Origin of the sequence: Leclercia sp. W6 (assembly GCF_003336345.1) — a bacterium.
GTDB lineage: Bacteria > Pseudomonadota > Gammaproteobacteria > Enterobacterales > Enterobacteriaceae > Enterobacter.
This window is the reverse complement of sequence record NZ_CP031104.1, coordinates 171,613-286,955: the sequence shown is the minus strand read 5'-3', so window position 1 is coordinate 286,955 and position 115,343 is coordinate 171,613. Positions and strand designations below refer to the sequence as shown.

At 56.7% G+C, this 115,343-nt stretch carries 100 protein-coding genes, 7 tRNA genes, 1 other RNA gene and 3 pseudogenes (2 of these 111 only partly in view); 54 read left to right on the top strand and 57 right to left on the bottom strand.

Annotated elements, in window-relative coordinates:
• Positions 1-166, bottom strand: partial view of a phospholipid-binding lipoprotein MlaA gene (gene mlaA / locus DVA43_RS01450; protein WP_103825183.1) — the 5' end (the start) only. It extends 587 nt beyond the left edge of the window; only the first 166 of its 753 coding nucleotides appear in the window; it begins with the start codon at positions 164-166; its stop codon lies off the left edge, out of view.
• 315 nt (positions 167-481) lie between these two features.
• Between mlaA and DVA43_RS01445 the strand changes: the two genes are divergently transcribed.
• From DVA43_RS01445 to DVA43_RS01425, 5 genes are all read left to right on the top strand, one after another.
• Positions 482-1,423, top strand: a complete 942-nt coding sequence (locus DVA43_RS01445) for a formate/nitrite transporter family protein (RefSeq protein WP_114314348.1) — start codon at positions 482-484, stop codon at positions 1,421-1,423.
• A 75-nt stretch (positions 1,424-1,498) separates the two neighbouring features.
• Positions 1,499-1,570, top strand: a tRNA-Arg gene (locus DVA43_RS01440).
• A gap of 163 nt (positions 1,571-1,733) precedes the next feature.
• Complete coding sequence (locus DVA43_RS01435; protein ID WP_103180578.1) at positions 1,734-1,955, top strand: hypothetical protein; 222 nt, start codon at positions 1,734-1,736, stop codon at positions 1,953-1,955.
• A gap of 164 nt (positions 1,956-2,119) precedes the next feature.
• Positions 2,120-2,659 carry a cysteine hydrolase family protein gene (locus tag DVA43_RS01430; protein ID WP_114314347.1) on the top strand — a complete coding sequence of 180 codons (540 nt, stop codon included), beginning with the start codon at positions 2,120-2,122 and terminating at the stop codon, positions 2,657-2,659.
• 89 nt (positions 2,660-2,748) lie between these two features.
• A complete protein-coding gene (locus DVA43_RS01425) occupies positions 2,749-3,288 on the top strand; it encodes a DUF2058 domain-containing protein (protein WP_114314346.1) in 540 nt (179 codons plus the stop codon).
• 45 nt (positions 3,289-3,333) lie between these two features.
• Here the strand turns inward: DVA43_RS01425 and DVA43_RS01420 are convergent, their stop codons facing one another.
• The 7 genes and pseudogenes from DVA43_RS01420 to DVA43_RS01385 form a co-directional block, all read right to left on the bottom strand.
• Entirely contained in the window at positions 3,334-4,698 is a 1,365-nt protein-coding gene (locus DVA43_RS01420) for an HlyD family type I secretion periplasmic adaptor subunit (protein WP_114314345.1), read from the bottom strand.
• Positions 4,685-6,835 carry a type I secretion system permease/ATPase gene (locus DVA43_RS01415; protein WP_246842303.1) on the bottom strand — a complete coding sequence of 717 codons (2,151 nt, stop codon included), beginning with the start codon at positions 6,833-6,835 and terminating at the stop codon, positions 4,685-4,687. Before DVA43_RS01415 ends, DVA43_RS01420 begins: the two co-directional genes overlap by 14 nt.
• Positions 6,836-6,973: 138 nt before the next feature.
• On the bottom strand, positions 6,974-8,323 hold the full coding sequence (locus tag DVA43_RS01410; RefSeq protein WP_114314343.1) for a TolC family outer membrane protein: 1,350 nt from the start codon (positions 8,321-8,323) through the stop codon (positions 6,974-6,976).
• A 168-nt stretch (positions 8,324-8,491) separates the two neighbouring features.
• Complete coding sequence (locus tag DVA43_RS24865; protein ID WP_210406694.1) at positions 8,492-13,624, bottom strand: hypothetical protein; 5,133 nt, start codon at positions 13,622-13,624, stop codon at positions 8,492-8,494.
• A 275-nt stretch (positions 13,625-13,899) separates the two neighbouring features.
• The gene (locus DVA43_RS01395; protein WP_313141854.1) at positions 13,900-14,199 is read right to left on the bottom strand and encodes a tryptophan synthase subunit beta; all 300 of its coding nucleotides are present in this window, start codon (positions 14,197-14,199) and stop codon (positions 13,900-13,902) included.
• Positions 14,200-14,267: 68 nt separating this feature from the next.
• Positions 14,268-16,214 carry a cyclic di-GMP receptor LapD gene (gene lapD, locus DVA43_RS01390; RefSeq protein ID WP_114314340.1) on the bottom strand — a complete coding sequence of 649 codons (1,947 nt, stop codon included), beginning with the start codon at positions 16,212-16,214 and terminating at the stop codon, positions 14,268-14,270.
• Between the two features lie 9 nt (positions 16,215-16,223).
• Positions 16,224-16,691, bottom strand: a pseudogene (locus DVA43_RS01385) (transglutaminase-like cysteine peptidase); the annotation flags it as partial.
• Between the two features lie 61 nt (positions 16,692-16,752).
• Between DVA43_RS01385 and DVA43_RS01375 the strand changes: the two are divergent.
• Positions 16,753-17,450, top strand: a protein-coding gene (locus tag DVA43_RS01375) for an IS1-like element IS1B family transposase (protein ID WP_227525589.1) whose coding sequence is annotated in 2 segments (ribosomal slippage) — positions 16,753-17,002 and positions 17,002-17,450 — 699 coding nt in all. Because the reading frame shifts where the segments join, the coding sequence is not laid out codon by codon here.
• Here the strand turns inward: DVA43_RS01375 and DVA43_RS24440 are convergent.
• Both DVA43_RS24440 and DVA43_RS01370 read right to left on the bottom strand, forming a co-directional pair.
• Positions 17,385-17,693, bottom strand: coding sequence for a hypothetical protein (locus DVA43_RS24440; protein ID WP_147271004.1), 309 nt, complete (start codon positions 17,691-17,693; stop codon positions 17,385-17,387). The two genes, DVA43_RS01375 and DVA43_RS24440, sit on opposite strands and share 66 nt — an antisense overlap.
• 9 nt (positions 17,694-17,702) lie before the next feature.
• Positions 17,703-19,364 (bottom strand): Mur ligase, encoded by a 1,662-nt coding sequence (locus DVA43_RS01370; protein WP_114314338.1) that lies wholly within the window; start codon positions 19,362-19,364, stop codon positions 17,703-17,705.
• A 116-nt stretch (positions 19,365-19,480) separates the two neighbouring features.
• Here DVA43_RS01370 and DVA43_RS01365 point away from each other — a divergent pair, with 116 nt between their 5' ends.
• The 6 genes from DVA43_RS01365 (at position 19,481) to ypdK (ending at position 27,198) form a co-directional block, all read left to right on the top strand.
• Positions 19,481-20,359, top strand: coding sequence for a S9 family peptidase (locus tag DVA43_RS01365; protein ID WP_114314337.1), 879 nt, complete (start codon positions 19,481-19,483; stop codon positions 20,357-20,359).
• A 24-nt stretch (positions 20,360-20,383) separates the two neighbouring features.
• Positions 20,384-23,716, top strand: coding sequence for a CapA family protein (locus tag DVA43_RS01360; RefSeq protein ID WP_114314336.1), 3,333 nt, complete (start codon positions 20,384-20,386; stop codon positions 23,714-23,716).
• 94 nt (positions 23,717-23,810) lie between these two features.
• On the top strand, positions 23,811-24,155 hold the full coding sequence (locus tag DVA43_RS01355; RefSeq protein ID WP_114314335.1) for a hypothetical protein: 345 nt from the start codon (positions 23,811-23,813) through the stop codon (positions 24,153-24,155).
• The gene (locus tag DVA43_RS01350; RefSeq protein ID WP_114314334.1) at positions 24,152-25,597 is read left to right on the top strand and encodes a hypothetical protein; all 1,446 of its coding nucleotides are present in this window, start codon (positions 24,152-24,154) and stop codon (positions 25,595-25,597) included. Before DVA43_RS01355 ends, DVA43_RS01350 begins: the two co-directional genes overlap by 4 nt.
• Before the next feature lie 249 nt (positions 25,598-25,846).
• Positions 25,847-26,767 (top strand): kdo(2)-lipid IV(A) palmitoleoyltransferase, encoded by a 921-nt coding sequence (gene lpxP / locus DVA43_RS01345; RefSeq protein ID WP_114314333.1) that lies wholly within the window; start codon positions 25,847-25,849, stop codon positions 26,765-26,767.
• A gap of 350 nt (positions 26,768-27,117) precedes the next feature.
• Positions 27,118-27,198 (top strand): membrane protein YpdK, encoded by an 81-nt coding sequence (gene ypdK, locus DVA43_RS25290; RefSeq protein ID WP_197080173.1) that lies wholly within the window; start codon positions 27,118-27,120, stop codon positions 27,196-27,198.
• 56 nt (positions 27,199-27,254) lie between these two features.
• On the opposite strand, the gene alaC is transcribed toward ypdK, so the two are convergent.
• Positions 27,255-28,496: an alanine transaminase gene (gene alaC / locus DVA43_RS01335; protein ID WP_103824696.1), complete on the bottom strand. Its 1,242-nt coding sequence runs from the start codon at positions 28,494-28,496 to the stop codon at positions 27,255-27,257.
• Positions 28,497-28,882: 386 nt separating this feature from the next.
• Between alaC and DVA43_RS01330 the strand changes: the two genes are divergently transcribed.
• The gene (locus DVA43_RS01330) at positions 28,883-30,580 is read left to right on the top strand and encodes a sensor histidine kinase (protein WP_114314332.1); all 1,698 of its coding nucleotides are present in this window, start codon (positions 28,883-28,885) and stop codon (positions 30,578-30,580) included.
• A gap of 12 nt (positions 30,581-30,592) precedes the next feature.
• Positions 30,593-31,330: a LytTR family DNA-binding domain-containing protein gene (locus tag DVA43_RS01325; RefSeq protein ID WP_114314331.1), complete on the top strand. Its 738-nt coding sequence runs from the start codon at positions 30,593-30,595 to the stop codon at positions 31,328-31,330.
• Between the two features lie 41 nt (positions 31,331-31,371).
• On the opposite strand, the gene glk is transcribed toward DVA43_RS01325, so the two are convergent.
• On the bottom strand, positions 31,372-32,337 hold the full coding sequence (glk, locus tag DVA43_RS01320) for a glucokinase (RefSeq protein WP_103180613.1): 966 nt from the start codon (positions 32,335-32,337) through the stop codon (positions 31,372-31,374).
• Positions 32,338-32,541: 204 nt separating this feature from the next.
• On the opposite strand from glk, the gene DVA43_RS01315 reads away from it, so the two are divergent.
• Positions 32,542-33,777, top strand: a complete 1,236-nt coding sequence (locus DVA43_RS01315) for an ion channel protein (RefSeq protein WP_114314330.1) — start codon at positions 32,542-32,544, stop codon at positions 33,775-33,777.
• On the opposite strand, the gene ipdC is transcribed toward DVA43_RS01315, so the two are convergent.
• Positions 33,778-35,433, bottom strand: a complete 1,656-nt coding sequence (gene ipdC / locus DVA43_RS01310) for an indolepyruvate decarboxylase (RefSeq protein ID WP_114314329.1) — start codon at positions 35,431-35,433, stop codon at positions 33,778-33,780.
• A gap of 184 nt (positions 35,434-35,617) precedes the next feature.
• On the opposite strand from ipdC, the gene mgrA reads away from it, so the two are divergent.
• Together mgrA and ypeC are read left to right on the top strand one after the other, a co-directional pair.
• Complete coding sequence (gene mgrA / locus DVA43_RS01305) at positions 35,618-36,616, top strand: L-glyceraldehyde 3-phosphate reductase (RefSeq protein ID WP_114314328.1); 999 nt, start codon at positions 35,618-35,620, stop codon at positions 36,614-36,616.
• Positions 36,617-36,742: 126 nt separating this feature from the next.
• Positions 36,743-37,093, top strand: coding sequence for a DUF2502 domain-containing protein YpeC (ypeC, locus tag DVA43_RS01300; protein WP_103824691.1), 351 nt, complete (start codon positions 36,743-36,745; stop codon positions 37,091-37,093).
• A gap of 29 nt (positions 37,094-37,122) precedes the next feature.
• Here ypeC and DVA43_RS01295 read toward each other — a convergent pair whose 3' ends face one another.
• The gene (locus DVA43_RS01295; RefSeq protein WP_114314327.1) at positions 37,123-38,364 is read right to left on the bottom strand and encodes an Nramp family divalent metal transporter; all 1,242 of its coding nucleotides are present in this window, start codon (positions 38,362-38,364) and stop codon (positions 37,123-37,125) included.
• Positions 38,365-38,706: 342 nt separating this feature from the next.
• Between DVA43_RS01295 and DVA43_RS01290 the strand changes: the two genes are divergently transcribed.
• Positions 38,707-39,894, top strand: coding sequence for a NupC/NupG family nucleoside CNT transporter (locus DVA43_RS01290; RefSeq protein WP_103180623.1), 1,188 nt, complete (start codon positions 38,707-38,709; stop codon positions 39,892-39,894).
• Between the two features lie 53 nt (positions 39,895-39,947).
• On the opposite strand, the pseudogene DVA43_RS01285 reads toward DVA43_RS01290, so the two are convergent.
• The 3 genes and pseudogenes from DVA43_RS01285 to DVA43_RS01275 all read right to left on the bottom strand — a co-directional run bounded on the left by DVA43_RS01285 (position 39,948) and on the right by DVA43_RS01275 (position 42,529).
• Positions 39,948-42,129, bottom strand: a pseudogene (locus tag DVA43_RS01285) (EAL domain-containing protein).
• A gap of 207 nt (positions 42,130-42,336) precedes the next feature.
• Positions 42,337-42,412: transfer RNA gene (locus DVA43_RS01280), tRNA-Ala, on the bottom strand.
• Between the two features lie 41 nt (positions 42,413-42,453).
• Positions 42,454-42,529 (bottom strand) — tRNA-Ala (locus tag DVA43_RS01275).
• Positions 42,530-42,749: 220 nt separating this feature from the next.
• On the opposite strand from DVA43_RS01275, the gene DVA43_RS01270 reads away from it, so the two are divergent.
• Both DVA43_RS01270 and DVA43_RS01265 read left to right on the top strand, forming a co-directional pair.
• Complete coding sequence (locus DVA43_RS01270) at positions 42,750-43,109, top strand: YfeC-like transcriptional regulator (RefSeq protein WP_114314326.1); 360 nt, start codon at positions 42,750-42,752, stop codon at positions 43,107-43,109.
• 1 nt (position 43,110) lies between these two features.
• A complete protein-coding gene (locus DVA43_RS01265; RefSeq protein WP_114314325.1) occupies positions 43,111-43,506 on the top strand; it encodes a YfeC-like transcriptional regulator in 396 nt (131 codons plus the stop codon).
• Between the two features lie 37 nt (positions 43,507-43,543).
• Here DVA43_RS01265 and gltX read toward each other — a convergent pair whose 3' ends face one another.
• A complete protein-coding gene (gene gltX / locus DVA43_RS01260; protein ID WP_114314324.1) occupies positions 43,544-44,959 on the bottom strand; it encodes a glutamate--tRNA ligase in 1,416 nt (471 codons plus the stop codon).
• 257 nt (positions 44,960-45,216) lie between these two features.
• Here gltX and DVA43_RS01255 point away from each other — a divergent pair.
• The 6 genes from DVA43_RS01255 (at position 45,217) to DVA43_RS01230 (ending at position 46,232) form a co-directional block, all read left to right on the top strand.
• Positions 45,217-45,292 (top strand) — tRNA-Val (locus DVA43_RS01255).
• Between the two features lie 44 nt (positions 45,293-45,336).
• A tRNA-Val gene (locus tag DVA43_RS01250) sits at positions 45,337-45,412 on the top strand.
• Positions 45,413-45,460: 48 nt separating this feature from the next.
• A tRNA-Val gene (locus DVA43_RS01245) sits at positions 45,461-45,536 on the top strand.
• 4 nt (positions 45,537-45,540) lie between these two features.
• A tRNA-Lys gene (locus tag DVA43_RS01240) sits at positions 45,541-45,616 on the top strand.
• 29 nt (positions 45,617-45,645) lie between these two features.
• A non-coding RNA gene (locus DVA43_RS01235) (RtT sRNA) lies at positions 45,646-45,769 on the top strand.
• Between the two features lie 121 nt (positions 45,770-45,890).
• Positions 45,891-46,232: a FlxA-like family protein gene (locus DVA43_RS01230; RefSeq protein WP_114314323.1), complete on the top strand. Its 342-nt coding sequence runs from the start codon at positions 45,891-45,893 to the stop codon at positions 46,230-46,232.
• Here DVA43_RS01230 and DVA43_RS01225 read toward each other — a convergent pair.
• Positions 46,229-47,164, bottom strand: coding sequence for a LysR family transcriptional regulator (locus DVA43_RS01225; protein ID WP_114314322.1), 936 nt, complete (start codon positions 47,162-47,164; stop codon positions 46,229-46,231). The genes DVA43_RS01230 and DVA43_RS01225 overlap by 4 nt on opposite strands.
• An 89-nt stretch (positions 47,165-47,253) precedes the next feature.
• On the opposite strand from DVA43_RS01225, the gene DVA43_RS01220 reads away from it, so the two are divergent.
• Positions 47,254-48,252, top strand: coding sequence for a bile acid:sodium symporter family protein (locus tag DVA43_RS01220; protein WP_114314321.1), 999 nt, complete (start codon positions 47,254-47,256; stop codon positions 48,250-48,252).
• Here the strand turns inward: DVA43_RS01220 and DVA43_RS01215 are convergent.
• The 3 genes from DVA43_RS01215 to zipA form a co-directional block, all read right to left on the bottom strand.
• Positions 48,249-48,464 carry a DUF3820 family protein gene (locus DVA43_RS01215; RefSeq protein ID WP_103180635.1) on the bottom strand — a complete coding sequence of 72 codons (216 nt, stop codon included), beginning with the start codon at positions 48,462-48,464 and terminating at the stop codon, positions 48,249-48,251. The two genes, DVA43_RS01220 and DVA43_RS01215, sit on opposite strands and share 4 nt — an antisense overlap.
• A 1-nt stretch (position 48,465) precedes the next feature.
• Entirely contained in the window at positions 48,466-50,481 is a 2,016-nt protein-coding gene (gene ligA, locus DVA43_RS01210; protein WP_114314320.1) for an NAD-dependent DNA ligase LigA, read from the bottom strand.
• 68 nt (positions 50,482-50,549) lie between these two features.
• A complete protein-coding gene (gene zipA / locus DVA43_RS01205) occupies positions 50,550-51,605 on the bottom strand; it encodes a cell division protein ZipA (RefSeq protein WP_114314319.1) in 1,056 nt (351 codons plus the stop codon).
• Positions 51,606-51,835: 230 nt separating this feature from the next.
• Between zipA and cysZ the strand changes: the two genes are divergently transcribed.
• The 5 genes from cysZ (at position 51,836) to crr (ending at position 56,679) form a co-directional block, all read left to right on the top strand.
• Positions 51,836-52,597 carry a sulfate transporter CysZ gene (cysZ, locus tag DVA43_RS01200; RefSeq protein WP_103824679.1) on the top strand — a complete coding sequence of 254 codons (762 nt, stop codon included), beginning with the start codon at positions 51,836-51,838 and terminating at the stop codon, positions 52,595-52,597.
• Positions 52,598-52,751: 154 nt separating this feature from the next.
• Positions 52,752-53,723 carry a cysteine synthase A gene (gene cysK / locus DVA43_RS01195; protein WP_039029656.1) on the top strand — a complete coding sequence of 324 codons (972 nt, stop codon included), beginning with the start codon at positions 52,752-52,754 and terminating at the stop codon, positions 53,721-53,723.
• 379 nt (positions 53,724-54,102) lie between these two features.
• The gene (gene ptsH, locus DVA43_RS01185; protein ID WP_000487600.1) at positions 54,103-54,360 is read left to right on the top strand and encodes a phosphocarrier protein Hpr; all 258 of its coding nucleotides are present in this window, start codon (positions 54,103-54,105) and stop codon (positions 54,358-54,360) included.
• A gap of 44 nt (positions 54,361-54,404) precedes the next feature.
• On the top strand, positions 54,405-56,132 hold the full coding sequence (gene ptsI / locus DVA43_RS01180) for a phosphoenolpyruvate-protein phosphotransferase PtsI (protein ID WP_103824678.1): 1,728 nt from the start codon (positions 54,405-54,407) through the stop codon (positions 56,130-56,132).
• 43 nt (positions 56,133-56,175) lie between these two features.
• The gene (gene crr / locus DVA43_RS01175; protein WP_039029658.1) at positions 56,176-56,679 is read left to right on the top strand and encodes a PTS glucose transporter subunit IIA; all 504 of its coding nucleotides are present in this window, start codon (positions 56,176-56,178) and stop codon (positions 56,677-56,679) included.
• A 48-nt stretch (positions 56,680-56,727) separates the two neighbouring features.
• On the opposite strand, the gene pdxK is transcribed toward crr, so the two are convergent.
• The 10 genes from pdxK to DVA43_RS01125 form a co-directional block, all read right to left on the bottom strand.
• Positions 56,728-57,564 (bottom strand): pyridoxine/pyridoxal/pyridoxamine kinase, encoded by an 837-nt coding sequence (gene pdxK, locus DVA43_RS01170; protein ID WP_103824677.1) that lies wholly within the window; start codon positions 57,562-57,564, stop codon positions 56,728-56,730.
• A gap of 5 nt (positions 57,565-57,569) precedes the next feature.
• On the bottom strand, positions 57,570-58,481 hold the full coding sequence (gene cysM / locus DVA43_RS01165) for a cysteine synthase CysM (protein ID WP_114314318.1): 912 nt from the start codon (positions 58,479-58,481) through the stop codon (positions 57,570-57,572).
• Positions 58,482-58,595: 114 nt separating this feature from the next.
• Positions 58,596-59,690: a sulfate/thiosulfate ABC transporter ATP-binding protein CysA gene (gene cysA, locus DVA43_RS01160; RefSeq protein WP_114314317.1), complete on the bottom strand. Its 1,095-nt coding sequence runs from the start codon at positions 59,688-59,690 to the stop codon at positions 58,596-58,598.
• On the bottom strand, positions 59,680-60,555 hold the full coding sequence (cysW, locus tag DVA43_RS01155) for a sulfate/thiosulfate ABC transporter permease CysW (protein ID WP_114314316.1): 876 nt from the start codon (positions 60,553-60,555) through the stop codon (positions 59,680-59,682). The genes cysA and cysW overlap by 11 nt, the downstream gene beginning before the upstream one ends.
• Positions 60,555-61,388 carry a sulfate/thiosulfate ABC transporter permease CysT gene (gene cysT / locus DVA43_RS01150; RefSeq protein ID WP_103180651.1) on the bottom strand — a complete coding sequence of 278 codons (834 nt, stop codon included), beginning with the start codon at positions 61,386-61,388 and terminating at the stop codon, positions 60,555-60,557. Before cysT ends, cysW begins: the two co-directional genes overlap by 1 nt.
• Positions 61,388-62,404, bottom strand: coding sequence for a sulfate ABC transporter substrate-binding protein (locus DVA43_RS01145; RefSeq protein ID WP_103824673.1), 1,017 nt, complete (start codon positions 62,402-62,404; stop codon positions 61,388-61,390). The genes cysT and DVA43_RS01145 overlap by 1 nt, the downstream gene beginning before the upstream one ends.
• Before the next feature lie 174 nt (positions 62,405-62,578).
• On the bottom strand, positions 62,579-63,478 hold the full coding sequence (locus DVA43_RS01140; protein ID WP_114314315.1) for a Dyp-type peroxidase: 900 nt from the start codon (positions 63,476-63,478) through the stop codon (positions 62,579-62,581).
• A 93-nt stretch (positions 63,479-63,571) separates the two neighbouring features.
• Positions 63,572-64,147, bottom strand: a complete 576-nt coding sequence (locus DVA43_RS01135) for an RpoE-regulated lipoprotein (protein ID WP_103824671.1) — start codon at positions 64,145-64,147, stop codon at positions 63,572-63,574.
• 62 nt (positions 64,148-64,209) lie between these two features.
• On the bottom strand, positions 64,210-64,659 hold the full coding sequence (locus tag DVA43_RS01130; RefSeq protein ID WP_103824670.1) for a DUF2919 domain-containing protein: 450 nt from the start codon (positions 64,657-64,659) through the stop codon (positions 64,210-64,212).
• On the bottom strand, positions 64,646-65,071 hold the full coding sequence (locus DVA43_RS01125) for a GNAT family acetyltransferase (RefSeq protein ID WP_032613000.1): 426 nt from the start codon (positions 65,069-65,071) through the stop codon (positions 64,646-64,648). The genes DVA43_RS01130 and DVA43_RS01125 overlap by 14 nt, the downstream gene beginning before the upstream one ends.
• Positions 65,072-65,283: 212 nt before the next feature.
• Between DVA43_RS01125 and amiA the strand changes: the two genes are divergently transcribed.
• Both amiA and hemF read left to right on the top strand, forming a co-directional pair.
• On the top strand, positions 65,284-66,159 hold the full coding sequence (gene amiA, locus DVA43_RS01120) for an N-acetylmuramoyl-L-alanine amidase AmiA (RefSeq protein ID WP_103824669.1): 876 nt from the start codon (positions 65,284-65,286) through the stop codon (positions 66,157-66,159).
• A complete protein-coding gene (hemF, locus tag DVA43_RS01115) occupies positions 66,159-67,058 on the top strand; it encodes an oxygen-dependent coproporphyrinogen oxidase (RefSeq protein WP_114314314.1) in 900 nt (299 codons plus the stop codon). The genes amiA and hemF overlap by 1 nt, the downstream gene beginning before the upstream one ends.
• 77 nt (positions 67,059-67,135) lie before the next feature.
• Here the strand turns inward: hemF and maeB are convergent, their stop codons facing one another.
• Positions 67,136-69,415, bottom strand: a complete 2,280-nt coding sequence (gene maeB, locus DVA43_RS01110; RefSeq protein WP_114314313.1) for an NADP-dependent oxaloacetate-decarboxylating malate dehydrogenase — start codon at positions 69,413-69,415, stop codon at positions 67,136-67,138.
• 290 nt (positions 69,416-69,705) lie between these two features.
• On the opposite strand from maeB, the gene tal reads away from it, so the two are divergent.
• Both tal and tkt read left to right on the top strand, forming a co-directional pair.
• Positions 69,706-70,656 carry a transaldolase gene (gene tal / locus DVA43_RS01100; protein WP_114314312.1) on the top strand — a complete coding sequence of 317 codons (951 nt, stop codon included), beginning with the start codon at positions 69,706-69,708 and terminating at the stop codon, positions 70,654-70,656.
• Positions 70,657-70,675: 19 nt separating this feature from the next.
• On the top strand, positions 70,676-72,664 hold the full coding sequence (tkt, locus tag DVA43_RS01095) for a transketolase (RefSeq protein ID WP_114314311.1): 1,989 nt from the start codon (positions 70,676-70,678) through the stop codon (positions 72,662-72,664).
• An 86-nt stretch (positions 72,665-72,750) separates the two neighbouring features.
• On the opposite strand, the gene DVA43_RS01090 is transcribed toward tkt, so the two are convergent.
• The 3 genes from DVA43_RS01090 to aegA all read right to left on the bottom strand — a co-directional run bounded on the left by DVA43_RS01090 (position 72,751) and on the right by aegA (position 76,522).
• On the bottom strand, positions 72,751-73,794 hold the full coding sequence (locus DVA43_RS01090; protein ID WP_103824665.1) for a DUF1176 domain-containing protein: 1,044 nt from the start codon (positions 73,792-73,794) through the stop codon (positions 72,751-72,753).
• 125 nt (positions 73,795-73,919) lie between these two features.
• The gene (gene nudK, locus DVA43_RS01085) at positions 73,920-74,495 is read right to left on the bottom strand and encodes a GDP-mannose pyrophosphatase NudK (protein WP_103824708.1); all 576 of its coding nucleotides are present in this window, start codon (positions 74,493-74,495) and stop codon (positions 73,920-73,922) included.
• A 65-nt stretch (positions 74,496-74,560) separates the two neighbouring features.
• Complete coding sequence (gene aegA, locus DVA43_RS01080; RefSeq protein ID WP_114314310.1) at positions 74,561-76,522, bottom strand: formate-dependent uric acid utilization protein AegA; 1,962 nt, start codon at positions 76,520-76,522, stop codon at positions 74,561-74,563.
• A 197-nt stretch (positions 76,523-76,719) separates the two neighbouring features.
• Here aegA and narQ point away from each other — a divergent pair, with 197 nt between their 5' ends.
• Together narQ and acrD are read left to right on the top strand one after the other, a co-directional pair.
• On the top strand, positions 76,720-78,414 hold the full coding sequence (narQ, locus tag DVA43_RS01075) for a nitrate/nitrite two-component system sensor histidine kinase NarQ (protein WP_114314309.1): 1,695 nt from the start codon (positions 76,720-76,722) through the stop codon (positions 78,412-78,414).
• Positions 78,415-78,613: 199 nt separating this feature from the next.
• Positions 78,614-81,727 (top strand): multidrug efflux RND transporter permease AcrD, encoded by a 3,114-nt coding sequence (gene acrD, locus DVA43_RS01070; RefSeq protein WP_114314308.1) that lies wholly within the window; start codon positions 78,614-78,616, stop codon positions 81,725-81,727.
• A 107-nt stretch (positions 81,728-81,834) separates the two neighbouring features.
• Here the strand turns inward: acrD and ypfM are convergent, their stop codons facing one another.
• Positions 81,835-81,894, bottom strand: coding sequence for a protein YpfM (gene ypfM, locus DVA43_RS01065; protein ID WP_015572204.1), 60 nt, complete (start codon positions 81,892-81,894; stop codon positions 81,835-81,837).
• A 389-nt stretch (positions 81,895-82,283) separates the two neighbouring features.
• Here ypfM and DVA43_RS01060 point away from each other — a divergent pair, with 389 nt between their 5' ends.
• From DVA43_RS01060 to DVA43_RS01050, 3 genes are read left to right on the top strand one after another with little or no spacing between them, the layout of a single operon-like run.
• A complete protein-coding gene (locus tag DVA43_RS01060; RefSeq protein WP_114317050.1) occupies positions 82,284-82,640 on the top strand; it encodes an ArsC family reductase in 357 nt (118 codons plus the stop codon).
• Positions 82,641-82,643: 3 nt separating this feature from the next.
• Complete coding sequence (gene dapE, locus DVA43_RS01055) at positions 82,644-83,771, top strand: succinyl-diaminopimelate desuccinylase (RefSeq protein WP_114314307.1); 1,128 nt, start codon at positions 82,644-82,646, stop codon at positions 83,769-83,771.
• Positions 83,772-83,797: 26 nt separating this feature from the next.
• The gene (locus DVA43_RS01050) at positions 83,798-83,995 is read left to right on the top strand and encodes a YpfN family protein (protein WP_039029679.1); all 198 of its coding nucleotides are present in this window, start codon (positions 83,798-83,800) and stop codon (positions 83,993-83,995) included.
• 37 nt (positions 83,996-84,032) lie between these two features.
• On the opposite strand, the gene ypfH is transcribed toward DVA43_RS01050, so the two are convergent.
• The 6 genes from ypfH to dapA all read right to left on the bottom strand — a co-directional run bounded on the left by ypfH (position 84,033) and on the right by dapA (position 90,561).
• Positions 84,033-84,728, bottom strand: a complete 696-nt coding sequence (gene ypfH / locus DVA43_RS01045; protein ID WP_103824660.1) for an esterase — start codon at positions 84,726-84,728, stop codon at positions 84,033-84,035.
• A gap of 73 nt (positions 84,729-84,801) precedes the next feature.
• Positions 84,802-86,802 carry a tRNA(Met) cytidine acetyltransferase TmcA gene (locus DVA43_RS01040; RefSeq protein ID WP_305773796.1) on the bottom strand — a complete coding sequence of 667 codons (2,001 nt, stop codon included), beginning with the start codon at positions 86,800-86,802 and terminating at the stop codon, positions 84,802-84,804.
• A gap of 15 nt (positions 86,803-86,817) precedes the next feature.
• Complete coding sequence (locus DVA43_RS01035) at positions 86,818-87,681, bottom strand: neutral zinc metallopeptidase (RefSeq protein ID WP_114314305.1); 864 nt, start codon at positions 87,679-87,681, stop codon at positions 86,818-86,820.
• Between the two features lie 126 nt (positions 87,682-87,807).
• The gene (gene purC / locus DVA43_RS01030; RefSeq protein ID WP_103180677.1) at positions 87,808-88,521 is read right to left on the bottom strand and encodes a phosphoribosylaminoimidazolesuccinocarboxamide synthase; all 714 of its coding nucleotides are present in this window, start codon (positions 88,519-88,521) and stop codon (positions 87,808-87,810) included.
• Positions 88,522-88,631: 110 nt separating this feature from the next.
• Complete coding sequence (bamC, locus tag DVA43_RS01025; RefSeq protein WP_114314304.1) at positions 88,632-89,666, bottom strand: outer membrane protein assembly factor BamC; 1,035 nt, start codon at positions 89,664-89,666, stop codon at positions 88,632-88,634.
• A 16-nt stretch (positions 89,667-89,682) separates the two neighbouring features.
• Positions 89,683-90,561 carry a 4-hydroxy-tetrahydrodipicolinate synthase gene (dapA, locus tag DVA43_RS01020; RefSeq protein WP_103180679.1) on the bottom strand — a complete coding sequence of 293 codons (879 nt, stop codon included), beginning with the start codon at positions 90,559-90,561 and terminating at the stop codon, positions 89,683-89,685.
• A 145-nt stretch (positions 90,562-90,706) separates the two neighbouring features.
• Here dapA and DVA43_RS01015 point away from each other — a divergent pair, with 145 nt between their 5' ends.
• Both DVA43_RS01015 and bcp read left to right on the top strand, forming a co-directional pair.
• Positions 90,707-91,276 (top strand): glycine cleavage system transcriptional repressor, encoded by a 570-nt coding sequence (locus DVA43_RS01015; protein ID WP_197080105.1) that lies wholly within the window; start codon positions 90,707-90,709, stop codon positions 91,274-91,276.
• Positions 91,276-91,746: a thioredoxin-dependent thiol peroxidase gene (gene bcp / locus DVA43_RS01010; RefSeq protein WP_039029687.1), complete on the top strand. Its 471-nt coding sequence runs from the start codon at positions 91,276-91,278 to the stop codon at positions 91,744-91,746. The genes DVA43_RS01015 and bcp overlap by 1 nt, the downstream gene beginning before the upstream one ends.
• 95 nt (positions 91,747-91,841) lie before the next feature.
• Here bcp and DVA43_RS01005 read toward each other — a convergent pair whose 3' ends face one another.
• Positions 91,842-92,903, bottom strand: a complete 1,062-nt coding sequence (locus DVA43_RS01005) for an AI-2E family transporter (RefSeq protein WP_114314303.1) — start codon at positions 92,901-92,903, stop codon at positions 91,842-91,844.
• Between the two features lie 222 nt (positions 92,904-93,125).
• On the opposite strand from DVA43_RS01005, the gene bepA reads away from it, so the two are divergent.
• A complete protein-coding gene (gene bepA / locus DVA43_RS01000) occupies positions 93,126-94,589 on the top strand; it encodes a beta-barrel assembly-enhancing protease (RefSeq protein ID WP_114314302.1) in 1,464 nt (487 codons plus the stop codon).
• 11 nt (positions 94,590-94,600) lie between these two features.
• Positions 94,601-94,960: an arsenate reductase (glutaredoxin) gene (gene arsC / locus DVA43_RS00995; protein ID WP_114314301.1), complete on the top strand. Its 360-nt coding sequence runs from the start codon at positions 94,601-94,603 to the stop codon at positions 94,958-94,960.
• A gap of 32 nt (positions 94,961-94,992) precedes the next feature.
• Here the strand turns inward: arsC and DVA43_RS00990 are convergent, their stop codons facing one another.
• From DVA43_RS00990 to DVA43_RS00975, 4 genes are all read right to left on the bottom strand, one after another.
• A complete protein-coding gene (locus DVA43_RS00990) occupies positions 94,993-95,694 on the bottom strand; it encodes a DnaA inactivator Hda (protein ID WP_214422612.1) in 702 nt (233 codons plus the stop codon).
• 95 nt (positions 95,695-95,789) lie between these two features.
• Entirely contained in the window at positions 95,790-97,079 is a 1,290-nt protein-coding gene (gene uraA, locus DVA43_RS00985) for a uracil permease (protein WP_114314300.1), read from the bottom strand.
• Between the two features lie 94 nt (positions 97,080-97,173).
• On the bottom strand, positions 97,174-97,800 hold the full coding sequence (upp, locus tag DVA43_RS00980; protein WP_032613066.1) for a uracil phosphoribosyltransferase: 627 nt from the start codon (positions 97,798-97,800) through the stop codon (positions 97,174-97,176).
• Between the two features lie 256 nt (positions 97,801-98,056).
• The gene (locus DVA43_RS00975; RefSeq protein ID WP_114314299.1) at positions 98,057-99,487 is read right to left on the bottom strand and encodes a 6-phospho-beta-glucosidase; all 1,431 of its coding nucleotides are present in this window, start codon (positions 99,485-99,487) and stop codon (positions 98,057-98,059) included.
• Between the two features lie 278 nt (positions 99,488-99,765).
• On the opposite strand from DVA43_RS00975, the gene purM reads away from it, so the two are divergent.
• The 4 genes from purM to ppx all read left to right on the top strand — a co-directional run bounded on the left by purM (position 99,766) and on the right by ppx (position 105,240).
• Positions 99,766-100,803, top strand: a complete 1,038-nt coding sequence (gene purM / locus DVA43_RS00970; protein WP_114314298.1) for a phosphoribosylformylglycinamidine cyclo-ligase — start codon at positions 99,766-99,768, stop codon at positions 100,801-100,803.
• Positions 100,800-101,441, top strand: coding sequence for a phosphoribosylglycinamide formyltransferase (purN, locus tag DVA43_RS00965; RefSeq protein ID WP_114314297.1), 642 nt, complete (start codon positions 100,800-100,802; stop codon positions 101,439-101,441). Before purM ends, purN begins: the two co-directional genes overlap by 4 nt.
• A gap of 193 nt (positions 101,442-101,634) precedes the next feature.
• Positions 101,635-103,695: a polyphosphate kinase 1 gene (gene ppk1 / locus DVA43_RS00960; protein WP_114314296.1), complete on the top strand. Its 2,061-nt coding sequence runs from the start codon at positions 101,635-101,637 to the stop codon at positions 103,693-103,695.
• 3 nt (positions 103,696-103,698) lie between these two features.
• On the top strand, positions 103,699-105,240 hold the full coding sequence (ppx, locus tag DVA43_RS00955) for an exopolyphosphatase (protein ID WP_114314295.1): 1,542 nt from the start codon (positions 103,699-103,701) through the stop codon (positions 105,238-105,240).
• A gap of 8 nt (positions 105,241-105,248) precedes the next feature.
• Here the strand turns inward: ppx and DVA43_RS00950 are convergent, their stop codons facing one another.
• A complete protein-coding gene (locus DVA43_RS00950) occupies positions 105,249-107,489 on the bottom strand; it encodes an EAL domain-containing protein (RefSeq protein WP_114314294.1) in 2,241 nt (746 codons plus the stop codon).
• Between the two features lie 347 nt (positions 107,490-107,836).
• Between DVA43_RS00950 and DVA43_RS00945 the strand changes: the two genes are divergently transcribed.
• A complete protein-coding gene (locus DVA43_RS00945; RefSeq protein WP_103180692.1) occupies positions 107,837-108,043 on the top strand; it encodes a YfgG family protein in 207 nt (68 codons plus the stop codon).
• A 27-nt stretch (positions 108,044-108,070) separates the two neighbouring features.
• On the opposite strand, the pseudogene DVA43_RS00940 reads toward DVA43_RS00945, so the two are convergent.
• Positions 108,071-108,955 (bottom strand): annotated as a pseudogene (locus tag DVA43_RS00940) (LysR family transcriptional regulator).
• Between the two features lie 98 nt (positions 108,956-109,053).
• Between DVA43_RS00940 and DVA43_RS00935 the strand changes: the two are divergent.
• Positions 109,054-110,235 (top strand): MFS transporter, encoded by a 1,182-nt coding sequence (locus DVA43_RS00935; RefSeq protein WP_114314293.1) that lies wholly within the window; start codon positions 109,054-109,056, stop codon positions 110,233-110,235.
• Here DVA43_RS00935 and DVA43_RS00930 read toward each other — a convergent pair.
• Positions 110,232-110,957 (bottom strand): SDR family oxidoreductase, encoded by a 726-nt coding sequence (locus DVA43_RS00930; protein ID WP_114317049.1) that lies wholly within the window; start codon positions 110,955-110,957, stop codon positions 110,232-110,234. The two genes, DVA43_RS00935 and DVA43_RS00930, sit on opposite strands and share 4 nt — an antisense overlap.
• Positions 110,958-111,177: 220 nt before the next feature.
• Between DVA43_RS00930 and DVA43_RS00925 the strand changes: the two genes are divergently transcribed.
• From DVA43_RS00925 to DVA43_RS00915, 3 genes are read left to right on the top strand one after another with little or no spacing between them, the layout of a single operon-like run.
• The gene (locus tag DVA43_RS00925) at positions 111,178-111,639 is read left to right on the top strand and encodes a DUF6130 family protein (protein WP_114314292.1); all 462 of its coding nucleotides are present in this window, start codon (positions 111,178-111,180) and stop codon (positions 111,637-111,639) included.
• Between the two features lie 35 nt (positions 111,640-111,674).
• Entirely contained in the window at positions 111,675-111,929 is a 255-nt protein-coding gene (locus tag DVA43_RS00920; protein ID WP_114314291.1) for a YdgH/BhsA/McbA-like domain containing protein, read from the top strand.
• A 9-nt stretch (positions 111,930-111,938) separates the two neighbouring features.
• Positions 111,939-112,685 carry an alpha/beta fold hydrolase gene (locus tag DVA43_RS00915; protein WP_114314290.1) on the top strand — a complete coding sequence of 249 codons (747 nt, stop codon included), beginning with the start codon at positions 111,939-111,941 and terminating at the stop codon, positions 112,683-112,685.
• A 153-nt stretch (positions 112,686-112,838) separates the two neighbouring features.
• On the opposite strand, the gene DVA43_RS00910 is transcribed toward DVA43_RS00915, so the two are convergent.
• The 6 genes from DVA43_RS00910 to DVA43_RS25015 all read right to left on the bottom strand — a co-directional run.
• Complete coding sequence (locus DVA43_RS00910) at positions 112,839-113,339, bottom strand: DUF2514 domain-containing protein (protein ID WP_114314289.1); 501 nt, start codon at positions 113,337-113,339, stop codon at positions 112,839-112,841.
• Positions 113,336-113,962, bottom strand: coding sequence for a glycoside hydrolase family 19 protein (locus DVA43_RS00905; protein WP_114314288.1), 627 nt, complete (start codon positions 113,960-113,962; stop codon positions 113,336-113,338). The genes DVA43_RS00910 and DVA43_RS00905 overlap by 4 nt, the downstream gene beginning before the upstream one ends.
• Complete coding sequence (locus DVA43_RS00900) at positions 113,952-114,245, bottom strand: phage holin family protein (protein WP_114314287.1); 294 nt, start codon at positions 114,243-114,245, stop codon at positions 113,952-113,954. Before DVA43_RS00900 ends, DVA43_RS00905 begins: the two co-directional genes overlap by 11 nt.
• On the bottom strand, positions 114,232-114,636 hold the full coding sequence (locus tag DVA43_RS00895) for a putative holin (protein WP_114314286.1): 405 nt from the start codon (positions 114,634-114,636) through the stop codon (positions 114,232-114,234). Before DVA43_RS00895 ends, DVA43_RS00900 begins: the two co-directional genes overlap by 14 nt.
• A 123-nt stretch (positions 114,637-114,759) precedes the next feature.
• Complete coding sequence (locus tag DVA43_RS24435) at positions 114,760-114,972, bottom strand: hypothetical protein (protein WP_147271003.1); 213 nt, start codon at positions 114,970-114,972, stop codon at positions 114,760-114,762.
• A 13-nt stretch (positions 114,973-114,985) separates the two neighbouring features.
• Positions 114,986-115,343, bottom strand: the end of a protein-coding gene (locus tag DVA43_RS25015; RefSeq protein WP_246842257.1) for a head-binding protein. Its footprint extends 2,240 nt past the window's final position; 358 of the gene's 2,598 nt are visible here — the last part of the coding sequence; its start codon lies beyond the right edge, outside the window — the gene reads right to left on this strand; it ends in the stop codon at positions 114,986-114,988.

Sequence of the window (115,343 nt, the reverse complement as noted above, 5' to 3'; positions counted from 1 at the left end):
CCGCAACCGGACGCACCACATACGGATCCAGCACGTTATAGTTGAAGTTGTACATGGTGCGGTTAAATCCTTCCAGAGGATCGGAGCGCCCCTGCTGCTCGCCAGAGCTGGCGCAGCCCATCAGCAACGTGGTGCTCAACGCAACCACCGACAGCCGAAGTTTCATATCTTTCTCCCTGTTAAGTATGGCTATCAGCAAAAGCCATCCGTCATGGCGCTTTCGCGCTCTGTCTGTAAACGTGTAAGTGATTGTATCAGCGCGTTTACTGATGTCTACGACCACAAATCGGGGCAATAAACACTCTCTGGTATGATCTCAGAATAGCCTGGCTTTAGGTTTTCGTTTGGCTGGCAATTTTATACGGCCTTTGCTGGCAATGTATCGCCTTTATTGCCATTACAGGAATTTAAGAGCTTCCCCACGGGCGGCGGGAGAAAAAGCGCTACGCTTAAAGGTATCTGCAACCTATGGAGCATTGCGATGGACGAGCTAAAAGAAGAAAAAATTGATAGCCATACCGAAGAGTTGGAAGTTGAAAGCGAGGAGAATCGCCGGGGAAAGAAGATTGAGGTTGACGAGGATCGCCTGCCCTCACGTGCAATGGCAATCCACGAACATATTCGCCAGGACGGTGAAAAGGAGCTGGAGCGCGACGCCATGGCGCTGTTCTGGTCGGCCATTGCCGCCGGATTATCGATGGGCGCCTCCCTGCTGGCGAAAGGGATTTTTCATGTCGAGCTTGAAGGGGTGCCCGGCGGCATAATCATCGAAAACATCGGATACACCTTTGGCTTTATTATCGTGATTATGGCGCGCCAGCAGCTCTTCACCGAGAATACCGTCACCGCAGTACTGCCGGTGATGCAAAGCCCAACCTGGGGTAATTTCGGCCTGCTGATGCGCCTGTGGAGCGTGGTGCTGCTCGGTAATATCATCGGCACCGGTGTCGCCGCCTGGGCGTTCGAGTTTATGCCGATATTTGATGAGCCCACCCGCGACGCCTTTGTGAAAATCGGGATGGGGGTGATGGAAAACAGCCCCTCAGAGATGTTCGCCAACGCGATCATCTCCGGCTGGATTGTCGCCACCATGGTCTGGATGTTCCCGGCTGCCGGTTCAGCGAAAATCGTGGTCATTATCCTGATGACCTGGCTTATCGCCCTGGCCGATACCACCCACATTGTGGTGGGGACGGTGGAGATCCTGTACCTGGTATTTAACGGCACCATTCACTGGACCGAGTTTTTCTGGCCCTTCGCGCTCCCTACCCTTGCCGGTAACATCTGCGGCGGTACCTTTATTTTTGCCCTGCTCAGCCATGCGCAAATCCGTAACGATATGTCGAATAAGCGTAAAGCTGAACTAAAAGCGAAAGAGCAAGCCCAGCAGGAAAAAGAGGAAGAACGCAAAAAAGCGGTGTGAGTGGCGACACTTTAAGCAGTCAGGCGGTCACGCGCTTAACGCATTGTATAAATGACGTTATACTCGTGCCGCTTTGTCCCCTTAGTTAAATGGATATAACGAGCCCCTCCTAAGGGCTAGTTGCAGGTTCGATTCCTGCAGGGGACACTTTCCTGCCGTCAGATTTACTTTTTTTCCCGCAACTTCGTAAGTTACTTTCTGTTCAATAGCACCCATAAACACAACTTAACGGGTTGCTGTAATGTACTCTCCCGCCATCAGAACGTATCCCTGGCTCACCAGGTAATACAAAATTGAACGGAGAAAATTGATGAAGAAGATCCTGATCGCGCTGGCTTTAATCGCCCCATGCTCAGCCTTTGCTGGGGTTGTGTTTCACCCTGTAGAACGCGCAGCCGTGGTCGCGAATTCCGCCCACCCGGTAGCGGCTGCAACGGTTACCGCGCAGGCAAGAAATCATCGTGCCGCCAGGGTAGATGCCGTTAACTGCAACGATGGGCATTGCGTACAGCGCGGTAACGTCATTCGCTAAGCGTTACGGAGCCCCGAAAGCTCGGGGCTCAAACCCACCAAACCCGGGCGCTGACGCCCCTGAGCAAAACGGATATTCTTTAACGGTCTCGTTCACATGAGAGGCAGTTTACTTGCCCGTGAGCGCAGCTCATCCTGCCACTCATCCGTTTTACAGAGGGTCAAATGCCAAAAGCACTACTCATCATCGATATGCAGAATTTTGTCACGGAAAGAATTCAGCAGGGCGTGGATTACTTCCCGCATAACAGCATTGAAAACATGACCTCTGTAATTGAAAAATTCAGAAAATCAGGCCGTCCCGTCATCCACGTTCGCCACCAGACGCCTGAACAGGGCTCGCTTTTCCATCCCCACTCGCCATCCAGCTTACCTCTGGACGCCTTCAAAGAATTAGCGAACGAACCGGTCTTTATCAAACACACCTCTTCCGCGTTCAGCTCAACGGAATTAATGCCTTATCTTCAGGACGCGCAGATTTCAGAGGTTGTTGTTATTGGCGCGGTGGCAGGATTTTGCGTTAACTCCACCGTCAGAATGGGTGCCGACCTTGGGTTAAAGATGACGGTAGTAAAAGATGCGGTGCTCAGTTTTGAACTGAGACAATCTCAGCTCAGCGCAAAAGTCATTCATGATGTTACCCTTGCGCTACTTGCGGCCGATTTTGCTCAGGTGACAGACGCCACGGAACTACAGCTGTCCTGAATAGTGTGCCCTGAGCGACCATCGCCTGGCACGCCCCTCACGCTTCAGGGTATAATCTGCCAATCATTTGACAGATTTCAGAAACGACGATGACCAAACTCACACTACAAGAGCAGATGCTGAAAGCTGGCTTAGTCAGCAGTAAAAAGCTGGAAAAAGTGCAGCGCACCGCCAAAAAGTCCCGCGTCCAGGCGCGTGAGGCCCGGGAAGCGGTAGAAGCGAATAAGCAGGCGCAAATTGAGCGCGACAAAGAGCTTAGCGAACAGCAAAAGCAGGCGACGCTGGCAAAAGAGTATAAGGCGCAGATCAAGCAGTTGATTGAGATGAACCGCATCGTCATTGCCAAAGGCGATATCGGCTTTAACTTCACCGACGGCAATCTGATTAAAAAAATCACTGTGGATAAAATCACGCAAAAACAGCTGATCAATGGCCGTCTGGCGATTGCGCGTCTGGTTGCTGAAGCGGGTCGCGAGAGCGAATACGCCATCATCCCTGCCGTTGTGGCGAATAAAATTATCCAGCGTGATGCGAGCTATATCGTCTTCAGCGGCGAACTGACGCAGGAAGCGAAGGATGAAGACGATCCGTACGCTGATTTTGTCGTGCCTGACGATTTGATGTGGTAACACTTAAAGGCCACCTCCCGGCGAGGTGGCCTTTCTCCATACTTATTAGCGTTCGTGGAACGCCTCCGCTCTGGCGCGCAGAATCGGTTTCAGCAGATAGGCCATCACCGTTTTCTTACCGGTAATAATATCCACCGACGCCACCATTCCCGGAATAATTAACAGCGGCTTTTCATCCGTGCCGAGATGGTTTTTATCGGTGCGCAGGCGAATCACGTAAAAACTCTTCCCATCTTTGTCGGTTACCGTGTCGGGGCTGATCTGCTCCAGCGTCCCTTTCAGACCGCCATAGATGGTGTAGTCGTAGGCAGTGAACTTCACCGTTGCTTCCTGGCCCGGACGTAAAAACGCAATGTCCTGCGGACGGATTTTGGCCTCCACCAGCAGCTTGTCGTCCAGCGGCACAATCTCCACCAGGTCTTTGCCCGGCTGGATCACCCCGCCGATGGTGTTGACCATCAGCTGCTGCACCACGCCGCGCACCGGGGAGGTGACCAGGGTACGGTTCACCCGGTCAGAAATCGCCTTGCCCGAGGCCTCTATTTTGCTGAGATCGGTTCGCGCCTCGTTGAGCTGCCCCAGCGCCTCGCTGCGATAACGCCCCCGCGTTTCACTGACTTTGCTCTCAATCTCCTTGATGGCCGCTTCCGCCCGCGGGATAGCGAGTGTCACGGAGTCGAGCTGTCCCTGGGTTTCTACCACGCCACGACGCAGACGGAGCACTTCGACTTTTGAGATCGCCCCTTTCGCCACCAGCGGTTCAGACATGGCGACCTCCTGCTGTTGCAGCCCCAGGCTACGACGGTACTGGCTGGCCTTGCCCTGGAAGTCGAGCAGCTCCTGCTTCTTCTGGATAAGCTGTTCGTTGAGCCCCGCCAGTTCGCTCTGAATGCGTTTGTTCACGCTGGCGAAAAGCTCCATCTCACCGCTGGCGATCTCCGGCGCCTGCTTCACTATCTCCGGCGCCAGGGTCAGGGTTGTGGCATCGTTCAGCTGCGCGGTCAGACGCTGGATGCGCGCCTGCAGCGCCAGCCGATCGGCCTCGCTCTCCCCGGCGTTGGAACGAAACTGAGTATCATCCAGGCGCAGCAGCGGCGCGCCGGCCTTCACCACCTCGCCTTCATGCACAAAGACTTCGGCGACGATCCCCCCTTCGAGGTTCTGCACTTTCTGCAGACGGGACGAGGGGATCGCCCGCCCTTCCCCGCGTGTGACTTCATCAATGCTGGCCAGCGATGCCCAGAGGATCATGACGATAAAGAAGGCGAAGATTGCCCACAGCGTGACGCGTACCACCCGGGGGGCATCATCCAGCAACGCTTTGTTAACCTCGTTGGTGGTAAACGGCGCGGGCTGTTTATCTCCTGACAGCCAGCTCATCAGGCGGCTAAGCATCTCAACGATTCGCATGAATTTGTCCCTTCTTCAGCGCACTCATGACGCTCTCTTTCGGGCCATCGGCAATGATTTTGCCGTTGTCGACAATAATCAGACGATCCACCAGCGTCAGCAGCGACGCACGGTGGGTGACCATCAGCAGCGTTTTGTTGGCAATCACCGGCGCAAGTGCCTTTTTGATCAGATCTTCGCTGGTGTTATCCATGGAGCTAGTGGGTTCGTCCATCAACAGCACCGGCGGGTCGAGCAGTAGCGCCCGCGCCAGGGCGACAGCCTGTCGCTGGCCGCCGGAAAGGCTCATTCCCCGCTCACCCACCTGCATGTTGTAACCGGAGGGGTGACGACGGGCAAACTCGTGCACCCCGGTCAGGGTGGCCACCCGCAGCATGGTTTCGTCATCAACGTAGCTGGCGCCATACACCAGGTTCTCCCGCAGGGTGCCGCTGAACAGATGAATATCCTGTGGCGCGTAGCCGATATTGTGCCGCAAATCGTGAACATCGATCTGACGGGCATCAATGCCGTCGATCAGCACATTCCCGCTGTCCGGCTGGTAAAAGCCGACCAGCAGTTTCGCCAGCGAGCTTTTCCCGGACCCACTGCGGCCGATGATCCCCACCTTCTCCCCGGGCTGGATCGTCAGCGAGACGTTGCTGAGCGAGGCATACTGATTGCCAGGATAGATAAAGGTCACATCGCGCAGCTCAATGGCGCCGGAGAGGGTTTCCCGCTTCAGCGGCACTTCGTCGTCCTGCACCTCCTGCTCAAGATCCATCATCCGGTCAATGGTGGCCTTGGTCATGCGCGCGCGCTGGTAGCGGGTGATCAGGCTGCACAGCTGGCCGATGGGCATCATGGCGCGACGGTGCAACAGATAGCAGGCAATCAGCCCGCCCATGCTCAGGTTGCCGCCGATAATGATGTAGACCCCGACCACGATCAGGGCCACGCCGCTGAACTGCTGCAGCCAGGCAGTAAAGTTCACCGCCACATAGGAGAGCGACTTCACCCGCAGTTCCAGCTTGTTCAGCTGACCGGTGAGGTGCTCCCACTGATACTGACGCTCGCTCTGGGCGTTGTTGATTTTGATGGCATCCAGGCCGGTGAGTGTCTCCACCAGCATCGCCTGGCGTTCGTTAGAGAGCTGATAGGTTTTCCTGACACGCGACATCAGCGGGCGCTGGATCAACCAGTTCACCAGCAGCGCCAGCGGATAAGCGAGCAGCGGGATAAACACCAGCGGGCCGCCGATGATGCCAATGACCAGCAGGATCAGCAGGGTAAAGGGCAGATCGATAAAGGCGGTCAGCGTCAGCGACGACAGAAAATCACGAATCGACTGGAACTCCTGGAAATTCTGCGCAAAGCTGCCCACCCGCTGCGGGCGGAGCTTCATCTTCATCCCCAGCAGCCGCTCGAACAGCGCCGAGGAGACCACCAGGTCGGTTTTTTTGCCCGCCAGATCGAGGCAAATTCCCCGCAGGATCTTCAGCACAAAGTCGAACACAAAGGCAATGCTGATGCCAATCGCCAGCACCCACAGCGTGGCGGTGGCCTGATTAGGCACCACCCGGTCATAAACGTTCATCACAAACAGCGGGGCGCTGAGCGCCACCAGGTTGACGAGGAAACTGGCGACCACCGCATCCAGGTAGAGGGATTTCGACAGTTTGAGCGTATCCTGGAACCAGGCTTTGGTACGCGGAAGAGTGGCCGTCGGCTGGGCATCAAACTCATGCTCCGGAGAGATAAAAATCACCCGGCCGCTGTAATTCTCCGCCAGCGTCTCTGGCGACACGGTGATCTCACCGCCCTCCGTTTCACTGGGCAGCAGCCGGGCGCGCTGCTGCGAATCCCAGCCAATCAGCACCGCGGCCTGATTGTTCTTCAGCAGGAGAATGGCAGGCAGAGAGAGCGCGGTGATGTTTTCAAGCCCACGCTGCACCACTCGCGCCTTGAGCCCGGCCCGTCCGGCGGCGCGGGGAAAGGTCTCTGTCGTCAGGGTGTGGGCTGCCAGCGGCAACCCTGCGGTCAGGACGTTGCGGCTGGTGACAATGTTATGCAATTTACAGACGATCATCAGCGCATCCAGCAGGGGATCGTCATGGCTTTGCCGCGGATCCTGCCTGCCCTGCGCCTGCGGGGCCATCTCGATGCGATCAGAGGAGTCAATATCAGGCGTCATTCTCTGCCTCAGTGTTCTGCGGACGGGAACCGCAGATAAAAAAAGAGAGGGTTGTTGCCGTTATCTCTGCCAGCAACAACCCCGTCAGCCTCTCAGGGCGTCTTACTTTAATTCAGGCAGTTCTGCCTGGGAAGATTTCGCTTGCCCGAGCGGCTCCGCTGCCGTCGGCGGCTGAATATTCAGGCTCTTAAGCAGTTCGCCGGTACGGGCGCTGATGCGGTAGGTGGTAAACATGTCGACAAACTGCAGCTCGACGTAGCGGCGCTGGGCGCTGAACACCTCGTTTTCGCTGTCCAGCATATCGAGCAAGGTCCGGTCGCCAAGGCTGAACTGTTCCTGGTAGGCGCTACGTACCTGCACGCTGCGATCGGCGTACTCTTTGGCGATCGGCACCTGCTGCCCGGCGTTTTTCAGGGCGTTCCAGGCCAGACGCAGCTCTTCGTTCAGCTGACGCTGGGCGTTATTTTTCACATCCTGCGCCTCTTTCATTTTGTAGGCGTAAGAAGTGAGTGTCGCCTGGTCGCTGCCGCCGTTATAGAGGTTGTAACGCATGCGCAGCATCGCCTGCCACTCCTGGCTGTGGCCGCGGGTCCCATCGATGTTGTTATCCATGGTGCGCCCGACTTCGACATTCACATCCGGATAAAAGCGCGATTTTGCCGCCTCGTACTGCTGGCGGGTCGCTTCCACATCGGCATCGGCCTGTTTCAGCAGCGGATTGTTCGCCAGCATGACGGTCCGCGCGGCCTCCAGCGAGGCGGGTACCGCGATTTTGGCGGGCATGACGAGAGTGTCAGGCTCTTTGCCGGTGATGCTCTGGTAGTTAGCGCGAGCGTCTTCGAGGTTAGTTTGCTCGGTCAGCAGGTTGTTGCGCGCCTGGGCCAGACGAGCCTGAGCCTGCTCAAAGTCTGCCTGACGCCCCACCCCCTGCTCGGTACGCAGACGGATCTGATCGAACACGCGCTCGTGATTCTTCAGGTTATCTTCTGCCAGCGCCACCATCTTCTGGCGCATCAGCACATCGAGATAGCTCTGGATCGCCTGCAGGGCGGTGGATTCACTGGTATTCATTACCGTCCAGGCGCGGGAGTTGACCGTCGCTTTCTGGCGGCCCACTTCGCTGGTGGTGGCAAAACCGTTGAAGACGTTCTGGCGCAGATTGATGGCGGACTCGCTGCGGTGCAAATCACGCAGATGATCGCCTGCCCCGCGGGTGCTGGCGTTATCGGTTTGTTCCCAGCCGGTACCGGCGGTGAGATCCAGGGTCGGGAGATAGCCGCCTTTGGCGGCGCGGAGATCCTGATCGGCGGAATAGCGGCTGTTTACCGAGGCGTTAACTTCCGGATGCCATAACAGGCTCTCTTTCACGGCCTGTTCCAGGGTCGTGGCCTGGCTATATGTGGCGCTCAGCGCCAGGGTAGCCCCTATAACGAACTGACTATACTGTTTCATCTTATTTTTTCCTTCATATCCCTTGATTATTGGTCAATATTCACCAGAGAAACCCCATCAGAGAGAGGGGGAAAAATGTACCCTGCGATTTTGCGGACAGACGGGATCCCTCGTCTGTCCTGAATAATGTTTGCCGCGCAGTGCCAGACCAGCCCTGCGCGGCGCCAGTCAGGCGTGCTCTTCCGGTTTGGCGATCAGACTGTCGAGCATCGTGTCGTTACCCGCGTCATACCCCTCCGTTCCGGCGATCTCACCGCCTTCAGCAGGAACATGCTCGACCTCCGCCGGGCCCTCCGCCGTGTCGCTCTGCGGCCCCGCCTGGATCAGCGTGCTGAGATCGTTATGCTCTTCATCATGAATGAGATCGCTAAAGTTCAGCTGCTCCTCCTGATCCGTACTCTGGAGCGTGAGATTTTCGCTTTGCGCATTATCGACCGTTGGCGTGCCGTTGTTATCCACACTGCTGGTATTGAGCATCAGGTTGTCGTCATCGATTAACGATGCGGCGTGATCCCCGTTCGCCAGAGCGTGGTCGGCGTCATGCTCATCAGCCGTCAGGCTGCTCGTCTGCTTGTGATTCTCTTCACTGTCGCTTTCAACATGATTCTCCTCAACGCTGTGGTCAGCCATCAGAGGGTGATCGTCAACGTTATCATCGGCGTGCTCTTCTCCACCGTGGCTTTCGCTGACAAACGTTCCGCCCTCTTTCCCGTCAACGGTGAAGTCGGTTTCGTGTTGATCGAAGGCGGTAGAGTCCACTTTCAGCCCGATCTCCCCGAAATCGCTCTGACCGTCCGGCAGCTCAACGCTCACCTGGCCGTTGAAGTGCGAGGTGTCGTTGTCAAAGGTCAGGGTGTAGCTCTTCTCTTCGGCGTTGTAGCTGACGCTCGCATAGTTGCCGGTAAAGGTCGCGTTTTCCGGGATACCGCTCAGGGTGATGCTGTTAAGGTGATCGCTGCTGTCTGAGCTTTCGAGATTGACATCCAGATTCAGCGTCACCGTATAGCTGACGGTGGTATTGCCGCCGTGCGTGGAGGAGGGTCCGTCACCAAAAACAACGCCTTCGATGCCGTTGGCATTCTGGAACGGTGACTTCCCGGTCTCGTTATCAACCACATGCAGGTTATCTATATCGTTGTTTTTACCATTCTGTGGATGGTCGACACCGGTAACGGTGTAGTCAGCCTCATTCCCCTGAACAAAGATATAGTCCTTACCCACGCTGCTTTGCGGTAAGCCCTGGTTGCCAGTGATGCCGTTGAGCGGCCGGAATTCATAGCGATCCTGCGGCCAGTCACCCTGCTGGTAATAGCCACCCGTATGGTCACCGACCACAAAGATATCGGTATAGGTCTTGTCGCCGTTATTGGCGTTGGCGTTACCCTGGCTGTTGTAGTAGTGGATCTGGTCCGGGCTGTCGGCTTTAGGCACAAAGTCGCCCTGGATCTTGCCGTCCGGGCTATCCGGGGTCAGCCAGACATGTACGTTGCTGCCGATCGCAACAATCACGCCGTTCTGGATGTCGTAACCGTTAGGATCGCCGCTGCCGCCGTTAACGTGGATGATCTGGTCATCTGTCGTCTCGGTCGTCTTACTGCCTGGAGTGACGGTAACGGTCAGTTTGACGTCGGCGTCGGAATCAGAGTCCGCATCGGCATCCGCGTCGGCGTCGGCATCAGAATCGGCATCAGCATCAGCATCGGCGTCGGCGTCGGCGTCGGCGTCGGCATCAGAATCCGCGTCAGCATCAGCATCTGCATCGGAATCCGCATCGGCATCGGCATCGGCATCGGCATCTGCGTCCGCATCTGCATCAGAATCGGCATCCGCATCTGCGTCCGCATCTGCATCAGAATCGGCATCTGCATCTGCATCTGCATCCGAATCAGCGTCAGCATCAGAATCTGCATCTGCATCTGCATCAGCGTCGGCATCAGCGTCCGCATCAGCGTCCGCATCCGCGTCGGCATCCGCATCCGCGTCCGCATCTGCATCAGAATCGGCGTCGGCATCCGCGTCGGCGTCCGCATCTGAATCCGCATCTGCATCTGCATCCGCATCCGCATCCGCATCCGCATCCGCATCTGCGTCAGAGTCCGCATCAGCGTCCGCATCGGCATCGGCGTCAGAATCCGCATCGGCGTCTGCATCTGCATCGGCATCGGCATCGGCGTCAGAATCCGCATCGGCGTCTGCATCTGCATCGGCATCCGCGTCGGCATCCGCGTCGGCATCGGCATCGGCATCGGCATCGGCATCTGCATCAGCATCCGCATCTGCATCTGCATCTGCATCTGCATCTGCATCGGCATCGGAATCAGCGTCGGCATCAGCGTCCGCATCGGCATCCGCATCCGCATCGGAATCAGCGTCAGCGTCAGAATCGGCATCCGCATCAGCGTCGGAATCTGCATCCGCATCCGCGTCAGAATCCGCATCGGCATCAGCGTCTGCATCGGAATCAGAATCAGCGTCCGCATCGGCGTCGGCATCAGCATCCGCATCAGCATCGGCATCGGCATCGGCGTCCGCATCCGCATCAGCGTCAGAATCCGCATCAGCGTCCGCATCGGCATCGGCGTCAGAATCCGCATCGGCGTCTGCATCGGCATCGGCATCGGCATCAGCGTCCGCATCGGCATCGGCGTCAGAATCCGCATCGGCGTCTGCATCTGCATCGGCATCCGCGTCGGCATCGGCATCGGCATCGGCATCGGCATCGGCATCGGCATCAGCATCCGCATCTGCATCTGCATCTGCATCTGCATCTGCATCTGCATCAGAATCGGCATCTGCATCTGCATCAGCATCTGCATCGGCATCTGCATCGGAATCTGCATCCGCATCCGCGTCAGAATCCGCATCGGCATCAGCGTCTGCATCGGAATCAGAATCAGCGTCCGCATCGGCGTCGGCATCAGCATCAGCATCCGCATCAGCATCGGCATCGGCGTCCGCATCCGCATCAGCGTCAGAATCCGCATCCGCATCAGCGTCCGCATCGGCATCGGCGTCAGAATCCGCATCGGCGTCTGCATCTGCATCGGCATCCGCGTCGGCATCGGCATCGGCATCGGCATCGGCATCGGCATCGGCATCAGCATCCGCATCTGCATCCGCATCTGCATCTGCATCTGCATCTGCATCTGCATCTGCATCTGCATCTGCATCTGCATCTGCATCTGCATCTGCATCGGCATCTGCATCGGAATCTGCATCCGCATCCGCGTCAGAATCCGCATCGGCATCAGCGTCTGCATCGGAATCAGAATCAGCGTCCGCATCGGCGTCGGCATCAGCATCAGCATCCGCATCGGCGTCGGCATCAGCATCAGCATCCGCATCAGCATCGGCATCGGCGTCCGCATCCGCATCAGCGTCAGAATCCGCATCCGCATCAGCGTCCGCATCGGCATCGGCGTCAGAATCCGCATCGGCGTCTGCATCTGCATCGGCATCCGCGTCGGCATCGGCATCGGCATCGGCATCGGCATCGGCATCGGCATCGGCATCGGCATCGGCATCGGCATCGGCATCAGCATCCGCATCTGCATCTGCATCAGAATCGGCATCTGCATCTGCATCTGCATCGGCATCTGCATCGGAATCAGCGTCAGCGTCAGAATCGGCATCCGCATCAGCGTCGGCGTCGGCGTCGGCGTCGGCATCAGCGTCCGCATCGGCATCCGCATCCGCATCGGAATCAGCGTCAGCGTCAGAATCGGCATCCGCATCAGCGTCGGCGTCGGCGTCGGCGTCGGCATCAGAATCCGCATCGGCATCCGCATCCGCGTCGGCATCAGAATCGGAATCCGCATCTGCGTCCGCATCTGCATCGGCATCGGCATCGGCATCGGAATCTGCATCCGCATCCGCATCCGCGTCGGCATCAGAATCGGAATCCGCATCTGCGTCCGCGTCGGAGTCAGAATCCGCATCAGCATCGGCGTCAGCGTCCGAATCTGCATCCGCGTCCGCATCAGCATCTGCATCGGCATCAGAATCGGCATCCGCATCCGCGTCGGCATCAGAATCGGAATCCGCATCTGCGTCCGCATCTGCGTCAGCGTCGGCATCTGCGTCCGCATCTGCATCTGCATCGGCATCAGCGTCGGAATCTGCATCCGCATCCGCATCCGCGTCGGCATCAGAATCGGAATCCGCATCTGCGTCCGCATCTGCATCAGAATCGGCATCTGCGTCAGAATCCGCATCTGCGTCGGCGTCAGAGTCCGCATCAGCGTCCGCATCGGCATCGGCGTCCGCATCGGAATCAGAATCCGCATCAGCATCGGCGTCAGCGTCCGCATCAGCATCTGCATCGGCATCCGCATCAGCGTCAGAATCCGCATCGGCGTCTGCATCAGCATCGGCGTCGGCGTCTGCATCAGCATCGGCATCCGCATCGGCATCAGCATCGGCATCCGCATCGGCATCAGCGTCCGCATCGGCATCAGCGTCCGCATCGGCATCGGCATCGGCATCAGCATCAGCATCAGCATCAGCATCTGCGTCGGCATCCGCATCCGCATCGGCATCCGCATCGGCATCGGCATCGGCGTCCGCATCGGCATCGGAATCAGAATCCGCATCAGCATCGGCATCGGCATCAGAATCCGCATCGGCATCCGCGTCTGCATCCGAATCCGCGTCAGCATCCGCATCAGAATCGGCGTCCGCATCAGCATCAGCGTCAGCATCTGCATCCGCATCCGCGTCAGCATCAGAATCCGCGTCAGCGTCAGAATCGGCATCTGCATCAGAATCCGCATCGGCATCTGCATCTGCATCCGCATCCGCATCTGAATCATCAATATCGAGCAGCGTTAATTCTTCCGGGGGCTCATCATCGGGGAAATCCAGGCCGATCGTTGGGTAACCCGCAGTGGGATCAACAATTTCGCCGGTAAGATCGAGCACGACGTGGGTATGTGACCCGCCGCCGCTGCCGCCTGGCTCGCCGCCAGAATTACCGGATTGCGGACCAGCTGCTGTCGCTTCCAGGGTTTGCGTCGGGTCCTGCCCGTCGGCAATAGCCTGCTGGATGGCTGCCACGTCCTGCTGCTGGGTCGCTGTGGCCTCTGCCACTATGTGCCCTGAACTATCCCACTGACTGTCACGCCCCAGATCCAGTTGTTTGCCATCCGGCAAAGATAAGGTAATTGCGCCAGCCGCTCCCGTCTGGACTTGTTCTCCTTCGAGAACGCGGTCGCCTTCGGTCAGCAAACGCTTACTGCCGTCAGGGCTGACGGCAAATACCTGCCCGATTACTGCTTTGACAATCCCGGATACGCCACTCATATATTGTCTCCCTCAATCTTTTTCTTGCCCAATTCATCCATTTCTCAGGCTTAGAATGCTAAAAGAGTATTTAATCTGTATTAGTAATATGCTGTGCAACTATGACTACAATACGCCTTTATGCACCAGATTTATTGATGCAGATACGGATCAGGGCGCTATATTAATAGATGCCATGAATAAACAGGAAACTAAAAAGATCTGTACTATCAAAATAGGGAGCCAGGGAAATATCCCCCTATTAACTGTTGATTAATCCCGGTACGCAAAAGAGGCTAAATAAGCCCCTCGTCCTCATCCGCGATTAACCCTTCCAGACCACTCAGCGAGCGACGCGCCTGCGCACGGCTGGTGAGTTTGGCCTGTGCGGCAGGCGGCAGGTCAGTAATGGTGATAACCCCTTTACTCATCAGAACCTCGATCAGATCCTCAAGCACACGCACCATCTCAAGGTCGCTTTGCCGCAGCTGATACAGCGTGGCTTCGCGGATCTCACGCTGGCGCAACCACTCGTCAATCTCGGGCGTACAGAGATCGTGCTGTTCTGTCATTGCGGAAAAAGGTGTCAATTCCACCCGAATTATTCGTCTTTCCGTATCGCGTTCTACGTAATACATATTCAGCCTCTGTATAACCTGTGAGGTTAATTTCCACCCAGCGTACTGGCATCAGCAAAATAGCGCCCCATTGCGCCATACAGCCCCATTTTTTCGAGGATCGCCAGTTCACCTGCCGTTTCCACTCGCTCGGCAATTAAAGGAAGATTTATCTGACGGGCGGCCCAGTAAATAGCCTCAATAAACAGTTTTTTATCGTCCTCGCTGTCTATATCGCGAATATAACTGCCATCAACCTTAATCCAGGCCAGGCCCCATTGCGGCAAATTGCCGATAAGGTGGAAGCGTCCGCCAAAGTGCTGGATCCCCAGACGACACCCCAACGCCTTCAGGCGGCTGACCAGAACGTTCACCCGCTCGACATCGGGCAGCTCATTCTCATCCAGCTCAAACGTCAGCCAGGTTGCCAGCTGCGGCGCGCTTTTCAGCGACTGCAGCAGAGCATTCAGGCTCTGGTCATCCGCGACGCTGGCCCCGCTGATGCTCAGCGCCAGCGGACGCGGTGATTTTGCCAGCTCACTTAGGGTCTGCTGGAGCATCACAATGTCCATGCGGCGGCTGAGATTGAGCCGGTGGATCCACGGCATAAAGCGCCCCGCAGGCACCAGCTCGCCCTCCGGGGTTTTAATCCGCGCGAGGATCTTATGATGCAGCACCTCACGCGCGTTGTTGCAGGCGTAGACCGGCTGCGAGAAGAGCGCGAAGGCGCTGCTCATCAGCACCGCGTCCAGACGGGTGTACCAGCTGTGATGATCGTCTTCGCTCTCGGTGGCCGATGCGGTATCGGGCGTTGCAAAGATGCGCATTTCGGTTTCGGCTCTCGCCAGCGCCTGGTCCGCCTGGGCCAGTACTGCCTGGGGCGTATCGCCTGGGTTAAAGGGCACCATGGCAAAATGCGCCACCGGCGTTACGTCGCTCATGCCCATCTCAGACAGCGCCTTCAGCTGGGTGCTGAGGGTGTTGCGCAGATTATCAAGGTCCTGGCCCAGGATCTGCGGGGCGATAATGGCAAACTCCCCGCCGCGTACGCGGGCTAAAAAACCCTCGTTGTGGAAATAGTTGCGCTGCAGACCGCTCAGGATATCCGCCACGGCCACCAGCAATTGATCGGATTTCGCCCCACCCAGACGCTGGTTAAGCCCCATCAGATCCTGCACCCGCAGCAGCATCATATGGCCAGCGGCGTTCTCTTCATCACTCAGGCGTGACTGGAGCTGCATATCAAACGCCCGGCGGTTGCTCAGACCGGTCAGGCTGTCGTGATAGGCCTCCTGACGCAGCGCTTCGGTACGCCGGGCCTGCTCGCTGAATAACACCTTGAGCTGCGTCACCATCATGTTGGTGGCGTCCACCACCCGGCGCAGTTCAGGCGTTTTCGGCAGCGCCTGTATGTTGAGAAACTCGCGGCGGCAGATGGCCATCGCCTGCCCGGCAATATAGTTAAGCGGACGCAGAATGCGGTTCAACATCAGGGTAGCCGCCAGCACAAACAGCAGGCTACAGCCGATCAGCCACAAAAAGCTGGCGACGATACTGTTCCACAGGCGGGCCAGGGCGAACATCGGATGGCTGACCACTTCGACCCGGGCGACCTGCGTCCAGCCCCGCATCACAATGGCATCCCCTTCGCCGGGGCTGAGGTTCACCAGCCGCACAAACCACTGCGGTACGCGGGTGCTTTGCGGCACGTCGCTGCGCTCGATAATCGGTTTATTGGTTTTAATATCGATCACGCGAATGCGATAGAAATAGCCGCTGTCGAAGATGGAGTTCACCATCAGTTCGGTCATGGTCGGATCGTCGATATGGGTGGTCAGCGACACGCCCAGTGCCGTCGCCGCGTCCTGCGCGTGGGCGCTAAGCTGATTGCGGTACTGCTCCCGTGAGCTTTCCAGGGTAACGAAAAAGTTGCCGCAGAAAATGACGAGCGTAAATAAACAGATGCCAATCAGTAGCTGTTTATAAAGAGACATGGCCCTATCCTATTCATTAATTACAAATCCTTCTGCACGCATACGGGTGAGAAGATCCTGCCAGCGGGAGAGCCGTTTGCTGTCGCCCACGCGTTTGTTGCCGCCGGACTGCGGCAGCCATAGCCCTTCGCCGTTAAACGCGTAGACCGGAAGCAGGTCGGTACGCTGTGTAGCAGGCAAGATGGCGGTTTTCAGGTTATCCAGAACCAGTGGGATTGCCGTGGGGGTGGAATACCATGTCACCACCATGTGCGCCTGATTCAGTTCGAGTGCTTTAACATAGGTAATACGTAACTGGTTCGCCGGCACGCCCATTTCGCGCAGGGTAAAATATTTCGCCAGCGCAAAGTCCTCGCAGTCCCCTGCCCCCTGACGTAAAAACTCAATTGGCGTTGCCCAGTAATCCTGCTGCTTCCAGACGACGATATCATCGCGAAACGCCATGCGGGCGTTAAAAAACTGGTTAACCCGGTTTAACGTGTCGGTGATGCTGCCAACTTACTGATTTAGTGTATGATGGTGTTTTTGAGGTGCTCCAGTGGCTTCTGTTTCTATCAACTGTCCCTCCTGTTCAGCTACTGACGGGGTGGTGCGTAACGGCAAAAGCACTGCCGGACATCAGCGCTATCTCTGCTCTCACTGCCGTAAAACATGGCAACTGCAGTTCACTTACACCGCTTCTCAACCCGGTACGCACCAGAAAATCATTGATATGGCCATGAATGGCGTTGGATGCCGGGCAACCGCCCGCATTATGGGCGTTGGCCTCAACACGATTTTCCGCCATTTAAAAAACTCAGGCCGCAGTCGGTAACCTCGCGCATACAGCCGGGCAGTGACGTCATCGTCTGCGCGGAAATGGACGAACAGTGGGGCTATGTCGGGGCTAAATCGCGCCAGCGCTGGCTGTTTTACGCGTATGACAGGCTCCGGAAGACGGTTGTTGCGCACGTATTCGGTGAACGCACTATGGCGACGCTGGGGCGTCTTATGAGCCTGCTGTCACCCTTTGACGTGGTGATATGGATGACGGATGGCTGGCCGCTGTATGAATCCCGCCTGAAGGGAAAGCTGCACGTAATCAGCAAGCGATATACGCAGCGAATTGAGCGGCATAACCTGAATCTGAGGCAGCACCTGGCACGGCTGGGACGGAAGTCGCTGTCGTTCTCAAAATCGGTGGAGCTGCATGACAAAGTCATCGGGCATTATCTGAACATAAAACACTATCAATAAGTTGGAGTCATTACCTAACGTGTCATGGATCGTGCCCTGCGACGGCTGTTTAAGCAACGCGCCCCACTCATCAATCCGCTGCCGGGCGGCGGGGGTAGCCGGGCCATAGAGCCGTTCGGTACGGGTGCTGATGGCGCTGAAATCCCACCCGGCGCCGAGCCCGGGAGAGATAACCAGCAGCAGCACCAGCCAGAGCGACAGCCAGCGTCGATAGCTCGCCAGAAGAGAAGGAGGAAGCCGCATGGCGTTAACTTACTTCTCGCCTGACCGGACCAGCCAGCGCTTACGGTACGCGACATAGCCGGAAAGGTAGTGCTCAACGTCGTCGATTCGCACACGATAGCTGTGGTGACGAATAAAAAAGCTGCCGACGATGCGTGGCGGGTTTTTAAAGAACATCGCCAGTTCCGGCCAGAAAAAGCCGTTTGCCAGATAGCGGGCGCGGCTCTCCAGCGCCAGGTTGAACACCGTCATGTCGAAGCCCGCCAGCAGATGTTTATGCGGCGATGCCTCAAGCCGCGCGATCATCCGTGAAGCCGCCATCATTAACTCAAGCAGCGTAGGATAAGTGGTGACGCGGTTCTGAACGAAGTCGAGATGATCGCGCACGTTATCCAGCCCAAACTGGTAATAGCGCTCCAGCGGCCGATAGATCGTCAGCTCGTTGACGCAGTAGCTGAGCCAGTGATCGTGCGCCTGCCAGTGCTTCTGGTCGATAAAGTGCTCCATCGCCCGTTCGACCATTGCCAGCCAGCGCGGTGCTTTGGTCAGCCCGTAAAGACGCATCAGCGCAAAGGCGGCTTCCCCGTCGTAATAGATAATGCGGTGCGCCGCCTTCAGGGACAGATCCCCTGCATTCAGCACATGGACAAAGCCGCCCGTCTGCGGATCCTGCATAAAGCCGATCCCGTTCGCCAGCCGCGCCATCGGTTCCAGATATCGCTCATCGCCGGTCAGCTCGCTGTATTTCGCCATCGCCAGAATACACACCGCATTGCCGCCAAGCTTGATCTCATCCCCGGTATCGACCAGGAAATCGGCGTCGCTGCCGTCCGGAAGCCTGTAAGTACGGATAAAGCTGGCGCAGAGGTTGTTGAGCGCCCGCTCGATTGCCGCGAACTGTTCAGGCTGCTGCGTCACTTCCCAGCCTTCGAGCAGTGCATAGGTGGAGCTGGCGTGGCGCAAGGCGTTATAAGTGGGAATAGCGCGGTCGAAACAGGGGAACCAGCCGTAATGATAGCGCCCGGAAGGGGTAATCTGGCGGGCAAGATAGTCGGTGGCGGAGGCGATCATCGGCTCAAGCGCTGTCGCCTGCCAGTCGGGTAGCTGGCGGTAGCCGCTGTTACGTCCGGTCGATTCGATGGGCAGCACCTGCTCGCCGTCGCAAAAGAGCGCCCGGGTGGTGAAGCGCCAGAGCGTCTGGTCAGGCTGCTCTGGCCAGCTCAGCACGGCGCCGAAGCGGCGGCGGGAGAAATGGGCCAGATTAGTGGCATTGGGCGTGGCAACGCCGTGATCGCCGTGATAGAGCAGCGCGTTGGCCGCGATCTCCTGCTCCAGCATCGCGTAGCGAAACGCCGAATCCAGGCTGATGCCAAAGCGAAAATAGTTGCGTTTGGTTTTGGCTAAGCGGGCTTGCAGGTTATCCCAGCGCAAAGCCTGCACCTGATCCACAAGGTCAACGCGCAGCCAGCAAACTTCCGTCCCACTCTTTTGCTGCCACTGCAGCAGCGCCTGTACACCCTGCTGCCAGACGTGATCGAAGGTGTCGCCACAGCCTTGCACAACATGCGCACGGCTTTGGCCATCGGAAGCACTAAAAAAGATCGCCCAGGTGGGGCAGATCGGTGGTTTGGGCGCGACGTCCAGCAATTCCATCGCCGGGCGGATTTGCGCCAGTAATTGGCTGAGCGGCATTTTTACTCCTGATAACGCCTGAGGAAACCCTGTCAGAATAATCCTAACCAGATAATACCATTATGTGTGACAAGTTGTGTATTCTGTATGTCTATTGTTTCTTCCGGGGCGGTGGTGTGAGTCGATGTTTCGCGGTATGGATCCTGCTGCTAATCAGCGTTTTCGCTTACGCTGAGACGCCGCTGCTGTGGAACCAGCCAGCCTCCCGACAGCACTGCCCGACCGGCGACGATGCCGTGTGGGTACACTACCCTGAAGGCAACGCCTGTATGCGCTATTTCAGCGCAGGCAATCTGCAGGCCGCCCCGCTGGCGGTGGTGATACTAAAAGGCGACCGCGTCTCGCAGATAAAGCGCCCACCCGCCACCATCCGGGGGAATACCGCCGCCGACCAACGCCGTCAGGCCCGGGCCATCCTACGCCAGACCGGGTTGCCGACCATCATTCTCGCCCGCCCCGGCACCTACGGTTCCAGCGGTAACCATTACCACCGTCGTCAGGCGGAAGAGTTCCAGGCTATCGATGCCGCCCTCAATGCTATCAAGGCCCGCTATGGTATTCAGCGCTTTATTCTCAGCGGACACAGCGGAGGTGCCACCGCCGCCTCGGCGCTGTTGACTACCGGCCGCCGGGACATCGACTGCGCGGTGCTGAGCTCCGGTGCCTGGGGGCTGCTGGAGCGGGCGCAGCGCATGCGCCTGCAAAACGGTAACGCTCTGGCACCGGCACTGGATACCACCGGCCTTCCTCACCCGTGGGATCCCCTTGACCACATCAGCGGGATCGCCGCCGATCCCTTCCGGTTGATCCTGGTGATCGGCAACCCGCAGGATCGCAATACGCCGTTCGATCTGCAGGCGCGATTCGCGGATGCGCTGCGGGAACATGGCCACCGGGTAGAACTGCTCGAACGCCCCGCCAGACCACCGGAATATCATGATTTGACGGGTAATGCGGCAATCAACGCCATTCGCCTTTGTCCGCTACGCGGATAAGCTCAAAAAAGCAGGAATAAAAATATGAGCCAGAAACCGCCCCGCCAGCCACGCGCAGAGACGCAAGCACCGGGATGGACCGCTGCCGAACTCGAAAAACTACCCGGTAGCATCTGGTATAATCGCCCGGATGCAGGCTGGTGCGCCACTGACATCATCCTTTTTCATGATAAGGCGCAGCCTGGCCATCCCTGCCTCTTTGTCGCCATCGATCCCGACACCTGGCACAAGGGCTCCGGCAACACCGGAGTTTACGCTGGCTGGGATGATACTCATCTTTCGCTTTCCCGCCACGCCTCTCGTTACTGCGGGGCCATCGTCCAGCGCAAGGTTGACGGTCTGCCTCCGGACTTTCCTCAGCTGGTGGTGGGCAACAGTTATCAGGCCCTGCTTTGGCTTGCAGAAGAAGCCCGGCGGCGGCTGGACGGCAAGCTGGTGGCGATCACCGGTACGGTAGGCAAAACCTCGACCAAAGAGATGCTGAACAGCATTCTGGCAAACCACATGTCGGTAGTGGCGAGCCGCGGGAACCACAACACCCGCACGGGTGCCTCCATCACGCTGGCGCGTGCAGTCTGCAATCCGCAGGCGGTGGTAATGGAAGTGGCGATCTCTGCTCTGTGGATGCGCAACGGTGGGATCGGCCCGCGCATTAAGCCGCATATCGTCATTATCACCGAAATCGGCATCACCCAGGTGGGCAGGAGGGTGACCTCTCTCGATGATGTGGCCCGCTATAAAGCGCGCATCAGTCACGGTCTTATTCCGGGTGGCTACGCCATTTTAAACCGTGATATGGCCGGATATAACACTGTGGCTGCCAGCGTTACCCGCGACGGTGCCCGCATCATCAGCTACGGGTTTGATGCCGCCGCCGACGTACGGATCTCGGCGTTTACCCAGGATGCCAACGGCAGCCTGATCACACTCAACCTCCACCAGCAGAGCCTGAGTTACCGGCTGGCCGTGCCGGGCAAGGGCGCCGCGCTTAACTCGGTGGCCTCGCTTATCGCCGCCGACCTGCTTGGAGTGAGCCTGGCGGAGATCGTTACCAGCCTTGAAGCCTGGCGCAGCGATGGTCAGCACATGGGCATTACCGCGCTGCCGCTGCAGGGCGGCGGGGCTGTCACCCTGATTGATGACAGCTATAACGCCGAATACCTGTCGATGCTCAACGCGTTTGAGGTGGCCGCCCAGCGTGCGCAGGAAGACGGTGGCCGGGTGATCGCCCTGCTGGGGCGGATCATTAACCTTGGGAATCAGTCCGCCGCCATCCACCGCTCGCTGGCGCAGTCCCTGCTGGCGGCCAGCTGCCAGCAGGCATTTCTGCACGGTGACGAGATGCGTACCCTGCACGACGCCCTGCCGGAAGAGGTTCGCGGCGGCCATTTCAGCACCGCAGAGGCGCTGGTTGAGGCCGCTGCGCCGACGTTGCGCGACGGCGATATCGTGCTGGTCAAAGGGAGCGTGCGTAATTCCGACTTCAGGCGGGTTGTCGGCCTGTTGAAGCACCGACTTACCGCGTCGCCAGCCCTGGCAAAAGGGCAAACCGCCCGTCTGCTGATGAATCTTACCACCGGCGAAACCCGGCTGTCTGAGCAGGGCGACAGTACCTTTGCCCCCACGTACTTGAGCCAGCTGATGCTGGCCGTCTGCCTGGCAGAACGTCTGCTGGCGAAAAAAATAACCCTTGAGACGCCTGTTGAGATGCACGGCATCGCTGCCCACGTCCTGCAGGGCAATCCGGCTCTTGGCCTGCAACGGGGGAGCACGACAACCGTGAAATCGCTGGTGCAGGGAATGCTCATCCACAACGCCTGCGACGCCGCCATTCATCTGGCGGAAACGCTGGCAGGCAGTAGCGCGGAGGCGTTGAAGGCGCTGCGCAGCCTTGTTGACCAGCTGGAGATGCGCCACACCCATATCAATAACGTCTCCGGTCGTCCCCGCCCCGGCCAGCGCACCACGCTTACGGATATCGCCAGGCTGATGCACCATTTTCAGCTGCGCTACCCGCATTGGCTTACGTGGCTGGGTGAGCACGAGGCGGCTATAGGCGAGCGGGTGTACCGTAAAAGCGGCAACCTGCACAGCAACGGCAGCGCATGGGGACAATTCTGCGCCGGACGCTGGGGCGTTGCGCTGCAGTGGATCGCAGGCGAACTCTGGCTGGCCTGCGCTGCCGGGGCGGATGATGCCTTTCATCTCGACTATCTGCTGGATGGGCTCCTGGCCGGAGTGGATGGCGCAGAGCCCGCACCGGTGCCCGTCGAACGGCACATCGACAAACCTGTGGCGACCCTCACCTTGTTGGGCGATACCTATTTTGGCGAGTGGTATACCCGCAAGCGCCAGGCGCGGGGTTTGGATGATGCCCTGCAACGTTACGGCTACGATCACAGCTTTCTGGGCATCGCCCCCCTGCTGCGCGGTAGCGACTTCACTCTTGCCAACTTTGAGGCGGCCCTCGCCACCGATCTGCGCGCCAGTCTGGAAGGCCGAAAGCCGTTCTGCCTGACCGGGGATCCGGTCGCCTCGGTTACCGCCCTGCGTAAACAGGGTATCGACGCGGTGGCCCTTGGCAATAATCACGCCATGGATGCCGGACTGCCGGGGCTGGAGAGCACCCTGGCGGCGTTTGTCGGCGGCGGCATTGCCTGCATCGGCGCCGGACGCAATGCGCAGCAGGCCCACGCTCCGCTGGTGCTGACGGTGGGCGGCAGACAGTACAAGATTTTCAGCGCCTACTGGTACCGACGCTACATGGAGCAGGATTGCGCCTTTTATGCCCGCCCACGTCGGGCAGGGGTCGCCTGCCTGAGCGGCGGCCTGGCTGAACAGCTGCGTCTGGAGAAAGCACGCCCCCGGCCAGCCACCACTATTGTGCTCGCTCACTGGGGGCTAGATTACCAGTGGACAACGGTGGGACAGCGGGCGCTGGCACAGCGTCTCTGCGAGGCCGGAGCCGACCTGATTATTGGCTCCGGGCCGCACATGGCAGGCGAGGCGGTACGACTGGGCGAAAGTCTGGTGGTCTACAGCATCGGCAACGGGGTGTTTAACAGTAACGGTGAATACCAGTCGCGCGGCGTGCCGCCGTATGGCTTTGTCGTCCGCCTGCTGCTCGGCGCCTCGCAACCGCAGATCGCGCTTCTGCCGATCCTGACCGACAATAAACAGACCTTCTGGCAGCCCCGCCCGGTGACCGGGGCGGAATTTGCGGATCTGATCGCGCAGCTGACCGCGCAGGGTATGCCTATTACCCGGGAAGAGGCGTCCGATGCGGGCTGGCGCGCCGTCATTGAGGAGGGTGAATGCAGGCTGATCATGCCGCTGGCTCAGTTGGCCGGGAGGTAAGCAGAATTTTTAAGCGATACAACTACCTGAATTAAAATTCCCGATTACATTTAAAAGACGTCACTCCGCTGTGCGACAGAGTCAGGACAAACTGATGAGCGTGCCACTGCAAAAAATGCCCCGCTGCGGGGTGGTATTGTTAACGCTGCTTCTGAGCGTAAGCGGTTGTGCTAGCCATGATAAGAATCCCAGCCGGGCGCGCGTAGCGCCGAAATATGTTCGCCCTGCGCCTGTGCAGCCCGCGTATAGCGCACCTGAATCGTTCCTGAACGCGCCAGAAGCGCCCCCTGCGCCGCCCGTAAAAGTAAAAAAACGGCCTCAGGTTAAAGCCGCAGAACCGCCCGCGCCCCGGGTCGTGCCGGTGCTGGATAACTCGTTGCCGGAGCAGATCTGGCAACCTGCGATCACCCGTCAAACCAGCCTGGAGCTGAAATCATGACGGAACGCGCTCTCGGTGAACTGGAAAACCGGGCTGATATTAAGCGCCCTACGCTGCCGCTGTGGCAAAACGCGGTGGTTATTCTCCTCACCCTCACCTACCTCATCTGCGAGCTGGCCTTTAACTCGCGCCTGCTCGATCTGGTGGGAAGTCTCTCCACCCCCGACGATATCCACAATATGGAGCGCTATGGTCGGGCCCTAACCGCCATCGCCGCCGCGCTGCTGGTATTCCAGCTGTTGCTGGCGTGCAACGCCTGGCTGAAAAAACGCGACATTGCGTTTCCCGCTCCCTGGGTGGCAGGCATGGTGTTCTCGCTCTGTCTGCTCACCGGCGTGGTGACATGGCAAACGGTGGAGTGGGTTATTGAGCGCCAGGTTGCCCAAAGCACCGGCGAGTTTCGCCAGAAGTCGATGCTGGCGCAGCTCTATCAGCACTCCTTAATTGACGGGCACCAGACGCTGGCGGGGATCCCGCTTGATGACGATGGCAGCCAGCGCGAAACCTGGACCAGTCCATCCGGAAAAGCGTTTCTGGCGATGCTGCCGCTGCTTATGAGTTCGGTCAGCCGCTATCACGAACTGCTTGAGCGAGAGGCGGCACAAAACCTGCGCGACAGCATCAGCGTTCAGGAGGGCGGGCTCCTCGGCTATTACAAACTCTGGCTGGCCGCGCGCGCAGAAATTTATAACGACTATCTCGGCTATAACAGCGATACCCGGAAAAATGGGCTTTATCATGGGGTGACAATCCCGGCCCGCCTCGACTGGGAGACATTTTTCATGCTGGAACCGGTACAGAAAAGGCTGCGGGAAAAGCTGGCCCTGCCGCTGCAAACCCGGGTGCAGCCTGAATATCCGAAAGAGGACGCCCTGAAACAGTTCGCCCTGGCGCTGCAGGCTCCCCATCTTGACTACGCCGTGCAACAGCAACTCCCCCGCCTGCAGGCTGCGCTGACCAGCTACGGTGCAGGCGGAGCAAATGAAAAACGGGGCGAGGATGCGGCGCGGGCGGTGATTGTGCCTCCCATTGCGCTGATGTTCTCCCTGCTCGGCGCCCTCACCCACCTGGCAAAACTGCTCTATCTGCTGCTTCTCCCGTTAAGTGCCGCCCTGCTCTCTGTCACCCCCTGGCGGCCCGTTCGCCTGCTCAACCGCCATCCGCTGATCTTCCCGGTGCTATTAATCTGCCTGCTGCTCGGCCTGTGCAGCGTGACGAACAACAGCATTACGGCTTCTCCGGCCTATCAGTCGCTGCGGCACGCATTGCAGGGAGCGGAAGTGACGATCACCGATACCCCCGCATCCCTCAGCGGCGGCACGCTGTTGCGGCTGATCCATACGGTCAGCATCGGGCAGAGTTACAGCTATCCGTTAAATCACGCCTTACGCCAGAACGTGCTGCTCGGCTTTGATTTTGGATATGAAAGACCTCATGAATAGCCTCTTAATGCGGATAAAAATAGCCTCCTGTTTTAGCGATTTTACCGGTTATTTTTTGATCGAAAAGTAGTGTTAGCAGTTAAGATATATCAGTGCTACATTACGCCGCCCAACGCCAATTGCCGTTTTTTCAGACTCCGGGCATGTACGGTTTCAGCCATGAACCAATACGATTACCGCGGGTCTTATTAACATTCCGGCGTAGCGCCAGTCTGGGGCTACCAACATACTCTTCACAAAGGTCGTTTTATCTTGTCTCAATGCAAATTCACGCGCACGCTTCTGCATCCGCGTTACTGGTTTACGTGGTTTGGTCTGGGCGTCCTGTGGCTGCTCGTGCAATTACCTTATCCGGCGCTGCGCTGGCTGGGTGCCGGTCTCGGAAGCCTCTCGCGTCGTTTTCTGAAGCGCCGTGAATCTATCGCGCGCAGAAACCTCGAACTCTGTTTTCCGGCGCTCTCCCCTGCAGAGCGCGATCATCTCATTAGTGAAAATTTTAAATCTATCGGCATGGCGTTACTGGAAACGGGAATGGCCTGGTTCTGGCCGGACTCGCGGGTACGTAAATGGTTTGACGTTGAAGGCCTGGAAAATTTGCAGCGCGCGCAGGCGAAAAACTGCGGGGTGATGGTGATCGGCGTTCACTTTACGTCGCTGGAGCTGGGTGGCCGGGTGATGGGGTTGTGCCAGCCCATGATGGCTACTTATCGTCCGCACAATAGCGCCCTGATGGAGTGGGTGCAGACGTGCGGGCGCATGCGTTCAAATAAGGCGATGATCAGCCGCAATAATCTACGTGGGCTGGTTAGCGCCCTGAAAAAAGGCGAAGCGGTCTGGTTTGCTCCGGACCAGGACTATGGCCGCAATGGCAGCAGCTTCGCCCCCTTCTTCGCAGTAAAGGAGGTGGCCACCACAAACGGCACATTTGTGATTCACCGTCTTTCAAAGTCGGTGATGCTGACGGTTACCATGGTCAGAAAAGACGATAAAAGCGGTTATCGCCTGTTTATCATGCCGGAGATGGAGAACTATCCCCAGGAAGAGGCGGCCGCCGCGGCTTACATCAACAGTGTGATCGAGAGCGAGATCATGCGTGCGCCGGAACAGTATTTATGGGTGCATCGCCGTTTTAAAACGCGTCCTGTGGGGCACGCTTCCCTCTATCTTTAACCCCGTCGAAGGTTAGTTTCTTTTAGAAACTAACCTTTTCAATCACCTGTAATCACTTAGGTTTATCGTTAGCAGGCTATCTTGCTGAAGGACAATTTATTACCTGCCGAAATTAAACTGTCGCCGTTCCACGACACTCGTAAGTCGTGGAAATTATTTAGAAAAATGCCTCTTGTCACTCCCGAAATTTAAGCGTACATTAGCGCCGTCTGGCTACCTGAAAGCACAGAATTCTGAGCTGGAGTCGTCGCTGAAACGGGATAATTCTCATTTCCGCCCTAGACTGACTTCACCTCTCTATACTCAGTTGGACTCTGTTTTTTATTGCGTATCACGAAATACGCGGAGCGATGAACGTGAAATATTTCTTTATGGGTTTTTCAGTGATTTTGTTCGCATGGGTCGGTACGTTTGCCCTGATGATGAACTGAGCAAAGAAAATGTAGTCAAAAAAACAGGCGCCCAAGGCGCCTGTTTTTTTTTGGGGTTACTGACCCGCCTGCTCTGGCGTGGTCTTTGTTACCTGGGGCAACAGTCCGTCGGCGCGGAACATGCTTTTAATGCCCCTCACCGCCTGACGGATACGATCGCTGTTCTCAATCAGCGCGAAACGCACGTGCGTATCGCCGTAGTCGCCAAAGCCAATCCCCGGGGAGACGCACACTTTCGCATCCTGCAGGAGTTTTTTGGCAAACTCCAGCGACCCCATCGCGGCGTAGGCCTCCGGGATCTTCGCCCAGACGTACATCGAAGCTTTCGGCATCTCCACCATCCAACCCGCCTCATGCAGCCCTTTGACCAGCACATCGCGACGGCGTTTGTACTGGGCGGCAATCTCCTTCACGCACTGCTGATCGCCTTCCAGCGCAGCAATGGCCGCTACCTGCAACGGGGTAAAGGTGCCGTAGTCGTGGTAGCTTTTGATACGTGCCAGCGCGTTTACCAGCGTCTTGTTGCCGACCATAAAGCCGATACGCCAGCCCGCCATGTTGTAGCTTTTCGACAGGGTGAAAAACTCCACCGCAACGTCCCGCGCGCCGGGTACCTGCATGATCGACGGCGCTTTCCAGCCGTCATACACAATGTCGGCGTAGGCCAGGTCATGCACCACCAGCACGTCGTAGCGCTTAGCCAGGGCCACCACTTTCTCAAAGAAGTCGAGTTCCACGCACTGGGCGGTCGGGTTGGAAGGAAAACCGAGGATCATCATCTTCGGCTTCGGATAGCTTTCCCGGATGGCGCGTTCCAGCTCGTTAAAAAAGTCGACGCCTTCAACCAGCGGCACAGAGCGCACCTGCGCACCGGCAATGACCGCACCGTAAATATGGATCGGGTAGCTGGGGTTCGGCACCAGCACCGTGTCGCCATGATCCAGCGTCGCCAGCATCAGATGCGCCAGCCCCTCTTTTGAACCGATGGTGACAATGGCTTCGCTCTCGGGGTCGATCTCCACCTGATAGCGTTCCTGATACCAGCGCGAAATGGCGCGGCGTAAACGCGGAATCCCTTTAGAGGTTGAGTAACCATGCGTGTCCGGGCGCTGGGCGACGGTGCAGAGTTTTTCCACGATATGGGGCGGCGTAGCGCCGTCCGGATTACCCATACTGAAATCGATAATGTCTTCGCCGCGCCGACGCGCAGCCATTTTCAATTCAGCAGTAATGTTAAACACATACGGGGGAAGACGATCGATACGCGAAAAACGGCGTTCAGGACTGGAGTCAGCCATAAATTCCTCAGATTACGTTAGCGCCCGGACCGTCCGAGCGACGTCGCCACGGATGTGGCGTGTTTAGAAAATAACCTGAAAAAATTCGCCTTGTCGAGGGGGAAGAAATAAAAAAAAGCGTAGCGCTAAAACGGGAACACTGCTTAAACAAAAACCGGAAGTAAAAATGAAAAGAGGCATCAGGAATGTTATTTTGTTAACATTTTAATATCATTACAGTTACGACTTCCGGGTGGCTTTTTAGCTTTTCTGCTCGCTTATGCGACCTGAGATACAATCCCCTTTGATTAACGTGGTTTATCCCCATTTTATAAAAGAGCGGGATGGCTGGTCATTGAGCGTCAGGTTTTTTATCATGGTTCTTTCCTCTTTTCCCAGGTTTACCCGTGCACGAAATATTCAATATGCTGCTGGCGGTGTTCGATCGCGCGGCGTTAATGCTGATTTGCCTGTTTTTCCTCATTCGCATCCGCCTGTTCCGCGAGCTGCTGCATAAGTCAGCCTACTCGCCGCGCGAGCTGCTGGCGGTCACCGTCATCTTCTCGATGTTTGCCCTGTTCAGCACCTGGTCCGGGGTGCCGGTGGAAGGTTCGCTGGTCAACGTGCGTATTATTGCCGTGATGTCAGGGGGGATCCTGTTTGGCCCCTGGGTGGGCATTATCACCGGTGTTATCGCCGGACTTCACCGCTACCTGATCGATATCGGCGGCGTAACGGCGGTTCCCTGTCTGATCACCTGCGTTATCGCGGGCGTGATGTCGGGCTGGATCAACCGCACCTTCCCCAAAAAGCAGCACTGGCGGGCGGGTATTATCGGTGGGATGATCTGTGAAACGATGACCATGATTCTGGTGGTGGCCTGGGCCCCGACCACCGAACTGGGACTGGATATTGTGTCAAAAATCGGTATCCCGATGATCCTCGGCACCGTGTGCATCGGCTTTATCGTGCTGCTGGTGCAGAGCGTGGAAAGCGAAAAAGAGGCCAGCGCCGCCCGGCAGGCCAAGCTGGCGCTGGATATTGCCAATAAGACGCTGCCGCTGTTTCGCGACATTAACGCTGAATCGCTGCGCCAGGTATGCGACATCATCCGCCGCGACATCGACGCTGATGCGGTGGCCATCACCAATATTGACCGGGTGCTCGCCTACGTGGGCGTGGGTGAAACAAACTACCGGGATAATGATGATACCATCAGCCCCACCACCCGCCAGGCAATCAGCGGCGGCAAGATCATCATTAAGAATAACGATGAGGCCCACCGCACCCCGGAGATCCACTCCATGCTTGTCATCCCGCTGTGGGAAAAAGGGGTGGTCACCGGCACGCTAAAAATTTACTACTGCCACGCGCACCAGATCACATCGACCTTACAGGAGATGGCGGTCGGGCTGTCGCAGATTATCTCCACTCAGCTGGAGGTCTCCCGTGCCGAGCAGCTGCGGGAGATGGCAAACAAGGCAGAGCTGCGCGCCCTGCAGAGTAAAATTAATCCCCATTTCCTGTTCAATGCGCTGAACGCCATCTCCTCGTCGATCCGCCTGAATCCGGACACCGCCCGCCAGCTGATCTTCAATCTGTCGCGCTATCTGCGCTACAACATTGAGTTGAAAGATGACGAGCAGATCGACATCAAAAAAGAGCTTTATCAGATCAAGGATTACATCGCCATCGAGCAGGCGCGGTTTGGCGATAAGCTCACCGTCATCTATGACATTGATGAAGAGGTGAACTGCGTGATCCCAAGCCTGCTGATCCAGCCGCTGGTGGAGAATGCTATTGTCCACGGCATTCAGCCGCGCAAGGGTAAAGGCGTGGTTACCATCAGCGTGGCCGAATGCGGTAACCGCGTGCGGGTGGCGGTGCGCGACACCGGCCACGGGATCGACCCGAAAGTGATTGAACGGGTAGAGGCAAATGAGATGCCCGGCAATAAAATTGGTCTGCTCAATGTCCATCACCGCGTTAAGCTGCTTTATGGCGAAGGACTACATATTCGCCGCCTTGAGCCGGGTACCGAGATCGCGTTTTATGTTCCTAACGAACGCGCCGCCGTTCATGCCCAGACGTTGTTGTTGCCTTAGAGGGAGTGACGCATGAAAGTCATCATTGTGGAAGATGAAATACTCGCTCAACAGGAGCTGAGCTGGCTGATTAAAGAACACAGCCAGATGGAGATCGTCGGCACCTTTGAAGATGGTCTGGACGTGCTGAAATTTCTGCAGCAGAACCGGGTTGACGCCATATTTCTGGATATCAATATTCCCTCTCTGGACGGCGTATTGCTGGCGCAAAACATCAGCCAGTTTGCCAGTAAGCCGTTTATTGTCTTTGTCACCGCGTGGAAAGAGCATGCGGTGGAGGCTTTTGAGCTGGAAGCGTTCGACTATATTCTGAAGCCGTACCAGGAGTCGCGGATTGTCAGCATGCTGCAGAAGCTGGAACACGCCTGGCACCAGCAGTCCGGCGCGGAACAGGTCGCGGCCTCACCGGTCATGCGTGAAAATGACACCATCAATTTGATCAAGGATGAACGCATCATCGTGACGCCGATGAACGATATCTATTATGCCGAAGCGCATGAGAAGATGACCTTCGTCTACACCCGCCGCGAGTCGTTCGTCATGCCGATGAACATCACCGAATTTTGCAGCAAGCTGCCAGCGAGCCATTTCTTCCGTTGCCATCGCTCGTTTTGCGTCAATCTGAACAAGATCCGCGAGATCGAACCCTGGTTCAACAACACCTACATTTTGCGGCTGAAGGATCTCGATTTTCAGGTGCCGGTGAGTCGCAGCAAGGTGAAAGAGTTTCGCCAGCTGATGCACCTGTGAAGGGAATGCCCCGGTGAACAGACGTCACCGGGGAGAAGCCATTACAGTACCTGGCCCAGAGTCTGACGCAGATGCGCGCCAGAGCCCAGCAGACCCGGATTGTCATGCACAATCAGGTACACCGGAATATCCCGGACATAATCGCGGAAGCGACCCTTGTCTTCGAACCCGCCGCGGAAACCGGACGATTTAAAGAAGTCGAGGAAGCGCGGTACGATCCCGCCCGCGATATAGACCCCACCAAAGGTGCTCAGGTTCAGCGCCAGGTTGCCGCCAAAACGCCCCATGATGACGCAGAAGAGCGAGAGCGCACGACGGCAGTCGGTGCAGCTATCTTCCAGCGCGCGTTCGGTCACATCTTTCGGCTGCAGATTTTCCGGCAGACGGCCATCGGATTTCACGATCGCCCGGTAAAGGTTCACCAGGCCCGGACCTGAGAGCACCCGCTCCGCCGAGACGTGGCCGATCTCCGCGCGCAGCTCTTCGAGGATGATACCCTCTTCTTCGCTGTTTGGCGCGAAATCGACATGTCCGCCTTCACCCGGCAGGCTGATCCAGCGCTTGTCGACGTGTACCAGATGGGAAACCCCCAGGCCGGTGCCAGCGCCGTAGACGGCAATGGGCTTACCTTCAACCGGCTCGGTGCCGCCGAACTGGATCAGATGCTCCGGCTTTAACATCGGGATCGCCATCGACACCGCGGTAAAGTCGTTAATAATTTCCAGATGGGCAAAGCCGAGGTTGGCCTTCATTTCGGCGACAGAGAATGCCCAGGTGTGGTTGGTCATCGCCACCCAGTCACCGGTAATCGGGCAGGCAATGGCGATACAGCCATCCTCAACGCTGACATCATGCTCCGTCAGATAGACACGAACCACCGCTTCCAGGCTGGGATAATCCAACCCGGAATAGGTTTTGGCGCGGGAGATTTCGCCGGTGTTGACGTCACATAACGCCAGACGCGCGTTAGTCCCCCCTACATCACCTACCAAAGCATACTTTGTCATTCTTCTACTGCTCCGCTAAAGTCAAAATAACTGTTTGGCACACTCTAAATTCAAGGCCCGTGAACAACAACGACCTGAATAAAAGCACCCCAGGATTATCGATCTTCATCACAGAATAACTTTACCGTTTCAGCACCATTTGCACTATTGCCATAAGGCTGAACGTGCAAAGTACAGACAGCTCTTTTTAACAAGGAAATCATCATGCTCCATCCGCGAGCCAGAACGATGCTGCTGCTGGCCCCTCCTGCGCTGATTATTGGCGTTGCATCCAGCCTGATCCTGATTGTGATCATGAAGGTCGCCTCCGTGCTGCAATCGATTTTGTGGGCCTCATTACCGGCTTCCCTCGGCCTTAACGCAAGCTCGCCGGTATGGGTTATTTTAATCCTGACGCTTACCGGTATCGCTGTAGGACTGGTGATACGCTACAGCCCGGGACATGCCGGGCCAGATCCGGCCGTAGAGCCGCTAATTGGCGCGCCGGTAGATGCCGCTGCCCTGCCCGGGTTGATTATCGCCCTGATTATTGGTCTGGCGGGCGGCGTCAGCCTTGGGCCTGAGCATCCGGTGATGGCGGTAAACATCGCCCTGGCCGTCGCCATAGGAGCGCGGGCGTTCCCCCGGGTGAACGCCCTCGACTGGACCATTCTCGCCTCTGCCGGCACCATCGGGGCGCTGTTCGGCACGCCTGTTGCGGCGGCGCTGATTTTTTCCCAGACCCTGAGCGGCAATCCGGAGATCCCGCTCTGGGATCGTCTGTTCGCCCCGCTCTTATCCGCCGCCGCCGGAGCCCTGACCACCAGCCTCTTTTTTCATCCTCACTTCTCGCTGCCCGTTGCTCACTACAGCCAGATGCAGATGGTCGATATTTTTAGCGGCGCGATTGTCGCCGCCATCGCTATCGCGCTGGGGATGGTGGCGGTCTGGTGTCTGCCACGCCTGCACCGTCTGATGCATCGTCTGAAGCACCCGGTCCTTATTCTTGGCGCTGGCGGATTTATTCTGGGGATCCTTGGGGCAATCGGAGGCAACATCACCCTGTTTAAGGGGCTGGATGAGATGCAGCAGATGGCCTTCAGTCAGATCTTCAGCGTGTCAGATTATCTGCTCTTTGCGCTGATAAAACTGGCGGCACTGGTGGTGGCTGCGGCGTGCGGTTTTCGCGGCGGGCGCATTTTCCCGGCGGTGTTCGTCGGCGCGGCGCTGGGGTTGATGCTGCATGAACATGTAGAGGCTGTTCCCTTGGCGATCACCATCTCCTGTTCGATTATGGGGCTGGTGCTGGTTGTCACCCGGGATGCGTGGCTAAGCCTGTTTATGGCGGCAGTGGTGGTGCCGGACACCACCCTGCTGCCGCTGCTCTGTATCGTGATGCTGCCCGCCTGGCTGTTGCTGGCGGGCAGACCGATGATGGCAGCCTGGAACGATGAGAAGTAATCAGGCGCTTTTACGTGCTTCCAGCGCCTGGATAATGCCGCTCAGCAGCGGCGGAACGTCGGCTTTCGGCAACATCACCTCAATTAACGACAGCCGTTGTGGATGCGCGACTCTCTCCAGCACCTCTTCCAGCTGCACCGTCTCGCTCACCCGCCAGCACTCGGCCTGACAATCCAGGCTGAGCGCCTGCGGGATCTGCGTCCAGTTCCACAGCGCTATGTCGTTATAGCGCTGGTTCGGGCCATGAATAGCGCGCTCCACCGTATACCCTTCGTTATTCAGAACCATGATCACCGGGCGCTGCTTGTCCCGCAGCATGGAGCCCAGCTCCTGGATAGTGAGCTGCGCCGCACCGTCGCCGGTAATGGCAATCACGCGACGATCCGGGCAGGCGGTCTGCGCACCGTAGGCGGCGGCCAGAGTGTAGCCAATCGATCCCCAGATCGGCTGCACGATAAAATTGACCTCATCCGGCAGACGCAGCGCGCCAGCACCAAAGGCCGAGGTTCCCTGGTCGGCGAGAATAATGTCTCCCGGACGAATATAGGTTTGCAGCGTTTTCCAGAAGCTGTCCTGCGTCAGCGAGCCGGGATGAACCGCATGCAGCTGTCTCGCCGGGCGGGGCGTATTCCCGGTTTGGGCATACTGATGGCAGAGACTGGAGAGCACCTCAATGGCCTGGATCATGGGGATCCCGGTGTACCAGACATCGCCAATGCGCGAGGCGTGGGGCTGAACGTCAATGGTCTGCTGATGGGTAAGTTTGTGGGTGAAGCCCGCGGTAAGCGTATCGGTAAAACGCGTACCCACGCAGATGACGGTATCGGCGCCTTCAATGGCCTCGTTAACCTCGGCTGCGCTGGCGGAGCCGCTGTAGGTGCCGGCAAAACCGGGTTTGCGCTCGTCAAAAATCCCTTTCCCCATCAGCATGGTGGCGTGGGCGATGGGCGTTTGGTCCACCCAACGTTGCAGCTGATTTTTCAGGCCATAACGCAGGACCAGAAAGTCGGCCAGTAGCGCGGTGCGATCGCTTGCGGCCAGCCTTTTTTCTGCCGCCTGGCGGAAGGCGTCAAGACGGAAACTGTCGCTCTCATAAAGACGGTCCATGAGCGCGCTGACAGGCGGCGTGGCTGGTTTTTTTGCCACATCGGCAGGCAGCATAATATAGCCCGGACGGCGCTCCCGGAGCATCTGGGTCAGGACCCGGTCGATTTCATAGCAGGCGTTTTGTTCAGTCAGGAGCGCCTGGGCGACGGTAACGGGCTCACTCATCTTATAAAAGTGACGAAACTCGCCGTCACCGAGCGTATGGTGCAGCAGCTCCCCTTTTTTCTGCGAGGCGCTGCCCGGGGCACCCACGATATGCAGAACCGGCACATGCTCGGCGAAACTACCCGCGATACCGTTCATGGCGCTGAGCTCGCCCACCCCGAACGTTGTCAGCAGCGCAGCAAACCCTTTGCAGCGCGCATATCCATCGGCGGCATAGGCCGCATTTAATTCGTTGGCACAACCTACCCAGCCAATATCCGGGCTGGCGATAACGTGATCGAGAAACTGCAGATTGTAGTCGCCCGGCACGCCAAACAGATGATCGGCACCACAATCTGTTAGACGGTCCAGCAGGTAATCGGCGACGGTGTAGGGGGTTTGCATGACAGTTATCCTTATAATGTTGACTTCAATTTGAGTATTGAAGAAGCGTGATAGCTGTCCAGGAATGGCGATAAACTGCCCATGGAAATAATGCTTTACGTATTTTCGCAAGGTAATCTGCCTGCCAGACGTTTAGTGTAAACGTATACACTGAATGACATTCTGACGCAGAGGGGCAAGTCTCATGGTTTATCAGGCGAATCAAAACCGTTACCAGTCAATGAATTATCAACGATGCGGGCAAAGTGGTCTCAAGCTCCCTGCCATCTCCCTGGGGCTGTGGCATAACTTTGGCGACGCCACGTTGATCGAAAACAGCCGTCAACTTTTACATCGTGCCTTCGATGTGGGGATTACGCACTTCGACCTTGCCAATAACTACGGTCCACCGCCGGGTTCCGCAGAGCGTAACTTTGGACGGATTTTGCAGGAAGATTTCAGCGCCTGGCGCGATGAACTCATCATCTCAACCAAGGCGGGCTATACCATGTGGGAGGGCCTTTACGGCGACTGGGGCTCGCGTAAGTATCTGATTGCCAGCCTCGATCAGAGCCTGAAGCGGATGGGCCTGGAGTATGTCGATATTTTCTATCATCACCGTCCGGACCCGGAAACGCCGTTGAAAGAGACGATGAAAGCGTTAGACCATGTCGTGCGTCAGGGCAAGGCACTGTACGTTGGGCTATCCAATTATCCGGCAGAGCTGGCTCGCCAGGCCATTGAGATCCTCGATGATTTAGGCACGCCCTGCCTTATCCATCAGCCGAAATACTCGATGTTTGAACGCACCCCGGAAGCGGGCTTACTGGATGTACTGAAGGATAGAGGGGTAGGCTGCATTGCCTTCTCGCCGCTCGCCGGGGGGCAGTTGACTGACCGCTATCTGAACGGTATTCCGGCAGATTCCCGCGCCGCCAGCGGGAGCCGGTTCCTCAATCCGGATCAGCTCACCGAAGAGAAACTGGCGAAAGTGCGTCAGCTTAACGCCCTGGCGGAACGCCGCAACCAGAAGCTGTCGCAGATGGCGCTGGCCTGGGTGTTACACCAGGAGGCCGTCACTTCGGTGCTGATTGGCGCCAGCAAAACGGCGCAAATTGATGATGCCGTGGGAACGCTGGCGAACCGCCACTTCACGCCTGAGGAGCTGAACGAAATCGACGCGATTCTGAACAGTGTAAATTAAAAGCACTTTTAGCAAAAAGTGCTACGCCTTCTGAATTAGGAGTTAAAGCGATTATCCGGGACTTTACCGCCCCTTAATATTGCTTTAACAAGCCGATTACGGCTCCGATCGTGAAGGAGAATAACCATGTTCAGGTCTCTGATTCTGGCAGCAGTATTACTGGCTTCAGCCCCGCTGGTCGCTAATGCTGGCGAAATCACCCTGTTGCCATCCATAAAATTACAAATTGGCGATCGTGATAATTACGGTAACTACTGGGACGGCGGCGGCTGGCGTGACCGCGACTACTGGCGCCGTCATTATGAATGGCGCGGCAACCGCTGGCACAGACATGATAACGGCTACCACCGTGGCTGGGATAAACGTAAAGCCTATGAGCGCGGCTATCGCGCAGGCTGGAGCGATCGTGACGATCATCGAGGCCCACGAGGCCGCGGTCACGGGCATGGTCACGGCGGACACGGTCACCGTCACTGATACGAAAAAGGCGCCTCCCGGCGCCTTTTTTACAATCCCAATGCGGTCCCGATTAGTAACCACAGATTCAGCGCCACCACCAGCACGACGATCGCCCACCCCGTCCGTTTCACCGTCTTACTGTTAACCAGATCGCCCATCAGCTTCTTGTCGCTGGTAAAGACCAGCAGCGGCACCAGCGCCAGTGCAATACCAAAACTGAGCAGGACCTGGCTCATCACCAGAATGCGGGTCGGATCCAGTCCCATCAGGATCACCACAAACGACGGCAGCATCGTGATCGAACGGCGCACCCATAAAGGAATGTGGAAGCGCACGAATCCCTGCATGACCACTTGCCCTGCCAGCGTCCCTACAACGGTGGAAGAGAGACCCGCCGCCACCAGGCTCAGGCCAAAGATAGTTGCCGCCGCGTGACTCAGCAGCGGTTCCAGCGTCAGGTACGCCTGATCCAGATCGGCGACGCCGGTATGGCCGTTGAAATGGAATGCCGCTGCGGCGGTCGCCATCATCGCCAGGTTAACAAACCCGGCAATGGTCATGGCGATGGCAACGTCCCATTTCGTCGCGGAGTAGCGCTCCTGCCGTGAACCGCCATGCAGATTCTGGGTCAGCGAGGAGTGCAGATAGATCACGTGCGGCATAATGGTCGCGCCCAGTACCCCAGCCGCAAGGAACACCGCTTCGGTGGTCGGCAGGCTCGGGATCGCCATCCCTTTACCCAACTGCACCAGATCAGGCTGAGAGAAGATGAGCTCAACAATGTAGGCTGCCGCCACAAACAGCAGCAGGCCACCGATCACTTTCTCCAGCGGTTTTTGCCCGCGTCGTTGCAGCATCAGAATAAGGAAGGTGGCGATACCGGTTAATACCGCGCCCTGCAACAGCGACACGCCGAGGATCAGCTTAAAGCCAATCGCCGCGCCGATAAATTCTGCCAGGTCGGTCGCCATGGCAATAATCTCCGCCTGCACCCAGTAGAACCAGACCAGCGGACGCGGATAGTGGTCGCGGATCTGCTCCGCGAGATTTTTGCCGGTGGCAATGCCCAGTTTTGCTGACAGCACCTGGATCATCATCGCCATCAGGTTGGCCCAGACTACCACCCACAAAAGTTTATAGCCGAAGCTGGCTCCGGCCTGGATGTTGGTCGCAAAATTACCGGGATCGATATAGCCAATGGCGGCAATAAACGCAGGTCCCATTAATGCAAACCGCATTTTGCGTGCAGCCCTACCACTGCTACTCTCATCAACGCGACTGTTGCTCATTTTTGCCTCAGTAATATAGCCTTTGCTATGTTAAATGCTATCAAAATGCGAATGATTATCAAGTTCATTTAGAAGGATTATCGTGATTGCAGTGATAGCGAAGAACAATTAGCAGGCTGGAATGGTCTATCGATAGCGGGCAGAAGCACGCGCCTTTGTGAAGCGTAGCACACAAACTTAACTTTTAACTCATTTACATAACATAACGAAAATGTATCGTATGTCACTATTTTTGAGACTCGTCACAGGACTCAACGATAGTGTGGCTTTGATCTCGTTTTCTTTACGCTTGTTTCATAGAATGTGCAGCGAAATTAAACCTGCCTCATATTTGGAGCAAATATGGACCGCGTCCTACATTTTGTCCTGGCACTTGTTGTCGTTGCCGTGCTTGCGTTGCTGGTCAGCAGCGATCGCAAAAAGATCCGCATTCGCTATGTCATTCAGTTACTTGTTATTGAAGTATTGCTCGCCTGGTTCTTCCTGAACTCAGACGTGGGGCTGGGCTTTGTAAAAGGCTTCTCCGAGATGTTTGAAAAACTGCTCGGATTCGCCAATGAAGGGACCAACTTCGTGTTCGGTAAAATGAACGACGAAGGTCTGGCGTTCTTCTTCCTGAAAGTGTTGTGCCCAATCGTCTTTATCTCTGCCCTGATCGGTATCCTGCAGCACATCCGCATTCTGCCGATTGTCATCCGCGCTATTGGTACCGTGCTGTCTAAAGTGAACGGCATGGGCAAACTGGAATCTTTCAACGCCGTAAGTTCCCTGATCCTCGGTCAGTCTGAGAACTTTATCGCCTATAAAGATATCCTCAGCAAAATGTCCCGCAACCGCATGTACACCATGGCGGCAACGGCAATGTCTACCGTATCCATGTCTATCGTGGGCGCGTATATGACCATGCTTGAGCCTAAATACGTGGTGGCTGCACTGGTTCTGAACATGTTCAGCACCTTTATCGTTCTGTCACTGATCAACCCGTACCGCGTGGATGAAAGTGAAGAGAACCTACAGATGGCGAATCTGCACGAAGGTCAGAGCTTCTTCGAAATGCTGGGTGAATACATTCTGGCAGGCTTCAAAGTAGCGGTGATTGTTGCTGCGATGCTGATCGGCTTTATCGCCCTGATCTCCGCGCTGAACGCCCTGTTTGCTGCCGTACTGGGTATCTCCTTCCAGGGGATTCTGGGTTACATCTTCTACCCGGTAGCCTGGGTGATGGGTGTGCCAGCCAGCGAAGCGCTGCAGGTGGGCAGTATTATGGCGACCAAACTGGTTTCTAACGAATTCGTCGCGATGATGGATCTGCAGAAAATCGCCGGTAGCCTCTCCCCGCGCGCCGAAGGCATTCTCTCCGTCTTCCTGGTTTCTTTCGCTAACTTCTCTTCCATCGGTATCATCGCCGGTGCGATTAAAGGTCTGAACGAAGAGCAGGGTAACGTGGTTTCCCGCTTCGGTCTGAAACTGGTCTACGGTTCTACGCTGGTCAGCGTCCTGTCTGCGTCCATCGCTGCACTGGTACTGTAATCAGCATAAAAAAACCGGGGATAACGCCCCGGTTTTTTTTCGTCTGTCATTTGTCATTCAGTGAGCGGTTGCGGTTTGCCGACCAGATACCCCTGCAGATAATCCACTCCCGAGGCGAGCAACTTTTCCCGCTGCTCTTCCGTTTCGACAAACTCCGCCACCACACACAGCGATCGGGTCTTCGCCAGATTGCAGATGGATTTCACAATCATCGCATCCATGCTGTCGCTGCAAACATCCTTCACAAAGCAGCCGTCGATCTTGATGACATCCGCCTGCAGCCGCTTGAGCCGCTCGTAATTGGCGTACCCGGTACCAAAGTCGTCGATAGCAATTTTAAACCCGTACTGACGCAGCTGCTGAATGTTAGCGATACTCACTTCCGAATTGGAGAACGCCTGCTCTTCGGTCACCTCAATAATGACCGTTTGCGGCTTCACGCTGTAGCGCTCAAACAGTGCAATGATCTCTGACGCAACCTCTTTTTGCATCAGCGTCAGCGGCATCAGATTCACCGAGAAACGCGCGCAACACTCCTGTGAAGGGTGATTCTGCAACCATACCAGCAGCGCTTCAACCACGCTGATATCGAAGCGTCGGCTCAGGTTAAATTGCGCTACCAGCGGCAGAAACCTGTCGGGCGTAAGGATTTCACCCTCACTCTCCAGGCGCGAGAGAATTTCGTGATACCCCATGCCATCGGCTCTCTGGATGGGTTGTGCATACAGACGCAGTCCCCCCTCATCCAGCGCCCGTTTAATGCGGCTCAGCATCAGCACACGCTCTGTCGTCTGTCCCGAAACTGTCTCAAGGCTGTTGTTCAACGACAGAACCTGATTCGCCGAGCAGGCCTTTTCCGCCAGCCAGCTCAGCTGGCCCAGCGTGTGGTACAGGCTCTCGCCACCGCTAGACTCCACGCCGCCCCAGGCGCCGCCAAACTCAATATCCAGGCCGATATTGTTCCAGTAAATTTTGCGGCTGTTCAGGTGATCAATGATGTGTTGCAGGCGCGCTCCGGTTTCCGGGCCGCTGAGCACCACCACCAGCTCATTACCCGGGATCTGGAAAACCTGCTCATTGGCCATCAGCAATGGCTGTAACTGGCGAATAATGGTCCGTTTGCACTGCACACGCATCATCAGGCCGTAATGACGGCTCAGAAACTCCATGTTGTCCATGCGCAAACAGCACAGGGTGACATCCCTGTTGTCCTTCAGAAAGCATTCCAGCGCGCGCAGGTTACGTAGCCCGGTTAACGGATCGACCAGTGCCCTCTCCCGCCAGTCACGTTTGAGCCACTCACTGCGCTGATAAATGCGGGACATATAAGCCAGACAAATAGCGAAGGAGATGAGCACCGACAGCACAAACGCCAGAGAGTAGCCGTTCTGCACACCCTGCAAAAAATTGCTGTTATAGGTCAGCAGCAGCAAGGCGCTCAGCGCCCAGGGCGATAAAGTGATAGCGAAAGCGACTGACGCCTAAGGTGAATAAAATGAAGACAACCGGCACCAGGTAACCCGCAATAATATCGGAGGGAAAAGGAACACAGAGCAGTAAAAGGAAAGCAACAAGGCCGAGAAGTAATGAGGATGTGAATATTTGGTTGCGAAATGAAAACGAATCAGGAATATTCCGTCGCCAAAAAGCATGGGCATAATTCGGATTAATAATCATTCTTAAAGGATAATAGAACAGCATGGTAAAAATCAGAACGGCACAAATCAGGCTCTGAATATCCACTATATGATAGATTACCGAACCCCGGTCAGTGAAGTTCGCAAGGGTAACCGGAAAATCACATAAATAACCAGCCAGATACATCGAGATTTTTATTGATAGCGGAAGGATAAATCCCAGCCAGAAAATACGTGCGCCAATAAAGCGGCTGGGCACCTGGTAACGCCAGCGCGATCCGAGTTGCCATCGCAGTATTCCGCAGACCACTAGTGCACTAAATACCTGACAAAATAATAAGATAGCATCCTGCCCTGGCGTTAAATCTAAATTCCATGCGTTAATGATGGCAAAGCTGAGAACGATCGGAAGAATAGCCTGACGACCAAATAAAAATATCATCGCCAGCATGACGCTCAGCGGCATCCATGCCAGATAAACCTCAAAACCATCGATGACCGATTTCGGGGAAATAAGGCGAGAAAAAGGAATGACAATCAGGCATAACACCAGCGCGAGCAAGAAGCTCTTTATGTTAATATTAAATTTAATATTCATTAATTTTATTAAACAATTTACCTGGCGTTATTAAATTCACAATAATAATAATTTCTTTATGCAGGTGATTCAAGTTAGGGCTCAGGAAATAGCATTTCCTGTTCAGGAATAATCTCAAATAAGATTTATTTACAGAACAACAAGGGAGATAAAACGCTGTATTGCAGGCATAAAAAAACCCCCGCCGTCTGGCGAGGGTTTAAATTTTGGTGGAGCTAAGCGGGATCGAACCGCTGACCTCTTGCATGCCATGCAAGCGCTCTCCCAGCTGAGCTATAGCCCCACAGTATTCTTTACGCACCAGACTCTGTTGGGTTCAGAGTTTGGTGGAGCTAAGCGGGATCGAACCGCTGACCTCTTGCATGCCATGCAAGCGCTCTCCCAGCTGAGCTATAGCCCCATCGCGTAAAGCGTGTCGTGTTGACGGGCGGCATCATATGAATTCCATTGCTGAGTGTCAACGGCAAATTCTCACACTGTGGTTCAATCGCTGAAAATTCATGCAAATGAATCACATTGCGAGAGCGCTCGCAGCCATGAGTTAATCTTGTCACGTTTTCCAGTAAAACGATGTTATAAAATGAACCACTAATTAACCACACTCTTACTCAGGAAATTGCATGATCAAGGAACGAATGACGCCAGAAGAGTTAGCCCGACTCACTGGCTATAGCCGACAGACCATCAATAAGTGGGTACGGAAAGAGGGTTGGTCCACATCGCCAAAACCCGGCGTTCAGGGCGGCAAAGCGCGTCTGGTCCATGTGAATGAGAAAGTTCGGGAGTTTATTCGCAACGCACGTAGAGTCCCGGATATGGCCGTATCGCCGGACATGCACCCCGATAACTCGCTACAGGCCTTGTTAATTACGCTGGCCAACGAAATGACACCATCAGAGCAGAAACAACTCACCTCTTTATTACTCCGGGAAGGGATTGCCGGTTTGTTGCAACGTTTAGGGATCCGCGATCAGAACTGATATGAAAAGATTACGTAGTAAAATGACCACCGAGGAGCTTGCCGAGACGCTGGGGGTCGCCAGGCAAACCATCAACCGCTGGGTGCGCAATAATGGCTGGAAAACGGAAGGCATTAATGGGGTAAAAGGCGGTCGAGCACGCCTGATCTATATTGATGCGCAGGTGCACGAGCACATCATGAACATCCCTGCCATTCGTAAACGACAGGCGCTCTACCAGTTGGCAGAGAACGGGGCAAGCTACGGTGAGGCTAAACCCGCTGCCGTGCTACCTGGGATCATCAATGCGCTGGAGAATATGACTTCAGCGGAACAAAAGCGGCTGGAAACGTTGCTTACCCGGGAAGGGATACAGGGTTTTCTCGTGCGGCTGAACATTCATCAGCCAGAGGAATAAAAAACGGCAGGGAGACCTGCCGTTTTTTTCGTTCTGATTACTGCTGATTTTCGCGCTCAGCAATAAAGTCCAGCGCTCTGTTGATCCGCGCCACGCTACGGGTTTTGCCAATCGCGTGCACCGTAACGTCCAGAGCAGGAGACTGACCGGCACCGGTAACGGCTACGCGCAGCGGCATACCCACTTTACCCATACCGACTTCCAGCTCATCCGCTGTCGCCTGAATGGCATGATGCACATTCTCAGCGCTCCAGTCGGTAATGGCGGCCAGCTTGTCGCGAACCACTTCCAGCGGCTGACGTGCAACCGGACGCAGGTGTTTCTTCGCCGCGTCGGCATCGAACTCGTCATACTCCTCATAGAAGTAACGGCAGTTTTCCGCGATCTCTTTCAGGGTCTTACAACGTTCACCCAGCAGTTTGATCAGGTCGGCAAGCTGTGGACCGTTGCGGGTATCAATATTTGCCTGCTCAATATGCCACTGCAGCTGGGTCGCAACATACTCTGGTGGCAGGGTATTGATGTAGTGATGGTTCAGCCACAGTAATTTATCGGTATTGAACGCACTGGCAGACTTACCTACCGCGCTCAGGGTGAAGAGCTGGATCATCTCTTCGCGGCTAAAGATCTCCTGATCGCCATGGGACCAGCCCAGACGCACCAGGTAGTTCAGCAGCGCTTGCGGCAGGTAGCCGTCGTCACGATACTGCATGACGCTGACTGCGCCGTGGCGTTTAGACAGTTTTTTACCGTCGTCACCGTTGATCATAGAAACGTGGGCGTAAACCGGTACCGGCGCATTCAGCGCTTTAAGGATGTTGATCTGACGTGGGGTGTTGTTGATATGGTCTTCGCCACGCACCACGTGGGTGATCGCCATATCCCAGTCATCCACCACGACGCAGAAGTTATAGGTTGGTGAACCGTCGGTACGGCGGATAATCAGATCGTCCAGCTCCTGGTTGCTGAATTCGATCGGGCCGCGGATCTGATCGTCAAAAATGACTGAACCTTCCTGCGGGTTAGCGAAACGCACTACGCACGGTTCATCCGCCGCATGATGTGAATGATCGTGGCGGCAGCGACCGTCGTAACGAGGCTTTTCGTTATTGGCCATCTGCTCTTCACGCAGCGCTTCCAGGCGCTCTTTCGAGCAGTAGCACTTATATGCAGTGCCCGCTTCAAGCATGTCATCAATGACGGCGTTGTAGCGATCAAAACGTTTAGTCTGGAAATAAGGGCCTTCGTCCCACTCCAGATTGAGCCAGTTCATACCATCCATAATGGCTTCGATTGCTTCCGGCGTGGAGCGTTCGAGATCGGTGTCTTCGATACGCAGCACAAACTCACCGCCCTGGTTGCGAGCAAACAGCCAGGAATAGAGAGCAGTACGCGCACCGCCGACGTGCAGGTAGCCTGTCGGGCTTGGCGCGAAGCGAGTTTTGATTTTCATGAAGTGGCCTTACAGTGATAAAGATGCCGACAACCGGCATATCCTGGAAACTAAAGTGGGCAATATTCTATCACTCCAGCCTGATTCCTCAATCTTGTTACTGTCAGATCGCTCTCTGTAGCCGTTTTTGTTTAGAAATCATGCATCACAGGCGGTTTTGCGATCGTTTTGTTTAATTTTACGACGAACGAACAAAATCTTTAGAAAAGGCGTTGACTCATTTTCAACTCTCCCTATAATGCGACTCCACACAGCGGGGGTGATTAGCTCAGCTGGGAGAGCACCTCCCTTACAAGGAGGGGGTCGGCGGTTCGAACCCGTCATCACCCACCAACTACTTTATGTAGTCTCCGCCGTGTAGCAAGAAATTGAGAAGTGGGTGATTAGCTCAGCTGGGAGAGCACCTCCCTTACAAGGAGGGGGTCGGCGGTTCGATCCCGTCATCACCCACCACTTTCTCGCCAGCTGGATTTCTTGCCGTAGTAAATGAAGTACCGAAGTGGGTGATTAGCTCAGCTGGGAGAGCACCTCCCTTACAAGGAGGGGGTCGGCGGTTCGATCCCGTCATCACCCACCACTTCGGGTCGTTAGCTCAGTTGGTAGAGCAGTTGACTTTTAATCAATTGGTCGCAGGTTCGAATCCTGCACGACCCACCAATGTAAAAAGGCGCCCTAAAGGCGCCTTTTTGCTATCTGCGATATGGACGATTCGAACCTGCAGCAGGTTCGAGCCGAACGCAGTGAGGCACCGGAGCCGTACGGCGACGGCCCGAAGGGCGAGCGAAGCGAGTCATCCTACACGACCCACCAATGTAAAAAGGCGCCCTAAAGGCGCCTTTTTGCTATCTGCGATTCCTACTACTTCAGGTAGCGCTTCTCAAGCCCTTCAATTTTCTGCCGATATCTCTTTTTTAGGCAAGAGACTATCGTCATGACAACGATTCAAACATCCACCCCATCTGTACAAACCCAAAGCAGCGGCAGCAGCAACGCCGGTGGCAGCGACATTGCGTCACAGATCAGCCGCCTGACCTCGCAAATCACCAAACTCACCAAACAGCTGAAAGATGTTGCCAACGGCAGCGGCTCGACGGAAGAGAAAAAAAAGCAGCAGGAGCTGCTGCAGAACCAAATCGAAATGTTGCAGGCCCAGCTCCAGCAGTTACAGCGTCGCCAGGCGGAAGAAGCTCAGCAGAAGCAGGATAAACAGCAGGGTAAAGTGGAAGGCGTTAACTCCCTTTCCGCTGAACACCAGATTGATATCTACGTTTAACGGTTTTCTGGGCTAAAAAGCGGATCACGTATGCGGGCCTGCGTCAGCCGCTTCGCCTGCATGCGTACCACTTCCCACAGCGCCTGAGCAGCACCCGAAAGCGAGCGATTCTTTCGACGAACCAGCATCAGCTTCCGCTCGATGATTGGCGTGAAACGTTTTACCGTCAGCCGACTCCCCTGCGGCAACGGGAGCGCCAGCGCTGGCAGCACGCTAATCCCAATCCCGGCTTCGACCATTGGAAAGAGCGTGGCGGGATGACCAATCTCCTGCACAATCGTCGCCCTGACCTGCTGCTCTGCCAGAGCCGCATCAATCAGTGGCCGACTGCCAGAGGCGTAATCCTGTAACACCAGTTTGGTCCCCTGAAGCGACTGCCACGTCACCTCCTCCAGAGCAGCAAGGGGATCGTCGTCACGGCAAAGCAATAAGAAAGGCTCAGAGAGCACCTCTTCACACTCCAGATCGCTAACCGGCCCCGGATCGATAACGATACCGAAATCGACTTCCCCCAGGCGGATGCTCTCCAGAACCCACTGCTGCGGCCGGTCATGGAGCACAAAATTGATATCCGGGTACTGATGATTACTTTGCGCGATACAGTGTGGAATCAAATGCGCCGAAATGGTCTGGCTGGCGGCGACCCTTACTGTTCCGGAGAGCTGTTGCCCTACTCTGCCTGCATCCCGTAGCGTACTGGTAAGTTCATCCAGCAGTCTTTCCAGACGCGCGGCCAGCTGTTGACCCGCCTCTGTCAACACCACCTCACGGGTAGTGCGATCGATAAGCCGCACGCCGGTCTGTAACTCCAGCTCTTTCACGCTATGGCTCACCGCGGACTGGCTCAGGCCGATCATCGTTCCCGCGCGGCTGAAACTTTTCGCCTGCGCGACGGTGACAAATATACGAAGTTGCCGCAGAGAGTAATTCATCTGTTTTACTCATAAATTGATGCAATAAATCAATTTTATTTCTCAAACGGAGTTAAGCACAATAGCGTTATCTGTTTTCAGGAGTGTTTATGAAACTTTTGCGCATTCTCGATCCGTTCACCCTTATTCTTATCGTCGTGGTTCTGCTCGCCTCCTTCTTCCCGGCTCGCGGCGGCTTTGTCCCTTTCTTTGAAGGTTTAACCACTGCCGCCATCGCGCTGCTGTTCTTTATGCATGGGGCAAAACTCTCCCGTGAGGCAATTATCGCGGGCGGCAGTCACTGGCGACTGCACCTGTGGGTAATGTGCAGCACCTTTGTCGTTTTCCCTGTGCTGGGCGTGCTGTTTGCCTGGTGGGCGCCAGTCGACGTCGACCCGGCACTTTATACCGGCTTCCTCTATCTCTGCATTTTGCCAGCTACGGTGCAGTCGGCCATCGCCTTTACCTCCATGGCCGGCGGTAACGTGGCGGCTGCGGTCTGTTCAGCCTCCGCCTCAAGCCTGTTGGGGATTTTCCTTTCGCCGCTTCTGGTGGGGCTGGTGATGGACATGCACGGCGCAGAGGGCAGTCTGGAGCAGGTGGGCAAAATCATGCTGCAACTGCTGCTGCCGTTTGTGCTGGGGCATCTTTCCCGCCCGTGGACCGGGGCATTTGTGGCGAAACATAAAAAGTGGATCGCCAAAACCGATCAGTCATCGATTTTGCTGGTGGTCTACTCCGCGTTCAGCGAAGCCGTGGTGCATGGCATCTGGCATAAGGTTGGGGTCGGATCGCTGCTGTTTATCGTGGTGGTCAGCCTGGTGCTACTGGCGATTATCATTGCCATCAACATCTTTGCCGCGCGCCGCTTCGGGTTTAACAAAGCTGACGAAATCACCATTGTCTTCTGTGGCTCGAAAAAGAGTCTGGCTAACGGCATCCCGATGGCCAACATTCTGTTTCCAGCCTCGGTGGTTGGGATAATGGTGCTGCCGCTGATGATCTTCCACCAGCTGCAGCTGATGATTTGCGCGGTGCTGGCGCGTCGCTACCGTCGCCAGACCGATGAGTTGCAGGCGCGGGAGCAGGCCCGCGCGGCAAAAGTTTAAGGACGTCTCAGGGGCTGAACCAGCTGGGTCAGCCCTTCGGTTTTAATCAGCAACGTTAAGGCCATCAGCTCACCCAGATGCCCGGCAGGAAATTCATCCTTACGGGCAAACCACAGCAAATACTCTTCCGGCAAGTCAATCAGCCGACGGCCTTTGTACTTGCCGAACGGCATTTCGGTATTGGCTATCTCAATAAGCTGCGCTTTATCCACGTTACTCTCCCAACAGACGCAGCATTTCGTCTTCGTCGATGACCGTAATGCCCAGCTCCTGCGCTTTGGCAAGTTTAGAGCCCGCCGCTTCACCGGCAATCACCAGGTCGGTTTTCTTCGACACGCTGCCAGCCACTTTCGCCCCCAGCGCCGTCAGACGCGCTTTAGCATCATCGCGTGAAAGCTGGCTCAGGCTACCGGTCAGCACCACGGTTTTGCCGGCAAAGGGGCTATCGATCTCGTCGGCGTTGATCGCCACCGGCGCAGACCAGCGGATCCCTTCATTAAGCAACTGACCGATAACGTCGCGGTTGCTCTCTTCCGAGAAGAAGTTAAAGACGTGGGTAGCAACCACGATGCCAACGTCCGGCACCTTTTGCAGTTCGTCGATCGTCGCCTTTTCGAGCGCCTCCAGCGTACCGAAATATGCCGCCAGCCCTGCCGCCGTCGCTTCGCCTACTTCGCGGATACCCAGTGCGTAGAGGAAACGGGCAAAGGTGGTCTCTTTGGCCTTTTCCAGCGCATCGGCCACGTTCTGGGCAGATTTAGGCCCCATGCGATCCAGCCCGGTCAGCTTACCGGGCGTCAGGCGGAACAGATCGGCTGGCGTATGGACATACTCTTTTTCCACCAGCTGGTCGATGATCTTATCGCCCATACCGTCTACATCCATTGCCCGGCGGGAGACGAAATGTTTCAGGGACTCTTTGCGCTGGGCGCCGCAGACCAAACCGCCGGTACAGCGGGCTACGGCCTCCCCTTCGACGCGCTCAACATCTGAGCCGCACACCGGACAGTGGGTCGGGAACTCAACGGGGCGCGTATCGTCAGGACGCTCTGATTCCACCACGTTCACCACCTGCGGGATCACGTCCCCGGCACGGCGGATCACCACCTTATCGCCAATACGCAGCCCAAGCCGATCGATCTCATCGGCGTTGTGCAGGGTTGCATTGCTGACCAGTACCCCGGCCACCTGAACCGGCTCCAGACGCGCGACAGGCGTTATCGCCCCGGTTCGCCCCACCTGGAACTCTACGTCACGCACAAAGGTCATCTGTTCCTGCGCCGGGAACTTAAAGGCTACCGCCCAGCGCGGCGCACGGGCGACAAAGCCAAGCTGCTCCTGCAGTGCGAGGGAGTTGACTTTGATCACCACCCCGTCGATATCGAAGCCCAGCGTCGGACGATCGGCTTCAACCTGACGATAAAACGCCAGCACGGCCTCCGGCGAGTCGCACAGCTGCACCCGGTTACTGACCGGCAGCCCCCAGGCTTTAAACTGCAGCAAACGGCCCAGATGGGTATCAGGCAGCTCGCCCCCTTCCAGGATGCCGACGCCATAGCAGAAGAACGTTAGCGGGCGCTTCGCGGTAATACGCGGGTCAAGCTGGCGCAGCGATCCGGCGGCGGCATTGCGGGGGTTAGCGAAGATTTTGCCGCCGGTACGACGCGCCTCTTCGTTAATTTTTTCAAATCCCGCCTGGGGCAGGAAAACTTCGCCGCGCACTTCGAGACGTGCCGGAATGTTCTCGCCATGTAATTTGAGCGGAATGGCGCGGATGGTACGCACATTGGCGGTAATGTCCTCGCCAGTGGTGCCATCGCCGCGGGTGGCCGCGCGGATCATCACGCCATTTTCGTACAGAATGCTGACGGCCAGCCCATCCAGCTTCAGCTCGCAGCACCAGCTCAGGGCATCGGTATGCTTCAGGCGATCCTGGACGCGTTTGTTGAAGGCGAGGAAGCTCTCTTCATCAAAGACGTTATCCAGCGACAGCATCGGCACTTCATGACGGACCTGGCTGAAAAAGGCCAGCGGTGCCGCCCCGACGCGCTGGGTTGGCGAGTCCGGCGTGATTAATTCGGGGTGCTGCGCTTCAAGCTCGCGCAGCTCACGCATCAGACGGTCATACTCCGCGTCCGGCACTTCCGGCGCATCCATCACATGATAGAGATATTCATGGTGGCGAAGCGTGGTTCGCAGTTCGGTGAGTTGTTGTTCGATTGAGTCCATGTCGCACCATTAATGAGAAAAACCCCCGACAGGCGGGGGTTGAGGAGGTGTGAAACAAACGCGAAAGTTTACGCGTTAGCTTCTTTCACTTCGCGGATGCGGTCCTGATATTCGCGCAGTTTCTGCGGCGTCATCATTCGACGCTGATCGTCGAGCACCATACCGCCGACTTCATCGGCAATATGCTGAGCGGACTGCAGCATCAGCTTAAAGTTTTGCAGTTCATCGCCATACGAGGGCACCTGCATAAAGATCGTAATGCCCGGCGTCGTGAAATCACCGGTCATCTCAGGATCAAAGGTTCCCGGATTAACCATATTCGCCAAGCTGAACAGCGAAGGACCGCTGCCGTCAGGGCTGAGGTGGCGATGGAAGATATTCATATCGCCAAATTTAAAGCCCGCCTGATGAATGCTGTTAAGCAGCACGTCGCCATTCAGGGTGGTGCCCTGGTGAGCCGCAACGCTCATCACAATCACCGTCTCTTTACGCTGTGGTTTTTCAGCCACTGGCGCGGCCTCGACAACCGGCTCCGGCTCTGAAACCGGTGCTGGCGCAGGGGCGGGTTGCGGCGCTGGTGCAACAGGCTGTGGCGCCTGCTGTACGACAGGTTGTGGCTGCGGCTGTGGTTCAGGCTGAGCGGCATATTGCGGCTGCGGCACCGGCTGCTGACGCACAGGTTCATGCTGCTGCGGCACGGGCTGCTGTCGCACAGGTTCATGCTGCTGCGGCACGGGCTGCTGTCGCACAGGTTCATGCTGCTGCGGCTGCGGCTGGCGTACCGGTTCGGCCACGGGCTGCGGCGCAGCGGGACGTGGCTGTGCAGAGGCGTAAGGCGGCTGGTACTGATGCTGCGGAGGCTGACGAGGCGCTTCATGCTCCCCATGGCCTGCGCCGGGCACACTATTGGCCCGATGAACGCGTACTTCACCTACACCCTCGTCTTCCATGTCGTCGATATCCTCATCGCTATCGTCGTCACGGGTAGACTTCATGCGCTTCAGTGGGCGATCGCGAAACATAGAAGAGCGCTCTTTACGGCTGGTCCAGAACCCATGGACCAGTAAAGCGATTATGGCGATCGCGCCAACAATGATTAATATCAGACGCAAATCCTGCATCATTATATTCTCTGTTGTTCTAACACCTTGCCACCACGGCAAACATTTACTCACTAAGAGTATTTGCCGATTACGTCAAGTGCAAGTGCGTGCAGAGCATTCGCAGCATAAAGATGAGTTAAATCGTGCTTTTTGCTGTTTTTTCGAACATTTCCGAACTGGTCAACGTGCCGCAACTGGCTAATATAGGCAGGCAATTTCACTGGTTGTGATAAAAGGAGCTCAACCTGGTTATGGTTTCATCGACATCTTCCCCTTCACGCAGCGGCGTCTGGTACTTTTCGCAGGGCTGGAAACTGGTTTCCCTGCCCGGCATCAGACGCTTTGTGATCCTGCCTCTGCTGATCAACGTTCTGCTGATGGGGGGCGCCTTCTGGTGGCTGTTTACCCGTCTGGACACCTGGATCCCGGCGCTCATGAGCCATGTTCCCGACTGGCTGCAATGGCTGAGCTATCTGCTGTGGCCGATTGCGATCGTTTCGGTTCTGCTGGTGTTTGGCTACTTTTTCTCGACGCTCGCCAACTGGATCGCTGCCCCCTTTAACGGTCTGCTCGCCGAACAGCTGGAAGCGCGGCTGACGGGCGCCACGCCGCCGGACACCGGCGTGCTGGGGATTATGAAAGATCTGCCGCGGATTATGAAACGCGAATGGCAAAAGCTGGCATGGTATCTGCCCCGCGCCATCGTGCTGCTGCTCCTCTATTTTATTCCCGGTATCGGCCAGACCGTAGCGCCAGTGCTCTGGTTCCTGTTCAGCGCGTGGATGCTGGCCATCCAGTATTGCGACTATCCTTTTGATAACCATAAAGTGCCTTTCAAAGAGATGCGCACCGCTCTGCGCAGCCGCAAAGTTGCCAATATGCAGTTTGGTGCGTTGACCAGCCTGTTCACTATGATCCCGTTCCTTAACCTTTTCATCATGCCGGTGGCGGTGTGCGGGGCCACGGCGATGTGGGTGGATTGTTATCGCGACAAACACGCTTTGTGGAAATAAGTTAAAAAGAGGGGTGGCTTATGCCGCCCCTTATTCCATACTGATCCCCATTATTTCTATGCAGCATATAGATATGCGATTTCCTTACTTCCCCCTACCTATGCAACAGGTATGCTGGGACGGTATCCCAATTTCAAACAGTTAAGGACAGGCCATGAGTAAGATTTTTGAAGATAACTCGCTGACTATCGGTCACACGCCCCTGGTTCGACTGAACCGTATCGGTAATGGACGCATCCTGGCGAAGGTAGAATCTCGTAACCCAAGCTTCAGCGTAAAATGCCGTATCGGTGCCAACATGATTTGGGATGCGGAAAAGCGTGGCGTGCTGAAACCGGGCGTTGAGCTCGTTGAGCCGACCAGCGGTAACACCGGTATCGCGCTGGCCTACGTTGCCGCCGCGCGCGGTTATAAGCTGACGCTGACTATGCCAGAAACCATGAGTATCGAACGTCGTAAACTGCTGAAGGCCCTGGGCGCAAATCTGGTCTTAACCGAAGGCGCAAAAGGCATGAAAGGCGCTATTCAGAAAGCAGAAGAAATTGTGGCCAGCGATCCGGCTAAATATCTGCTGCTGCAGCAGTTCAGCAACCCGGCTAACCCGGAAATCCACGAGAAGACCACCGGTCCGGAAATCTGGGAAGATACCGACGGTCAGGTTGATGTCTTTATCTCTGGTGTCGGTACCGGCGGTACGCTGACAGGCGTGAGCCGTTATATTAAAGGCACAAAAGGTAAAAAAGATCTTATTACCGTTGCCGTTGAGCCAACCGACTCTCCAGTCATTGCCCAGGCGCTGGCCGGAGAAGAGCTGAAGCCGGGCCCGCATAAAATTCAGGGTATCGGCGCGGGCTTTATTCCAGGCAACCTGGATCTGAAACTGATTGATAAAGTTGTGGCTATTACTAACGATGAAGCCATTTCTACCGCGCGCCGCCTGATGGAAGAAGAGGGTATTCTGGCGGGTATCTCCTCCGGTGCTGCTGTAGCCGCCGCGCTAAAATTACTTGAGGATGAAACCTTTACCAATAAGAATATCGTGGTTATTCTTCCATCGTCGGGTGAGCGTTATTTAAGTACTGCCCTGTTTGCCGATCTCTTCACCGAGAAAGAACTGCAACAGTAGTGCCAGAATGTAAATATCGCGTAAAAAAGCACCCATTCGGGTGCTTTTTTGTGGCCTGCTTCAAACTTTTATCTCTTCCGGCATTGCTCAACCCCGTTGGCTCTGGTATTTAAGCTGACAATTATTTTGAAGCACGAAATTAATCGATCCAGGAATTCGCGCTGCTGAATCGATTTTATGATTTGGTTCAAGTCTTGCTTTCGCGGCATAATGTTTAATGTCGAGCGAGACGTCAGCAGCCTGACATGCCAGTGCCGGAATACGTTTGACACATTTGTGCCTCGTGCCGTTAAGCCGGTGCTAACAATACAGGCTAAAGTCCTGCCGCCAGGCTAGACTTTAGTTCCACAACACTAAACCAATAAGTTGGGGAAATACAATGTTCCAGCAAGAAGTTACCATTACCGCTCCGAACGGTCTGCACACCCGCCCTGCTGCTCAGTTTGTTAAAGAAGCAAAAGGCTTCACTTCTGAGATCACTGTGACTTCCAACGGCAAAAGCGCAAGCGCAAAAAGCCTGTTCAAACTGCAGACTCTGGGTCTGACTCAGGGCACCGTTGTGACCATCTCCGCGGAAGGCGAAGACGAGCAGAAAGCAGTTGAGCATCTGGTAAAACTGATGGCTGAGCTCGAGTAAGTATCCGGGTTCTTTTAAATATCAGTCACAAGTAAGGTAGGGTTATGATTTCAGGCATTTTAGCATCCCCGGGTATCGCTTTCGGCAAAGCACTTCTGTTGAAAGAAGACGAGATCGTCATCGACCGGAAAAAAATTTCTGCTGATAAGGTAAATCAGGAAGTTGAACGTTTTCTGAGTGGCCGTGCAAAAGCATCTGCGCAACTGGAAGCGATCAAAACTAAAGCTGGCGAAACTTTCGGTGAAGAAAAAGAAGCCATCTTCGAAGGGCACATCATGTTGCTCGAAGATGAGGAGCTTGAGCAGGAAATCATAGCCCTGATTAAAGATAAAGGCATGACAGCGGATGCCGCTGCGCATGAAGTTATCGAAGGTCAGGCATCTGCCCTGGAAGAGCTGGATGATGAATATCTGAAAGAACGCGCGGCTGACGTGCGTGATATCGGTAAGCGCCTGCTGCGCAACATCCTTGGCCTTGCCATTATCGATCTGAGCGCGATTCAGGATGAAGTCATCCTGGTTGCTGCCGACCTGACCCCGTCAGAAACCGCACAGCTGAACCTGAACAAGGTGCTGGGTTTCATCACCGACGCGGGTGGCCGTACCTCCCACACCTCTATCATGGCGCGTTCTCTGGAGCTGCCAGCCATCGTGGGTACCGGTAGCGTGACCGCACAGGTGAAAAACGACGATTATCTGATTCTGGATGCCGTAAACAACGTGGTTTACGTCAACCCAACTAACGAAGAGATCGAAAAACTGCGTACCGTTCAGGAGCAGGTTGCGACTGAAAAAGCGGAACTCGCTAAGCTGAAAGATCTGCCTGCTATTACGCTGGATGGTCATCAGGTAGAAGTGTGCGCAAACATCGGTACCGTACGCGACGTCGATGGCGCTGAGCGCAACGGCGCGGAAGGTGTCGGTCTCTATCGTACTGAATTCCTGTTCATGGACCGTGACGCCCTGCCAACCGAAGAAGAGCAGTTTGCTGCCTATAAAGCGGTTGCAGAAGCCTGTGGCTCTCAGGCCGTTATCGTCCGTACCATGGACATCGGCGGCGACAAAGAGCTGCCGTACATGAACTTCCCGAAAGAAGAGAACCCGTTCCTGGGCTGGCGTGCCGTGCGTATCGCCATGGATCGCAAAGAGATCCTGCGCGACCAGGTCCGCGCTATCCTGCGCGCCTCCGCTTTCGGTAAACTGCGCATCATGTTCCCGATGATCATCTCTGTTGAAGAGGTGCGTTCACTGAAGAAAGAGATCGAAATCTTCAAACAGGAACTGCGCGACGAAGGTAAAGCATTCGACGAAGCAATCGAAGTTGGCGTGATGGTAGAAACCCCAGCTGCCGCGACGATTGCCCGTCATTTAGCCAAAGAAGTGGACTTCTTTAGTATTGGTACCAACGATTTAACCCAGTACACCCTGGCAGTTGACCGTGGTAATGATATGATTTCACATCTTTACCAACCAATGTCACCGTCCGTACTGAACTTGATCAAGCAAGTTATTGATGCTTCTCATGCAGAAGGTAAGTGGACAGGCATGTGTGGTGAGCTTGCAGGCGATGAACGTGCTACACTTCTGTTGCTGGGTATGGGTCTGGACGAATTCTCTATGAGCGCCATTTCCATCCCGCGCATCAAGAAGATTATCCGTAACACGAACTTCGAAGATGCGAAGGTGTTAGCAGAGCAGGCTCTTGCTCAACCGACAACGGACGAGTTAATGACGCTGGTTAACAAGTTCATTGAAGAAAAAACAATCTGCTAATCCACGAGATGCGGCCCAAATTACTGCTTAGGAGAGAAGTCTAATGGGTTTATTTAGTAAACTATTCGGTGACAAAGGCAATAACGACACCGGAACTATTGAGATTGTTGCTCCGCTGTCTGGTGAGATCGTCAACATCGAAGACGTGCCAGATGTCGTATTTGCTGAGAAAATCGTTGGTGATGGCATTGCTATCAAACCAACCGGTAACAAAATGGTTGCACCGGTTGACGGCACGATTGGTAAGATTTTTGAAACCAACCATGCATTCTCTATCGAATCCGATAGCGGTATTGAGCTGTTCGTTCACTTCGGTATCGACACTGTTGAACTGAAAGGCGAAGGCTTCAAGCGTATCGCTGAAGAAGGCCAGCGCGTTAAAGTTGGCGATCCGGTGATTGAATTCGATCTGCCACTGCTGGAAGAGAAAGCCAAGTCTACCCTGACGCCGGTTGTTATCTCCAACATGGACGAAATCAAAGAGCTGATTAAACTGTCCGGCAGCGTCACCGTGGGTGAAACCCCGGTTATCCGCATCAAAAAGTAATTTTTGACCGCACAGAAAAATGGCGCCTTCGGGCGCCATTTTTGTTTGTCAGAGGGGTAAAACCAGTTCGTCGTACCCTTTTTCCTGAGTGTACTGCATGACCTGCGTCACCCTCTCCCCTGCCCGATTTATCGCCGCCGCCACACTCTCATTCTGCACCAGCGCGCTGACAAGCTCTGAACAAAACAGATCGCCAGTACCTTTAAGATCGACGTTGACACGGGGATGGGTGCTGATTGTCACCTCGTCATGGGATACCAACACCACATGAATAGCGTCAGCGTCACCGGCCACCGGGGCGCTGGTAATCGCCACCCACTGCAGCGTATCGGAAAGGAGCCCTTTTGCCGCCGCAATGGCGCTGGCGTTATCCCGACACGTTTTGCCACTGAGCACTTCCAGCTCGTAAACATTGGGCGTAATCCCCTGCGCCAGCGGCAGCAGATGCTGACGATAGGCCTCCGGAATGTCGGGTTTAACGTAGGTTCCGCTGTCGGTGTCGCCAATGACCGGGTCCACCAGAATAAAGATATCCGGATGCTGCGCCTTAATCGTGCGCAGCCAGTTCGCCAGCAGGATAATCTGGCTGGCGCTGCCCATGTAGCCGGTGGTAACCGCTTTCAGCTCCCGCAAAATGTCCCGCTCGTCCAACGCTTGCAGGTAGCCGCTGAACCACTCGTCGGGGATCACCCCACCGTAAAAGGTGTCGTAGTGAGGGGTATTACTGAACAGCACGGTCGGTATCGCCGTCACGTTGAGGCGATGCTGTCGAATATTGGGCACCGCAATGCTGTTGCCCACGCTGCCATACACCACCTGCGACTGCACAGCCACAATATCGCTCTGCTGCGCCCGGGTTTTATCCCGGAATAAAATCATCTCCATCGCTTTTAGATCCCTGCCCCCTGCGTATAGCTCTCCTCACCAAACACGCCGGTAGAGAGATAGCGATCGCCGCGATCGCAGATGATCGCCACCACTACCGCGCCCGGCACCGCCTGTGCAATGCGCAGGGCACCTGCTACCGCGCCACCTGAACTGACGCCGCAAAAAACGCCTTCGCGCACGGCCAGTTCACGCATGGTATTTTCCGCCTCGCGCTGGTGAATATCCAGCACCTGGTCCACAAGCTGAGCATTAAAAATGCCCGGCATGTACTCCGCAGGCCAGCGGCGAATACCCGGGATGCTGCTCCCCTCTTCCGGTTGCAGGCCAACAATGGTGACCGCTTTTTCCTGCTCACGCAGAAAACGAGAGACGCCGGTGATGGTGCCCGTGGTTCCCATGCTGGAGACAAAATGGGTGATGCGGCCTTCGGTCTGCTGCCAGATCTCCGGGCCGGTGGTGGTGTAATGGGCATAGGGGTTATCGGGGTTGTTGAATTGATCCAGCAGCTTACCTTCACCGCGCTCAGCCATCTCAAGGGCCAGATCGCGCGCCCCTTCCATCCCCTGCTCTTTGGTCACAAGAATCAGCTCGGCACCGTAAGCCCGCATCGCGGCACGGCGCTCCTGGCTCATGTTGTCCGGCATCAGCAGCTTCATGCGATAGCCCTTGAGGGCGGCGATCATCGCCAGCGCAATGCCGGTGTTCCCGCTGGTCGCCTCGATCAGCACATCGCCGGGTTTGATTTCACCGCGCTTTTCCGCCTGGACAATCATCGACAGCGCGGCACGATCCTTCACCGAACCCGCCGGGTTGTTGCCTTCCAGTTTGATCCAGATTTCGCTGCCGTTATCCGGCCCCATCCGTTGCAGCTTGATCAGAGGGGTATTGCCGATGGTTTGTTCTAATGTGTTCATGACCGCTGTCCAATAAAAAGCCCGGTGGCGCTGACGCTTACCGGGCCTACACAAAGCATATCGTAGACCGGGTAAGCGCAGCGCCACCCGGCAAAACTACGTGGCGTTAACCTATCAGGCAGATTCCGCCAGAGCAAGATTTCCGCGCGTCTCGATACGATCCTTGTCGTGGTAAATACGCGCATGTTGCAGGCCGACAAACAGGCGTTCACCACGGTGCGGCGGCTCCTCGTCGCGCATCACCACCGTTAACGGTTCGTTGTACCAGCCCAGCGGCTGTACCACCAGTTGGGTGTAGTGACCTTTTGGGCTGGCTTCCAGCACCTGGACTGGCAGCGGCGAGTCGAGACTGGTGCGACGGCTGACATCCACTTCCCACGGACGCAGGAAGAGATCGACCGGCCCCTGATAGCCTGGGGTATAACCCAGCGGCCAGCGGTGGGCGCCAACGTGGAACTGGCCGCCGCGGATGTTGCCATGCAGTCGGTTCACTTCCCCCATAAACTCCAGCACGAAGCGGGTCGCCGGTTCACGCCAGAGCTGCTCAGGCTCATCAACCTGCTCGATATTCCCCTGGCTCATTACCACCACCCGGTCGGCTACTTCCATCGCCTCTTCCTGATCGTGGGTGACGAAGACGCTGGTGAATTTCAGCTCTTCATGCAGTTGGCGCAGCCAGCGACGCAACTCTTTACGCACCTGGGCATCGAGCGCGCCGAAGGGTTCATCCAGCAGCAGGATCTGCGGCTCCACCGCCAGGGCGCGGGCCAGCGCCACGCGCTGTTTCTGGCCGCCGGAAAGCTGGGCCGGATAACGGTCAGCCAGGTGCGCCAGCTGCACCATCTCCAGCAGTTTGGTCACTTTCGCTTTGATGGTGGCGGCGTTTGGACGTTCACGGCGCGGCAGCACCGTCAGGCCAAAGGCGATGTTATCGAACACCGTCATGTGGCGGAACAGGGCGTAATGCTGGAACACAAAGCCCACCTTACGGTCGCGCGCATGCAGGCGGCTGACGTCGGTGCCGTGGAAGCGGATGTGCCCACTGGTCTGATGCTCCAGACCGGCGATAATACGCAGCAGCGTGGTTTTCCCGGAGCCAGACGGCCCCAGCAGCGCCACCATTTGTCCGGAAGGGATATCCAGCGAGATATCGTTCAGCACCTGGGTGCGACCAAAGGACTTCTTAATATTGGCAATCTCAATGCTCATGATTTCCCTCCTGATGATGGCGTTTGGCCTGATTCTCTAAACGCCACTGCACCATACTCTTTAAAAACAGGGTCAAAATAGCCATCAGCGTCAGCAGGGCTGCGGCGGTAAAGGAACCGACGGTGTTATAGTCCTGCTCCAGCAATTCAATTTGTAACGGCAGCGACAGCGTTTCGCCGCGGATAGATCCGGATACCACCGACACCGCACCGAATTCGCCAATCGCACGGGCGTTGGTCAACACTACGCCATAGAGCAGCGCCCAGCGGATATTCGGCAGGGTGACGCGGCGGAACATCTGCCAGCCGGATGCGCCCAACAGCACCGCCGCTTCGTCTTCGTTGCTGCCCTGGCTTAACATCACCGGCACCAGCTCACGTACCACAAACGGACAGGTAACAAATATCGTGACCAGCACCATGCCCGGCCAGGCGAACATGATCTGCAGGTTATGCTCATCCAGCCAGCCGCCCAGCGGGCCGTTGGAGCCGTAGAAGAGCAGATAGACCAGACCGGCCACCACCGGTGAGACCGCAAACGGAATGTCCAGCAGGGTCAGCAGCAGCTGGCGGCCCGGGAAATTAAAGCGGGTGACCAGCCAGGCCAGCAGAATGCCGAACACCAGGTTTACCGGCACGGTGATAAGCGCAATCATCACCGTCAGCCAGATGGCATGCAGCATGTCCGGGTCGGCCAGATTTTGCAGCGCGGGCATAATCCCTTTGCTGAACGCCTGGACAAAGATATAGACCATCGGCACGACCAGAATGAAGGCCGATACCAGCACGCCGGTGCCAATCAGCACCCATTTTCCCCAGTTAATACGGGGCGCGTCGTAGCGTTTCAATTGAGTGATTTCCGCCATCAGTGACCTACCACGCGTCGACCAAAGCGACTTTGCAGAGTGTTAATCGAGAACAGCAGCAGCAGCGATGCCGCCAGGATCACCGAGGCAATGGCGCTCGCCGCCGGGTAATCAAACTCCTGCAGGCGAACAAAAATCATCAGCGAGGTCACTTCGGTTTTCCACGCGATGTTACCGGCGATAAAAATCACCGCGCCAAACTCACCGAGGCTGCGGGTGAACGACAGCGCCACGCCTGCCAGCAGGGCCGGAGAGAGCTCAGGCAGTACCACCTTGCGGAAGCTCTGCCAGCGCGTTGCGCCCAGCGTTTCTGCCGCCTCTTCATATTCCGGGCCTAACTCTTCCAGTACCGGCTGCACGGTTCGTACTACAAACGGGATGCTGGTAAAGGCCATCGCCACCGCAATACCGAGCCAGGTATAGGTCACTTTGATATCAAACTTCGCCAGCCACTCGCCGTAAAAACCGTTGACGGAAAACAGCGAGGCCAGAGTCAGACCCGCCACCGCGGTGGGCAGCGCGAAGGGTAAATCCATCAGCGCATCCAGCAGCGTGCGGCCCGGGAAACGGTAGCGGGTTAAGATCCACGCCATCAGCAGACCGAACACGCCGTTAAACAGGGAGGCGACAAACGCCGACAGCAGCGTCACTTTATAGGCCGCCACCACCTGCGGATTGCTGATCACCTCCCAGTACTGGGACCAGCTCATCTCAGAGAGCTGGACCACCAGCGCGCTGAGCGGTAACAACAAAATCAGACAGACGAACAGCAGGCTGGTCCCGAGGCTTAAGGTAAAGCCCGGCAGCACACGTCTGGAGGAAACTGCAAACATTACTTACGCCCCGCCGCCAACAGTTTGTCTAACTCACCGCCGCTGGCGAAATGGGTTTTCATCACCTCAGGCCAGGAGCCAAAGTGATCTTCCACGCGGAACAGCTCGGTCTGCGGGAATTTGTCTTTCAGCTTGTTCATCACGTCCGGGTTATTCACGCGATAGTAGAAATCGGTGATCACCGTCTGCGCCTGTGGGCTGTAGAGATAGTTGAGATAGGCTTTCGCCGCCTTCTCCGTGCCGTTGGCTTCGATATTTTTATCCACCCACGCTACCGGGAACTCCGCCAGCACGTTGGTTTTCGGGATAACCACTTCAAAGCCCTGAGCTTCGTACTGCTTACGGATGTTGTTCACTTCCGATTCAAAGCTGATCAGCACATCGCCCAGACCACGTTCCGCGAAGGTGGTGGTGGCACCGCGACCGCCGGTATCGAACACTTCAACGTTTTTCAGGAACTGAGTCATGAACTGTTCGGTTTTGGCTTTATCGTTGCCGTCAGCTTTGTCCGCGGCACCCCAGGCGGCCAGGTAGGTATAACGCGCGTTGCCGGAAGTTTTCGGGTTCGGGAAGATCAGCTTCACGTCAGAACGCACGAGGTCGTTCCAGTCGTGGATGTTCTTTGGGTTGCCCTTACGCACCAGGAAGCCCATGGTGGAGTAGAACGGCGAGCTGTTGTTTGGCAGACGGCTCTGCCAGTTGGCCGGGATCAGCTTGCCTTTATCGTGCAGGATCTGCACATCGGTGACCTGGTTATAGGTGACCACATCGGCCTTCAGCCCCTGCAGAATGGCCAGCGCCTGTTTCGACGAGCCGGCATGAGACTGCTTAATGGTCAGCTTATCGCCGTTATTCTCTTTCGCCCACTGCTGTTCAAATGGCGGGTTCAGGGCGGCAAACAGCTCGCGCGAGACATCATAGGAGCTGTTCAGCAGCTCGGTTGCCTGCGCCTGCGCGACCAGCAACACTGAAGCTGCCAGCACCAGAGATCCTTTTTTCAGTACAGTAATGGCCATTGCGCACCCTTAAAATGTGATGTTTTTCTCAGGGCCATAATATTTATAACGCGTACTAAAGGAGTAACGGTTTTATATACCGTTTAGTGATTTGGAAGCAGAAAAGGGAATAAGGGTGCGGGTAAAGTGCCGGGTGGCGCTTACGCTTACCCGGCCTGTGAAAGGAGTGCCGTTTTATAACGCCAGCAGACGCTCGATAGATGGCGCAAAGTAGTAGCCGCCGGTCACCGGTTTGGTGAAGCGCAGCATCGCGTCGCGCTTGCCGTCGGTGTCGCCAAACATGCTCAGCAGCTGCTGTTCAATGTTATACAGACGCGCGCAATAAGCGCAGAAGTAGAGGCCGTGTGTGCCGCTGGCGGTACCATACGGCAGGCTCTGGCGGACAATCTTCAGCCCTTTGCCATCCTCTTTCAGATCCACGCGACTCAGATGTGAGGTCACCGGGCGCTCGTCGCCGTCGATCTCTTCATTGGCCTCTTTGGTGCGGCCAATCATCATCTCTTGGTCGTGCACGCTCATGCGGTTGAGCTGTTTGAGGTTATGCTCCCAGCGCTGGACGAAGACGTAACTGCCGCCCGCGTCCACGCCCTCTTTGATCACCGCTACTTCACGAGGGGTCTCATCCCCAGCCGGGTTTTCGGTGCCGTCAACAAAGCCGCTCAGATCGCGATCTTCCACCCAGCGGAAACCGTGGATCTCTTCTTTTACTTCAACGCAGTCGCCAAAGGCAGCCATCGCAGCCTGGGCAATGGAGAAGTTCACGTCATGACGCAGAGAAAGAATATGGATCAGCACGTCGTACTGGGTGGCCGGAGCCAGACCTTTACCATAAGGCACAAAGTCTTTCAGCTCTTCGGCCCCTTCTCCGCCGCTCAGCTGACGCCAGACGTTGTGGCCAAACGCCACCACTGCGCCGCAGTGGGCATCCGGGAATTTGGCCTGGAAGGTGGCCACGTTATCAATAAAGACTTTGCTGGCCGCACGCAGGGCATCAACATCCCCTTTGACATTGGCTTCGATCCAAATCGCCGCGCGGCAATGTTCTGGCAAAATGCCACTCTGAACCTGAGACATCGCTCCTCCTGAAAAAAAGATGCCACGAAGTCGTGGCATGGTTGGCGGCGATTATACCCGCTTTTTCAGCGAGGCGGCTTGTCCAGGCGCAATTTACTGCTGCCAGATAATTTTGCTGACTTTCCAGTTTTTCAGGGTGTCGTCAGAGGGCATTAACCCCTGCGGACCATTCCAGGTTCCGCTGAACTGGTAGCTGATATGCTGGCTGCCTTCCGCCTTGCACTCAACCGCCACACCCTCTTCTGCAGGGGCGCTCGCGCAGTTGCCGTAGGCCTTCTGATAGAGGTCGCTAAATGGGGTGCCGATCTTCACCCCACTGTCGGTTTCGATGTCGCTATCCAGCACCTCAATGCGCGTCACCGTCTCTTTGTTACCGTTAATCACCAGGGCCAGTTGGTCATCTTTCAGCGCTTCGTAATAGTGCACAATGTTGCCGTTCTGCGTTCTCATGCCGCTGCGCAGCCGGTAATCACCGCCTAATGCCGATTCGATGGCGCTCTGTTCCAGCGGCGTGGCGGCGGTGAGGTTGCCTACACCCTGCTCAGTCACGTCGGTGGATGAGCCAAACCAGTTCCAGGGATAAGCCGCAGACCAGTTAACGGCGGAAAGCGTTGAACAGCCCGTCAGGACAACGGGGAGCGCACATAACAGTAAACGCAGCGATTTCATCGGGAGTTCCTTTCTGGTTATTTGAACGCTTGTTGGAGTACAGCATCGCTAAAAAGTGCCGTTTAATCTTTCTCGGGGGTGAAACAGGCGCGCAGACGGGGATGGGTCAGCAGCCACAGCAGCGCTACAATATCGGCCACCACCAGCGCAATGCCCACGCCACTCAGGGCTTCACCGTTCAGCCAGAGCAGCGGCTGCCAGCACAACAGTACGCCCTGGGCGAGGATAAGCAGCCCGCGCAGCGTACGCCACAGGCGCGGCCAGAGGTGGCGCCGCCCGCTCAGTAAAAAGGCCAGCACCGCGGGGATGCCCGGCAGCAGCCCGAGCCAGAAGTTATTGCGATCGGGATAAAACAAGCTCAGCAGCGTGTTGCCCTGATCGCGGGAGGCGCCAGCCAGCACGAACAGCACCCAGGTGCGCGCCTGGAGGAGGAGCACGCACCAGAACAGAAACGGCAGACGCACCCGGCCATAGCTGTCGTAGTCGCCCGGGTGAAAATCAATACTCTTCATCTTCTATCAGGCGTTTGCCCAGCGTCAGCACGTCGGCATGTTCATAGTTAAGACGCTCGTACATGCCCAGTACCATGTCGTTATCTTCCCGCACCATGATCTGAATTTTTGGACAGCCACGGGCGATCAGTTTCTTTTCCAGACGATTGAGCAGCGCGTTGGCGATGCCGCGCCCGCGAAACTCCGGGTGCACGCCCAGATAGTACGCCGAGCCGCGATGCCCGTCATAGCCGCCCATCACGGTGCCCACCACTTCGCCGTTCACCTCCGCCACCAGAAACAGGCTGACGTCATGATTGAGCTTGCGCTCGATGTCCATCTCCGGATCGTTCCACGGTCGCAGTAACTCGCAGCGCTCCCAGAGGGTGATCACCTCTTCGAAGTCTGCCTGGCGAAAAACACGTATCTCCATGGTATTAACCGCCTTTTTGGGTTCAAAAACAGTGATTATGACGCGAACGCCCGCTTTCGCCAATATCCCGCGAAAAACGCCTGAAAATTTGGCATAATGGCACTTTGTCACGTATTGAAATGAAAAGTAAAACAATTCGCCACATGGACTGTCGTAACGAAAAAGACGATACGATATAACACCAGGACCCCAATTTTTACAATTCAGGCCGCATGAGCACATTCAAACCATTAAAAGCACTCACATCGCGTCGTCAGGTTCTCAAAGCGGGGCTGGCGGCCTTAACCTTAACGGGCATCGCAAAGCAGGCTCAGGCAAAAGACGAGAGCACGCTCAAAACCAGTAACGGACACAGTAAACCCAAAACCAAAAAACCCGGCGCGAAGCGTCTGGTCATGCTCGATCCCGGTCACGGCGGCATTGATACCGGCGCCATTGGCAGAAACGGTTCCAAAGAAAAACACGTTGTGCTGGCGATTGCAAAAAATGTCCGGTCGATTTTACGCAGCAACGGCATTGACGCCCGCCTGACCCGCACCGGCGATACCTTCATTCCGCTGTACGACCGCGTGGAGATCGCCCACAAGCACGGCGCGGATCTGTTTATGTCGATACATGCCGACGGCTTTACTAACCCGTCGGCGGCGGGGGCATCGGTATTTGCCCTCTCCAACCGCGGCGCCAGTAGCGCCATGGCAAAATACCTCTCCGACCGGGAAAACCGCGCGGATGAAGTGGCCGGAAAGAAAACCACCGACAAAGATCATCTCCTGCAGCAGGTGCTGTTTGACCTTGTTCAGACGGATACCATCAAAAACAGCCTGACGCTCGGCTCGCATATTCTGAAGAAGATTAAGCCGGTACACCGTCTGCACAGTAAAGGCACCGAGCAGGCGGCGTTTGTGGTGCTGAAATCGCCGTCGATCCCATCAGTACTGGTGGAAACCTCTTTTATTACCAACCCGGAAGAGGAACGTCTGCTCGGCACGGCGGCGTTTCGCCAGAAGATTGCCAACGCAATTGCCTCCGGCATTATCAGTTACTTTAACTGGTTCGATAACCAGAAAGCGCACTCCAGGAAACGTTGATGAAACCCAATGCACAGCTGGTTAAAACTTTTCTGCTGCAACTGCAGGATGACATTTGCCAGAAACTGAGCGCCGTCGATGGCGGTGAATTCCAGCAGGATGAGTGGCAGCGCGAAGCCGGTGGCGGCGGACGCAGCCGCGTACTGCGCAACGGCGGCGTGTTCGAGCAGGCCGGGGTTAACTTCTCCCACGTCCACGGCGACGCGATGCCCGCTTCGGCCACCGCGCACCGCCCGGAGCTGGCAGGCCGCAGCTTTGAGGCAATGGGCGTCTCGCTGGTGGTGCACCCGCACAACCCGTTCGTGCCGACCAGCCACGCTAACGTGCGCTTTTTTATCGCCGAAAAACCGGGTGCTGAGCCGGTGTGGTGGTTCGGTGGTGGCTTCGACTTAACGCCCTATTACGGCTTTGAAGAGGATGCGGTGCACTGGCACCAGACCGCCCGCGAGCTGTGTCAGCCCTTTGGCGACGAGGTCTATCCGAAATACAAGAAGTGGTGCGACGACTATTTTTATCTGAAGCATCGCGACGAGCAGCGCGGCATTGGCGGACTGTTCTTTGACGATCTCAACACCCCCGATTTTGATACCGCGTTCCGCTTTATGCAGGCGGTGGGCAACGGCTATACCGATGCGTACCTGCCGATTGTCGAGCGACGGAAAAACCACAATTACGGCGTGCGCGAGCGCGAGTTCCAGCTCTATCGCCGCGGGCGCTACGTGGAGTTTAACCTGGTGTGGGACCGCGGGACGCTGTTCGGCCTGCAAACCGGTGGGCGCACGGAGTCGATTCTGATGTCGATGCCGCCGCTGGTGCGCTGGGAGTACAGTTATGAGCCAAAAGAAGGCAGCCCGGAGGCTGCCCTGAAGGATTTTATTAAGGTTCGCGACTGGATTTAACGCCGGGCAGCGCTGCGCTTGCCCGGCCTGCCAGACCCGCAGGTCGGGTAAGCGCAACGCCACCTGACACTTCCCCACTACAGCGGCTGCGTTTGCGCCTCTACCACCGCCAGCGCCACCATGTTCACGATACGGCGCACCGAGGCAATCGGGGTTAATACATGCACCGGTTTCGCCACCCCCATCAGTACCGGCCCGACGGTCACCCCTTCTGAACTGGAGACGCGCAGCAGGTTGTAGCTGATACGCGCCGCTTCCACGTTCGGCATGATCAGCACGTTGGCAGAGCCTTTCAGCGGACTGTCCGGCATCCGCTCGTTACGGATACTCTCCACCAGCGCGGCATCGCCATGCATCTCCCCGTCGATCATCAGCTCCGGCGCGCGCTCGCGCACCAGCGCCAGCGTCTGGCGCATTTTGCAGGCGGCAGCCGATTTGGAGGAGCCAAAGTTAGAGTGCGACAGCAACGCCACCTTCGGTTCGATACCAAAGCGACGCACCGTTTCCGCCGCCATCACCGTGATCTCCGCCAGCTGTTCCGGAGTCGGATCGTCGTTGACGTAGGTATCGGCGATAAAGGTGTTACCGCTTGGCAACAGCAGCGCGTTCATTGCCCCGGCGGTATGCACGTTGTCGCGATAGCCGAAGATCTCCTGCACCACGCTGAAGTGCTCATGGTACTCACCGATGGTGCCGCAGATCAGCGCGTCAGCTTCGCCACGGTGGACCATGATCGCCCCGATCACCGTGGTGTTGCCGATCACCGCCCGCTGCGCCTGCTCCTGGGTGATCCCCCGACGTTTCATGATCGCGTAATATTCGCTCCAGTACTCCTTGAAGCGTGGATCGGATTCATTGTTGACGATCTCGAAATCGACGCCCGGCTTGATCTGCAGACCCAGCTTCTGGATACGCATCTCGATCACGCTCGGACGACCAATCAGGATCGGCTTCGCCAGCCCCAGGCTTACCAGCTCCTGGGTGGCGTGCAGGACGCGCGCCTCCTCCCCTTCCGCCAGCACCACGCGTTTTGCGTCCGCGCGTGCCTGGGAGAAGATCGGCTTCATGAACAGGTTAGTTTTATAGACGAATTCGGTCAGCTTATCGACGTACGCATCAAAGTCGGCGATCGGGCGCGTTGCCACGCCGGAGTCCATTGCCGCTTTTGCCACCGCCGGGGCGATTTTGACAATCAGGCGCGGATCGAACGGCTTCGGAATAATGTAATCGGGGCCAAAGCTCAGATCCTGATCGCCATAGGCGGAGGCGACCACTTCGCTCTGCTCCGCGTGGGCCAGCTCGGCAATGGCGTGAACCGCTGCCAGCTTCATCTCTTCGTTGATGGCGGTGGCACCAACGTCCAGCGCCCCGCGGAAGATAAACGGGAAGCAGAGAACGTTGTTCACCTGGTTCGGGTAGTCCGAGCGACCGGTACAGATAATGGCATCCGGGCGTACCGCTTTCGCCAGCGGGGGCAGGATCTCCGGCTCCGGGTTGGCCAGGGCGAGGATTAACGGCGCGCGCGCCATCTTCATCACCATCTCTTCGTTCAGCACTTTCGGGCCCGAGCAGCCAAGGAAGATATCCGCGCCGTCGACCACCTCTGCCAGAGTGCGCCTGCCGTCATCCTCCACGGCGTAGGCGGCTTTGGTCTCCGCCATATTGGCTTCGCGCCCTTTGTAGATGACCCCTTTGGAGTCGCAGACCACGATGTTGTGCTTCTGCATGCCCAGCGCCACCAGCAGGTTCATACAGGCGATAGCTGCCGCGCCTGCCCCGGAGACCACCATACGTACGTCAGAGAGGTTTTTCTCCACCACCCGCAGGCCATTGAGGATAGCGGCGGTGCTGATGATGGCGGTTCCGTGCTGGTCGTCGTGGAACACCGGAATGTTCATCCGTTCACGCAGTTTCTGCTCGATGTAGAAACATTCCGGCGCTTTGATGTCCTCAAGGTTGATACCGCCAAAGGTCGGCTCCAGCGCGGCCACCACGTTGATAAATTTGTCCGGGTCGAGCTCGTCCACTTCAATATCGAACACGTCGATACCGGCAAATTTCTTAAACAGTACGCCCTTGCCTTCCATCACCGGTTTACCGGCCAACGCCCCGATATTCCCCAGCCCCAGCACCGCGGTGCCGTTGGAGATCACCGCCACCAGGTTGCCGCGGGCGGTGTATTTGTAGGCTGCCAGCGGATCTTTTTCGATTTCAAGACAGGGCGCGGCCACGCCCGGCGAGTAGGCTAACGCCAGATCGCGCTGGGTGGCGAGAGGCTTGGTGGGGGAGACCTGAATTTTGCCGGGTACAGGGAATTCATGAAAATCGAGGGCACTCTGTTTCAACTGATCGTCCATTGTAAGGTTCCTTTCACGTGTCGTTCAAAATGGGTGATGTTGTTATGGTCTGAGTTCACCCAGGGTGGCGGATAGTATCGCTGCTGACCGCGGTTCAAACTTTGAAGGGTGCCAAAGTCTCACTATCCAAAAACAAAAATTGTTATCAATTTATAACAATCATGTTACCTGCCCAGCGAAGCAAGACCATGTCCGTCTGCTATGCTTTTTTGTTAAGTCCATCGCGAATTTCGCAGAAGTGTGATCTAACACACTCCACCAACTCTTTTATTTTCAAGGAGTCATCATTTATGAACCAACTAAACGGCATCAAACAATTCACCACAGTCGTGGCTGACAGCGGTGATATCGAGTCTATTCGCCATTATCAACCCCAGGATGCGACCACCAACCCGTCGCTGCTGCTGAAAGCCGCCGGGCTTGAGCACTTCTCGCACCTGATTGACGACGCTATTACGTTTGGTAAAGCCCGTGGCAAGACCAAAGAGCAACAGGTTGCCGAGGCCAGCGACAAACTGGCGGTGAATATCGGTAGCGAAATTCTGAAAAGTATTCCGGGGCGCGTCTCCACCGAAGTGGACGCCCGGCTGTCGTTCGACCAGGAGAAGAGCATCGCCAAAGCGCGGCAGATTGTGCAGCTCTATGAGGAGCAGGATGTGGAGAAATCGCGCATTCTGATCAAGCTGGCCTCCACCTGGGAGGGGATCCGCGCCGCCGAAGTGCTGGAGAAAGAGGGGATCAACTGTAACCTGACCCTGCTCTTCTCCTTCGCTCAGGCGCGTGCCTGCGCCGAGGCCGGGGTGCATCTGGTTTCACCGTTCGTCGGGCGAATCTACGACTGGTATCAGGCCCGCCAGCCGATGGACCCTTATGTGGTGGACGAAGATCCCGGCGTGAAATCCGTTCGCAATATCTACGATTACTATAAGCAACACCGCTACGAAACCATCGTGATGGGTGCCAGCTTCCGTCGGACCGAACAGATCCTGGCCCTCACCGGCTGCGACCGTTTGACCATCTCCCCTAACCTGCTGAAAGAGTTGCAGGAGAAAGATGAGCCGGTTATCCGCCGTCTGGTGCCTTCCTCCACGGTGCTGCCAAAACCTAAACCCATGACCGAAGCCGAATTCCGCTGGGAGCATAATCAGGACGCCATGGCGGTCGAGAAGCTGTCAGAAGGGATCCGTCTTTTCGCGGTCGACCAGCGCAAACTCGAAGATCTGCTTGCCGCCAAACTGTAACCTTGCCATGGAGTGAACTATGTCCCGTAAAGAGTTAGCCAATGCCATTCGCGCCCTCAGCATGGATGCCGTGCAAAAAGCCAATTCCGGTCACCCAGGCGCGCCGATGGGCATGGCCGATATCGCCGAAGTGTTGTGGAACGATTTCCTGAAGCATAACCCTAACGATCCGACGTGGTATGACCGCGACCGCTTTATTCTCTCTAACGGTCACGCCTCGATGCTGCTTTATAGCCTGCTGCACCTCTCCGGCTATAACCTGCCGCTGGAGGAGTTGAAAAACTTCCGTCAGCTGCACTCAAAAACACCGGGGCACCCGGAGCTGGGTTATACGCCAGGGGTCGAAACCACCACCGGGCCGCTCGGTCAGGGGCTGGCGAATGCGGTCGGGCTGGCGATTGCCGAGCGCACGCTGGCGGCGCAGTTTAACCAGCCGGGACATGAAATTGTCGATCACCACACCTATGTCTTTATGGGCGATGGCTGCCTGATGGAGGGGATCTCGCACGAGGTCTGTTCCCTGGCGGGCACGCTGGGTCTGGGCAAGCTGATCGGCTTCTACGATCACAACGGCATCTCCATCGACGGCGAAACCGAGGGTTGGTTCACTGACGACACGGCCAAACGCTTTGAGGCCTATAACTGGCACGTGGTGCATGAGATTGATGGCCACGACCCAGAGGCGCTGAAAGCGGCCATTCAGGAAGCGCAAAGCGTAACTGATAAACCGTCGCTGATAATCTGTCGCACGGTCATCGGATTTGGTTCCCCGAACAAGGCCGGCAAGGAAGAGTCCCACGGCGCGGCGCTGGGGGAAGAGGAAGTGGCCCTGACCCGCCAGAAGCTGGGCTGGAAATATCCTGCCTTTGAGATCCCGAAAGAGATCTATAAAGCCTGGGATGCCCGTGAAGAGGGCGAAAAAGCGCAGGCGGCCTGGAACGACAAATTTGCTGCCTATCAGAAAGCCCATCCGGAGCTGGCGGCAGAGTTCAGCCGTCGCATGGGCGGTGGCCTGCCTGAAAACTGGGAAGAGACTACCCAGGCGCTGATTGAGAATTTACAGGCTAATCCGGCGAAAATCGCCACCCGTAAGGCCTCGCAAAACGTCCTTAACGCCATTGGCCCGATCCTGCCGGAACTGCTCGGCGGCTCGGCAGACCTGGCACCGAGTAACCTGACCATCTGGTCGGGCTCCACCTCGCTCAAGGAAGATATCGCCGGGAACTATATCCACTACGGGGTGCGCGAGTTCGGCATGACCGCCATTGCCAACGGTATCGCCCACCACGGCGGGTTTGTGCCTTATACCGCCACCTTCCTGATGTTTGTGGAGTATGCGCGTAACGCCGCGCGTATGGCGGCACTGATGAAGGCGCGGCAGATCATGGTTTATACCCACGACTCCATCGGTCTGGGGGAAGATGGCCCAACTCACCAGGCGGTGGAACAGCTGGCCAGCCTGCGTCTGACGCCAAACTTCAGCACCTGGCGACCGTGCGATCAGGTTGAAGCCGCTGTCGGCTGGAAACTGGCGATAGAGCGCCACAACGGTCCGACGGCGCTGATCCTCTCCCGCCAGAACCTGGCGCAGATCGAGCGTACCCCGGAGCAGGTGAAAAACATTGCCCGCGGGGGGTATATCCTGAAAGACAGCGGCGGCAAGCCGGATCTGATTCTGATTGCGACCGGTTCGGAGATGGAGATCACCGTCAAGGCGGCGGAGAAGCTCACCGCCGAAGGCCATGCAGTACGGGTGGTGTCGCTGCCTTCAACGGATATCTTTGATGCTCAGGATGAAGCGTACCGCGAGTCGGTGCTGCCGTCAGACGTGACGGCCCGCGTGGCGGTCGAAGCGGGTATCGCGGACTACTGGTACAAATATGTCGGGTTGAAAGGGAAGATTGTCGGCATGACCGGCTACGGTGAATCCGCTCCGGCCGAGAAGCTGTTCCCGTTCTTCGGCTTTACGGTGGAGAATGTGGTCGAGAAGGCGCAGGCCTTACTGTAAGTGGTTTGCCCGGCGGCGCTGCGCTTGCCGGGCCTGGAAGGTCAACGTCATTCGTAGGCCGGGTAAGCGCAGCGCCACCCGGCATTTTAGCGTGTTATCCACAAGGTCGGCCAAGCATCCGGCCCATGCCAGTTATCACAACTTGGCTCTTCCGCATACCGCACCAGGCGGAAACGCTGGCCGGTAAAACGCCAGCGTGTCTGGATACCGCAGTCGGCAATCCCACGCCCCAGCGCCAGGGTCGTCAGCTCGCGGCTCTTCTCATCAAAACTGGCGTTCATTAACTCCATCTCGCTGCTGTCGCTGGCGGGAACAAACGGCAGGCGCAGACGTACCGCATGGGAAGCAAACGGCTTTTTGCGTGAGACCAGCCAGGCCAGATCGACGGTGTTGTATGCCCCCGCCTCGCAGCCAACCATCAGCAGCGCTTTGTCATCCGTCAGGGCGGTGACCCGCACTTCACGACGGGCCGGGTCGAGCGAACATTGGCTGTTGTTGATACGCCAGGTGCCATAGTCGAGCAGATCGCTGCGCTCCTCGCGGGTGAGCGGCGTCGGCGTCGGGTTCACCACGGCCACCTCTTTCAACGCCGGTGCGGGCGGTACGCTCAGCGGGGGTTGCGCCCCTTTATTGATCCACGCGGTTTCGCTCCCGCCACGCTTTTGCTGGGCATCAATAAACTGTAGCGCCTCTTTCATCCCATCCAGGGAGATAACCTGCTTGCCACCGGCGAGCGTGATGACCCTTTTTTGCTGAAGTGTGGTCAGCAGGGCGGTAATGGTGGCGGCATGGTCGGTCGTCAGACGCCACGGGGTAATTTGCCAGTGCGGGGGGCTAAGCTGCAACGGCTCGCCGTCGAGCAGCAAGCGGGGGGCAATGGCGGGCTGTTTGGGATCGGGTGTTGCCAGCCCACCGAGATCGATGCGCAGCAACGCGTCAGTTTTTGCACCCGCGCTGCGGCTTAAGGTCATCACCAGCCCGTGATGCTCGCCAGCATTACGGGCGATGCAAAAGTTCTGGTTGTTGCAGGTCACCTGCCAGTCAATAAACGACCGCTGTGCAGGTGCCGCCCGGGCTAACACCGCGGGCAGCACGCTGAGCATGAAAACAAATAAAAGGCAGTGACGCATGAATAGCAGGATCCCGAAAGCAATAGCTGAACAGACAGAGCGTATCTTCCTGCTCAGAACGGGGTTGCTCAATCAGATTTATCGGATAGATTTATTTTGAATACATCTTATTAACGGCAATAAGATCAAGCCATTAACCCGGAACTTTGCAAATACTGTAATAATATCACCGTTTTGCCGTCCCGTATTTCACCCGATTGCATCATCGATAATGCCTGAGCAAAGGGCAGTTCCAGCACCTCGATCTCCTCATCTTCGATGCCACCACCCGCTCCGGCACGTCGGGTGTCGCTATATTCCGCCACGAAGAAATGGACGATTTCCGTTACGCCGCCCGGAGACATATAGAGCTCAAACACTTTGCGTGCCTCGCCGACGACAAAGCCGGTCTCTTCAATCGCCTCTTTGCGAATGCACACTTCCGGCTCATCGTTATCCAGCAGCCCGGCACAGGTTTCAATCAGGCGCCCGTCGGGGTTGCCATTCACCCAGGTGGCAATGCGGAACTGGCGGATCAACACCACGCTCTGCTTCTCACGGTTGTAAAGCAGGACCGTGGCGCCATTGCCCCGATCGTAAACTTCGCGTTTGTGGCGCACCACCTCACCATTACGCCGCGTCAGATCGTAGGTCAGGTTGCGCAGGATGAAATAGTTATCCGAAAGGCACTTGTCTTTAATTAATTCAATTTTCACGGTAATACGGGCTCCGTTGCGCTCAATACCGGTCATACTACGCTGCGAAGCCCGTGTTGTCGCCCGTCGGGTTAATGTTCGGTAGGAGAAGCGACCCCAAGCCAGTCGGCGATCCCCTGGGCGGCGTGTCGCCCTTCCGCCATCGCCGTTACCACCAGATCGGCTCCCCGCACCGCGTCGCCACCGGCAAAGATCTGCGGGTTGCTGGTCTGGTAGCGATAGCGCGATTCCACGCTTGCCGCAATCCTGCCCCAGTCATCCACCTCAACCCCCTGCGCCTGTAGCCAGGGCATCGCATGCGGGTTAAAACCAAAGGCCATAATCACCGCCTCGGCAGGCATCACAAACTCGCTGCCCTCGATGGGCTCCGGACGACGGCGTCCCTGGGCATCCGGCTCACCCAGCCGGGTGCGCAGCAGGCGGATGCCATTGACCCGCCCGGTGTCATCGAGGGTGAGCTCCACCGGCTGGACGTTAAACTCAAAGGTCGCTCCCTCTTCTCTGGCGTTTTTAACCTCTTTTTTCGAGCCCGGCATATTGGCCTCATCCCGGCGATAGGCGCAGGTGACATTCGCCGCCCCGTGGCGCAGGGCGGTGCGCACACAGTCCATCGCCGTATCGCCACCGCCCAGCACCACGACGTTGAGTCCGGCGGTATCGACAAAGGGCTCTTCCACCGACGGCGGCAGCCCCATCAGCTGACGGGTATTGCCCACCAGGAACGGCAGGGCATCGTAAACGCCCGGCGCATCTTCATTGGGAATACCCGCTTTCATTGAACGATAGGTCCCCACCCCAACAAAGAGGGCATCGTACTCGCTGAGCAGCTGCGCCAGCGGGATATCTTTACCCACCTCGCAGTTCAGTTCGAAGCGGATGCCCATGGCGGTGAAGATCTCCCGACGGCGGGCCAGCAGGGATTTATCCAGCTTAAAGGCCGGAATACCGAAGGTGAGCAGGCCGCCGATTTCCGGGTGGCGGTCAAAGACCGTGACGCTGACGCCGCGACGGATCAACGCGTCAGCACACGCCAGCCCGGCGGGTCCGGCGCCGATGATGGCGACCTGCTTATTAACCGGTGTAACGTGGCTCAGATCCGGTCGCCAGCCTTTGGCCAGCGCCTGGTCGGAGATATAGCGTTCGATGTTGCCAATGGTCACCGACCCGGCCACGTCGCGCACCGTGCAGGCGCCCTCGCACAGTTTGTCCTGCGGGCAGACCCGGCCTGTTATCTCCGGCAGGCAGTTGGTCTGGTGAGAGAGCTCGACCGCCCCAGCGATATCCCCCGCTTTCACCCGTTCGATCCACTGGGGGATATGATTGTGCAGCGGGCAGGTCCATTCGCATATTGAATGCTCTCCGCAGGTCAGACAGCGGTCGGCTTCACGCTTCGCCTGCGCCGGACGGAACGGCAGATAGATTTCGTTGAAATTACCCGCCCGCGCCTCAGGGGTGAGCTTATCCGGCTCGCCGCGCGCGGGCGTAGCTTCCAGCTGCTCACGTTTGCTACCCGTTCTGATCACGCTCGCCGCCCGGGTCTGCCACGGCTGGGCCTCATGGCGCGCCGTGCGCAGTTGCCGGGCGCGAGCCAGCTGGTTCAGGTTATCGGGGGTCACCAGTGACAGGGCATCCGCCGGGCAGTTCGCCACACAGGCGGGCCCCTGCGGCCGCTCAAGGCAGAGATCGCACTTCTGAGCGGTAGCCGCCAGCGGTGTGGTGACAATCTCAATGGTGCCAAACGGGCAGGCAACCACGCAGGCTTTACAGCCGATACATTTGCGCTGATCCACCTGTACACTGTCATGCATGCGGCTGATGGCCCCGTTCGGGCAGCTCTGGGCGCAGGGGGCGTTTTCACAGTGGTGGCAGGTTACGGCGCTCTGTTTATTGCCCTCTTTGACCACGGTGATGCGCGGGGTAAAATGGCGCTGGCTGAGGGCATGTTGCTCATTATTATGTGCCATGACGCAAGCGACCTCGCAGGCATAGCATCCAATACATTGCTGGCTATTTGCCATAATAAAACGGTTCATGACGGTTCCCTTGCTGGCCCTGATAACCTTATTCTTTTAACGGAATAGTGTATTTACCCACCGCAACGGTAACAGGCAATGTTCATTTGCCCAGGAACGGAAAATATTTCGCCTGAACCTGTATCAGATCAATTTATTTCAGCGCGGGTGAAATTACGTTTCATTCCCCAGCATAAACGCTTATCAGGACGCGACCGGTGAGAGTTAAACAACCTGTTTCACGCAGCCTTGCCCGGGCCTTTTTCTCCATCATTGCCCTGTCGCTGCTGACCAGCGCGATTGCGCTGTTTACTCTCGCCAGCGGCCAGCGTGATGCTGAAGCCATCAACCTGGCCGGATCGTTACGGATGCAGAGCTATCGCCTGGGTTACGACATCCAGCGGGGCAGCGTCGACCTGGTGCCCCATCGCCGGATCTGGCAACAAACCCTGGATGCCCCTGCCCTGCAAACCCTGAATAGCTGGTATGTCCCGAACGAGGTTAAGCAGCGCTATCGCCAGCTGCAGATCCGGTGGCAGGCGGTGGATCAGAAACTCGCTCAGGGTGATTACGCCTGGTATCAGGCGCAGATGGACGAGTATGTGGCGCGTATCGACGCCTTTGTCCTCTCCCTGCAGCACTATGCCGAACGTAAGATCACTCTGGTTTTTGCCATCTCCTTTGCCGGTGGGGCCAGTATTTTTCTGCTGGTGTTTGTCACCCTCCGCCGTATCCGCCAGCAGGTTGTCGCCCCGCTCAATCACCTGGTCACCTCCAGCCTGCGCATTGAACAAGGTCATTTTGATACCCCGGTGCCGAATACCGATCTCTCCAATGAGCTTGGCCTGCTCTCCCGTACCTTCAACCATATGTCGGCGGAGCTGCACACCCTGTACCGCTCGCTGGAGATTTCGGTTGAAGAGAAGACGCATCACCTGCACGAAGCCCACCAGCAGCTGGAGATGCTGTTTACCTGCTCCCAGGCGTTGAATACCGGCAAGATTGACAGTCACTGCTTCCGCCACATCCTGCACATTGTTTGCGAATACACCGGGATCACTTACTTGGCCCTGCACACCAGCGACGGCTGGCAGATGCAGGAGGGTGAAGCCGCACTGCATCTCGACACCCAGGTGCTGCCGGTAGTGATGATGGAGACCCGCTTCGGTGAGCTGCGCTGGCAAAGCGCGCAGCGCCCCGTCCCGATGCCGCTGATGAAAAGCGTGGCGACGATGCTTGGCCGCGGCCTCTTTTCCAACCAGGCGCAGAAGCACTATCACCAGCTGCTGTTGATGGAGGAGCGCGCCACTATTGCCCGTGAACTGCATGATTCGCTGGCGCAGGTGCTCTCTTATCTGCGCATCCAGTTAACGCTACTCAAACATGCGGTGCCGGAAGAAAACGAAACGGCGCAGGGGATCATTACCGATTTTTCCCAGGCGCTGAATGCCGCCTACCGCCAGCTGCGCGAGCTGCTTACCACCTTCCGCCTGACGCTGAACCAGGCCAATCTGCCGGCGGCGTTGCAGGAGATGCTGGATGATTTACAAAAACAGACCGCTGCCCGGCTGACTCTCGACTGCCAGCTTTCGTCTCTGGCGCTGGATGCACAGATGCAGGTCCACCTGTTGCAGATTGTCCGGGAGGCGGTACTGAACGCCATCAAGCATGCGCAGGCCAGCGACATCACGGTCTGCTGCATCACCGCCCCGGATGGCAAGCACACGGTGACAATTTCCGACAACGGCATCGGCATTGGTGATGCCAGCGAACCTCCGGGTCACTACGGTCTGAACATCATGCGTGAACGCGCCGACCGGCTGGGGGGAACCCTGAGCTTCTCACAGCCGCCAGAGGGCGGTACCCAGGTGAGCGTGCGCTTTTGTTCTTCGAACGCAACCGAGGGTAAATAACGGTAAAAACAGGCGGGGGATCGCCTGGCAGCCACGCAGATGAACAATACTCACCGCTGCACCAGGGCGATGGCGCGGAAAAAGCGCATGATAATTTACATTATCTCCTTTATTTCTCCACGTTTGACATCTCCCTTGCCGCTAGAGTGAAGCGGGCTATCTACAATTACGACGCGCAGCAAAACGAGGTCCTATTTTAATGGCGAATTTTTTCATCGATCGCCCCATTTTTGCCTGGGTGCTGGCAATTTTATTGTGCCTGACCGGCACGCTGGCTATTTTTTCTCTCCCTGTTGAGCAGTACCCGGATCTTGCCCCGCCTAACGTGCGGATCACGGCTAACTATCCGGGGGCATCCGCACAAACCCTGGAGAACACCGTTACCCAGGTGATTGAACAGAACATGACGGGCCTCGACAACCTGATGTACATGTCGTCCCAGAGCAGCGCCACCGGCCAGGCATCGATAACGCTCAGCTTTACCGCGGGCGCTGACCCGGATGAAGCGGTGCAGCAGGTGCAGAACCAGCTCCAGTCAGCCTTGCGTAAGCTGCCGCAGGCGGTGCAAAACCAGGGCGTGACGGTGCGCAAAACCGGCGATACCAACATCCTGACCATCGCCTTTGTCTCCACTGACGGTTCAATGGATAAGCAGGATATCGCCGACTATGTCGCCAGTAATATTCAGGATCCGCTGAGCCGTATCAACGGCGTGGGGGATATCGACGCCTACGGGTCGCAGTACTCCATGCGCATCTGGCTCGACCCGGCGAAGCTCAACAGCTTCCAGATGACCGCGAAAGATGTCACCGACGCCATTGAATCGCAGAACGCCCAGATTGCGGTGGGTCAGTTGGGGGGCACCCCGTCCGTGGATAAGCAGGCCCTGAATGCCACCATTAACTCCCAGTCGCTGTTGCAAACGCCCCAGCAGTTCCGCGACATCACCCTGCGTGTCAATCAGGATGGCTCCGAGGTGCGCCTGGGGGATGTCGCCACCGTGGAGATGGGGGCCGAGAAGTATGATTACCTGAGCCGCTTTAACGGCAAGGCGGCCTCCGGGCTGGGGGTCAAGCTGGCTTCCGGCGCCAACGAGATGGCCACCGCAGAACGGGTTATCGACCGTCTCGACGAGCTGTCGCACTACTTCCCTCACGGGCTGGAGTACAAAATCGCCTACGAGACCACCTCGTTCGTGAAGGCTTCTATTGAGGATGTGGTGAAAACCCTGCTCGAAGCCATCGCGCTGGTGTTCCTGGTCATGTACCTGTTCCTGCAAAACTTCCGCGCAACATTAATCCCCACCATCGCCGTCCCGGTAGTGTTGATGGGCACCTTCACGGTGCTCTACGCCTTTGGCTACAGCATCAACACCCTCACCATGTTTGCGATGGTGCTAGCGATAGGCCTGCTGGTGGATGATGCCATCGTGGTGGTGGAGAACGTCGAACGTATCATGAGCGAAGAGGGACTCTCGCCCCGGGAAGCGACGCGTAAATCGATGAAGCAGATCCAGGGCGCGCTGGTGGGTATCGCCATGGTGCTGTCGGCGGTGTTCGTACCGATGGCCTTCTTTGGCGGTACCACCGGGGCGATCTACCGTCAGTTCTCGATCACCATCGTGGCGGCGATGGTGCTGTCGGTGCTGGTGGCGATGATCCTCACTCCGGCGCTGTGCGCCACCCTGCTTAAACCCCTGCATAAAGGTGAACACCACGGTCAGAAAGGCTTCTTTGGCTGGTTCAACCGCATGTTTAACCGCAACGCGGCGCGCTATGAGGCGGGCGTGGGGCGGGTTCTGCATCGCAGCCTGCGCTGGATGCTGATCTACATTCTGCTGCTGGGGGGCATGGTTTTCATGTTCCTGCGCCTGCCCACCTCGTTCCTGCCACTGGAAGACCGGGGCATGTTTATCACCTCCGTGCAGTTACCGAGCGGCTCGACCCAGCAGCAGACCCTGAAGGTGGTGCAGCAGGTGGAGTCGTACTTCTTTAACCAGGAGAAAGACAACGTGCTGTCAGTCTTTGCCACCGTCGGCTCCGGCCCGGGCGGGAACGGACAGAACGTGGCGCGTATGTTTGTCCGTCTGAAAGACTGGGATGAGCGCGATGCCACAACCGGCAGCTCGTTTGCCATTATCGAGCGCGCTACCAAAGCCTTCAGCCGCATTAAAGAGGCGCGGGTCTTTGCCAGCAGCCCACCCGCGATCAGCGGGCTCGGCAGTTCGGCGGGCTTTGATATGGAGTTGCAGGATCACGCCGGGGCCGGACATGATGCATTGATGGCCGCCCGCGACCGTCTGCTGGAGCTGGCCGGAGAAGAACCTTCCCTGACCCGCGTGCGTCACAACGGTCTGGACGACAGCCCACAGCTGCAGATCGATATCGATCAGCGTAAAGCCCAGGCGCTGGGCGTCTCCATCGATGATATCAACGATACCCTGCAAACCGCGTGGGGTTCGAGCTACGTGAACGACTTTATGGATCGTGGCCGCGTGAAAAAGGTCTATGTGCAGGCGGCGGCCAAATACCGCATGCTGCCGGACGATATCAATCTGTGGTACGTGCGTAATAAAGAGGGCGGCATGGTCCCCTTCTCGGCCTTTGCCACCTCGCGCTGGGAGACAGGCTCACCGCGCCTGGAGCGCTACAACGGCTACGCCGCGGTGGAAATTGTCGGTGAAGCCGCGCCGGGCGTCAGTACCGGTACCGCGATGGATGTGATGGAAAATCTGGTGCGGCAGCTGCCTGCCGGGTTTGGCCTCGAGTGGACCGCCATGTCCTATCAGGAGCGCCTCTCGGGTGCTCAGGCTCCGGCGCTGTATGCCCTGTCGCTGCTGGTGGTATTCCTCTGTCTGGCCGCGCTGTATGAGAGCTGGTCGGTGCCGTTCTCGGTGATGCTGGTAGTGCCGCTGGGGGTTATCGGCGCCCTGCTCGCCACCTGGATGCGCGGCCTGGAAAATGATGTCTATTTCCAGGTAGGGCTGTTAACGGTCATCGGTCTGTCGGCGAAGAACGCCATTTTGATTGTCGAGTTCGCCAACGAGATGAATGAAAAAGGTCAGGAGCTGATGGCCGCCACCCTGGAAGCCTGTCGCCAGCGCCTGCGCCCCATCCTGATGACCTCGCTGGCGTTTGTGTTTGGCGTTCTGCCGATGGCGACCAGCTCTGGTGCGGGCTCAAGTAGCCAGCATGCGGTGGGTACCGGGGTGATGGGCGGGATGATTTCAGCCACTGTTCTCGCCATTTACTTTGTTCCGCTGTTCTTTGTTCTGGTACGGCGACGTTTCCCGTTAAAGGAAAAACAAAAATAAGATACTGAAAATAAAAAAGGCGTCCTTACCGGCCGCCTTTTTTGTGTGTTAATTTTCACACTTTTATTATTTAGAAAATTAAGTGCTCTTGCGTTTCTTGCTGAATGTCATTTACGAAGCATGCCTTCGATAAAATCTTTCCAGTTCCCCAGTTCACGTTCAATCATAACTACCTCTCTTATTATTATCGGCCATTCTACGAGAATATATCATCATTGTGAAGAGTTTTTAATCAGTGATACTGCTCTACCCCCGTTGGTACGACTGGCTTGTAGATACTATGGGCCCTACGCGTTAAATTTTATGTGACCAACTGCAATATTTTGAAATAACCTTAATCAGAGCCGGGAAAATAACTTTGTAGTTGTTCTTAAATGCATTTTTGGCCGTCAGCGCTCTATGCAATAAAGATGAAATAATATTCACGACTTAAGTACAATTTGTCCCGCTGCTGAATATTCAATAAGGTAATAAAACAAATGTGTTATATTTCCACAAACGTTTAACCATCGAAATTACTGAGCAACTGGCCATTTTTAAGACAAAAGGACTCACCATGATCACCCTGTATGGCATTAAAAATTGCGACACTATCAAAAAAGCTCGCCGCTGGCTGGAGCAAAACAACGTTGAGTACCGTTTTCACGACTATCGCGCCGATGGTATTGATGCTGATTTGATGCAGAAATTTATTGCTGAGCTGGGCTGGGAAGCGCTGCTCAACACGCGCGGCACCACCTGGCGCAAACTGGATGAAAGCCTGCGGGCCAGCATCAACAGTGCCGATAGCGCAGCCGCATTAATGGTGGAAATGCCCGCAATCATCAAACGCCCATTGCTCTGGGCGCCCGGTAAGCCTATGCTGCTGGGTTTCAACGAAAATCAATACCAAACCTATTTTATTGAGGTGTAGTCTATGTCATGCCCGGTCATTGAGCTGACTCAGCAGCTTATTCGCCGCCCCTCCCTGAGCCCTGATGATGCGGGTTGTCAGGCTTTGATGATCGAACGCCTGCGGGCGATTGGTTTTACCGTCGAACCGATGGATTTTGGCGATACGCAAAATTTCTGGGCCTGGCGCGGCCAGGGTGAAACGCTGGCATTTGCCGGACATACCGATGTGGTGCCAGCCGGTGACGCCGATCGCTGGATCAATCCTCCTTTCGAACCGACCATCCGCGACGGCATGCTCTTTGGTCGTGGCGCGGCGGATATGAAAGGATCGCTGGCAGCGATGGTGGTTGCCGCCGAACGTTTCGTGGCGCAGTACCCGAACCATAAAGGCCGCCTGGCGTTTTTAATCACCTCTGATGAAGAGGCCAGCGCTAAAAACGGCACCGTGAAGGTGGTTGAAACGCTGATGGCCCGTAATGAACGTCTGGATTACTGCCTCGTGGGCGAGCCGTCCAGCACCGAAATGGTGGGCGATGTGGTGAAAAATGGCCGTCGCGGCTCTATCACCTGCAACCTGACCATTCACGGCGTCCAGGGCCACGTGGCTTATCCGCATCTGGCCGATAACCCGGTACACCGCGCCGCGCCGATGCTCAACGAGCTGGTAGCGATCGAGTGGGACAAAGGCAACGAGTATTTCCCGCCGACCAGCATGCAGATCGCCAACATTCAGGCCGGTACCGGCAGCAACAACGTGATCCCTAGCGATCTCTTTGTGCAGTTCAACTTCCGCTTCAGCACCGAGCTGACGGACGAGATGATCAAAGCCCGCGTCGTGGCCCTGCTGGAGAAACACCAGCTGCGCTACAGCATCGACTGGTGGCTTTCCGGGCAGCCGTTCCTGACCGGGCGCGGCAAACTGGTGGATGCGGTGGTTAACGCCATCGCGCACTATAATGAAATTAAACCGCAACTGCTGACCACAGGCGGTACCTCTGACGGACGCTTTATTGCCCGCATGGGTGCACAGGTGGTCGAACTTGGGCCGGTGAATGCCACGATTCATAAAATCAATGAATGCGTGAATGCCGCTGATTTGCAACTGCTGGCCCGTATGTATCAACGTATCATGGAGCAACTCGTCGCCTGACGATTGCCCCAAAGAAGGATAAGCGAATGGACTGGCTGGCTAAATACTGGTGGATCCTGGTACTGGTTTTTCTGGTAGGCGTACTGCTGAATGTGATCAAGGATCTCAAGCGCGTTGACCACAAGAAATTCCTCGCCAACAAACCCGAACTCCCCCCACATCGTGACTTTAACGACAAGTGGGATGATGAAGACGACTGGCCGAAGAAAGACCAGAAGAAGTAATGCCTTTCCCTCTCCCCGGCGGGGAGAGGGTTATCCGCTAAAAGAACTCCACGATGTCGTCATCATTGGGCTTGCCGCCGCTGAGCGCTTCATCGAAGTAACGTTTCGGCACGGTAAAACGCAGGTGATCCAGGGCAAACTGCATGCTGCGATCGTCAATGGCGTGTCCCAGATCGTCGACAATATCCAGCGTCACATCACCGCCCGCGCGGATCAGCGCCTCCTGAGCAGCAACCGCATGGGACAGCTCAATCACGCGATCTTCCCCGCCGTGGATCAGATGAATAGTGGTTCTGGTGGTCGCCTGTCCGGGCAAGGTCGCATAGCGGCCATTGAAAGCAATTACCCGCGAGACCAGGCCTGGCTCCGCTTTTATGCTCTCCAGCGCCATAATCGCTCCCTGGGAAAAACCGATCAGCGCTGTGGCATCCGCCTTCACACCGCTTTGCTGCTGCCAGTAACGCACCGTTTCGACAAAGGTGGGCATGATGGCATCCACACGCCCCTGACGGCTCTCTTCGGTCACATCCTGCACGGAAAACCACTGGCGGCCGTTCGGGCCGCAAGGCTCCGGAGCGCCCACGCTGACCACAAGCGCGTCAGGAAACAGTGGCGCAAACCAGCGGCCAATCTCCCCCATATTGACCGGGTTGTCGCCAACGCCATGAAACAGCAGCAGAAGCTGTTTGGCTGGCATAGCGGGGCTCTGGACAACAAAATGGTCATGTTTCATGGCAGTCTCCTTAATGGGTAAGCGGGATTCTACGCCTGACAGGCAGAATGAACATGCCAGTTTACTGATGAAGTTATTGAAAAAATTGCCATTGCAAAACCGTCTGCTTCAGCTCCTGACAGCGCTGACTGTCCAGCTGCGCCAGCGCCTGGCCCGCCTCGCTGCGTAGACGACTCAGTAACGCCTTGCGCCCGTTCAGCCCCAGACTCTGGCTCAGAGCGCCGTCGTCCCGGTCCTGCTCGATTTTGCCCCGCAAGCCTGCCAGGGGCAGCACCGTTGACCGCAGCAGGCGCGTCAGACTGGCAAACGACGCCGTGAGAGGGCGATGCGCAAAAGCAAATCCGGCCAGCTCCAGCCAGTCATCATCATTAAGGGTAGACTCACCCGCGGGCTCTACCGGGATCTTTTCTCCGTTCATGCGTTCAATCACCGCGGCATCACGACAGAGCCGCTGATGCTCGCGCTGACACAGCGCCTGCCCCGCCGGGCTGAGCGGCAGGAGCGCCATCGCCGTGAAGCAGCCGCTGCTGGCCTCCCGGTGGTTCCCCATCCGCACCAGCACAAAACCGCAGCGCTGCCAGAAACGCCAGAGCGCGTCGGTGTAGCCAAAGCTCACAGAAAGGTAGTCGAGGCTCGTCTGCTGGCGGGCCGCGGCCACCAGCGCCCGGCCAATGCCTTCGCCCTGGCGGGCAGGATGGACGGCTACGCGGGTCACCCGTCTCGCGCTCAGCGTTGCCGCCAGGGGCGAGCCCCCGTGTGCCGCCAAAGATTGCGCCACCAGATTGCCGCGCGGACGCCGGAAGCCCGCCCATACCGCCCGGCTGAGCGCCGGGCTTAAGCCTCCCTCCTCCACCAGCCACAGCGCGCCGCAGACGCTCTCCCCTGCCCGGGCGACGGCAAAATGCTGTCCGGGGGCATCCATCATGCGTCGCAGATCGAGGGGGGATGTCCGGTAGTGGGCGGCGCAAAGCAGTTTATAGACCGCCGCCGGAAGCGCAGGGGCGCGGTTCCAGGCCTCCTGCTCCAGGGTTGCGTAGCTGATCTCCCCCAGCGGGATGCTCTCGTCGGGCTCATCATCAAACAGCAGCACCTGCGCGATAAGGCGCTCCAGCGGGCACCCTGCCGCCCAGCGCACCGGGGTGGAGAGGGTGAAGTAACGCAGCCCGGCAAAACGGGCGCAGAATTTCAGCAGGAACCCCCTGCCGGTGCCCTCATAGCCCTGCACCGTGGTGGTAAGCAGGACCCGGGGGAAGCGCGTCACCAGCCGCTCCAGCAGCGGGCCGGGAATGGCCGCCGCCTCATCAACGATCAACCAGTCGGCATGCTCGTCCGAGGCCAGCAGCGCATCAGGAGCCATAAAGCGATAGCGCTCACCGCCGAAACGGGCAATGACGTCGGTCGCAGCCCTGGCGGGAGCGGTGACTATGGCGTTGCCCATAATGCGATGCAACAGCATGCCCGCCAGCGCCGACTTGCCGCGCCCGCGCGGAGCGGTGACGGCAGCGACGCCTTCGGGCATGGTAATGAGCTGGTCGAGTATCGCGGCCTGCTCGCTCTGGGGCTCGCCGTTGGCCGGATGCCAGTCGGGTGCGGGTGGCGTTGGCGTAAGCATAAAAGGCTCGCCCTGCTGCCAGCGTAACACCTGCGGATCGCCCAGGATGTGGCGGCAGAAGCGGTCAATAAAGCGCGGCGTAGGGATGGGCTCTGGCCTGTCGCTCCAGCGCAGCGAATCCTGGTCGGGAATTTTTGGCCACTGTGTCAGGGCGGGGGTGAGTAGAACCAGTAGACTGCCGGCTTGCAGGGTGCCCGCCACGGCAGCAAAGGCCGAGACGTCGAAGCCGTGCCGGGCGTCGAAGATAGCGTGAAGAAACTCACGGCCCAGCAGCTGATGCAGCGCCTGGGGCGCGCAGGATGGCGGCTGCGGGGCATCAGCGCCAATCCACAGCCACTCCCCGGGATAGTCCTCTTTCAACAGCCGCGCCTGCTGCTGCGTCCATGTTTCATCCCCGCTCAGCACCAGCAGTCGCCGGTGCCCTTCCCGCGCCAGTTGTTCAGGCAGGCCTGATAAATTCATCCCTGACATTGAAGATTACAGCGCCTTGCCGAAGGTATTGCACTGTGCCGGATCGCCGCCGTCAAAGCCCTTTTTGAACCAGTTATAGCGCTGTTCTGACGTGCCGTGCGTAAAGCTGTCTGGCACGACATGGCCCTGACTTTGCTGTTGCAAACGGTCATCGCCAATGGCGTGGGCCGCGTTGAGGGCCTCTTCCAGATCGCCCGCCTCCAGCACGCCCTCCTGCTGCATCTTGTGACCCCATACACCGGCGAAGCAGTCGGCCTGCAGCTCCATGCGTACCGACAGGGCATTCACCTCTCTCTCGCTGGCATTCTGCTGGAGCTGACGCACTTTTGGCTCGATGCCGAGCAGTTTTTGCACGTGATGGCCGACTTCATGAGCGATAACATAGCCCTGTGCAAAGTCGCCGTCGGCGCCCAGCTTATGTTTCATGTCATCGTAGAAGGAGAGATCGATATAGACGGTAGCGTCAGCAGGACAGTAGAACGGCCCCATGACCGATTGTCCGGTGCCGCAGCCTGTGCGGGTAGCGCCGCGATACATCACCAGCTTCGGTTGCTGGTAGGTACGGCCCATTTTTTCAAACAGCTGACCCCAGGTATCTTCCGTGGTGGCGAGAATGACCGATGTAAATTTCGCCGCCTCGTCTTCGCTCGGGCTGATGGAGCGCGTTGCCTGCTGCTGTTGCTGCATCGGTTGCCCGGTTAACAGCCCGCTCAGGTCGACCCCGTAGTAGCCCGCCACCACGACCACCAGCAAAATAATAATGCCGCCCTTGCCTCCCGGCAGGCGAAATCCCGGGCCGCCCATTGACGGGCCCCCACTGCTGCGTCTGTCATCCACATTGTCACTTTCACGACGCCCTTGCCAGCGCATAATCCCACCTCGAAAAATATCATCTTGATAATAGGTATGATCGTAGGCGCTTCGAAGCAAGATTACCACAGGAAACAGGATTGAGATGCCAGAGGAGGCTGTGCTCCTCTGACAGGTAAGGCAGGATTAATCGAGTTTAACACCCAGACGGTGAGCAACGGCTTCGTACGCTTCAATCAGGCCGCCCAGGCTTTGGCGGAAGCGGTCTTTGTCCATTTTATCCAGGGTCTCTTTGTCCCACAGGCGGCTGCCGTCCGGGGAGAATTCATCACCCAGCACCACTTCACCTTTATACAATCCGAATTCCAGTTTGAAGTCGACCAGGATGAGGCCCGCGTCGTCAAAGAGCTTCTTCAGCACGTCGTTGGCTTTGAAAGTCAGCTCCTGCATACGCGCGAGGTTCTCTTTGCTCACCCAGCCAAAGGTTTCGCAGTAAGATTCGTTGACCATCGGGTCGTGCATGGCGTCGTTTTTCAGGAACAGGTCGAACAGCGGTGGGTTCAGCTCCATGCCCTCTTCGATGCCCAGACGCTTCACCAGGGAGCCCGCGGCGCGGTTACGGACGACACATTCAACCGGCACCATATCCAGCTTCTTCACCAGACACTCTGTATCGGACAGTAACGCTTCCATTTGCGTCGGGATACCCGCCTCTTCGAGCTTGCTCATAATGAAATGGTTGAACTTGTTGTTCACCATGCCTTTACGGTCAAACTGCTCAATGCGCGCGCCATCTCCTGCTGACGTATCATTGCGGAACTCGAGCACCAACAGATCCGGGTTTTCGGTGCTGTATACGGTTTTCGCTTTGCCACGATACAACTCAGCTTGCTTCTGCATCTTCATTACTCCTGGTGTGATGATTTGTGTTCAAAACTGGAGATATTATGCCACGCACACGTTTGCGTAGCACGAAAATTAAAAGGGCTGGATTAACCAGCCCCTTTTTTTTACTTGTTGAATGCCGCCTGAAGGACAGCGACCAGCGCATCATTCTGCGACTGGGTCAGCGTATGGCCTTTCGGATCGATAAACTGCAGGCTGCTACGGTTATCCAGATCGCCGACCTGAAGTTTGTAATCGCCTGAAGCCAGACCCGGATCGCGTACGCCCAGCTCTTCCCAGTTGCTGTCAGAGAGCGGTTTGTAGGTGAGCGTCATGCTGCCGGTTGAGCGGGTGCTGTCGGTGACTTTCATGCCGACACGCTCAAGGGTGGAAGGCAGACGCTGCCAGACCTGGTTGAACGGACCACGCACCACCAGCATTGGCAGACCGGTATCGTCGGCAGCGCTCTGCACGTCGAAGGTGGCACCATTACGGTTCTGAGCAGCATTCGCCGCGTCGGTGGCACTCTTATCAAGACCCGCAGCAATCACGTTAAGCAACTCGGTGCTGTAACGCTGCAAGGATGCCGCGTCGGCAACCGGTTTGCCCGCCTGCTCCAGGTTGATGAGCTTAACCACCACCGCCTGCTGATAACCCTGAGGTTTAACAGAGACTTGATAGCGCCCACGGTACTGTTGATCTTCATCCAGACGGCTCCATTCGATCCAGTCTGTCGTCAGCGTCTGGCTGGCATCGTCGCGCTGGGTAATCGCGTAGTTCTTCGACTGAAGTACGCTCACCACCTGCGGCCACAGCTCGGCATTGCGCGCGCTCTCAACCTGCAGCGTCGCGGTATCGCCGGTGAACTGAGTACGCGCCCCGCTTACCAGCGCCAGAGGCTGTGCTGGCGGACGAATATCAAGCGCTTTGCCTACCGCGCCGCTACCGTTGGCAACCGGAATGTTGTAGTCGCCATTCTGAATGGGCAGGATCATGCCAGCAGGTGCATGAAGTTCAGCAAGCGGCGCAGCATCCAGATAGGATTCGTCACCGCTCACCTGGCGCTTGTAGCGTGAATCTGAGCTACAGGCCGCGAGCAGCATAACAAGCGAAACACCCGCAACCTTCGCCAGGCGCGACTTCTGTACTGAGTAAGCCATCAAATCTCCCTAAACTTTACAGCAGACCGGCATGCTTCAGCGCCGCAGTGACCGTTTCACGACCGTGGTCGGTAATCGGGGTCATTGGCAGACGCAGCGTATCGGTCGCTACAAGTCCCAACTCCTTACATGCCCATTTCACTGGGATTGGATTGGGTTCGACAAATAATTTGTTGTGCAGCGGCATCAGACGCTGGTTAATCACACGCGCTTCCTGGAAATGACCAGCCGCAGCCAGTTTACACATTTCAGCCATATCGCGGGCTGCAACGTTAGAGGTCACGGAAATCACGCCGTGGCCGCCGAGCTGCATAAAGTCCAGCGAGGTCGCATCATCGCCACTCAGCAGAATAAAGTCGTCTGAAACCAGCTCTTTGATCTGATGAACGCGGCTTAAGTTCCCGGTCGCCTCTTTAATACCGATAATATTTTTTACTTTCGCGAGGCGGCCTACCGTTTCTGGCAGCATATCGCAGCCAGTGCGCGACGGCACATTATACAGAATTTGTGGCAAGTCAGTATGTTCAGCGATGGCTTTGAAATGCTGGAACAGACCTTCCTGGGTTGGGCGGTTGTAGTATGGGGTTACCGTCAGGCAACCTACTACGCCGCTATCGTTGAAGCGCTGGGTCAGGCTGATGGCTTCAGCCGTGGCGTTGGCACCTGTACCAGCGATAACCGGGATACGCCCGTCAGCCAGTTCAAGGGTCATCAACACCACTTCGCCATGCTCTTCGTGGCTCAACGTAGCAGATTCACCGGTAGTCCCTACCGAAACAATCGCCGAGGTTCCGCTGGCGACATGATAATCAATCAGTTTCTTCAGGCTTGACCGGCAGACATTACCTTTCTCATCCATCGGTGTTACAAGCGCGACAATACTTCCCGTGAACATGGGCCATCCTCTGTGCGTACAAGAGCCTCAATGGTACGTTTGGTGCTGTAATAAAAGCAAGCGACGTGAGACCTCCAGGTTATTGTATGCCGGTTTTTTTTATGCTTTCCTTAGAAAGACTAAACCACGCAAAGGAAGAACAGGTTTGACAACCTCATCACAACATTACCTGGTTATTACTGCGCTGGGTGCCGACAGGCCGGGGATCGTGAACACCATTACCCGCCACGTCAGTAGCTGCGGCTGCAACATCGAAGACAGCCGCCTGGCGATGCTGGGTGAAGAGTTCACTTTCATCATGCTGCTTTCCGGGTCGTGGAATGCGATCACCCTGATTGAATCGACCCTGCCGTTAAAAGGCGCAGAGCTGGATCTGCTGATCGTGATGAAGCGCACCACCGCGCGCCCGCAGCCGGCTCTGCCCGCTACCGTCTGGGTCCAGGTGGAAGTGACTGACTCCCCGCATTTAATCGAACGCTTTACCGCCCTGTTTGACAGCCACCAGATGAATATCGCCGAGCTGGTCTCGCGGACGCAACCGGGCAAAGATGACACCGTGCCGAAACTGTTTATTCAGATCACCGCCCACAGCCCGGCGTCGCGGGATGCCTCAAATATCGAGCAAGCGTTCAAAGCCCTCTGTACAGAACTGAATGCGCAAGGCAGTATTAACGTCGTCAATTATTCCCAGCATGAACAGGATGGAGTTGAGTAATGAATCCACTGAAAGCCGGTGACATCGCACCGAAATTTAGCTTGCCCGATCAAGACGGTGAGCAAGTAAATTTGACCGACTTCCAGGGACAGCGTGTACTGGTCTATTTCTACCCGAAAGCCATGACCCCAGGCTGTACCGTACAAGCCTGCGGCTTACGCGATAACATGGACGAGTTGAAAACCGCCGGCGTCGAAGTGCTGGGTATCAGCACCGACAAGCCGGAAAAACTGTCTCGTTTCGCCGAAAAAGAGCTGCTTAACTTCACGCTGCTTTCTGACGAAGATCACCAGGTTTGCAACGCGTTTGGCGTCTGGGGTGAGAAAACCTTTATGGGTAAAACCTATGACGGTATCCACCGCATCAGCTTCCTGATCGACGCTGACGGCAAAGTTGAACACGTGTTTGATGACTTCAAAACCAGCAATCACCACGATGTGGTGCTGGAGTGGGTGAAAGCGAACGCCTGATTCGGCTCTTCGCTTGTTTCGCCGGGTGGCGCTACGCTTACCCGGCCTACAAAACCCGTAGGCCCGTGCAAGCGTTAGCGCCGCCGGGCAACAGCCTACTCCTCCACTGCCGGCACATCCGGCCAGGCATGCACCACCGCTTTGACCAGCGTTGCCAGCGGGATCGCGAAGAAGACTCCCCAGAATCCCCATAATCCGCCAAAAATCACCACCGACAGAATAATGACGAGCGGATGCAGGTTTACCGCTTCCGAGAACAGCACCGGCACCAGCAGGTTTCCGTCCAGCCCCTGAATAATCAGATAGACGACAAAACAGCTCCAGAACTCGGTGCCCAGACCAAACTGGAAGAGCGCCACGCCCACCACCGGAATGGTGACCACAAACGCCCCGATATAGGGAATCAGCACCGAGAAGCCCACCAGCACCGCCAGCAGCAGCGAGTAGTTCAGGCCGAAGATTAAGAAGCCAATCCAGGTGGCAACCCCAACGACAATCATCTCCAGCACTTTGCCACGAATGTAGTTGGTGATCTGCTGGTTCATCTCCTTCCACACCTGCCCTGCCAGCCCACGGTTACGCGGCAGGACGCGACGCACCGCGTTAAGCATCTGATCTTTGTCCTTGACCAGGAAGAAGACCATCAGCGGCACCAGCACCAGATAGACCGCCAGCGTCAGCAGGCCCACCAGCGACGCGAGGGAGAATTTCACCACCGTATCCCCCATCGTCATGATGCGGGTGCGCATGTTCTCGGCCATGGCATCGATGATGCCCGCATCCATCAGGGCCGGATAGCGGCGCGGCAGGGTGGCGGCAAAGTCTGAGAGTTTGCTGAGCATCCCCGGCATATCGCGGATGAGATTGATCCCCTGCTGCCAAGCGATCGGCAATACTACAAAGGACATCACCATCAGGATGCCGACAAAAAAGACCAGCACGATGATGCTGGCCCAGCGGCGGGAACAGCCAATATTTTCCAGCCGGACGGTAGGCCACTCCAGTAAATAGGCGAGCACGATCGCCACCAGTAGCGGCGCCAGCAGTCCGCTAAAGAAGAAGAGGATGCCAAAACCGGCAACCAGAATAACCAGTAAAGCAATGGCCTCGGGGTCGCTAAAGCGACGGCGGTACCACTGCATTAATAACTCGAGCATTCAACCCTTCCCTGAAGATATTGGCGGAACGTAAAGGGTGAATTGTATCGAAGAGTTAATGAAAAGACTTTCGCTTTTTCTTGCTCCGTCACAAAACGCAAAAGCCTGAAAAGAGGGATTTTCTTATCGCCCTGAGGCGCATACACTTGCAGAGCAGCCGCAGATGAACGATATGCGGGTTCTTCGGTCAAATTAGCACACCCACCAGACAGGACAGAGGTTATGTTCAGGCAGTTGAAAAAAACGTTGGTTGCGACGCTCATCGCTGCGCTGACCGCTGGCCAGATGATGCCAGCCTTCGCTGACTCTGCAGACGCATTGCCGGATATGGGCACCTCGGCAGGAAGCACGCTCTCCATTGGTCAGGAGATGCAAATGGGCGATTTCTACGTGCGCCAACTGCGCGGCAGTGCGCCGCTGATCAACGATCCATTGCTGGTGCAGTACATCAATTCGCTGGGGATGCGCCTTGTCTCCCACGCGGATTCGGTAAAGACCCCTTTCCTCTTCTATTTGATCAATAACGACGAGATAAACGCCTTCGCCTTCTTCGGCGGCAACGTGGTGCTGCACTCGGCGTTATTCCGCTATGCCGACAACGAAAGCCAGCTGGCCTCGGTAATGGCGCACGAAATTTCTCACGTCACCCAGCGTCACCTGGCGCGCGCGATGGAAGATCAGAAGCGCAGCGCCCCGCTGACCTGGGTGGGCGCACTAGGCTCTATCCTGCTGGCGATGGCGAGCCCGCAAGCGGGTATGGCTGCGCTGACCGGTACCCTGGCGGGAACCCGTCAGGGGATGATCAGCTTTACCCAGCAGAATGAACAGGAAGCGGACCGCATCGGTATTCAGGTACTACAACGCTCCGGGTTCGACCCGCAGGCGATGCCGAACTTCCTCGAAAAGTTACTCGACCGGGCGCGCTACTCCTCGCGTCCGCCGGAAATTCTGCTGACTCACCCCCTGCCGGAAAGTCGTCTCTCGGATGCCCGCAACCGTGCCAACCAGATGCGTCCGGTGGTGGTGCAGTCCTCAGAAGATTTCTATATGGCGAAGGTCAGAACCCTCGGCATGTACAACTCGGGGCGCAACCAGTTGACCAACGATCTGCTGGATGCCCTGAACAAAGGCAACGTGCGTGAACAGCGCGCTGCCCGGTATGGCCGTGCCTTACAGGCGATGGAGGCCAGCAATTATGACGAGGCCCGCAAGAACCTGCAGCCGCTGCTGACCGCAGAGGCCAACAATGCCTGGTATCTTGATCTGGCCACCGACATCGACTTAGGGCAGAAAAAAGCCCAGGATGCGATCAACCGTCTGAAAGGCGCCCGTGACCTGCGCAATAACCCGGTCCTGCAGCTCAACCTGGCGAATGCTTACTTACAGGGTGGACAGCCGCAGGAAGCCGCGCCCATTCTCAACCGCTACACCTTCAATAATAAAGATGATCCTAACGGCTGGGATCTGCTGGCCCAGGCGGAAGCCGCGCTCGGCCATCGCGATCAGGAGCTGGCAGCCCGCGCCGAAGGTTATGCCCTGGCCGGACGTCTGGATCAGGCCATCTCCCTGCTGAGCAGCGCCAGCTCGCAGGTGAAACTCGGCAGCCTGCAACAGGCCCGTTACGATGCCCGTATCGATCAGTTGCGCCAGCTGCAGCAGCGCTATCGCGCGTATGAAAAGATGTAAAAGGAGAAAAGATGTCTGACGCGGTTACGATCTACCATAACCCTCGCTGCTCAAAGAGCCGCGAAACCCTGACCCTGTTGAAAGCCAACGGCGTTGAGCCGCAGGTGGTGCTCTATCTGGATACGCCGCCGGATGCCGACACCCTCCGCACGCTGCTTGCCCAACTGGGAATGACCAGCGCCAGAGCGTTAATGCGCCAGAAAGAGGAGCTTTACAGAGAGTTGGGTCTGGCAGACAGCGCGCTGAGTGAAGAGGCGTTAATTCAGGCGATGGTAGAGCATCCGAAGCTGATTGAGCGCCCGATTGTGGTGGCCAACGGCCAGGCCCGGATTGGACGCCCGCCTGAGCAGGTGCTTGAGATTGTGAAGTAAGCAGGATTGGCCCGGTAGCGCGTGCGCCGGGCCTATAGATTGAGAATGTCTTTCACAAAAGGAATGGTAAGTTTCCGCTGGGCAGTGATGGATGCCTTATCCAGCTGATCGAGGGTCATAAACAGCGTACGCATCTCGCGATCTAAACGTTTTAGCAGAAAACGTCCCACATCTTCCGGCAGTTCAAATCCCCGTAACCGCGCTCGCAGCTGCAAAGCCTGCAGTTTATCTTCATCGGAAAGCGGCTGTAATTTGTAGATTTGTCCCCAGTCGAGACGCGAGGCCAGATCGGCCAGCCCGAGATTTAACTGACGCGGCGGTCGATCGCCGGTAATCAGCAGCCGGGTCTTTCCGGACTCCAGAATGCGGTTATAGAGATTGAAAATCGCCATTTCCCACAGCTCATCCCCCGCCACGCATTCGATATTGTCGATGCAAACCAGCGACAGCTGTTCCATCCCATCGAGCACCTCCGGCACAAACCAGGTGCGTTTATCCAGCGGCACATAGCCGACCGCATCCCCGCGCTGAGAAAGTTCAGCACAGGCGGCGTGAAGCAGATGGCTGCGCCCTGCACCTTCGCGTGACCAAATATAGATGTAACCGCTGTGCTCCTGGCGCAACACGTTTTGCAGTGCAGCCAGTAAAGAGGGGTTATCACCCGGCCAGAAACTCGCGAAAGTTTCGTCGTCGGGAAGATAGAGTGGCAAAGAGAGCTGTGCCGGTGCGTTCAGAAATACCTCAACCAGGTCTTACTCGGAATCGGCCCAGAGTTTAACACGGAACAAGCGGGGAGAGAACCGGGCGGATCGGCCGCCCGGTTGCAGGATCAATGCGAGACTTTTTCGCTCTCTTCGGCGTCCAGCACCACCTCTTCCGGGCGCAGAACGGAGATCAGCTTGAAGATCAGGGCCAGACCGATACCAACGATGGTCGCCAGCGCCATGCCTTTCAGCTCGGCTGCGCCAATGTGCACCTTGGCACCGCTGACGCCGATAATCAGGATCACCGAGGTCAGGATCAGGTTTTGCGCTTTGCTGTAGTCAACTTTTGAGTCGATCAGAACGCGAATACCGGAAGCGCCGATCACCCCGTACAGCAGCAAAGAGACCCCGCCCATGACCGGAACCGGAATGATCTGGATCGCTGCCGCCAGCTTACCGACGCAGGAGAGCAGGATGGCGAAAATCGCCGCGCCGCCGATAACCCAGGTGCTGTACACACGAGTAATGGCCATCACGCCGATGTTTTCGCCGTAGGTGGTGTTTGGCGTGGAGCCGAAGAAACCGGAGATGATGGTTGAGAAGCCGTTGGCAAACATCGAGCGGTGCAGACCCGGGTCGCGGATCAGGTCGCGCTTGACGATATTGGCCGTGACCACCAGGTGACCGACGTGCTCGGCAATCACCACCAGCGCCGCAGGCAGAATGGTGAAGATGGCAAACCACTCAAAGCGCGGGGTGTAGAAGGTTGGCAGCGCGAACCAGTGGGCCTGCGCAATCGGGGTGGTATCCACAACGCCCATCGCGAAGGAGAGCGCATAGCCTGCCAGTACGCCGATCAGGATCGGGATAATTGCCATAAAACCACGGAACAACACGGAGCCAAAGACCGTCACGCCCAGGGTTACCAGCGAGATAGTAATGGTTTTAGTATCCGGGGATTGCCCGTCTGCAGGCAGCAGACCCGCCATGTTCGCCGCCACACCGGCCAGCTCAAGACCGATGACGGCAACGATTGCGCCCATCGCCGCAGGGGGGAACATCACATCCAGCCAGCCGGTCCCCGCTTTCTTCACAATGAAAGCCACCAGACAGAACAGCACGCCGCACATAATGAAACCACCCAGCGCCACTTCATAGCCTAACGGCAGCAACAGCAAGACCGGGGAGATAAAGGCAAAGCTGGAGCCCAGGTAGGCCGGGATCTTACCTTTACAAATAAAGAGATAAAGCAGCGTACCGATGCCGTTAAACAGCAGCACGGTGGCCGGGTTAATGTGGAACAGAATGGGCACCAGCACGGTTGCACCAAACATCGCAAACAGGTGCTGCAAACTAAGCGGGATTGTCTGTAAAAGTGGCGGTCTTTCACTCACCCCGATAGCACGGCGCGTCATAGAATCTTCCTCAAGTGTTGTTTGTTTTAAGCGGTTGGGTTTTTTATTCAAAAAAAAGCCGACTATCAAAGTCGGCTTCTTTTTCGTTATTCACTTATTTAGTACCAAAAATCTTATCGCCGGCATCGCCGAGGCCCGGGATGATGTATCCGTGCTCGTTCAGGCCCTGATCGACAGAGGCGGTGTACAGCTCAACGTCCGGGTGCGCTTTTTCCAGCGCGGCGATGCCTTCCGGCGCGGCAACCAGTACCAGCACCTTGATGCTGCTGCAGCCGGCGTTTTTCAGCAGATCGATCGTGGCGATCATCGAACCACCGGTGGCCAGCATCGGGTCAACGACCAGCGCCATACGCTCGTCGATGTTGGAGACCAGCTTCTGGAAATAAGGCACCGGCTCCAGCGTCTCTTCGTTACGGTAGATACCGACCACGCTGATACGCGCGCTCGGAACGTGCTCCAGCACGCCTTCCATCATGCCCAGACCCGCACGCAGGATTGGCACAACGGTAATTTTTTTGCCTTTGATCTGCTCAACCTGTACCGGGCCGTTCCAGCCTTCAATGGTCACAGTTTCGGTTTCCAGATCGGAAGTTGCTTCATAGGTCAGTAAGCTGCCAACTTCAGAGGCGAGTTCACGAAAGCGCTTAGTGCTGATGTCATGCTCACGCATCAGGCCCAGCTTGTGTTTAACGAGTGGGTGTTTCACTTCCACAATCTTCATTCTCTTTCTCCTTCGGGTGGCAGCCACAAAAAAAATCGCCGGATTATACCGCTTTTTTTGGATAGCGCCATACCCATCTTGCTTGACCGGGATCAACCAAAGTGAATTAGAGGCTGTCAGAGAGTATAAAAGAGACAAAAAAAACCGGCGGGGGATCGCCGGCTTTTGTACGGGTTTTCGCCCGGCGGCGCTGCGCTTGCACGGGCCTACGGTTTTGTAGGCCGGGTAAGACGAAGCCGCCACCCGGCAGTGGTGTTTAAAGCGACTCGCCGTTGCTGGCGATCACCTTCTGATACCAGGCGAACGACTTTTTCTTGCTGCGATTCAGCGTGCCGTTGCCTTCGTTGTCTTTATCGACATAGATAAAGCCATAGCGTTTTTTCATCTCGCCCGTTCCGGCAGAGACCAGATCGATACAGCCCCACGGGGTGTAACCCATCAGATCCACGCCATCTTCCACCACCGCTTTTTTCATCTCACGGATATGGGCGCTGAGATAGTCAATGCGGTACTGGTCATTGACCGTACCGTCGCTCTCCAGCACGTCGATGGCGCCAAACCCGTTCTCGACAATAAACAGCGGCAGCTGGTAGTGATCCCAGAACCAGTTCAGGGAGTAACGCAGCCCCACCGGATCAATCTGCCAGCCCCAGTCCGATTTCTGCACATAGGGGTTGGAGACCAGGCTTTTGCTTTCGTCGTAGTCGAGCTGCGGGTTGTCCTCTGTGGCTTTGGTGGCAAACGACATGTAGTAGCTGAAGCCGATGTAATCCACGCAGCCCTGCTTCAACGCCGCTTTATCCTCTTCGGTGATATCCAGCGCAAAACCGCGACGGGCAAAGTAGTTCAGCAGGTGTTGCGGATAGGCGCCGCGCACGTGTACATCGGTGAACCAGTAACGGCGGTGCATGGCGTTCATCGCCATCATCATGTCGTTCGGGGCGCAGGTCAGGGGATAGATCGGACACATGGCGATCATACAGCCAATTTTCAGCGACGGGTTGATGTCGCGTCCGGCTTTTACCGCCAGGGCGCTGGCCACCAGTTCATAGTGCGCCGCCTGGAACATCACCGGCTCACGATCCTCACCCGGCTGGTACTTCAGCCCGGAGTTGGTAAACGGGGCGAAATCTTCGTGGAAGTTGGCCTGGTTGTTGATCTCGTTAAAGGTCATCCAGTACTTCACTTTGTGCTGATAGCGCTCGAACACCACGCTGGCAAAGCGCACAAAGAAGTCGATCAGTTTGCGGTTACGCCAGCCGCCGTACTCTTTCACCAGGTGATAAGGCATTTCGAAGTGCGACAGGGTAATCACCGGCTCGATGCCATGCTTCAGGCACTCATCAAACAGATCGTCGTAAAACTGGAGCCCTGCCTCATTGGGTTGCTGTTCATCGCCTTTCGGGAAAATACGCGTCCAGGCAATGGAGGTGCGGAAACATTTAAAGCCCATTTCCGCGAAGAGCTGGATGTCATCTTTATACCGGTGATAGAAATCGATGGCTTCATGGTTGGGGTAGTTTTTGCCCGGCAGTACGCCGTCGGTAATTTCGCGGGGGACGCCGTGGGCGCCAGCGGTCATCACGTCTGCCACGCTCGTGCCCTTCCCGCCCTCCTGCCAGCCGCCTTCAAGTTGATGCGCCGCCACCGCGCCGCCCCACAGAAAACCCTCTTTAAATCCTGACATGCGATATCCCTCATTCAGCGTTAATTATCGGCAAAAAAGAGTACAGAAACCGGTTTCAGTGAAATGATGTGCATTCACTGGCAGGGTTGCAAGAATAAGAATGTACCCGGTTTCATTTTCGTGAACAGGTTCAAGTTTGTACGCTAAGAGGCGATTTTTACTCGATTTTCAGGCGCACGATTTTCTGTTGCAGAATGGGCTCGCAAACGTTTGCCTGGACTGTTAGAATTGCGCCGATTTTTCTTATATCGCAATGCAATCGCGTGGGGACTTGAGCCGTGACCAACAAAACTTCTCTCAGCTACAAAGATGCCGGTGTAGATATTGACGCAGGTAATGCGCTGGTTGACCGTATCAAAGGGGTAGTTAAAAAAACCCGCCGCCCGGAAGTGATGGGTGGGCTGGGAGGATTCGGCGCCCTGTGCGCGCTGCCGCAAAAATACCGTGAACCGGTTCTGGTCTCAGGCACCGACGGCGTGGGCACCAAGCTGCGTCTGGCGATGGATCTGAAACGCCACGACACCATCGGCGTTGACCTGGTTGCGATGTGCGTGAACGACCTGGTGGTTCAGGGCGCTGAGCCGCTGTTCTTCCTCGACTACTACGCGACCGGCAAGCTGGACGTCGACACCGCAGCCAGCGTCATCAGCGGTATCGCAGAAGGCTGTCTGCAGTCAGGCTGTGCGCTGGTGGGCGGTGAAACCGCTGAAATGCCGGGCATGTACCACGGCGACGATTACGACGTTGCTGGCTTCTGCGTGGGCGTTGTCGAAAAATCAGAGATCATTGACGGCAGCAAAGTGGCCGACGGCGACGTGCTGATTGCGCTGGGCTCCAGTGGCCCGCACTCTAACGGCTACTCCCTGGTGCGTAAAATTGTTGAAGTGAGCGGCTGCGACCCGCTGACCACCGAGCTGGAAGGCAAACCGCTGGCGGATCACCTGCTCGAACCGACCCGCATCTATGTGAAATCCATTCTGGAGCTGATTGAGAACGTGGACGTTCACGCGATTGCCCACCTGACCGGCGGCGGCTTCTGGGAAAATATTCCGCGCGTGCTGCCGGATAACACTCAGGCGGTGATCGATGAATCCTCCTGGCAGTGGCCAGCGGTATTCAACTGGTTGCAGGATGCCGGTAACGTCAGCGATCACGAGATGTATCGCACCTTCAACTGCGGCGTGGGGATGGTTATCGCCCTGCCGGCAAGCGAAGTGGACAAGGCTCTGGCGCTGCTGCAGGCGAAAGGTGAAAACGCGTGGAAAATCGGTATCATCAAAGCGTCTGATTCCGAACAGCGTGTGGTCATTGAATGAAAAATATAGTGGTGCTCATTTCCGGTAACGGAAGTAATTTGCAGGCTATCATCGATGCCTGCAAACAGAAGAAGATCAACGGCACCCTCCGCGCAGTATTCAGTAACAAGGCCGATGCATACGGCCTTGAGCGTGCCCGCGACGCGGGCATTGCCGCGCATGCACTCAGCGCCGCCCAGTTTGCCAGCCGCGAGGCCTTTGACCGCGAGCTGGTGCAGGAGATCGACGCCTATGCCCCGGACGTGGTAGTGCTGGCTGGCTATATGCGGATCCTTAGCCCGGCGTTTGTGGCGCACTATGCCGGACGCCTGCTGAATATCCACCCTTCCCTGCTGCCAAAATATCCTGGCCTGAATACCCACCGTCAGGTGCTGGACAATGGCGACCAGGAGCACGGCACCTCGGTCCATTTCGTTACCGACGAACTGGACGGTGGCCCGGTGATCCTGCAGGCGAAAGTGCCGGTGTTTGAAGGCGACAGCGAAGAGGATGTGACCGCCCGGGTGCAGACCCAGGAGCACGCTATCTACCCGCTGGTGGTGAGCTGGTTCGTTGATGGCCGTCTTGAAATGCGCGACGGCGCCGCCTGGCTGGATGGCGCGCCGTTACCCCCGCAAGGTCACGCGGCGGAAGAGTAAACTTTTGCCGGGTGGCGCTATCGCTTACCCGGCCTACAGCACCTTTTGCCCCGCCAACTCTCTATTATCCCTCAAGAAAAAATTTAACTGTCATACTTTTCTGACACAGTTGGACATATAGTGGAAATGCTCGCCATAATAAAGGCGAGACGGATTTACCACGTCCTGTGATTGAACTGGAGTGTGAGTAGTAATGGGTCAGGAAAAGTTATACATCGAGAAAGAGCTAAGCTGGTTAGCATTCAACGAGCGCGTGCTTCAGGAAGCGGCCGACAAAAGTAACCCGCTGATTGAGCGCATGCGTTTTCTGGGGATTTACTCCAATAACCTGGACGAGTTCTATAAAGTTCGCTTTGCTGAACTGAAGCGTCGAATCATCATTAGCGAAGAGCAGGGTTTAAACTCGAATTCGCGTCATCTGCTTGGCAAGATCCAGTCCCGGGTGCTGAAAGCCGACCAGGAATTTGACAGTCTGTATAACGAACTGCTGCTGGAGATGGCACGCAATCAAATCTTCCTGATTAACGAGCGACAACTCTCGGTTAACCAGCAGAGCTGGCTGCGTCACTATTTCAAACAGTATCTGCGCCAGCACATCACCCCGATTCTGATTAACCGCGAAACCGATCTGGTGCAGTTCCTGAAAGATGACTACACCTACCTGGCGGTAGAGATTATCCGCGGCGACAGCATCCGCTATGCGCTGCTGGAGATCCCGTCAGACAAAGTGCCGCGCTTCGTCAACCTGCCGCCGGAGACGCCGCGCCGCCGCAAGCCGATGATCCTGCTGGATAACATCCTGCGCTACTGCCTGGACGACATCTTCAAAGGCTTCTTCGATTACGACGCCCTGAACGCCTATTCCATGAAGATGACCCGCGATGCCGAGTACGACCTGGTGCACGAGATGGAGGCCAGCCTGATGGAGCTGATGTCCTCCAGCCTCAAGCAGCGTCTGACGGCGGAGCCGGTGCGCTTTGTGTATCAGCGCGATATGCCCGATGCCATGGTCGATATGCTGCGCGAAAAGCTGACCATCTCCCGCTACGACTCCATCGTGCCGGGCGGTCGCTATCACAACTTCAAAGACTTTATCGGCTTCCCGAACGTCGGCAAAGCCAACCTGGTGAACAAGCCGCTGCCGCGCCTGCGCCATATCTGGTTTGATAAGTTCCGCAACGGCTTCGACGCCATTCGCGAGCGCGATGTCCTGCTCTACTATCCGTACCATACCTTTGAGCACGTGCTGGAGCTGATGCGCCAGGCCTCGTTCGACCCCAACGTGCTGGCGATTAAAATCAACATCTACCGCGTGGCGAAAGATTCCCGCATCATCGATGCGATGATCCACGCTGCCCACAACGGCAAAAAAGTGACCGTGGTGGTGGAGTTGCAGGCGCGTTTCGATGAAGAGGCCAATATCCACTGGGCCCGTCGTCTGACCGAAGCGGGCGTGCACGTGATCTTCTCGGCCCCAGGGCTGAAGATCCACGCCAAGCTGTTCCTCATCTCCCGTAAAGAGGGCGATGACGTGGTACGTTATGCTCACATCGGCACCGGTAACTTCAACGAGAAAACTGCGCGCATCTATACCGACTACTCGCTGCTTACTGCCGATGCACGGATCACCAACGAGGTGCGTCGGGTATTTAACTTTATCGAAAACCCGTATCGCCCGGTCAGCTTCGACTATCTGCTGGTCTCCCCGCAGAACTCCCGTCGCCTGCTGTATGACATGATCGACCGCGAGATCGCCAACGCGCAAAACGGCCAGCCAGCCGGCATTACGCTGAAGCTCAACAACCTGGTCGATAAAGGGCTGGTGGATCGCCTGTATGCCGCCTCCAGTTCGGGAGTTCAGGTTAATCTGCTGATCCGCGGCATGTGCTCGCTGATCCCCGATCTTGAGGGCATCAGTGAAAATATTCGCGTCATCAGCATCGTCGATCGCTATCTTGAGCACGATCGGATCTATATTTTTGAGAACGGTGGCGATAAACGCGTCTACCTCTCTTCCGCCGACTGGATGACGCGAAACATCGATTACCGAATCGAAGTGGCGGCACCGCTGCTCGATCCGCGGCTGAAGCAACAAATTCTTGATATTATCGACCTGTTGTTAAGTGATACTGTAAAAGCACGTTATGTCGATAAAGAACTGAGTAACCGCTATGTGCCGCGCGGCAATCGCCGTAAAGTACGGGCACAGCTGGCGATTTACGACTATATCAAATCACTCGAGCAACCCGATTAACCTATGCCGATAAACGATAAGACCCCACGACCGCAGGAGTTTGCTGCGGTCGACCTTGGTTCTAACAGCTTCCACATGGTCATCGCCCGTGAGGTGGATGGCGCAATGCAGATCATCGGTCGTCTGAAGCAGCGCGTCCACCTGGCTGACGGCCTGGGTGCGGACAATATGCTCAGCGAAGAGGCGATGGAGCGCGGGCTGAACTGCCTGTCGCTGTTTGCCGAACGCCTGCAGGGCTTCACCCCGTCGAGCGTCTGCATTGTCGGAACGCATACCCTGCGCCAGGCCGCGAACGCGACGGAGTTTTTAAAGCGCGCGGAAAAGGTGATCCCCTACCCTATTGAAATCATTTCGGGTAACGAAGAAGCCCGTCTGATTTTTATGGGTGTGGAGCATACGCAACCCGAAAAAGGCCGCAAGCTGGTGATTGATATTGGCGGCGGCTCGACGGAGCTGGTGATCGGCGAAAACTTTGAACCGCACCTGGTTGAAAGCCGCCGGATGGGCTGTGTCAGCTTTGCCCAACTCTATTTCCCGGGCGGGACTATCAGCCGGGAGAACTTCCAGCGCGCACGCATGGCCGCAGTACAGAAGCTGGAGTCCCTCGCCTGGCAATACCGTCTGCAGGGCTGGAACGTGGCGCTTGGCGCCTCGGGTACGATCAAAGCGGCACACGAAGTACTGGTGGAGATGGGCGAAAAAGATGGCTTTATTACCCCTGAGCGTCTGACCAGGCTGATGGAAGAGGTGCTCAAGCATAAAAGCTTTACCGCCCTGAGCCTGCCGGGTCTCTCCGAAGAGCGAAAAGCGGTATTTGTGCCGGGTCTGGCGATCCTGTGCGGCGTGTTCGATGCGCTGGCCATTCGTGAGCTGCGTCTTTCCGACGGCGCGCTGCGCGAAGGCGTGCTGTATGAGATGGAAGGCCGTTTCCGTCATCAGGATATTCGCAGCCGCACCGCGCAAAGCCTGGCCAACCAGTACAATATTGACCGCGAACAGGCCAGACGCGTGCTGGAAACCACGACCCAAATGTATGATCAGTGGGAAGTCCAGAACCCGAAACTGGCGCATCCGCAGCTGGCGGCTCTGCTCAAATGGGCGGCGATGTTGCATGAAGTGGGGCTCAATATCAACCACAGCGGGATGCACCGTCATTCGGCCTACATTCTGCAACACAGCGACCTGCCTGGCTTCAACCAGGAGCAGCAGACCATGATGGCCTCGCTGGTGCGCTATCATCGTAAAGCCGTTAAGCTGGACGAATTGCCGCGCTTTACGCTGTTCAAGAAAAAACAATTCCTGCCGCTGATCCAGCTGTTACGTCTGGGCGTGTTGCTCAATAACCAGCGCCAGGCGACCACGACGCCACCAACGCTGACGCTCACCACGGACGATAACCACTGGACGCTAAGTTTCCCGCATGACTGGTTTAGCCAGAACGCGCTGGTCTTGCTGGATCTGGAAAAAGAGCAACAGTACTGGAGTGCCGTCACCGGTTGGTGCCTGAAAATTGAAGAAGAGCACTCCCCGCACGTCGCCGCGTAATCCTCCCGTCAGGCGCTCATACCGAGCGCCTCAACCCTAAGCAGACTCTCCAGCGGCACGGGTTTGCCAATCAAATAGCCCTGGAAATAGTCAATGCCCAGTTCTTCAGCGGCGTGGCGGATCTCTTCGCTTTCGACATACTCCGCCACCACCAGCATCTTTTTCATCCGCGCAAGATGACAAATTGAGGCGACAATCTGGTAGTCCAGGCTATTGCTGACGATGTTACGAATAAAGCTGCCGTCGATTTTCAGGATATCGGCATTCACATTTTTCAGCCGCGCATAGCTGGCGTAGCCGGTACCAAAATCATCAATGGCAATCCGGCACCCCATCTGCTGCAGATGATTCACGGTCTGCATTGCCAGCCCGGCGTTGCCAAAACTGCTGCTTTCGGTGATCTCGAAGATCAGTTGCCAGCTCTCAATGGCATATTTTTGCAACATCCGGCTGACCTCAAGCGGCAGCTGGGCCCGGCAGATAGAGGTTGGCGAAAGGTTGATGGCAAACCGCTGCCCCGGCAGCGCTTCGCGGTTCTCCGCCATAAATTTAAGCGTCTTCTCCAGCACCAGCAGATCAATTCGCGACGAAAGGCCAAACTCCTGGGCAACGGGCAGGAAAATATCGGGCGAGATCAGCCCGGCATCACCATTTTGCAGACGGAGCAGTATCTCGTGATAGCTATCGCCGCGTATGCCCTGTACGGGCTGCGCCAGAAGGGTAAACTCATCTTTTTCCAGCGCCCGCTGCACGCGATTCATCATCGCGACTTTGTCTTTCAAACCGCGTTGCAGATTGATTGCGCCCCGCTGCTGCAGGTTTTCCGGGTGGTTGGTCGCCAGAGAGAGATCGGCAATGGTACCCAGTTCACCCAACAGCAGATAGAGATGTACCACCGGGGAGCGCACATAGCAGTAGCTAACCCCTACCTGCGGCTGAAGCGGCATGCCGTCCCAGAGGAAGCGGAAACGTTTGATGTGCAGATCCAACTCTTCAATGCGGGACTGATGTGACTCGGTATCCAGCCGCAACACCAGATCGTGACCCGACATCTGATATACGCACTCGTCCGGCTGCAGAGAGTCGCTCAGCCAGGCGGCCAGCTTCTGTTTGTACTGAATACGCAGCAATACCCCATAGTTACGCCCCAGCACTTCCAGCTCAGGGATGCGCAAGAAACAGAGCACCGACCAGGGCTTTTTGCCCAGCGCGCGGTTAAGCGCCCGCAGGTTCGGCATATGCACCACCGGGTCGAGAAACGCCAGCCGTCTGGCGCGGATATTGATGGCCCGCTGTCGGGTCGCCAGCACCGCCATATAGACCACCACGAAGGTAAAGACCAGATAACTGGAGGAGGTAATGGTGAGCTGGATATCGTATCCCTGTGACCAGGGGATGTAGCGGTAAAAATAGTGAATAGAGACGATCAGCACTGGCGTCCAGATCAGGGACATCAGCTTATAACCGAAACGCATCGAACCCCACAGCATAACCGGCATCAGCAGCGACAGCGTGTAGTTGGTACTGAAGATGCTGCTGTTTTCGTTGATCGGCCATAACAGCAAGGCCAGTAATGCGCTGTTGATCAGCACCCAGATGACGACTTCTGTCAGCGACACTTTACGGTCTATCTGGCCCCTCATCTGCGATATCAGGCTGCGCAGATAGCGGGGATGACGGAGGATACGGATGATCACATAGCAGAACGGCACCCCCGTCAGGCAGCCAACCATTAACCCCTGATAGTTAATCAGCGAGCGGATCCCGGGGGTACTGATACCGGCCAGGTCAAACCGCGTCTGGTAAACGCCGAGGTAAACCGCGAACTGAAACAGCAGCAGGAAAAGCGTGGCCGGGCAGAACATCTGCCAGAACATCCGCTGCGCGATAAGCCGTGGGTCGCCATAGGCGGTCATATTACGTCGGGGTGTAAAGACCCGATATCCCCCCCAACTGAGGGAGATAGGGATCAGGAAATGCGCAATGGCAATGGCCGTTTCGTAGCCGCCAATCGAGGGATAATAGTGCAGGAAGAGCGCAACCATAATGCCAGGCACTGCCGCCATCCCATAAAACAGCATAAAGGCAAGTAACAACGCCAGCGGCATATAATAGAGCACCACCAGACTCCCCTGAACCTGGGTGTAGGTAGTGGCTAAGCGCGCAATGGGCAGCAGCACGATCGGCAGAAGCAACGGCAGCGCCCACCAGTGATCTTTGTATTTTTTGTATAAAGAGAAAATAGTCATAGATGCCATAGTAAACCCGCTCGTCCAGGGGTAGTTCAGACAGGCATCCAACCTGACGCTGTTGCCGTGCAGACGAAATAACGATTACACGAAAAGGAATAAAGATTTTAGTTACCAACGGCGAGTGACATTTGACTTAAATCAAAAATAGTAATTTCGATAAATAAGATTCACATTTTTTAACCCTACTTTTGTGCTAATTATCAATGGCGTAAATAAACTAATTATTATACATAACATTAAGTAAGTGAGTTGTTGACGGAATTTTACATTACAATTAATTGACCCCTGCCCCCCCGTATGCCTTAATGGCGTACCGCCCGCAGGGTATTATCAGGAAAACAACAGTGAGTCAGGCCACACGTATGCGAAGACGACATCGGTTTAACACTCGGATGACGCGTATCATACTGCTAATCAGCTTCTTCTTTTTTCTTGGCCGTTTCGTCTATTCCTCTATAGGTGCCTGGTATCACCATCAGGAGAAAAAACAGGCCCAGCAATCCAGCCTCTCTGTCGATTACGCCGGGCGTTCCACATCGACAATTAATTAATCGTTTGGTTTTTATTGGTTAATTTAATTATTCTGCGGTTTGTAATAAACGAATAATTTCGCTCATTCCTCTGCTCAGTATTTTGTCCTGACGCATAACGATAGCCAGCTGGCGCTGTAATACCGGCGTAAGCGACTGTACGCATAATCCCTGCCTGTCCTGCGCGCAGGCGACCGCCATTCGGGGAATAATGCTGTACCCCAGCCCGACACGAACCATACGCTTGATCGCTTCGATGCTGCCGGACTGCATCACCGGCTGCACCTCCACGCCGCTTGCCTGGAACCAGGCGTCGATAACCGTACGCGTGCTGCTTCCCGCACTAAACGCGATAAAGGGCTGATCCTGCAGATGCTCTGCGGTCAGCATGCCGAACTCTTCCTGCTCTTCCCCGGCGGCGATAAAGACAAATTACTCATCCATTACCGGCGCGATCGCCAGCGCAGAACCGGCAGCCGGGAGTGTCACCAGCCCCAGATCGAGACGGTTCTCCTCGATAGCGCGAACAATCTCCAGGGTATTGCCGGTGGTGACGCCAACCCGCAGCAGCGGATGCTCCTGTCGCAGCTGCTGCAACAGAGGCGGCAGCAGGTGGATGCAGGCTGTCGCCCCCATTCCGAGAGTTATGGTTCCGCTCACGTCATGGCTGAAGGCCGCTACCGCTCGTATCGCCTCATCCACCGCCTGCTCGATGCGCTCGCCGTGCGTGAGTAACGCCAGCCCGGCCGCCGTGGCTTTGACACCCCGCCCGGTTCGCTCGATTAATCGCGCCTGCAGAAACTGCTCCAGCTGGCGGATCTGCAAACTGACGGCCGGTTGTGAAAGTCCCAGCAGATCCGCCGCGGCAGAAAAACTGCCCCGCTGCACCACCAGGCGAAAGGTCGCCAGCTGTCCCAGATTCAGCGTCGTCATCACAAAGTTTCTCTTATAGGAGCCATAAACGCACCGGCCTGCCAGGGTCCTGATGCAACCGATATGCTCAGCATAACGCCCTGATGGAATGAAAGATAATGAAAAACCCTGCCCTGCCCCGCGCCCTCTCCCTCACTACCGGCTGTAACCAGCTTATCAACTGGGGGATCTCTTTTTATATGCCGGGCACCTTTGCCCGGGCGATATCAGCGGATACCGGCTGGTCATCAGCGCAAATCTACTCGGGCCTGACGCTCGCCATGCTGGTGATGGCTGCCCTCTCGCCGTTTGTCGCCCGCTTACTGGCGCGGATCGGCGGCCAGCGCGTGGTGATGACCGGCTCCCTGCTGATTGCCTTGAGTTGTCTGCTCATGGCTTACACGCACTCGCTTATTACCTGGTACAGCGCCTGGGTGTTAACTGGCATTGGTATGCGCCTGTCGCTGTACGACGCGCTGTTTGCGGCGCTAGTTAATCTTTACGGTCAGCAGGCGCGGCGAACGATCTCCCGCGTGACGCTGGCGGGCGGGCTGGCCTCGGTGGTGTTCTGGCCGCTGGGAGAGGCACTGCTCATGATCATGAACTGGCGTGAAGCGCTGCTGATCTACGCCCTGTTTGGCCTGCTGAGCGCCGCGTTAACCCTGTCGCTACCCAATCATACTCACCCTCTGGCCAACAAACCCGCCACCCGTGCCGTGGGAGAGGATCGGCGCAACAGCTGGCTGTACGCCGCGTTTATCGCGCTCATCACCTTTGTATCTAACGGCACCTCGACCCATCTGCCGGAATTTATCGCCAGCGTCGGCCTGCCGGTGACCATCGGCATGTTATGGGGAATTGGGCAGACCGGGGCGCGGTTCCTGGAGGTGGTGACCGGAGCGGGACTGACTCCGCTGCGCCTGACGCTACTCACCGCGCTTGCCATGCCGGTCTGCTTTATGCTCGGCCTGAGCAGTACGCTTTTCCTCTGGTCAGCCGCCGGTTTTGTGCTGGGTTACGGCGCGATTAACGGGCTGGTGACCATAGTCAAAGCCACGCTGCCGTTGCAGTTGTTTGCCCCTGAAGAGTACGCCAGACGCACCGGCGTGCTGCTGATCCCGGCCCAGCTGATGGCGGCGGCTTCCCCGCTGGCCTATGCGTGGCTGAATCGCGCTTTAGGGACGATTGGGGCGATGTGGCTGTCGTGGGGGCTGACGCTGGTGATTGCCGGGCTGGCGGTGGCTATCGTTAAGGGTCAGGCATCGCGCCATGCTGAGGGCATCCCTGCCCTTAGCGACTAGAGCACAAAGCCACCGTCGATGGTCAGGCTTGCCCCGGTCATGTAGCCGGATGACGTCCCGGCAAGCCAGGCCGCCAGCGAGGCGATTTCGTCCGGCTCGCCCATTCTTTGCAACGGAATGCTACCGACGATCTGCTCCGCCATCCCGGCGGTCATATCAGTGGCGATGGGACCTGGCTGGATGTTGTTAATGGTGATACGCCGTGGCGCCAGATCCAGCGCGAGGTTCTGCACCATCGAGGCGACTGCCGCTTTACTCATGGCATACACGCTGCTGCCCGCATGGCCGGTACGCACCGCCGTATTACTGCCGATGGTGATAATCCTCCCCCCTTCTGCCATCGGCTTCACCGCGGCCTGAATGGCAAGAAAGACACCGCGTACGTTGACCGCCAGGGTGGTATCCAGATCAGCAATGGCATACTCCTCAATCGTACCGAGGCGAAGCACACCCGCGTTCACCACCGCGACATCCAGCCTGCCGTACTGTCGTAATGTCTTATCCACCGCGGCCTGGATAGCCTTCGCGTCTGCGCTGTCGGCTTCAATGGCTATCGCCTGACCGCCCTGTTGCTCAATCGTTGAGACCAGCGCCTGCGCCCGGTCCGGGCGTGATACCCAGGTAATGGCAACCCGATAACCCTCGTGCGCCAGTCGCGCCGCAATGGCCGCTCCGATCCCGCGCGCCCCGCCGAAAATCAACGCTACTTTTTCGTGATTCATGATGGTCATTCTCCTGTTTGCTTTAGCACCCACCCGGGTGCCTCTGCAGACACCATGCCAGCAGAAACAGCCCTGCGCATGCGCGGAATGTATCGCACTGTATCCACGCCGCCCTGCTTACGCAGCCATACAAAAAAGCCGCCCACAGCAAACAGACCCGATACATAAAAATGGTTTTCTGTACCTGTCGTCACTGATTACCTGAAGAGGAGATACCCGGATGATGCATCGAAATATCCTGCTCACGCTGTTCGCCTTGTCATCAGGCTGTACCTGGGCCGCGCCGTTAAGCGGGCTCAGTGCGGCGGATGTGAATGGCCCCGCCGCCGTCGCACCGCTCGAACAGCCCCAGCCTCCGGCGAAGCTGATTGTGGATCCGCCGCTGGCGGGTCCGCTGAGTAAAGGCGCGGTCTTTATTCAATACCGCGCAGAGAACATGCGCATTGAACCGGTGTTCGGACCCGAGGCGTTGAAAGTGACGCCGCGCATCGGCCATATCCACGTCATCGTGTATGACAACCCCTGGCACTGGGCCGACGCCAGCGGCGAGCCGGTCATTCTGGTGGGTCTGCCCGCAGGTCATCACAAGGTGACCCTTATTCTCGCCGACCCAACCCATAAACCTGTTGATCGCAAGACCGTCGAATTCACCGTGCCGCCGCATGCCGCGGTTATGCACTGAACGCAACCCCTGACTTATTTTTGAGGATTTAAACCATGAAAACATTACTGATTGCTGTTCTGACCTTCACCGCCGCAATGGCCTCTTCCGCTTTCGCTGCCCAGGAAATTAACCAGCCTCAGGGGCTGCAAAAAATTGGCACCGTTTCCGACAGCAGCGGCGCATCGTCGCTCGCGGATCTGGAGGCGAAACTGCAGGCCAAAGCCGCTAAAGCGGGCGCCAGCGCATTTCATATTACCTCCGCCGGGGGGAACAACACCCTGTCCGGCACCGCCGATATTTATCGTTGAGGCGTAACCATGAAAAGACTGTTTATCCATACCGTTGCGGTGGGCCTGCTGCTGGCCGCCGCCAGTGGCTCCGCACTGGCGAATAATAAAACCGTGGTGCTGGTGCACGGCGCTTTTGCCGACGGCAGCAGCTGGAACCCCGTGATCGACAGGCTGCAACGCCAACATACCGAGGTCATCGCCGTTCAGTTGCCCCTCACCTCGCTGAAAGAGGATGTCGCCGCAACCCAGCGCGCCATCGCCCGGGCCCACGGAGATGTGGTGCTGGTAGGCCACTCCTGGGGCGGGACGGTGATTAGCGAGGCGGGTAACGATGCGCGGGTCAAAGCGCTGGTTTACGTGGCGGCGTTTGCCCCGGACTCGGGCAAGTCGACGGCGGATCTGGTGGGGAGCTACCCCGCCCCGCCGGGCAGCGCAGGCATCGTCAAAACCGCGGACGGTTTTCTCTATTTGCCTGAAAAATCGGTACGCCAGGACTTTGCGCCGGACATTAAGGCTGCTGAGCAAAACAGGCTGACCGCTACTCAGGGTCCGATCCGTGCGGATGCCTTTGCAGAAAAGGTCACGCATGCGGCCTGGCACGATAAACCGAGCTGGTATGTGGTCAGCAAGAGTGACCGGATGATCAACCCGGATCTGGAGCGTTCAATGGCGAAGGCGATTGATGCGAAAACCAGCGAGGTGGCGGCAAGCCATGTGTCGATGGTGAGTCATCCCGAGGAAGTTGCCCGGGTGATTGAGCAAGCGGAGAAATGAGACAGGCAATAAAAAGCCCGCGCGATGCGGGCTTGATTTATCAGCGCTTAACAGGCGGGAATTATTCCCACTCAATTATTTACGGAAAACATAACCAATTGAGTGATAACAACTTTTTGTTTTCTTTAATCTGCCGTACCGTTTTATATACCGTCACCGGGAATTTGTGCCCCGTTTCGTCAGGGTGTCGTACTGCTGTTCACAGACCCTTCCGGCTTCGGCTGCCCTGTCAGCGTATTCTGCCAGTTGTCGGTTGCGCTCGAGAGATTGGCCGAGCACGTTGGCAAGCAGAACTCCGGTGTCTGCGGCTGACGCCCCAGCGCCGACAGTGGCGTTATATTGCATGAGCTGATCCCGGATGGCAACGAGTTGCTGCTGCAACCTGCCAGCGCGAGCGGCAGCATCAAGAGCATCATTGCGCGCCCGGTCGATCCGCTGCTGGGCTTCACGTTCATTGGTGGCCTTCTCCTTTTCACTCTGCTGGCGCGCCAGTTCATCAGCGGCCTGCTGGTCTTTCTTCGCCTGCCCATATCCGGCTGCGTACTGCTTTTCACCATGGTTAACCCAGGCTATGCGCCCGCCAGCGGCCAGAGCAGCAAGCATCACTACGATAAGCAACTGTTTCCAGTATGCTTTAACCACTGCCATGTTCATAACAGCGCCTTACGGGCAGCAGCATAACGCGCTCGCCGGTCTTCGATACCGTTCTGACCGCCATTGATGATCTGCGTGACGCGCACCAGGTCGCCGGTGTGCTTCATGCAGCCTTTGCTGGCGAAGAACCACGCCGCGCTGCGAGCTGCATACACATCCTGCGCCAGCAGTTCGGGCTGACTAACCAGCTCAACTTTGAGCCCGTTACCACAGTCGCGGTAGTTGGTCATGCCGGTGATCTGGATCAGGCCGCGCCCGCGGTAGAACCATCCGTCGCCGGGCCCGTTGTTTCCCATGCGCTTGCTGTACACCAGATTGGCAATAGCTCGCTGGCGTTCTATTGGCAGCACTTTTTCATAGGATCGGCGGCCCAATGCGTTTGCCTGGCTCTGAGTGAGTCGCCCGTATCGAACGAAATCCGCCAGGCCTGCAATGCTGTAATCCATACTCTCCACCAATCGCTTGAAGCCGACGGATTCATGGCCGACCTGAGCGATGAACATCGCCTGGTGCTCGGGATCAATGATGCCAAACTCATTCATGGCGGCAGTAATGTGCGGATGCCAGCGCGCGGCCAGCTGCTCAGTAATACCTGCGGCTCGGCGGAACAGGTTAATGTCCATGTTGAGACCTCGTTATTTTGAAAATCTGCACCACGTTCCCTTTTGTCTTGATGAGCGCAGCCAGGAACACGGCCTTGATGATTACCTCTGACCAGTCGGCAGAGACGTAGTACCCGTAAAAGGTTCGGATCGGCACACTGGCAGCCACGACTATCAGCAGGTAAGCCAGCCAGCCTCCCCACCACCGGTGGCGGGCACCGTCACGTCGGAACAGCAAAACGCGGATAGCAATGCCGCCGCAGACCACGGCGTTAAGGATGAGAAGCAGTTCAGGACTGGTCATCGTCTTTTCTCCCCGGGATCAGGTCGCGTGGATTTTCAGAACGGTGATACAGCCAGATGCCAATGCGGACAGCGACGATTGCCGACACGAAAGCCCCGGCAGAGAACACAATCCCCTTTTCAAAAGAGTCCTGTGTAATCGTGGGGATCATGCTGGCAACGCCTATCAGAATGGATGCTGTCGCTTTGTAGAAGAGAAGGCCGCAGAAGAAGCTGAGGAACGCCAGAAGTAATCGCCGCTTTATGGGGTACTCAACCGCAGAGGTAACAAAAATTACCGCTCCGGCAAGTGCCCCTAAAGCCACCTCTGGCGGCACACCCGCCAACACCGAAACCAGCGCGCTCAGGCTAAGTCCCTGATTTAGCGATTCCGTAGTTAACGAGTGCGACATAATGACCACCGTTTATTGTGCATGAAGAACCCCCTTAGTTGGAAAGTTCATCATACACAATAAACCATTTATGGATAAATGTTACCGCCTGGCTTTTATTGCCGGGCAGTCACGAATTGCCAATTATTCAGGCCCGGTATAGGGTCTGACTGCTCGAGGGTCTCCAGCGAGAACGAGCATATTATTTGCAGTCCATGCTATTTTCCTTTCCTCTTCAATAGCCCCTTCTGGTAGAGGATTCGATGGCAAACCAGGAGGGTTACTATCCGGATCCGGATTATAGTCCCATGGCCCAACATTAATTAACTCGCCATTCAACGTAAAAACCTTTGCCATATCATTTCCTCAATTAAACCAGCGCCACCTGTCGCCAGCCTGATGTGCCTGTGCCTGTAGTTTTCAGGTAAAGAGTGCCTGCAACACGATTAGAGTAGAGACTGCCAGGCGGAGCTGAGACAGCACCTTCCGGCGCAACGGAACCAATCAAATAGTGAGTTTCAGCGCCAGACACGCCAAGACGAATTCTTGTGGCAAAAAAATCATTCCATGGCGTCGAACCGGTGCCTAGATTTCGCCCAACCGCTCCGGCCCGAACGGTAAAGCTTGTCGGGTTGACTGTAATGGAGCCTGCCAAATCGCCAGCCGCACCGATAGTTAGACCTCCAGCATTGGCCGGGTCGCTGAGGCCATAGAAGTTAAACCATGCT

Excerpts from the sequence above, each read along its gene's own strand:
- DVA43_RS01420 (WP_114314345.1), bottom strand. The coding sequence starts at position 4,698 with ATGCGAATCGTTGAGATGCTTAGCCGCCTGATGAGCTGGCTGTCAGGA.
- DVA43_RS01090 (WP_103824665.1), bottom strand. The coding sequence starts at position 73,794 with ATGCGTCACTGCCTTTTATTTGTTTTCATGCTCAGCGTGCTGCCCGCG.
- DVA43_RS00895 (WP_114314286.1), bottom strand. The coding sequence starts at position 114,636 with ATGTCGCACTCGTTAACTACGGAATCGCTAAATCAGGGACTTAGCCTG.
- DVA43_RS01410 (WP_114314343.1), bottom strand. The coding sequence starts at position 8,323 with ATGAAACAGTATAGTCAGTTCGTTATAGGGGCTACCCTGGCGCTGAGC.
- DVA43_RS00920 (WP_114314291.1), top strand. The coding sequence starts at position 111,675 with ATGAAAACATTACTGATTGCTGTTCTGACCTTCACCGCCGCAATGGCC.
- purN (WP_114314297.1), top strand. The coding sequence starts at position 100,800 with ATGAAAAATATAGTGGTGCTCATTTCCGGTAACGGAAGTAATTTGCAG.
- DVA43_RS01425 (WP_114314346.1), top strand. The coding sequence starts at position 2,749 with ATGACCAAACTCACACTACAAGAGCAGATGCTGAAAGCTGGCTTAGTC.
- alaC (WP_103824696.1), bottom strand. The coding sequence starts at position 28,496 with ATGGCTGACTCCAGTCCTGAACGCCGTTTTTCGCGTATCGATCGTCTT.
- cysK (WP_039029656.1), top strand. The coding sequence starts at position 52,752 with ATGAGTAAGATTTTTGAAGATAACTCGCTGACTATCGGTCACACGCCC.
- maeB (WP_114314313.1), bottom strand. The coding sequence starts at position 69,415 with ATGGACGATCAGTTGAAACAGAGTGCCCTCGATTTTCATGAATTCCCT.
- DVA43_RS01060 (WP_114317050.1), top strand. The coding sequence starts at position 82,284 with ATGATCACCCTGTATGGCATTAAAAATTGCGACACTATCAAAAAAGCT.
- DVA43_RS01325 (WP_114314331.1), top strand. The coding sequence starts at position 30,593 with ATGAAAGTCATCATTGTGGAAGATGAAATACTCGCTCAACAGGAGCTG.
- DVA43_RS01005 (WP_114314303.1), bottom strand. The coding sequence starts at position 92,903 with ATGCTCGAGTTATTAATGCAGTGGTACCGCCGTCGCTTTAGCGACCCC.
- DVA43_RS00905 (WP_114314288.1), bottom strand. The coding sequence starts at position 113,962 with ATGGACATTAACCTGTTCCGCCGAGCCGCAGGTATTACTGAGCAGCTG.
- DVA43_RS01135 (WP_103824671.1), bottom strand. The coding sequence starts at position 64,147 with ATGAAATCGCTGCGTTTACTGTTATGTGCGCTCCCCGTTGTCCTGACG.
- DVA43_RS01355 (WP_114314335.1), top strand. The coding sequence starts at position 23,811 with ATGAGCGTGCCACTGCAAAAAATGCCCCGCTGCGGGGTGGTATTGTTA.
- DVA43_RS01220 (WP_114314321.1), top strand. The coding sequence starts at position 47,254 with ATGAAACTTTTGCGCATTCTCGATCCGTTCACCCTTATTCTTATCGTC.
- ppx (WP_114314295.1), top strand. The coding sequence starts at position 103,699 with ATGCCGATAAACGATAAGACCCCACGACCGCAGGAGTTTGCTGCGGTC.
- amiA (WP_103824669.1), top strand. The coding sequence starts at position 65,284 with ATGAGCACATTCAAACCATTAAAAGCACTCACATCGCGTCGTCAGGTT.
- DVA43_RS01265 (WP_114314325.1), top strand. The coding sequence starts at position 43,111 with ATGAAAAGATTACGTAGTAAAATGACCACCGAGGAGCTTGCCGAGACG.
- cysW (WP_114314316.1), bottom strand. The coding sequence starts at position 60,555 with ATGGCGGAAATCACTCAATTGAAACGCTACGACGCGCCCCGTATTAAC.
- DVA43_RS00950 (WP_114314294.1), bottom strand. The coding sequence starts at position 107,489 with ATGACTATTTTCTCTTTATACAAAAAATACAAAGATCACTGGTGGGCG.
- DVA43_RS24435 (WP_147271003.1), bottom strand. The coding sequence starts at position 114,972 with ATGGCAAAGGTTTTTACGTTGAATGGCGAGTTAATTAATGTTGGGCCA.
- DVA43_RS24865 (WP_210406694.1), bottom strand. The coding sequence starts at position 13,624 with ATGAGTGGCGTATCCGGGATTGTCAAAGCAGTAATCGGGCAGGTATTT.
- DVA43_RS00910 (WP_114314289.1), bottom strand. The coding sequence starts at position 113,339 with ATGAACATGGCAGTGGTTAAAGCATACTGGAAACAGTTGCTTATCGTA.
- DVA43_RS01130 (WP_103824670.1), bottom strand. The coding sequence starts at position 64,659 with ATGAAGAGTATTGATTTTCACCCGGGCGACTACGACAGCTATGGCCGG.
- DVA43_RS01035 (WP_114314305.1), bottom strand. The coding sequence starts at position 87,681 with ATGCGCTGGCAAGGGCGTCGTGAAAGTGACAATGTGGATGACAGACGC.
- cysM (WP_114314318.1), bottom strand. The coding sequence starts at position 58,481 with ATGAACACATTAGAACAAACCATCGGCAATACCCCTCTGATCAAGCTG.
- ptsI (WP_103824678.1), top strand. The coding sequence starts at position 54,405 with ATGATTTCAGGCATTTTAGCATCCCCGGGTATCGCTTTCGGCAAAGCA.
- zipA (WP_114314319.1), bottom strand. The coding sequence starts at position 51,605 with ATGATGCAGGATTTGCGTCTGATATTAATCATTGTTGGCGCGATCGCC.
- cysA (WP_114314317.1), bottom strand. The coding sequence starts at position 59,690 with ATGAGCATTGAGATTGCCAATATTAAGAAGTCCTTTGGTCGCACCCAG.
- DVA43_RS24440 (WP_147271004.1), bottom strand. The coding sequence starts at position 17,693 with ATGCGGCTTCCTCCTTCTCTTCTGGCGAGCTATCGACGCTGGCTGTCG.
- cysT (WP_103180651.1), bottom strand. The coding sequence starts at position 61,388 with ATGTTTGCAGTTTCCTCCAGACGTGTGCTGCCGGGCTTTACCTTAAGC.
- mgrA (WP_114314328.1), top strand. The coding sequence starts at position 35,618 with ATGGTTTATCAGGCGAATCAAAACCGTTACCAGTCAATGAATTATCAA.
- DVA43_RS01145 (WP_103824673.1), bottom strand. The coding sequence starts at position 62,404 with ATGGCCATTACTGTACTGAAAAAAGGATCTCTGGTGCTGGCAGCTTCA.
- DVA43_RS01430 (WP_114314347.1), top strand. The coding sequence starts at position 2,120 with ATGCCAAAAGCACTACTCATCATCGATATGCAGAATTTTGTCACGGAA.
- glk (WP_103180613.1), bottom strand. The coding sequence starts at position 32,337 with ATGACAAAGTATGCTTTGGTAGGTGATGTAGGGGGGACTAACGCGCGT.
- upp (WP_032613066.1), bottom strand. The coding sequence starts at position 97,800 with ATGAAGATTGTGGAAGTGAAACACCCACTCGTTAAACACAAGCTGGGC.
- purC (WP_103180677.1), bottom strand. The coding sequence starts at position 88,521 with ATGCAGAAGCAAGCTGAGTTGTATCGTGGCAAAGCGAAAACCGTATAC.
- ypfH (WP_103824660.1), bottom strand. The coding sequence starts at position 84,728 with ATGAAACATGACCATTTTGTTGTCCAGAGCCCCGCTATGCCAGCCAAA.
- dapE (WP_114314307.1), top strand. The coding sequence starts at position 82,644 with ATGTCATGCCCGGTCATTGAGCTGACTCAGCAGCTTATTCGCCGCCCC.
- ipdC (WP_114314329.1), bottom strand. The coding sequence starts at position 35,433 with ATGCAAACCCCCTACACCGTCGCCGATTACCTGCTGGACCGTCTAACA.
- DVA43_RS01230 (WP_114314323.1), top strand. The coding sequence starts at position 45,891 with ATGACAACGATTCAAACATCCACCCCATCTGTACAAACCCAAAGCAGC.
- bepA (WP_114314302.1), top strand. The coding sequence starts at position 93,126 with ATGTTCAGGCAGTTGAAAAAAACGTTGGTTGCGACGCTCATCGCTGCG.
- tal (WP_114314312.1), top strand. The coding sequence starts at position 69,706 with ATGAACCAACTAAACGGCATCAAACAATTCACCACAGTCGTGGCTGAC.
- ppk1 (WP_114314296.1), top strand. The coding sequence starts at position 101,635 with ATGGGTCAGGAAAAGTTATACATCGAGAAAGAGCTAAGCTGGTTAGCA.
- DVA43_RS01140 (WP_114314315.1), bottom strand. The coding sequence starts at position 63,478 with ATGTCTCAGGTTCAGAGTGGCATTTTGCCAGAACATTGCCGCGCGGCG.
- acrD (WP_114314308.1), top strand. The coding sequence starts at position 78,614 with ATGGCGAATTTTTTCATCGATCGCCCCATTTTTGCCTGGGTGCTGGCA.
- DVA43_RS00975 (WP_114314299.1), bottom strand. The coding sequence starts at position 99,487 with ATGTCAGGATTTAAAGAGGGTTTTCTGTGGGGCGGCGCGGTGGCGGCG.
- crr (WP_039029658.1), top strand. The coding sequence starts at position 56,176 with ATGGGTTTATTTAGTAAACTATTCGGTGACAAAGGCAATAACGACACC.
- DVA43_RS00915 (WP_114314290.1), top strand. The coding sequence starts at position 111,939 with ATGAAAAGACTGTTTATCCATACCGTTGCGGTGGGCCTGCTGCTGGCC.
- hemF (WP_114314314.1), top strand. The coding sequence starts at position 66,159 with ATGAAACCCAATGCACAGCTGGTTAAAACTTTTCTGCTGCAACTGCAG.
- uraA (WP_114314300.1), bottom strand. The coding sequence starts at position 97,079 with ATGACGCGCCGTGCTATCGGGGTGAGTGAAAGACCGCCACTTTTACAG.
- ypeC (WP_103824691.1), top strand. The coding sequence starts at position 36,743 with ATGTTCAGGTCTCTGATTCTGGCAGCAGTATTACTGGCTTCAGCCCCG.
- DVA43_RS01360 (WP_114314336.1), top strand. The coding sequence starts at position 20,384 with ATGAGCCAGAAACCGCCCCGCCAGCCACGCGCAGAGACGCAAGCACCG.
- DVA43_RS01225 (WP_114314322.1), bottom strand. The coding sequence starts at position 47,164 with ATGAATTACTCTCTGCGGCAACTTCGTATATTTGTCACCGTCGCGCAG.
- pdxK (WP_103824677.1), bottom strand. The coding sequence starts at position 57,564 with ATGGAGATGATTTTATTCCGGGATAAAACCCGGGCGCAGCAGAGCGAT.
- gltX (WP_114314324.1), bottom strand. The coding sequence starts at position 44,959 with ATGAAAATCAAAACTCGCTTCGCGCCAAGCCCGACAGGCTACCTGCAC.
- DVA43_RS01295 (WP_114314327.1), bottom strand. The coding sequence starts at position 38,364 with ATGAGCAACAGTCGCGTTGATGAGAGTAGCAGTGGTAGGGCTGCACGC.
- DVA43_RS01445 (WP_114314348.1), top strand. The coding sequence starts at position 482 with ATGGACGAGCTAAAAGAAGAAAAAATTGATAGCCATACCGAAGAGTTG.
- DVA43_RS00900 (WP_114314287.1), bottom strand. The coding sequence starts at position 114,245 with ATGACCAGTCCTGAACTGCTTCTCATCCTTAACGCCGTGGTCTGCGGC.
- DVA43_RS01050 (WP_039029679.1), top strand. The coding sequence starts at position 83,798 with ATGGACTGGCTGGCTAAATACTGGTGGATCCTGGTACTGGTTTTTCTG.
- DVA43_RS01315 (WP_114314330.1), top strand. The coding sequence starts at position 32,542 with ATGCTCCATCCGCGAGCCAGAACGATGCTGCTGCTGGCCCCTCCTGCG.
- bcp (WP_039029687.1), top strand. The coding sequence starts at position 91,276 with ATGAATCCACTGAAAGCCGGTGACATCGCACCGAAATTTAGCTTGCCC.
- DVA43_RS00935 (WP_114314293.1), top strand. The coding sequence starts at position 109,054 with ATGAAAAACCCTGCCCTGCCCCGCGCCCTCTCCCTCACTACCGGCTGT.
- bamC (WP_114314304.1), bottom strand. The coding sequence starts at position 89,666 with ATGGCTTACTCAGTACAGAAGTCGCGCCTGGCGAAGGTTGCGGGTGTT.
- lapD (WP_114314340.1), bottom strand. The coding sequence starts at position 16,214 with ATGTCTCTTTATAAACAGCTACTGATTGGCATCTGTTTATTTACGCTC.
- DVA43_RS01370 (WP_114314338.1), bottom strand. The coding sequence starts at position 19,364 with ATGCCGCTCAGCCAATTACTGGCGCAAATCCGCCCGGCGATGGAATTG.
- cysZ (WP_103824679.1), top strand. The coding sequence starts at position 51,836 with ATGGTTTCATCGACATCTTCCCCTTCACGCAGCGGCGTCTGGTACTTT.
- DVA43_RS00930 (WP_114317049.1), bottom strand. The coding sequence starts at position 110,957 with ATGAATCACGAAAAAGTAGCGTTGATTTTCGGCGGGGCGCGCGGGATC.
- tkt (WP_114314311.1), top strand. The coding sequence starts at position 70,676 with ATGTCCCGTAAAGAGTTAGCCAATGCCATTCGCGCCCTCAGCATGGAT.
- DVA43_RS01350 (WP_114314334.1), top strand. The coding sequence starts at position 24,152 with ATGACGGAACGCGCTCTCGGTGAACTGGAAAACCGGGCTGATATTAAG.
- DVA43_RS01435 (WP_103180578.1), top strand. The coding sequence starts at position 1,734 with ATGAAGAAGATCCTGATCGCGCTGGCTTTAATCGCCCCATGCTCAGCC.
- ligA (WP_114314320.1), bottom strand. The coding sequence starts at position 50,481 with ATGGACTCAATCGAACAACAACTCACCGAACTGCGAACCACGCTTCGC.
- arsC (WP_114314301.1), top strand. The coding sequence starts at position 94,601 with ATGTCTGACGCGGTTACGATCTACCATAACCCTCGCTGCTCAAAGAGC.
- DVA43_RS01290 (WP_103180623.1), top strand. The coding sequence starts at position 38,707 with ATGGACCGCGTCCTACATTTTGTCCTGGCACTTGTTGTCGTTGCCGTG.
- DVA43_RS01040 (WP_305773796.1), bottom strand. The coding sequence starts at position 86,802 with ATGAATTTATCAGGCCTGCCTGAACAACTGGCGCGGGAAGGGCACCGG.
- dapA (WP_103180679.1), bottom strand. The coding sequence starts at position 90,561 with ATGTTCACGGGAAGTATTGTCGCGCTTGTAACACCGATGGATGAGAAA.
- DVA43_RS00925 (WP_114314292.1), top strand. The coding sequence starts at position 111,178 with ATGATGCATCGAAATATCCTGCTCACGCTGTTCGCCTTGTCATCAGGC.
- DVA43_RS01270 (WP_114314326.1), top strand. The coding sequence starts at position 42,750 with ATGATCAAGGAACGAATGACGCCAGAAGAGTTAGCCCGACTCACTGGC.
- ptsH (WP_000487600.1), top strand. The coding sequence starts at position 54,103 with ATGTTCCAGCAAGAAGTTACCATTACCGCTCCGAACGGTCTGCACACC.
- ypdK (WP_197080173.1), top strand. The coding sequence starts at position 27,118 with ATGAACGTGAAATATTTCTTTATGGGTTTTTCAGTGATTTTGTTCGCA.
- aegA (WP_114314310.1), bottom strand. The coding sequence starts at position 76,522 with ATGAACCGTTTTATTATGGCAAATAGCCAGCAATGTATTGGATGCTAT.
- DVA43_RS01125 (WP_032613000.1), bottom strand. The coding sequence starts at position 65,071 with ATGGAGATACGTGTTTTTCGCCAGGCAGACTTCGAAGAGGTGATCACC.
- DVA43_RS01415 (WP_246842303.1), bottom strand. The coding sequence starts at position 6,835 with ATGGCCCCGCAGGCGCAGGGCAGGCAGGATCCGCGGCAAAGCCATGAC.